General features: G+C 65.5%; 110 protein-coding genes, 2 tRNA genes, 3 rRNA genes and 3 pseudogenes (2 of these 118 cut by a window edge). 30 read left to right on the top strand and 88 right to left on the bottom strand.

Translation table 11 applies throughout. The features are described from left to right. The 4 genes from BJ987_RS31955 to BJ987_RS31970 form a co-directional block, all read right to left on the bottom strand. On the bottom strand, positions 1-598 hold the start of the coding sequence (locus tag BJ987_RS31955) for an alanine racemase (protein ID WP_209896773.1). 740 nt of this gene lie to the left of the window's left edge; only the first 598 of its 1,338 coding nucleotides appear in the window; it begins with the start codon at positions 596-598; the stop codon falls past the left edge of the window. After that, positions 589-1,566 carry an ornithine cyclodeaminase gene (locus BJ987_RS31960; RefSeq protein WP_209896774.1) on the bottom strand — a complete coding sequence of 326 codons (978 nt, stop codon included), beginning with the start codon at positions 1,564-1,566 and terminating at the stop codon, positions 589-591. Before BJ987_RS31960 ends, BJ987_RS31955 begins: the two co-directional genes overlap by 10 nt. Before the next feature lie 118 nt (positions 1,567-1,684). Next, positions 1,685-3,106 carry an SPFH domain-containing protein gene (locus tag BJ987_RS31965; protein WP_209896775.1) on the bottom strand — a complete coding sequence of 474 codons (1,422 nt, stop codon included), beginning with the start codon at positions 3,104-3,106 and terminating at the stop codon, positions 1,685-1,687. 62 nt (positions 3,107-3,168) lie between these two features. After that, positions 3,169-3,861, bottom strand: a complete 693-nt coding sequence (locus tag BJ987_RS31970) for a TetR/AcrR family transcriptional regulator (protein WP_307869825.1) — start codon at positions 3,859-3,861, stop codon at positions 3,169-3,171. A gap of 91 nt (positions 3,862-3,952) precedes the next feature. Between BJ987_RS31970 and BJ987_RS31975 the strand changes: the two genes are divergently transcribed. Next, positions 3,953-4,636 carry an NAD(P)-dependent oxidoreductase gene (locus tag BJ987_RS31975; RefSeq protein WP_209896777.1) on the top strand — a complete coding sequence of 228 codons (684 nt, stop codon included), beginning with the start codon at positions 3,953-3,955 and terminating at the stop codon, positions 4,634-4,636. A gap of 67 nt (positions 4,637-4,703) precedes the next feature. On the opposite strand, the gene rpsA is transcribed toward BJ987_RS31975, so the two are convergent. Then, entirely contained in the window at positions 4,704-6,179 is a 1,476-nt protein-coding gene (gene rpsA / locus BJ987_RS31980; RefSeq protein ID WP_209896778.1) for a 30S ribosomal protein S1, read from the bottom strand. Between the two features lie 289 nt (positions 6,180-6,468). Here rpsA and BJ987_RS31985 point away from each other — a divergent pair, with 289 nt between their 5' ends. Beyond that, positions 6,469-7,320 (top strand): class I SAM-dependent methyltransferase, encoded by an 852-nt coding sequence (locus BJ987_RS31985; RefSeq protein WP_209896779.1) that lies wholly within the window; start codon positions 6,469-6,471, stop codon positions 7,318-7,320. 19 nt (positions 7,321-7,339) lie between these two features. Here the strand turns inward: BJ987_RS31985 and BJ987_RS31990 are convergent, their stop codons facing one another. The 5 genes from BJ987_RS31990 to BJ987_RS32010 all read right to left on the bottom strand — a co-directional run bounded on the left by BJ987_RS31990 (position 7,340) and on the right by BJ987_RS32010 (position 11,073). Then, complete coding sequence (locus BJ987_RS31990; protein WP_209896780.1) at positions 7,340-7,504, bottom strand: type II toxin-antitoxin system antitoxin; 165 nt, start codon at positions 7,502-7,504, stop codon at positions 7,340-7,342. Positions 7,505-7,515: 11 nt separating this feature from the next. Next, a complete protein-coding gene (locus BJ987_RS31995; protein ID WP_209896781.1) occupies positions 7,516-8,397 on the bottom strand; it encodes an SPFH domain-containing protein in 882 nt (293 codons plus the stop codon). Between the two features lie 72 nt (positions 8,398-8,469). Beyond that, positions 8,470-9,246: a GAF domain-containing protein gene (locus BJ987_RS32000; RefSeq protein WP_209896782.1), complete on the bottom strand. Its 777-nt coding sequence runs from the start codon at positions 9,244-9,246 to the stop codon at positions 8,470-8,472. Then, positions 9,243-10,049: a GAF and ANTAR domain-containing protein gene (locus tag BJ987_RS32005; protein ID WP_209896783.1), complete on the bottom strand. Its 807-nt coding sequence runs from the start codon at positions 10,047-10,049 to the stop codon at positions 9,243-9,245. The genes BJ987_RS32000 and BJ987_RS32005 overlap by 4 nt, the downstream gene beginning before the upstream one ends. A gap of 82 nt (positions 10,050-10,131) precedes the next feature. Further along, positions 10,132-11,073, bottom strand: a complete 942-nt coding sequence (locus BJ987_RS32010) for a LysR family transcriptional regulator (protein ID WP_209896784.1) — start codon at positions 11,071-11,073, stop codon at positions 10,132-10,134. 89 nt (positions 11,074-11,162) lie between these two features. Here BJ987_RS32010 and BJ987_RS32015 point away from each other — a divergent pair, with 89 nt between their 5' ends. Next, positions 11,163-12,005, top strand: coding sequence for an oxidoreductase (locus BJ987_RS32015; protein ID WP_209896785.1), 843 nt, complete (start codon positions 11,163-11,165; stop codon positions 12,003-12,005). Positions 12,006-12,125: 120 nt separating this feature from the next. Further along, positions 12,126-12,716 (top strand): DUF1579 family protein, encoded by a 591-nt coding sequence (locus BJ987_RS32020; protein ID WP_209896786.1) that lies wholly within the window; start codon positions 12,126-12,128, stop codon positions 12,714-12,716. An 8-nt stretch (positions 12,717-12,724) separates the two neighbouring features. On the opposite strand, the gene BJ987_RS32025 is transcribed toward BJ987_RS32020, so the two are convergent. Continuing rightward, complete coding sequence (locus BJ987_RS32025; RefSeq protein ID WP_209896787.1) at positions 12,725-14,080, bottom strand: FAD-binding oxidoreductase; 1,356 nt, start codon at positions 14,078-14,080, stop codon at positions 12,725-12,727. A 71-nt stretch (positions 14,081-14,151) separates the two neighbouring features. Between BJ987_RS32025 and BJ987_RS32030 the strand changes: the two genes are divergently transcribed. Beyond that, positions 14,152-15,045, top strand: a complete 894-nt coding sequence (locus tag BJ987_RS32030) for a LysR family transcriptional regulator (protein ID WP_209896788.1) — start codon at positions 14,152-14,154, stop codon at positions 15,043-15,045. A gap of 56 nt (positions 15,046-15,101) precedes the next feature. Here the strand turns inward: BJ987_RS32030 and BJ987_RS32035 are convergent, their stop codons facing one another. From BJ987_RS32035 to BJ987_RS32050, 4 genes are all read right to left on the bottom strand, one after another. Continuing rightward, positions 15,102-15,854 (bottom strand): amino acid ABC transporter ATP-binding protein, encoded by a 753-nt coding sequence (locus BJ987_RS32035; RefSeq protein ID WP_209899464.1) that lies wholly within the window; start codon positions 15,852-15,854, stop codon positions 15,102-15,104. 8 nt (positions 15,855-15,862) lie between these two features. Next, positions 15,863-16,819 (bottom strand): amino acid ABC transporter permease, encoded by a 957-nt coding sequence (locus BJ987_RS32040; RefSeq protein ID WP_209896789.1) that lies wholly within the window; start codon positions 16,817-16,819, stop codon positions 15,863-15,865. A 3-nt stretch (positions 16,820-16,822) separates the two neighbouring features. After that, on the bottom strand, positions 16,823-17,737 hold the full coding sequence (locus tag BJ987_RS32045) for an ABC transporter substrate-binding protein (protein WP_372446912.1): 915 nt from the start codon (positions 17,735-17,737) through the stop codon (positions 16,823-16,825). A 125-nt stretch (positions 17,738-17,862) separates the two neighbouring features. Next, positions 17,863-18,948 carry an isocitrate/isopropylmalate dehydrogenase family protein gene (locus BJ987_RS32050; RefSeq protein ID WP_209896790.1) on the bottom strand — a complete coding sequence of 362 codons (1,086 nt, stop codon included), beginning with the start codon at positions 18,946-18,948 and terminating at the stop codon, positions 17,863-17,865. 192 nt (positions 18,949-19,140) lie between these two features. Here BJ987_RS32050 and trxA point away from each other — a divergent pair, with 192 nt between their 5' ends. After that, complete coding sequence (trxA, locus tag BJ987_RS32055) at positions 19,141-19,512, top strand: thioredoxin (RefSeq protein ID WP_209896791.1); 372 nt, start codon at positions 19,141-19,143, stop codon at positions 19,510-19,512. Between the two features lie 58 nt (positions 19,513-19,570). Here the strand turns inward: trxA and BJ987_RS32060 are convergent, their stop codons facing one another. The 3 genes from BJ987_RS32060 to BJ987_RS32065 all read right to left on the bottom strand — a co-directional run bounded on the left by BJ987_RS32060 (position 19,571) and on the right by BJ987_RS32065 (position 21,698). Continuing rightward, on the bottom strand, positions 19,571-19,978 hold the full coding sequence (locus BJ987_RS32060) for a 2-isopropylmalate synthase (protein ID WP_245366227.1): 408 nt from the start codon (positions 19,976-19,978) through the stop codon (positions 19,571-19,573). Positions 19,979-20,089: 111 nt separating this feature from the next. After that, positions 20,090-20,224 (bottom strand): hypothetical protein, encoded by a 135-nt coding sequence (locus BJ987_RS37915; RefSeq protein ID WP_281070402.1) that lies wholly within the window; start codon positions 20,222-20,224, stop codon positions 20,090-20,092. 181 nt (positions 20,225-20,405) lie between these two features. After that, complete coding sequence (locus tag BJ987_RS32065) at positions 20,406-21,698, bottom strand: YhgE/Pip domain-containing protein (protein WP_209896793.1); 1,293 nt, start codon at positions 21,696-21,698, stop codon at positions 20,406-20,408. A gap of 64 nt (positions 21,699-21,762) precedes the next feature. On the opposite strand from BJ987_RS32065, the gene BJ987_RS32070 reads away from it, so the two are divergent. Beyond that, on the top strand, positions 21,763-22,359 hold the full coding sequence (locus BJ987_RS32070; protein WP_209896794.1) for a TetR/AcrR family transcriptional regulator: 597 nt from the start codon (positions 21,763-21,765) through the stop codon (positions 22,357-22,359). Between the two features lie 78 nt (positions 22,360-22,437). Here BJ987_RS32070 and polA read toward each other — a convergent pair whose 3' ends face one another. The 9 genes and pseudogenes from polA to BJ987_RS32110 all read right to left on the bottom strand — a co-directional run bounded on the left by polA (position 22,438) and on the right by BJ987_RS32110 (position 34,627). Continuing rightward, the gene (gene polA, locus BJ987_RS32075) at positions 22,438-25,182 is read right to left on the bottom strand and encodes a DNA polymerase I (protein WP_209896795.1); all 2,745 of its coding nucleotides are present in this window, start codon (positions 25,180-25,182) and stop codon (positions 22,438-22,440) included. Between the two features lie 56 nt (positions 25,183-25,238). Then, positions 25,239-26,255 carry a neutral zinc metallopeptidase gene (locus BJ987_RS32080; protein WP_209896796.1) on the bottom strand — a complete coding sequence of 339 codons (1,017 nt, stop codon included), beginning with the start codon at positions 26,253-26,255 and terminating at the stop codon, positions 25,239-25,241. Between the two features lie 85 nt (positions 26,256-26,340). Beyond that, positions 26,341-28,017, bottom strand: coding sequence for a DUF885 domain-containing protein (locus BJ987_RS32085; protein WP_245366228.1), 1,677 nt, complete (start codon positions 28,015-28,017; stop codon positions 26,341-26,343). Between the two features lie 72 nt (positions 28,018-28,089). Beyond that, positions 28,090-28,785 carry an ABC transporter ATP-binding protein gene (locus tag BJ987_RS37580; RefSeq protein WP_245367690.1) on the bottom strand — a complete coding sequence of 232 codons (696 nt, stop codon included), beginning with the start codon at positions 28,783-28,785 and terminating at the stop codon, positions 28,090-28,092. A gap of 228 nt (positions 28,786-29,013) precedes the next feature. Continuing rightward, positions 29,014-29,967 (bottom strand): annotated as a pseudogene (locus BJ987_RS37585) (ABC transporter ATP-binding protein); the annotation flags it as partial. Continuing rightward, complete coding sequence (locus BJ987_RS32095; protein ID WP_209896799.1) at positions 29,964-31,397, bottom strand: branched-chain amino acid ABC transporter permease; 1,434 nt, start codon at positions 31,395-31,397, stop codon at positions 29,964-29,966. The pseudogene BJ987_RS37585 and the gene BJ987_RS32095, both read right to left, overlap by 4 nt. Then, the gene (locus BJ987_RS32100) at positions 31,394-32,461 is read right to left on the bottom strand and encodes a branched-chain amino acid ABC transporter permease (RefSeq protein ID WP_209896800.1); all 1,068 of its coding nucleotides are present in this window, start codon (positions 32,459-32,461) and stop codon (positions 31,394-31,396) included. Before BJ987_RS32100 ends, BJ987_RS32095 begins: the two co-directional genes overlap by 4 nt. Positions 32,462-32,563: 102 nt before the next feature. Next, positions 32,564-33,760 carry a branched-chain amino acid ABC transporter substrate-binding protein gene (locus BJ987_RS32105; protein ID WP_209896801.1) on the bottom strand — a complete coding sequence of 399 codons (1,197 nt, stop codon included), beginning with the start codon at positions 33,758-33,760 and terminating at the stop codon, positions 32,564-32,566. A gap of 249 nt (positions 33,761-34,009) precedes the next feature. Next, positions 34,010-34,627 carry an ANTAR domain-containing response regulator gene (locus BJ987_RS32110; protein WP_209896802.1) on the bottom strand — a complete coding sequence of 206 codons (618 nt, stop codon included), beginning with the start codon at positions 34,625-34,627 and terminating at the stop codon, positions 34,010-34,012. 226 nt (positions 34,628-34,853) lie between these two features. Here BJ987_RS32110 and BJ987_RS32115 point away from each other — a divergent pair. Continuing rightward, positions 34,854-34,937 (top strand) — tRNA-Leu (locus BJ987_RS32115). A gap of 46 nt (positions 34,938-34,983) precedes the next feature. Here BJ987_RS32115 and BJ987_RS32120 read toward each other — a convergent pair. The 22 genes from BJ987_RS32120 to BJ987_RS32225 form a co-directional block, all read right to left on the bottom strand. Beyond that, positions 34,984-36,165, bottom strand: a complete 1,182-nt coding sequence (locus tag BJ987_RS32120) for a tyrosine-type recombinase/integrase (protein WP_460745670.1) — start codon at positions 36,163-36,165, stop codon at positions 34,984-34,986. Between the two features lie 334 nt (positions 36,166-36,499). Next, the gene (locus tag BJ987_RS32125; protein ID WP_209896803.1) at positions 36,500-37,306 is read right to left on the bottom strand and encodes a hypothetical protein; all 807 of its coding nucleotides are present in this window, start codon (positions 37,304-37,306) and stop codon (positions 36,500-36,502) included. Positions 37,307-37,413: 107 nt separating this feature from the next. Then, a complete protein-coding gene (locus tag BJ987_RS32130) occupies positions 37,414-37,635 on the bottom strand; it encodes a hypothetical protein (protein ID WP_209896804.1) in 222 nt (73 codons plus the stop codon). Then, the gene (locus BJ987_RS32135) at positions 37,632-38,027 is read right to left on the bottom strand and encodes an SLOG family protein (RefSeq protein ID WP_209896805.1); all 396 of its coding nucleotides are present in this window, start codon (positions 38,025-38,027) and stop codon (positions 37,632-37,634) included. The genes BJ987_RS32130 and BJ987_RS32135 overlap by 4 nt, the downstream gene beginning before the upstream one ends. Then, positions 38,027-38,728 (bottom strand): DUF2786 domain-containing protein, encoded by a 702-nt coding sequence (locus tag BJ987_RS32140; RefSeq protein WP_209896806.1) that lies wholly within the window; start codon positions 38,726-38,728, stop codon positions 38,027-38,029. Before BJ987_RS32140 ends, BJ987_RS32135 begins: the two co-directional genes overlap by 1 nt. Beyond that, positions 38,725-39,240 carry a hypothetical protein gene (locus BJ987_RS32145; RefSeq protein WP_209896807.1) on the bottom strand — a complete coding sequence of 172 codons (516 nt, stop codon included), beginning with the start codon at positions 39,238-39,240 and terminating at the stop codon, positions 38,725-38,727. Before BJ987_RS32145 ends, BJ987_RS32140 begins: the two co-directional genes overlap by 4 nt. After that, positions 39,237-40,985, bottom strand: a complete 1,749-nt coding sequence (locus BJ987_RS32150) for a hypothetical protein (protein WP_209896808.1) — start codon at positions 40,983-40,985, stop codon at positions 39,237-39,239. Before BJ987_RS32150 ends, BJ987_RS32145 begins: the two co-directional genes overlap by 4 nt. A gap of 63 nt (positions 40,986-41,048) precedes the next feature. Then, complete coding sequence (locus tag BJ987_RS32155; RefSeq protein WP_209896809.1) at positions 41,049-41,606, bottom strand: hypothetical protein; 558 nt, start codon at positions 41,604-41,606, stop codon at positions 41,049-41,051. Continuing rightward, entirely contained in the window at positions 41,603-43,807 is a 2,205-nt protein-coding gene (locus tag BJ987_RS32160; RefSeq protein ID WP_209896810.1) for a hypothetical protein, read from the bottom strand. The genes BJ987_RS32155 and BJ987_RS32160 overlap by 4 nt, the downstream gene beginning before the upstream one ends. Then, positions 43,804-44,619 carry a hypothetical protein gene (locus BJ987_RS32165; protein ID WP_209896811.1) on the bottom strand — a complete coding sequence of 272 codons (816 nt, stop codon included), beginning with the start codon at positions 44,617-44,619 and terminating at the stop codon, positions 43,804-43,806. The genes BJ987_RS32160 and BJ987_RS32165 overlap by 4 nt, the downstream gene beginning before the upstream one ends. Next, complete coding sequence (locus tag BJ987_RS32170; RefSeq protein ID WP_209896812.1) at positions 44,616-45,410, bottom strand: hypothetical protein; 795 nt, start codon at positions 45,408-45,410, stop codon at positions 44,616-44,618. The genes BJ987_RS32165 and BJ987_RS32170 overlap by 4 nt, the downstream gene beginning before the upstream one ends. A gap of 65 nt (positions 45,411-45,475) precedes the next feature. After that, positions 45,476-46,516: a toprim domain-containing protein gene (locus BJ987_RS32175; protein WP_209896813.1), complete on the bottom strand. Its 1,041-nt coding sequence runs from the start codon at positions 46,514-46,516 to the stop codon at positions 45,476-45,478. Further along, complete coding sequence (locus tag BJ987_RS32180) at positions 46,513-47,250, bottom strand: DNA cytosine methyltransferase (protein ID WP_209896814.1); 738 nt, start codon at positions 47,248-47,250, stop codon at positions 46,513-46,515. Before BJ987_RS32180 ends, BJ987_RS32175 begins: the two co-directional genes overlap by 4 nt. Next, positions 47,247-47,678: an RRQRL motif-containing zinc-binding protein gene (locus tag BJ987_RS32185; protein ID WP_209896815.1), complete on the bottom strand. Its 432-nt coding sequence runs from the start codon at positions 47,676-47,678 to the stop codon at positions 47,247-47,249. Before BJ987_RS32185 ends, BJ987_RS32180 begins: the two co-directional genes overlap by 4 nt. After that, positions 47,675-48,187: a hypothetical protein gene (locus tag BJ987_RS32190; protein WP_209896816.1), complete on the bottom strand. Its 513-nt coding sequence runs from the start codon at positions 48,185-48,187 to the stop codon at positions 47,675-47,677. Before BJ987_RS32190 ends, BJ987_RS32185 begins: the two co-directional genes overlap by 4 nt. Beyond that, positions 48,184-49,038 (bottom strand): hypothetical protein, encoded by an 855-nt coding sequence (locus BJ987_RS32195; RefSeq protein WP_209896817.1) that lies wholly within the window; start codon positions 49,036-49,038, stop codon positions 48,184-48,186. Before BJ987_RS32195 ends, BJ987_RS32190 begins: the two co-directional genes overlap by 4 nt. After that, positions 49,035-49,760, bottom strand: a complete 726-nt coding sequence (locus BJ987_RS32200; RefSeq protein WP_209896818.1) for a hypothetical protein — start codon at positions 49,758-49,760, stop codon at positions 49,035-49,037. Before BJ987_RS32200 ends, BJ987_RS32195 begins: the two co-directional genes overlap by 4 nt. Beyond that, positions 49,757-50,116: a hypothetical protein gene (locus BJ987_RS32205; protein ID WP_209896819.1), complete on the bottom strand. Its 360-nt coding sequence runs from the start codon at positions 50,114-50,116 to the stop codon at positions 49,757-49,759. The genes BJ987_RS32200 and BJ987_RS32205 overlap by 4 nt, the downstream gene beginning before the upstream one ends. After that, the gene (locus tag BJ987_RS32210; RefSeq protein WP_209896820.1) at positions 50,113-50,427 is read right to left on the bottom strand and encodes a hypothetical protein; all 315 of its coding nucleotides are present in this window, start codon (positions 50,425-50,427) and stop codon (positions 50,113-50,115) included. Before BJ987_RS32210 ends, BJ987_RS32205 begins: the two co-directional genes overlap by 4 nt. Then, positions 50,424-50,576, bottom strand: coding sequence for a hypothetical protein (locus tag BJ987_RS32215; protein WP_209896821.1), 153 nt, complete (start codon positions 50,574-50,576; stop codon positions 50,424-50,426). Before BJ987_RS32215 ends, BJ987_RS32210 begins: the two co-directional genes overlap by 4 nt. Next, positions 50,573-50,881, bottom strand: coding sequence for a hypothetical protein (locus tag BJ987_RS32220; protein WP_209896822.1), 309 nt, complete (start codon positions 50,879-50,881; stop codon positions 50,573-50,575). Before BJ987_RS32220 ends, BJ987_RS32215 begins: the two co-directional genes overlap by 4 nt. Further along, a complete protein-coding gene (locus BJ987_RS32225) occupies positions 50,881-51,087 on the bottom strand; it encodes a hypothetical protein (protein WP_209896823.1) in 207 nt (68 codons plus the stop codon). Before BJ987_RS32225 ends, BJ987_RS32220 begins: the two co-directional genes overlap by 1 nt. Before the next feature lie 364 nt (positions 51,088-51,451). Here BJ987_RS32225 and BJ987_RS32230 point away from each other — a divergent pair, with 364 nt between their 5' ends. Then, entirely contained in the window at positions 51,452-51,658 is a 207-nt protein-coding gene (locus BJ987_RS32230; RefSeq protein WP_209896824.1) for a hypothetical protein, read from the top strand. A gap of 3 nt (positions 51,659-51,661) precedes the next feature. On the opposite strand, the gene BJ987_RS32235 is transcribed toward BJ987_RS32230, so the two are convergent. The 5 genes from BJ987_RS32235 to BJ987_RS32255 all read right to left on the bottom strand — a co-directional run bounded on the left by BJ987_RS32235 (position 51,662) and on the right by BJ987_RS32255 (position 55,871). Continuing rightward, positions 51,662-52,570: an NAD-dependent epimerase/dehydratase family protein gene (locus tag BJ987_RS32235; RefSeq protein ID WP_209896825.1), complete on the bottom strand. Its 909-nt coding sequence runs from the start codon at positions 52,568-52,570 to the stop codon at positions 51,662-51,664. A 15-nt stretch (positions 52,571-52,585) separates the two neighbouring features. Beyond that, positions 52,586-53,902 carry a hypothetical protein gene (locus BJ987_RS32240; RefSeq protein ID WP_209896826.1) on the bottom strand — a complete coding sequence of 439 codons (1,317 nt, stop codon included), beginning with the start codon at positions 53,900-53,902 and terminating at the stop codon, positions 52,586-52,588. Between the two features lie 268 nt (positions 53,903-54,170). Beyond that, positions 54,171-54,782, bottom strand: a complete 612-nt coding sequence (locus tag BJ987_RS32245; RefSeq protein WP_209896827.1) for a hypothetical protein — start codon at positions 54,780-54,782, stop codon at positions 54,171-54,173. 203 nt (positions 54,783-54,985) lie between these two features. After that, positions 54,986-55,156 (bottom strand): DUF6011 domain-containing protein, encoded by a 171-nt coding sequence (locus BJ987_RS32250; RefSeq protein WP_209896828.1) that lies wholly within the window; start codon positions 55,154-55,156, stop codon positions 54,986-54,988. Between the two features lie 19 nt (positions 55,157-55,175). Continuing rightward, positions 55,176-55,871, bottom strand: coding sequence for a hypothetical protein (locus BJ987_RS32255; RefSeq protein ID WP_209896829.1), 696 nt, complete (start codon positions 55,869-55,871; stop codon positions 55,176-55,178). 262 nt (positions 55,872-56,133) lie between these two features. Here BJ987_RS32255 and BJ987_RS32260 point away from each other — a divergent pair, with 262 nt between their 5' ends. Then, positions 56,134-57,240, top strand: coding sequence for an MrcB family domain-containing protein (locus tag BJ987_RS32260; protein WP_209896830.1), 1,107 nt, complete (start codon positions 56,134-56,136; stop codon positions 57,238-57,240). On the opposite strand, the gene BJ987_RS32265 is transcribed toward BJ987_RS32260, so the two are convergent. From BJ987_RS32265 to BJ987_RS32290, 6 genes are all read right to left on the bottom strand, one after another. Further along, a complete protein-coding gene (locus tag BJ987_RS32265; protein WP_209896831.1) occupies positions 57,237-57,827 on the bottom strand; it encodes a hypothetical protein in 591 nt (196 codons plus the stop codon). The genes BJ987_RS32260 and BJ987_RS32265 overlap by 4 nt on opposite strands. Positions 57,828-57,939: 112 nt before the next feature. Next, the gene (locus tag BJ987_RS32270; RefSeq protein ID WP_209896832.1) at positions 57,940-59,013 is read right to left on the bottom strand and encodes a hypothetical protein; all 1,074 of its coding nucleotides are present in this window, start codon (positions 59,011-59,013) and stop codon (positions 57,940-57,942) included. Further along, positions 59,010-59,225 carry a hypothetical protein gene (locus BJ987_RS32275; protein WP_209896833.1) on the bottom strand — a complete coding sequence of 72 codons (216 nt, stop codon included), beginning with the start codon at positions 59,223-59,225 and terminating at the stop codon, positions 59,010-59,012. The genes BJ987_RS32270 and BJ987_RS32275 overlap by 4 nt, the downstream gene beginning before the upstream one ends. 1,474 nt (positions 59,226-60,699) lie before the next feature. Beyond that, positions 60,700-62,652 carry a hypothetical protein gene (locus BJ987_RS32280; RefSeq protein WP_209896834.1) on the bottom strand — a complete coding sequence of 651 codons (1,953 nt, stop codon included), beginning with the start codon at positions 62,650-62,652 and terminating at the stop codon, positions 60,700-60,702. A gap of 702 nt (positions 62,653-63,354) precedes the next feature. After that, positions 63,355-64,314: a NaeI family type II restriction endonuclease gene (locus BJ987_RS32285; protein ID WP_209896835.1), complete on the bottom strand. Its 960-nt coding sequence runs from the start codon at positions 64,312-64,314 to the stop codon at positions 63,355-63,357. Between the two features lie 607 nt (positions 64,315-64,921). Further along, positions 64,922-65,899 carry a pentapeptide repeat-containing protein gene (locus BJ987_RS32290; RefSeq protein ID WP_209896836.1) on the bottom strand — a complete coding sequence of 326 codons (978 nt, stop codon included), beginning with the start codon at positions 65,897-65,899 and terminating at the stop codon, positions 64,922-64,924. Between the two features lie 616 nt (positions 65,900-66,515). On the opposite strand from BJ987_RS32290, the gene BJ987_RS32295 reads away from it, so the two are divergent. From BJ987_RS32295 to BJ987_RS32310, 4 genes are all read left to right on the top strand, one after another. Beyond that, positions 66,516-67,946 (top strand): DUF8370 family protein, encoded by a 1,431-nt coding sequence (locus BJ987_RS32295; RefSeq protein WP_209896837.1) that lies wholly within the window; start codon positions 66,516-66,518, stop codon positions 67,944-67,946. Between the two features lie 277 nt (positions 67,947-68,223). After that, positions 68,224-68,967: a hypothetical protein gene (locus tag BJ987_RS32300; RefSeq protein ID WP_209896838.1), complete on the top strand. Its 744-nt coding sequence runs from the start codon at positions 68,224-68,226 to the stop codon at positions 68,965-68,967. 812 nt (positions 68,968-69,779) lie between these two features. Beyond that, positions 69,780-70,820 (top strand): hypothetical protein, encoded by a 1,041-nt coding sequence (locus BJ987_RS32305; RefSeq protein WP_209896839.1) that lies wholly within the window; start codon positions 69,780-69,782, stop codon positions 70,818-70,820. 20 nt (positions 70,821-70,840) lie between these two features. Next, a complete protein-coding gene (locus BJ987_RS32310; protein WP_209896840.1) occupies positions 70,841-71,596 on the top strand; it encodes a hypothetical protein in 756 nt (251 codons plus the stop codon). 58 nt (positions 71,597-71,654) lie between these two features. Here BJ987_RS32310 and BJ987_RS32315 read toward each other — a convergent pair whose 3' ends face one another. Then, positions 71,655-72,410: a hypothetical protein gene (locus BJ987_RS32315; RefSeq protein WP_209896841.1), complete on the bottom strand. Its 756-nt coding sequence runs from the start codon at positions 72,408-72,410 to the stop codon at positions 71,655-71,657. A 375-nt stretch (positions 72,411-72,785) separates the two neighbouring features. On the opposite strand from BJ987_RS32315, the gene BJ987_RS37595 reads away from it, so the two are divergent. The 4 genes from BJ987_RS37595 (at position 72,786) to BJ987_RS32335 (ending at position 77,813) form a co-directional block, all read left to right on the top strand. Next, positions 72,786-73,697: a hypothetical protein gene (locus tag BJ987_RS37595; protein WP_245366233.1), complete on the top strand. Its 912-nt coding sequence runs from the start codon at positions 72,786-72,788 to the stop codon at positions 73,695-73,697. Between the two features lie 468 nt (positions 73,698-74,165). After that, positions 74,166-74,528 (top strand): nucleotide pyrophosphohydrolase, encoded by a 363-nt coding sequence (locus BJ987_RS32325; protein ID WP_209896842.1) that lies wholly within the window; start codon positions 74,166-74,168, stop codon positions 74,526-74,528. Positions 74,529-74,675: 147 nt separating this feature from the next. Continuing rightward, entirely contained in the window at positions 74,676-76,544 is a 1,869-nt protein-coding gene (locus BJ987_RS32330) for a DUF2075 domain-containing protein (protein ID WP_209896843.1), read from the top strand. A gap of 234 nt (positions 76,545-76,778) precedes the next feature. After that, positions 76,779-77,813, top strand: coding sequence for a three-Cys-motif partner protein TcmP (locus BJ987_RS32335; protein WP_209896844.1), 1,035 nt, complete (start codon positions 76,779-76,781; stop codon positions 77,811-77,813). Here BJ987_RS32335 and BJ987_RS32340 read toward each other — a convergent pair. Continuing rightward, entirely contained in the window at positions 77,803-78,546 is a 744-nt protein-coding gene (locus BJ987_RS32340; RefSeq protein WP_209896845.1) for a DUF5131 family protein, read from the bottom strand. The genes BJ987_RS32335 and BJ987_RS32340 overlap by 11 nt on opposite strands. Before the next feature lie 138 nt (positions 78,547-78,684). On the opposite strand from BJ987_RS32340, the gene BJ987_RS32345 reads away from it, so the two are divergent. From BJ987_RS32345 to BJ987_RS32355, 3 genes are all read left to right on the top strand, one after another. Further along, positions 78,685-78,805, top strand: a tRNA-Leu gene (locus tag BJ987_RS32345). 182 nt (positions 78,806-78,987) lie between these two features. After that, positions 78,988-79,605, top strand: coding sequence for an arsenate reductase/protein-tyrosine-phosphatase family protein (locus BJ987_RS32350; protein ID WP_209896846.1), 618 nt, complete (start codon positions 78,988-78,990; stop codon positions 79,603-79,605). Positions 79,606-79,733: 128 nt separating this feature from the next. Beyond that, positions 79,734-80,144, top strand: coding sequence for a hypothetical protein (locus BJ987_RS32355; protein WP_209896847.1), 411 nt, complete (start codon positions 79,734-79,736; stop codon positions 80,142-80,144). A gap of 61 nt (positions 80,145-80,205) precedes the next feature. Here BJ987_RS32355 and BJ987_RS32360 read toward each other — a convergent pair whose 3' ends face one another. The 11 genes from BJ987_RS32360 to BJ987_RS32405 form a co-directional block, all read right to left on the bottom strand. Next, positions 80,206-81,108, bottom strand: coding sequence for an acyl-CoA thioesterase (locus BJ987_RS32360; RefSeq protein ID WP_209896848.1), 903 nt, complete (start codon positions 81,106-81,108; stop codon positions 80,206-80,208). A gap of 1 nt (position 81,109) precedes the next feature. Continuing rightward, complete coding sequence (pyk, locus tag BJ987_RS32365) at positions 81,110-82,528, bottom strand: pyruvate kinase (RefSeq protein WP_209896849.1); 1,419 nt, start codon at positions 82,526-82,528, stop codon at positions 81,110-81,112. A gap of 88 nt (positions 82,529-82,616) precedes the next feature. Further along, positions 82,617-83,243, bottom strand: coding sequence for an amino acid ABC transporter permease (locus BJ987_RS37600; protein ID WP_245367694.1), 627 nt, complete (start codon positions 83,241-83,243; stop codon positions 82,617-82,619). Positions 83,244-83,294: 51 nt separating this feature from the next. Beyond that, the gene (locus tag BJ987_RS37605; protein ID WP_245366234.1) at positions 83,295-84,047 is read right to left on the bottom strand and encodes an amino acid ABC transporter substrate-binding protein; all 753 of its coding nucleotides are present in this window, start codon (positions 84,045-84,047) and stop codon (positions 83,295-83,297) included. Positions 84,048-84,192: 145 nt separating this feature from the next. Then, the gene (locus BJ987_RS38140) at positions 84,193-84,699 is read right to left on the bottom strand and encodes a TM2 domain-containing protein (protein ID WP_209896850.1); all 507 of its coding nucleotides are present in this window, start codon (positions 84,697-84,699) and stop codon (positions 84,193-84,195) included. Positions 84,700-84,791: 92 nt separating this feature from the next. Further along, entirely contained in the window at positions 84,792-85,985 is a 1,194-nt protein-coding gene (gene lgt / locus BJ987_RS32380; RefSeq protein WP_307869827.1) for a prolipoprotein diacylglyceryl transferase, read from the bottom strand. A gap of 52 nt (positions 85,986-86,037) precedes the next feature. Further along, positions 86,038-86,838, bottom strand: coding sequence for a tryptophan synthase subunit alpha (gene trpA, locus BJ987_RS32385; RefSeq protein WP_209896851.1), 801 nt, complete (start codon positions 86,836-86,838; stop codon positions 86,038-86,040). Continuing rightward, positions 86,835-88,091, bottom strand: coding sequence for a tryptophan synthase subunit beta (gene trpB, locus BJ987_RS32390; protein WP_209896852.1), 1,257 nt, complete (start codon positions 88,089-88,091; stop codon positions 86,835-86,837). Before trpB ends, trpA begins: the two co-directional genes overlap by 4 nt. Then, on the bottom strand, positions 88,091-88,909 hold the full coding sequence (trpC, locus tag BJ987_RS32395; RefSeq protein ID WP_209896853.1) for an indole-3-glycerol phosphate synthase TrpC: 819 nt from the start codon (positions 88,907-88,909) through the stop codon (positions 88,091-88,093). The genes trpB and trpC overlap by 1 nt, the downstream gene beginning before the upstream one ends. 183 nt (positions 88,910-89,092) lie before the next feature. Then, positions 89,093-89,842 carry a TIGR02234 family membrane protein gene (locus BJ987_RS32400; protein WP_209896854.1) on the bottom strand — a complete coding sequence of 250 codons (750 nt, stop codon included), beginning with the start codon at positions 89,840-89,842 and terminating at the stop codon, positions 89,093-89,095. 6 nt (positions 89,843-89,848) lie between these two features. Beyond that, a complete protein-coding gene (locus BJ987_RS32405) occupies positions 89,849-91,399 on the bottom strand; it encodes an anthranilate synthase component I (protein ID WP_209896855.1) in 1,551 nt (516 codons plus the stop codon). A 216-nt stretch (positions 91,400-91,615) separates the two neighbouring features. Here BJ987_RS32405 and BJ987_RS32410 point away from each other — a divergent pair, with 216 nt between their 5' ends. The 4 genes from BJ987_RS32410 to BJ987_RS32425 all read left to right on the top strand — a co-directional run bounded on the left by BJ987_RS32410 (position 91,616) and on the right by BJ987_RS32425 (position 93,727). Next, positions 91,616-91,924, top strand: a complete 309-nt coding sequence (locus BJ987_RS32410; protein WP_209896856.1) for a hypothetical protein — start codon at positions 91,616-91,618, stop codon at positions 91,922-91,924. Between the two features lie 96 nt (positions 91,925-92,020). Then, a complete protein-coding gene (locus BJ987_RS32415; protein ID WP_209896857.1) occupies positions 92,021-92,479 on the top strand; it encodes a peroxiredoxin in 459 nt (152 codons plus the stop codon). 75 nt (positions 92,480-92,554) lie between these two features. Further along, positions 92,555-93,139, top strand: a complete 585-nt coding sequence (locus BJ987_RS32420; RefSeq protein WP_245366236.1) for a permease — start codon at positions 92,555-92,557, stop codon at positions 93,137-93,139. A 177-nt stretch (positions 93,140-93,316) separates the two neighbouring features. Further along, positions 93,317-93,727 (top strand): MarR family winged helix-turn-helix transcriptional regulator, encoded by a 411-nt coding sequence (locus BJ987_RS32425; protein WP_209899478.1) that lies wholly within the window; start codon positions 93,317-93,319, stop codon positions 93,725-93,727. Here the strand turns inward: BJ987_RS32425 and hisI are convergent. From hisI to priA, 4 genes are read right to left on the bottom strand one after another with little or no spacing between them, the layout of a single operon-like run. Next, positions 93,724-94,092: a phosphoribosyl-AMP cyclohydrolase gene (gene hisI, locus BJ987_RS32430; RefSeq protein WP_209896858.1), complete on the bottom strand. Its 369-nt coding sequence runs from the start codon at positions 94,090-94,092 to the stop codon at positions 93,724-93,726. The two genes, BJ987_RS32425 and hisI, sit on opposite strands and share 4 nt — an antisense overlap. Next, the gene (gene hisF, locus BJ987_RS32435; RefSeq protein WP_209896859.1) at positions 94,089-94,862 is read right to left on the bottom strand and encodes an imidazole glycerol phosphate synthase subunit HisF; all 774 of its coding nucleotides are present in this window, start codon (positions 94,860-94,862) and stop codon (positions 94,089-94,091) included. The genes hisI and hisF overlap by 4 nt, the downstream gene beginning before the upstream one ends. A gap of 4 nt (positions 94,863-94,866) precedes the next feature. Continuing rightward, positions 94,867-95,688, bottom strand: a complete 822-nt coding sequence (locus BJ987_RS32440; protein WP_209896860.1) for an inositol monophosphatase family protein — start codon at positions 95,686-95,688, stop codon at positions 94,867-94,869. A gap of 5 nt (positions 95,689-95,693) precedes the next feature. Next, on the bottom strand, positions 95,694-96,425 hold the full coding sequence (gene priA, locus BJ987_RS32445) for a bifunctional 1-(5-phosphoribosyl)-5-((5-phosphoribosylamino)methylideneamino)imidazole-4-carboxamide isomerase/phosphoribosylanthranilate isomerase PriA (RefSeq protein WP_209896861.1): 732 nt from the start codon (positions 96,423-96,425) through the stop codon (positions 95,694-95,696). Positions 96,426-97,371: 946 nt separating this feature from the next. On the opposite strand from priA, the pseudogene BJ987_RS32450 reads away from it, so the two are divergent. From BJ987_RS32450 to BJ987_RS38305, 4 genes and pseudogenes are all read left to right on the top strand, one after another. Further along, a pseudogene (locus BJ987_RS32450) lies at positions 97,372-97,509 on the top strand (proteasome accessory factor PafA2 family protein); the annotation flags it as partial. Positions 97,510-97,529: 20 nt separating this feature from the next. Next, positions 97,530-97,838 carry a hypothetical protein gene (locus BJ987_RS38300; RefSeq protein WP_372446959.1) on the top strand — a complete coding sequence of 103 codons (309 nt, stop codon included), beginning with the start codon at positions 97,530-97,532 and terminating at the stop codon, positions 97,836-97,838. Further along, positions 97,831-98,007 (top strand): hypothetical protein, encoded by a 177-nt coding sequence (locus BJ987_RS32460; protein WP_209896864.1) that lies wholly within the window; start codon positions 97,831-97,833, stop codon positions 98,005-98,007. The genes BJ987_RS38300 and BJ987_RS32460 overlap by 8 nt, the downstream gene beginning before the upstream one ends. Positions 98,008-98,134: 127 nt before the next feature. Continuing rightward, positions 98,135-98,329: pseudogene (locus BJ987_RS38305) on the top strand (cytochrome P450); the annotation flags it as partial. A 282-nt stretch (positions 98,330-98,611) separates the two neighbouring features. Here the strand turns inward: BJ987_RS38305 and rrf are convergent. From rrf to BJ987_RS32505, 8 genes are all read right to left on the bottom strand, one after another. Next, positions 98,612-98,728: ribosomal RNA gene (gene rrf, locus BJ987_RS32470) — 5S ribosomal RNA — on the bottom strand. 113 nt (positions 98,729-98,841) lie between these two features. Continuing rightward, positions 98,842-101,980: ribosomal RNA gene (locus BJ987_RS32475) — 23S ribosomal RNA — on the bottom strand. A 321-nt stretch (positions 101,981-102,301) separates the two neighbouring features. After that, positions 102,302-103,820: ribosomal RNA gene (locus BJ987_RS32480) — 16S ribosomal RNA — on the bottom strand. Together the 16S, 23S and 5S rRNA genes form the textbook arrangement of a ribosomal RNA operon. A gap of 435 nt (positions 103,821-104,255) precedes the next feature. Beyond that, positions 104,256-104,891: an imidazole glycerol phosphate synthase subunit HisH gene (gene hisH / locus BJ987_RS32485; RefSeq protein WP_209896865.1), complete on the bottom strand. Its 636-nt coding sequence runs from the start codon at positions 104,889-104,891 to the stop codon at positions 104,256-104,258. Next, positions 104,888-105,532 (bottom strand): imidazoleglycerol-phosphate dehydratase HisB, encoded by a 645-nt coding sequence (gene hisB / locus BJ987_RS32490; RefSeq protein ID WP_209896866.1) that lies wholly within the window; start codon positions 105,530-105,532, stop codon positions 104,888-104,890. Before hisB ends, hisH begins: the two co-directional genes overlap by 4 nt. Further along, complete coding sequence (locus BJ987_RS32495) at positions 105,529-106,662, bottom strand: histidinol-phosphate transaminase (RefSeq protein WP_209896867.1); 1,134 nt, start codon at positions 106,660-106,662, stop codon at positions 105,529-105,531. Before BJ987_RS32495 ends, hisB begins: the two co-directional genes overlap by 4 nt. Further along, entirely contained in the window at positions 106,659-107,996 is a 1,338-nt protein-coding gene (gene hisD, locus BJ987_RS32500) for a histidinol dehydrogenase (RefSeq protein WP_209896868.1), read from the bottom strand. Before hisD ends, BJ987_RS32495 begins: the two co-directional genes overlap by 4 nt. A gap of 132 nt (positions 107,997-108,128) precedes the next feature. Continuing rightward, entirely contained in the window at positions 108,129-108,554 is a 426-nt protein-coding gene (locus BJ987_RS32505) for a hypothetical protein (RefSeq protein WP_209896869.1), read from the bottom strand. A 170-nt stretch (positions 108,555-108,724) separates the two neighbouring features. Here BJ987_RS32505 and BJ987_RS32510 point away from each other — a divergent pair, with 170 nt between their 5' ends. After that, on the top strand, positions 108,725-109,306 hold the full coding sequence (locus BJ987_RS32510; RefSeq protein WP_209896870.1) for a TerD family protein: 582 nt from the start codon (positions 108,725-108,727) through the stop codon (positions 109,304-109,306). On the opposite strand, the gene BJ987_RS32515 is transcribed toward BJ987_RS32510, so the two are convergent. The 3 genes from BJ987_RS32515 to BJ987_RS32525 form a co-directional block, all read right to left on the bottom strand. Next, positions 109,307-109,909, bottom strand: coding sequence for a maleylpyruvate isomerase family mycothiol-dependent enzyme (locus tag BJ987_RS32515; RefSeq protein WP_209896871.1), 603 nt, complete (start codon positions 109,907-109,909; stop codon positions 109,307-109,309). Positions 109,910-109,957: 48 nt separating this feature from the next. Further along, positions 109,958-111,553, bottom strand: a complete 1,596-nt coding sequence (locus tag BJ987_RS32520) for a serine/threonine-protein kinase (protein ID WP_209896872.1) — start codon at positions 111,551-111,553, stop codon at positions 109,958-109,960. A gap of 114 nt (positions 111,554-111,667) precedes the next feature. Further along, positions 111,668-113,075, bottom strand: the 3' portion of a protein-coding gene (locus BJ987_RS32525) for a penicillin-binding transpeptidase domain-containing protein (RefSeq protein WP_209896873.1). The gene runs 371 nt beyond the window's last position; 1,408 of the gene's 1,779 nt are visible here — the last part of the coding sequence; its start codon lies beyond the right edge, outside the window; it ends in the stop codon at positions 111,668-111,670.

Consider the following 113,075-nt stretch of genomic DNA (forward strand, 5'->3'; position numbering starts at 1 on the left):
CGAGATGGAACGAGAAGCCGATCAGCTCGACCGACGCGAGTTGTCCGCACCTGGTGACGGCGTAGTCGAGGTCGGCCCCCGAAAGTCCGAACCGGCTGTCCGGTGCGTCGGTCGGCAAGCGCCGCAACAGGATTCGCACCCGTCCGGCAGTCGCGGCGATCTCGGCGAGCCGCTCGAGTTCGTCGAGGGCGTCGACCGCCACGACGCAGTCGTGCCGGGCCGCGAGCCGCAGCAGCTGAGCGCTCTTCGCGGCGCCGGTCACGCCGATGTCCCGGCCGCGCACCCCGTGGGCCAGGGCGTGCACCAGCTCCGGTTCGCTCGCCACGTCCACCGATCCGTCGTGATCGGCGATGACGTCGAGCCAGCAGCCTGCCTTGTTGGCCTTCTTGCCGTAGTAGACCCGACCCGAAACCCGGTGCGCGGCAAGCACCTCCTGGAAGGATCGCAGGTTCCGTTCGAACTGCCGCGGATACACGACATGGAACGGCCCGCCGACAGCGTGCTGGATATCGAACAGGAAGCCCGGCTCGCAACGCACCCGCCGCTGCCACTCCCGCTCCAGCGCGGGCAGTTTCACCAGTTCAGTGCTCAGGTCCACAGTTCCACCCGCTGTCCGCGTCCGGCCGCCACCGCGCGGGTGGCCAACGCGTGCGCCACCGGGATGTCGGTGATGATCATCCCGCTGGAGAACGCGAAGACTCGCTCGTCCTCGGCCCGCCGCCCCGCCGCCCGGCCCGCGACCACCTCCGGTAGCTCGGCGTCGATCCGAACCTCCCCGTCCGGGCCCGCCAAACGCGTTCCGGTGACACCCAATTGGCCGGTGCTGGTCGCGATCGCGTAGTCGGCCTGCCGCAGCGCCCCGCTCTCCACGCCTTTGCTCGCCACCGAGATGAGCAGTCCACCGGGCGGCAGCCACTCGGTGCGCACCTTGGGATGCGCGGCCCGCCCGGAGGCGACCACGACGATATCGGACTCCGCCACCGCCGCGGGCACATCGTCGACCAGCTCGATCTCGCGATCCGGGAACCAGCGCCGCATGGTGGCGACGCTCTCGGCGATGCCGTCCGGATGCGTGCCGAACAAGCGCAGCCTGGCCAGCCCCGGCAACGCGGTCAGCAGGTAAGGCAGCGTGTTGCGCCCCTGCACGCCGGTACCGAGCATCAGCGCACTCGTCGCGCCTTCGCGCGCACAGTGTTTCGCGGTGATCGCCGTGGTCGCGGGCGTGCGGGACGCTCCGACCCGCTGGCAGTCCATGAACGCGAACGGCAGTCCGGTCACGTCGTCGTACAAACTGATGGTGGTGTAGTACTTCTCGGCGCTCTCGCTACCTTGCCGGTACGAGGTCTTGAATCCCACCTGCTCCAGCGAGCCGTCGTAGCCGAGCATCGAGTACGACACCGCGTCCCGCTCGGCCTTCGGAATCGGCATCATCAGCTTGACCGGGCAACGCGAATCCCCTTGCGCGAAGGCCAGATAGGCCTCTTCCACCAGATCGATGACCTCGGCGGGGGTGAGTTCGACGTCGTCCAAATCGCTACGGGTGAGTACGTGCATGGCTTGGGTCATGGAACTCCGATGTCGTGCGGACGCACGGCGGGCGAGCAGCCCGCCGTCGCACCATCGTAGTTCTTACTGACAATGATTGTCAGTACCATCGTGATCTACGGCATATGCCGCACCATGGCTACCCGGCCGATGTGTTCGTTCCGTTGGGCTCCGAACCCTTTGCCGCCGACCATGATTCGACGACAGCGCCGATCTGGGTGAGCAGCGCGGACACCGTCGAGAAGTCCCCGCCGATTTGATAGGACTTCAGTTCCGCGGGCTTGGGCAGCTTCGCGACGATGTCCGGGAGCCCGTCGACGAGTCGCGCCTGGAGGTTGGCCGCGTTCTGCGTGTTCGCGGTGTCCACCCGGACCCGTTCCCGCTCCAGGGCGAGCAGTTCCGCGTTGTGCCGGGCCTGCGATTCGGCCGCGGCACCGGCGAGCTTGCCGTCGAGCTCCTGACTCTGCAGTTCCAATCGCCGCCGCAGATTTTCGACTTTCTGGTCGTGCTGTTCACGCTCCAGGCGCAGCGCGTGCAGCGCCGTCTCCTGCGCGAGGTCGGCGATCGCGCGCTGATCGTCGTGTTCGCGGGTGGTCCGGCGCAACTGTTCGACGGTCTCGCGGTCGAACCGGGCGGCCTCGTTGCGCGCACGGAGCTCGGCGAGCTCGCGTTCGTTCTCGATGCGCCGCTCCTCGGCGGTCCGATTCGCGGCCGTTTCGCGCGCCGAAATGACTTCTTGCGCGGCGAGTTCGGCGAGCCGGGCGACCTGGTTCTGCTCGCTGCGGTACGGCTTCTGCAGGTTCTCCCACAACGTGGACGAGCTGACCACCGCCTCCTTGATCTGCACGGTGACGATCCGCAACCCCAGACCCCGGTCGCCGTGCCCGGTGCCCGACGTCTCCGCGGAGCCCTCGGCGACAGCGCGCAGCCGCGCGGTGAGCTCCTCGATGATGGGCTGCTTGTCGCTGAGGACGTCGCGCACCCCCATCGTGGACACCTTGTCCTTGATCGCGGCCTCGGCCTGCTCGCGCAGCTGAATATTGACCAGCCGCATGGGATCTTCCGGGTCGGAGAAATCCAGCTTGCGGTACGCGGTGCCGAAATCCTCGATGATCCATTGCACGTACCCCTGCACCAACACCCCTTGCAGCTCACTGCAGATGCAGTAGGCGTTGATCAGGATGGTCTGCATCGCACCCGGGACCACCAGGTACGAATCGGTGGCCGGATTGAACCCGAACGACACTCCCAGCCCGATATGCATCGGCTCGCTGCGACCCCGGCGGGTATGCACCACAAAGGCATTCGGCGGCACCAGCACCGTGCGCCACCGCCAGAAGCCGGTCACCCGCACCTCCACCGGACCGGTGCCCGCACCCGGCGGCGTGGCCACCACCCGATCGGCCCGCTTGGCCAGCGCCCCGCGCGGTGCGGGCCCGCCCGGCGCGGCCATCGGCGCGGCCGCGGCCGCGGGCTTGCGCGTGCGCAGATCATCTTCGAGCGCCGCGGACTGCGCCACCACCTGGTCGAGATACGTATTCTTGCCCGGATTGCTCCCCATGGCGGCACACTACCCGGCAAACAGCCCATGCCCCAGCGGATTTCACCGCTTCGCCGTACGGATCAGAGCCCCAGCGAGCGCACCAGGTCCAGCATCTCGGCGTGGAAGAGCTTGGCCGGGTCCTGCGATTGCGGGCGCAGGTGGCCGTAGATCTCCAGGGCGACGAGTCCGTGCATGCGGCCCCACATGCGCAGAGCGAGCGCGAGACCAGCCGGTGGCAGATCCGGAAACTCTTGGCGCACATGGTCGGCCAGGCCCTGATCGAAGTCGGACCACTCGGCGTCGCCGATGGTCTGGAACTTCGCGGCGCGGGGCCACGCCGCGGCCGCCAAGCCGACCAGGCCGTTGCAGGCACGCATCTCCGCCGCGCGGGCCGGGCCGCCGGGCGGCGGCTGATAGCCGAGGACCGGGTCGCCGTAGATCAGGCGGAAGCCGGCCGGGTTCTCGATGGCCCACTCGCGCACCGTGGTGCCCCACGCGATGACGCGGGCCGCCGGATCAGCCGCGGGGATGGCGTCGCGCGCGGCCTCCACGCGCTCCACCAAGGCGGTGTAGACGTCCGAGATGAGAGTGGTGATCAGATCATCGCGGGTGGCGAAGTAGCCGTAGAGCGCGCCGGCGGTCATGCCCATTTCGCGCGCGATCGCACGCAAAGTGATTGCGTCGGGCCCGCTTTCGGCAAGCAGGCGCAGGGCGATCGCCTTGATCTCGGCCGTCGCTTCGACCCGGAGACGTTCCCGTCGACTCTGCACCACGGTTGACACTCTACAGCGTTTCGCTAGTATCAGCCTTGCAAATACTGAACGCCGTGTAGTAAATGAACAGCATGCAGTACTAGGAGATTTCATGAAGATCGGAGTATTCGGCGCGACGGGTGTCATCGGCACCCGGGTCGTTGCTGAGGCACAGCGCCGCGGGCATCGGGTCACCGCGTTCGCTCGCGATTCGGCCCGGTTCCCGGCCGCCGCTACCGAAGCCGTCACCTGGCAGGTGGCGGATTGGCTCGACACCGACAGCATCACCGCCGCCATCACTGGACTGGATGTGGTGATCAGCGCTGTCAACGCGGGCCACGGCATCGAGGACACCATCGCCAAGGCCGAAAATTTTGTCGTCGGTGCGCGGGCCATGGTCGGCGCACTGGAACACCATCCCGAAATCCGGCTCATCGCCGTCGGTGGCGGCGGCAGCCTGGAGATCGCGCCTGGCCGCCAATTGGTTGACACGGGAGCGGAATTCACCCAGCTGCTCACCGAAGTGCTCGGTGTGCCCGCCGAATATCGCACGGTGGTGCTCGCGCTGCGCGACGCGCTGAACGTCTACCGTCTGTCCAACCGCAACTGGACGTACCTCAGCCCGTCCGCGGGACGGATCGACCCGGGCACGCGCACCGGGCGATACCGCCTCGGCGGTGATCAGATGCTGCCGGGCGAAGCGGATATCTCGGCGGAGGATCTCGCGGTCGCATTGGTCGACGAGGCCGAGCAGAACCGGTTCATCCAACGGCGGTTCACCGTGGCGGCAGCCTGAGGACCCACAAACGCCCGAAGGCCCCGATCCATTCGGATCGGGGCCTTCGGGTTATTACTTACTGAACTCAGGCGTTGCCGGAGAGCTTCTCCCGCAGTGCCGCCAGCTGCGCGTCGCTGGCCAGCGAACCGCCGGCCGACTCGGTGGAGCTGGACGAAGAGGAAGCAGCCTGCGAACCGCTCTCGGAGGAGTAGTTGCCCGCGGCGGTGCCGTTGGCAGCCTCGGCGGCGGCGTCGGCCGCCATCTTCTCCATCTGAGCGGTGTGCATCTTGTGGCGACGCTCGGCCTCGGCGTAGCGGCCTTCCCACTCTTCGCGCTGCTTGTCGAAGCCCTCGAGCCACTCGTTGGTGTCGGGATCGAAGCCCTCGGGGAAGATGTAGTTGCCCTGCTCGTCGTAGCTGTCGGCCATGCCGTACTTCGACGGGTCGAACTCGGCGTGGTAATCCTCGTTCGCCTGCTTCAGCGACAGCGAGATCCGGCGACGCTCCAGGTCGATGTCGATGACCTTGACCATCGCGTCGTCGCCGACGGCGACAACCTGGTCCGGGACCTCCACGTGGCGCTCGGCCAGCTCGGAGATGTGCACCAGGCCCTCGATGCCCTCTTCGACACGCACGAACGCACCGAACGGAACCAGCTTGGTGACCTTGCCCGGGACGATCTGGCCGATCGCGTGGGTGCGGGCGAACTGACGCCACGGATCTTCCTGAGTCGCCTTGAGCGACAGGGAGACACGCTCGCGGTCCAGGTCGACGTCGAGGACCTCGACGGTGACCTCGGTGCCGACCTCGACGACCTCGGACGGGTGGTCGATGTGCTTCCAGGACAGCTCGGAGACGTGCACCAGGCCGTCGACGCCGCCCAGGTCCACGAAGGCACCGAAGTTGACGATCGAGGAGACCACACCCTTGCGGACCTGGCCCTTCTGCAGCTGGTGCAGGAACTCGCTGCGGACCTCGGACTGGGTCTGCTCGAGCCACGCACGGCGGGACAGGACCACGTTGTTGCGGTTCTTGTCCAGCTCGATGATCTTGGCCTCGATCTCCTTGCCGACGTACGGCTGGAGGTCGCGGACACGACGCATCTCGACGAGGGAGGCCGGGAGGAAGCCACGCAGGCCGATGTCCAGGATCAGGCCGCCCTTGACGACCTCGATGACGGTGCCCTTGACGGCCTCGTCCTTCTCCTTGAGCTCCTCGATGGTGCCCCACGCACGCTCGTACTGCGCCCGCTTCTTCGACAGAATCAGGCGGCCTTCCTTGTCCTCCTTGGTGAGAACAAGCGCCTCGACCTCATCGCCCACGGAAACGACCTCGTTGGGGTCGACATCGTGCTTGATGGAGAGCTCGCGGGAGGGGATGACGCCTTCGGTCTTGTAACCGATGTCGAGCAGGACCTCGTCGCGGTCGACCTTGACGATGGTTCCTTCGACGATGTCGCCGTCGTTGAAGTACTTGATCGTGGCGTCGATGGCGGCGAGGAAATCCTCGGCAGAGCCGATGTCATTGACGGCTACCTGCGGCGAGGTGACGGTGGTGGGCATATGTCGGTTTGCTCCGGACGGATTGTGGTCGGTTGCGGACATTGGAACTTTCGGTACGCTGCGTTCTCACCGCGACGATGCGACGACGGACACAAAGGAACGTACCGCAAACCCCACTCGTGAAACTCAGCACGGGCGCTCTGTTACTCAGTACTCTGTAACCGTCGGTGGATCGTTACTTCCGGACTGGCACACAGCAAGACACAAGGCACTCGCGACGTTCAGCGTACGCGACCTTGATGGGCGCGGGCAAACCGGCGCCCGCGCCACACCGCGATATGGTGACGGCGTGTCGGAAGATCGCCATGCGCAAGCAAACGCACTGCTAGGAACCACCGGAACCACGCGTACCCGAATCGGCTCGGCCGACAGTCAGCGGGCCAGCCGCCGATGGTGGGACGCCGACGCCGACCAGTACCACCAGACCCACGCCGACTTCCTCGGCGTCGACTCCCCCGGCGGCGAGTTCGTCTGGTGCCCGGAGGGGTTACACGAGGGGGACATGCGGTTGCTCGGCGAGATCGCGGGCAAGCGAATCCTGGAAATCGGCTGCGGCTCGGCGCCGTGTTCGCGGTGGCTGGCCGGTCAGGGCGCCTACCCCGTCGGACTGGATCTCTCGGCCAAGATGCTCGGGCGCGGTGTGGCCGCCATGGCGGCGGGCGGGCCCCGCGTCCCGCTGGTGCAGGCGGGGGCCGAGGCGCTGCCTTTCGCGGGCGAGTCCTTCGATCTGGCCTGTTCCGCCTTCGGCGCGGTCCCCTTCGTCGCCGACTCCGCGCAGGTGATGCGCGAGGTCGCTCGCGTGCTGCGCCCCGGCGGCCGCTGGGTGTTCTCCGTCAATCATCCGATCCGCTGGATCTTCCCCGACGATCCCGGCTCCGCGGGCCTCACCGCGACCATCCCCTATTTCGACCGCAGCCCTTATGTAGAGGTCGACGCGGACGGCGAACCCACCTACGTCGAGCACCACCGCACCATCGGCGACCGCGTCCGCGAGATCGTCGCGGCGGGGCTGACGGTCACCGACATCATCGAACCCGACTGGCCGGAGTGGCTCGAGCGGGAGTGGGGTCAGTGGAGTCCGCTGCGCGGCGAACTCTTCCCCGGCACCGCCATCTTCGTCACCGAGAAACCGGCGGCCTGAGCACGGCCGCCGGGCAACTTCATCGTTCGGATTTCGGTCCGCGCCCGGCCTGTTTCAGGGCTAGGCGCAGGGCGTATTCGATTTGGGCGTTGATGCTGCGGAGGTCGTCGGCCGCCCACTTGGCCAGGGCTTCGTGAACGGCCGGGTCGAGCCGCAGCAACAGCTTCTTGCGTTCGGCGGGCATCAGCCGGCCTCTTAGTTGTAGAGGGTGCCGGTATTGACGACAGGCTGGGTGGCTCGGTCGCTGCACAGCACCACCAGCAGGTTGGACACCATGGCCGCCTTTCGCTCTTCGTCGAGTTCGACCAGGCCCTGCTCGGCGAGCCGATCGAGGGCGAGGCCGACCATGCCGACAGCGCCCTCGACGATACGAGCACGAGCGGCGACCACCTGGTTGGCCTGCTGACGGACCAGCATGGCCTGGGCGATCTCCGGCGCGTAGGCGAGGTGGGTGATGCGCGCTTCCAGGACCTCGATGCCGGCCAGTTCGGTGCGGTCACGCAGTTCGACGGTGAGTTCCTCGGCGACCTCCGCGCCGTCGCGCAGGCTGGTGCGGGCGTCGTCGTGCGCGTCGTAGGGATGCGTGGTGGCGAGGTGACGCACGGCGGCCTCGGACTGGGTCTCGACGTACTCCTCGTAGTCGTCGACCGCGAACGCGGCCTTGAAGCTGTCGAAGACGCGGTAGACGACCACGGCGGCGATCTCGACGGGATTGCCGTCGGCGTCGTTGACCTTCAGCTTCTGGGTCTCGAAGTTACGCACGCGCAGCGTGATGCTCTTGCGATCGGTGAGCGGGACGGTGGAGTAGAAGCCGGGTTCGCTGATCGAGCCGATGTAGCGGCCGAAGAACTGCACCACCTTGGCTTCGTTCGGATTCACGATGGTGAGGCCGGTAGCGAGCAGCAACAGCACCGCGACCACGACGCAGGCCGCGATCGCCGCGATGAGCGCGGGCGGGTTCCCGTCCCCGGCGGCGATGAACCCGAACACGGCCACACCGCCGAAGAAGAGGGTGAGCACCAACCAGCCCAACAGCACCAGAAAGCCGTTGACGTGGAATGCGGACCTGAGCTTCATGACATCCTCCGAGTATCAAAGTGATATCACGAAGATAGCACAGCTCCGCTCCTCGAAAACAGCCTTCGACTTTCAGATGTGCCGCGGCGGGGCCAGGTCCGGCGGTTCGTGCAGGGCGCCGGATGTCGCCGGATCCCTCGGCGAAGTACGTTGCGCGGCAATGATTTCGCGTGCGTGCGCGATGGGTGTGCGGCCGTGCGCGCGGGCCAGCCGGAGCAAACGTTCCCGCGCCTGCTCGATATCGGACTCGAAGTATTCCGCCAGGATGCCGACCGCGATCGAGACCACGGTGGTGCCCCCGAGGACGGCGGCCATGGTTTCGGCGGCGCCGGCCCGGCGGCTCTCAGCCGCCCCCGAGGACAGCGCCACCGCCGCCAAGTCGGCGAGGATCTGCCCGAAATCGTTGGGCCGCAAGTCTCCCCACGGCTCCTCGGTGTGCACCACCAGCGAACCCAGCGGCGTATCGAAGGCCTGCACCGGGAACGCTCGGACGCCGTGCAACCCCGCCGCCAGCGCCCGCTGCCGGTACCGCGTCCAGCGGGGGTTCTCCTCGGCCGCGATGTCGCCGATCATGGTCACCGCGCCGTCGCGGGCACTACTCGGACCGGGTCCGGTGCTGTGCAGCAGCGGGTCGGCCGGACCGCCCCCGCGCACGGACTCCGCGACGAGATGGACCGCCGGTTCGCCGGCGCCGCGCCGATCGAGCAACACCACGACCGCCGAGTACGCCTCGAATCCCGCACGGGCGTGCCGGGCGACCGACTGCAGCATCGTGAGCACATCGAAATCGGTCGTCAGGGTCGCGGTCAGCTCCGCGACCGCGATCCGGGTCAGTGCGGTGTTGGTCATCCGTGCCCCTCGATGCTGTCGCGCTGGTCTCGCAAGGACAATCGCCGAGCGACAATATCCGCCGCTACCTCGACGATCGAACGACCCTGCGCATAGGAGTAGGCCCGCAACCGGTCCAGCCCCTCTTCGGCCGAGACGCCGAGTTGCACAGCCACCATGCCCGAAGCGACATACACCTCGGAGCGGGAGAACGATCCGGGCTCTTCGAAGCCCGGCTCCCGCAATTCCGAAAGCGCCACCGCGGATTCGACGCCGCCCGCGGCCAGCACCCGCTCGTGCCAGTTGGTCTGCAGAGCCTTTCCGATCGCGAACGCGCACCCGGCCGCCGAATGCCGAGCCTCCGCGGTGAGCACACCGATCGTCTTCCGGTACAACTCCAGCACGCCGATGGGGCGGCGGGCGCCGGGGACCGGGAAGGCGAACGCCGCCCGAACACCGAGGGCCAGGATTTCCGGTGTGAAGGCGGGCCAGCGCTCCGCCGCGGGACCGGCGTCGAGCTCCGGCCACAGCTCCTCGTGGTTGTCGCGGTAGGCGGCCAGGCACGGCCCCTCCCCGATGACGAACTGCAACTCGTCGATCTGCTGCGCCACCGGGTCGGTGGCGTAAACCAGCTCACGGGTGCTGGTGTCGGCTGTCAGCACCGCGACCGCGGCACCGTCCGCGCCGGTCAACCGCACCGCGGCGGCGCACAGCGTGCTGATCCCGATGAACAGCGACGTTTCCGGCACACGCCCGAAATCCGATTCGGCGAAGCGGTCGTGCCTGTCCGGAGAGCCGGACCGGCCGCCCGGTGACTCATCCATGAGTGCACACCCCTCTCCGTCTCGGGGGCAGTGCCGCGCGAATCGGACGTGCAACTCCGCCTGTGTTCTCACCGTACCGCCGCTATGCCCCCGAGTCAGCGACTCCCCGCCGGTAATCGCGACCGGACCGGCCCCGACCGGCGGTGGCCAGCCGGCAGGCCTCGATATAGCCGCGCACCAGCGGACGAGTGTCGTCGCGACGCCAGGCGAGAGCGAGTTCGCTCGGGCTGACGCCCCGGACTTCGCGGACCACGACGCCGTCGTGCGCGACCAACGGCGCGTTGCCGCGCGCGAGCAGGACGACCCCGTCGCCGTTGAGAACGGCCTCGTAGGTTTCCTCGGTACTCGACACCACGCCGCCGATGATCGGCGGGCGGCCCGCGCGGGCGTCCAGAGCCAGCCAGTAGTCCCGGAGCACGCCCGCCGCTTCGGGCGCGGCGAGGAACGGTTCGTCGAGCAGGTCGGCGAAGTCGACGATCTCCTGCCCGGCGAGCCGATGGGTTTCCGGCAGGGCCACCAGGCGGGGTTCGCGCGCCACCACGATCCAGTGGTACCGCTCGCTGTCCGCGAACGGCAGCCAGACGAACGCGACATCGGCGCTCGCGTCGGCGAGGCCCGCCGTGGGGTCGAGCCAGCTGACTTGGCGCAGAACCGTTTTGGCCGCCGGAAAGGCCGCCGCGAAGCGCGACCGCACCGCGGGCAGCAGGCCGCGGCCGGGACTGGTGCTGATGCCGATCGTGAGCGTGGCTTCCTGCGCTACCTTCGCGGTCTCCACCGCCGAATGCGCTGCCGCCCACTCCGCGAGCACCCGGCGCGCGTGCGGCAGCAACGCCGCACCCACGGCGGTCAACTGGACCGAGCGGCCATCACGCACGAAAAGCTCGGCGCCCAAATGCTTTTCGAGCACGCGAAGCTGCTTGCTCAGGGCCGGCTGGGAGATGTACAGCCGTTCGGCGGCGCGCGTGAAGTTCAACTGTTCGGCGACCGCGACGAAATAGCGCAGATCCCGGCCGTGCACGTCCATAACCAATGGTTATCACAGGAGGTATTGGACGACAACCGTTTTCAACAGCGATGCTGATCCACGTAGCGGCGACAAGCGAGGAGAACCTGATGAGCATCCCCAAGATCTGGCTGGTGACCGGTGCGAGCAGCGGTTTCGGCCGGGCGATCGCACAGGACGCGATCGACGCGGGCGACACCGTCATCGCGGTGGCGCGGCGCGCCGCCGCGCTCGACGATCTGGTCACCGCCCACCCGGATCAGATCGAGGCGATCAGCCTGGACGTCACCGACACCGCGCGGATCGAGGAGGTGGTCGCCGATGTCGTCGCCCGGCACGGCCGGATCGACGTGCTGGTCAACAACGCGGGCCGGACCCAGGTGGGCGCGATCGAGGAAACCACCGAGGCCGAACTGCGTCAGCTGTTCGACCTGCACCTGTTCGGCCCCGCCGCGTTGACCAAGGCGGTACTGCCGCACATGCGGAAACAGCGCGGCGGCGCGATCGTCATGATGAGCAGCGTCGGCGGGCAGCTGTCCTTCGCGGGCTTCGGCGCTTACAGTGCGACGAAATTCGCGCTGGAGGGGCTCTCGGAGGCGCTCGCCGAGGAGGTGCGGCCGTTCGGCATCAAGGTACTGGTGGTCGAGCCGGGGGCGTTCCGGACCGGCCTGTTCGGCCCGGGGGCGGCGTACTTCAGCGACGAGATTCCCGCTTACGACGCGACCGCGGGCGCAACCCGGCGGATGGTGCGGGGCGGCGACGGCACTCAGCCCGGCGATCCGGCCAAGGCCGCGGCGGCGATCCGGACCGCGCTCGACGCCGAGAACACGCCGTTGCGGTTGCCGCTCGGCGACGACTCGGTCGACGCCGTTCTGGGCCACCTCGACTCCGTCCGCGGCGAGTTGGCCGAGTGGGAGAAAGTCGCGCGCGCAACGGGTTTCGACCAGCAGTGACGCGGCCCGGCGACCGTCGCTACCGCCCGAATCGATGCACAGCCCCGCCTCGCGGCCGATCGAACAGCAGGAATACACGTGATACCCACTAAGTTTCGCAGGCTTCTGCCGGTCGCACTGGTGACCGTCGCGCTCCTGGGGACGGCATGCGGCGCCGAAACCAGCTCCGCCGCACCGGCACCGGCGCCACCGCCGGCAAGCGAACCCGCACATCAGTTTCCGGGCCACGCCAGGCTCGATCGACTCGTCGGTGAATGGACCGCCGACAAGCAGACCTTCGTGGCGGGCGGAACCCCGGACAAACCACTGGTAGCGCGCGATCTCGTGTCGCGCTGGCGCTGGATCAGCGAGACCGGCAACAACTTCCTGCAGGAGGAAGTGGCGGGTACGCACGGCGACCGGCCCTATTACCGGCTCGGCCTGCTCGGCTACTCCCCCACCGACGACCGGTACGAATGGACGACGGTGGACAGCGTGACGCCGATGATGATGAGCTATCGGGGCGCGAAAGCCAGTGCCGGTTCGGGCGAGATCACCATGACGGGCGACTTCACCGATCCGGGGATCGCCGGGCACCCCGGGGCGACGATCCCGATGCGGACGCTGATCGAGCTGGAGTCGCCCGACCGCACGGTCATGGAGATCTTCTTCACGCCGCCCGGGGAAACCGAGCGGCTGATCGACCGAGTCGTCCTCACCCGGCGGCGGTGAAACGCGGGTCAGGCCGGCGGGATGTTGCGATTGAAGCGGAAGAGGTTGTCCGGGTCGTACTTCCGCTTCAATTCGGCCAGCCGCACGTAGGTTTCCGGCGCGTACCCGGCGCGGGTCTGAGCTTCGCCGGCGGCCGCGGCGGCTCCGTAGAGGAAATTGAGGCTGTGCCCGATCGTCCACGGCGCCAACGCCGTACGGATCGCGGCGAGGCTCTCCGGCGACGCGGTGCCGTCGCTCATAGCGATCGCCCGCACCACGTAGGCAGCCTCGCGGTGGTCCACCACGGCGCCGTTGGGGCTGGGTTTGCCGAGGGCGCCACCCAGGTGCCGGATATCCAGCACCGCCCGCACCGGGCCGGTCGGCCCGGCCACGGAGAGCAGCGCGGACAACGTGTCGTCCGTCAATTTACCGAGCATCGCGTTGGTGGCCGCGTAGCCGTGCGGGTGATCCGGATCGCTGTGGATGGTGTGCGATTCGGTGTACGGCAGCTCGCGCAGGTCGTCCCGCAAGCGCTCACCTACCGCGCGGAGCGGGGCGGCCAACCGCTCGCCGTCTTCGCGGGAACCGCTGTACGCCAAGCGGATCGAGGCCACGAACCGGCCCCGCATCGGTTCCGGCACCTGCGGGACATCGGGTAGGGCGAGCATCGCGATGGTCGAGGTCAGCTCCTCGGGCACCGACGCCGTCCACTCCCGCCATGCCCGCAGCGCGGGTTCCACCAGGGGTGTGTCGAACATCAGTTGGCCGCCGTAGACCGTGGTGACCGGCACCAGGTCCAATTCCAGCGCCGTCACCACACCGAAATTGCCGCCGCTGCCCAGGACCGCGCCGAAGAGTTCGTCACCGGGTGTCAGCGTGCGCATGCGGCCGTCCGCGGTGACCAGTTCGATGCGCCGGACGTGGTCGGCGGCGTAGCCGAATTCCCTTGCCAGCAAACCGATCCCGCCACCAAGGCTGTAGCCGACGATGCCGACCGTCGGCGAGGACCCGTTCAACGGCGCGAACCCGTGTTCGGCGGCGGCGCGGATCAGTGCACCGGCCCGCACTCCCGCGGCGACGCGCGCGGTTCCGGCCTTGGGATCGATGCGGATCTCGGTCATCCGGCGGGTGCTGATCAGCACGCCGCCGCCGTCGGCCGGCACGGACAGCCCGTGCCCCGTGGCCTGCACCGCGACCGGAAGTCCGTGCCGCGCGGCGTATTCCACCGCGGCCCGGACATCCTCGGCGTGCCGGGCGGCGACCACGACGGCGGGCCGATGCGTGTAGGCGGTCTGAAAACCGGCGATCTCCTCGTCGTACCCGGCTTCGCCGAGGCGGAAGACCACACCGGCATCGGAGTCGATGAACTTCTTCGCGTTTCCCATGCCTTCGACCCTCCTCCGCCACGAGCGAGAAGTACAACAGATAGTTATTATCAGAACTAGAATCATCAGTTATGGAACTGCGTCAGCTCCGCTACTTCGTCACGGTCGTGGAAGAAGCCAACTTCACCCGTGCCGCCGCGCGCCTGCACCTCGCCCAGCCGGGCCTCAGTGCGCAGATCCGGCAGCTGGAGCGCGAGCTGGGACAGCCGCTGCTGGAGCGCGGAGCCCGGTCGGTGACCCTCACGCCCGTCGGCGCGGCGGTGCTACCGCACGCCCGCGCCGCCCTGGCGGCGGTCGAACAGGTCACCCAGACCGTCGACGAATTCACCGGCCTGCTGCGCGGACAGGTCCGCCTCGGCTTCGTCTCCGGCATCGCGGGCGAGGATTTCGACCTCGCCGCCGTCCTCGCGGAATTCCACTCGGACCACCCGCAGGTCGGCATCAGTCTGAGCGAGCACACCTCCGAGGAAATGCTGGAAGCACTGCGGCACGGCGATCTGGATATCGCGCTGGTCGGGCTGACAGGCGCGGATATCGACGCGACCCTGGGTGTCGATATCGTGCTGGACACCGCCGTCGTCGCCGCGGTGCCCGCGGCCGACGAGCCCGCCCGCACCCGAATCCCGCTGGCCGAGTTGGCCGGACGGCGACTCATCTGCCTACCGCGCGGCACCGGCCTGCGTGGCGTCCTGGAGCGCGCCTGCGCCGCGGCCGGACTCACACCCGAGATCGCCTTCGAGGCCGCCAACCCGGGCGTCCTGCTGCAACTCGCCGCGCACGGCCTCGGCACCGCGGTGGTCCCCGAACTCTCCGCGGCGGAAGCGGCCGAATTCGGTGTCCGGACAATGGAAATCACCGATCCGCGGCTGCGCGGTCAACTCGCGCTGGTCTGGCGACGCGACCGCCCCGGCAATCCGGCGACGAAAGTCCTGCTGGGGCAACTACGCATCGCGCTGGGCCGATAAACGAGTTGTGGACCGGCCCCAGGGGACCGGTCCACAACTGCCTACTCGAGTGGCGACTACAGCAGCCGCGACAGGAACGACTTCGTGCGCTCATGTTTCGGGTCCGCCAGCAGCTCGCGCGGCACACCGGATTCGACGACCACGCCCGCGTCCATGAACACCAGCTGATCGGCGACCTCCCGAGCGAAGCCCATCTCGTGGGTCACCACGACCATGGTCATGCCGTCGGCGGCGAGTTCCCGCATCACCTGCAGCACCTCACCCACGAGCTCCGGATCCAGCGCCGAGGTCGGCTCGTCGAACAGCATCAACTTCGGATCCATGGCCAGCGCCCGCGCGATGGCCACCCGCTGCTGCTGACCGCCGGAGAGCTGGGCCGGATAGGCATTCGCCTTGTCCGCCATGCCGACTCGGTCCAGCAGCTCCTTCGCCTTGGCGACCGCGTCGGCCTTCTTCAGTTTCTTCACCTGGGTCGGCGCTTCGATGATGTTCTCCAGCGCGGTGCGGTGCGGGAACAAATTGAAGTGCTGGAACACCATGCCGATATCGCGGCGCTGCTTGGCGGCCTCGCGCGGATGCAACTCGTAGAGCTTGTCGCCCTTCTGGCGATAACCGACGAGGTCGCCGTCGACGTAGAGCCGCCCGGCGTTCACCTGCTCCAGATGATTGATGCACCGCAGGAAGGTGGACTTGCCCGAACCCGAGGGCCCGATCAGGCACAGCACCTCGCCCCGGCCGACTTCCAGCGAGATGCCCTTGAGCACCTGCAGCGCGCCGAAGTTCTTGCAGACACGGTCGGCGACGATCATGGGTTGGCTCATTTCGCCTTCACCACCCCGCCCTGGGCGTCGGCCAGCTCCTGCAACTGCTTCGCGGTCAACTGCCGGGAGATCCCGCGCGAGTAGTACCGCTCCAGATAGAACTGCCCGACCATCAGCACGCTGGTGATCGCCAGGTACCAGGCCGCGGTCACCAGCAGCAGCGGTACCGGCTGGGCGTTCACGCTGGAGATGTCGCGAGCCCGGCCGTAGAGGTCGGTGGTCAGCGGCAGCGCGGTGACCAGCGAGGTGGTCTTGAGCATGCCGATGAGCTCGTTGCCGGTGGGGGGAATGATGACGCGCATCGCCTGCGGCAGCACGGTGCGCCGCATGGTCTGGGTCCAGGACATGCCGAGCGCCACGGAGGCCTCGCGCTGCCCTTCACCGACCGAATTGATTCCGGCACGGACGATTTCGGCCATGTACGCGGCCTCGTTCAGGCCCAGGCCGATGACCGCGAAAAGGAACGCGGCCTGCAACTCCTGCACATTGAAGTCGACGAACGACGGACCGAACGGCACACCGAGGACGAGGTGCTTGTACAGCGAGGGGAACAGGCCCCAGAACACCAGCTGCACGTACACCGGGGTGCCGCGGAAAATCCAGAGATAGACCCAGGACACCGAACGGAGCACCGGATTCGGCGACAGCCGCATCACGGCGAGCACGATGCCCAAAATGATGGCCAGCGCCATCGCCAGCACAGTCAGTTCGAGGGTGACCAGCGCGCCGTTGAGGATGCGCTTATCGAAGAGGTACTTCCCGAAGGTCGCCCACTTGTATTCCTCTTTGGTGGCGGCGCCGTAGAGGAAGAGTCCGAGCAGAACGAGAATGAAGGCCGCGGCGATCCAACGGCCCGGCCGGCGCAGCGGAACCGCTTTGATCGGTTCCGGCTCGGCTAGGCCCCCACCGTGCCCGGGATCGCCGGGCGCGGTGTCGGTTTTCGGGTCGGACATGGATCAGCTCACGGCTCCGTTGATACCGGCCTTGGTGATCGCGCCTTCCTGGACGCCCCAGTTCTCGCAGATCTTCTGGTACTGGCCGTTATCGATCAGGTGCTGCAGCGCCTTCTGCAGGACGCCCGCCAGGGGCGAGCCCTTGGCCACAGCCCAGCCGTAGGGCTGCGACTCGAAGACCGGGCCGGCTTGCTCGATCTTGCCTTCGCTCTGCTTGATCGCGTACGCGGTGACGGGCGAGTCGGCGGACATGCCGTCGACCTGGCCGAGGATCAGCGCGTTGGTCGCGGCGCTCTGTTCGTCGAAGGCCTTGATGTCGATCGGGGCCTTGCCCTCGGCGACGCACTTGGCGCTCTTGGCGGGCACTTCCTCGGTGTGCTCATACGTGGTGGCCTGCACCGCGACACGCTTGCCGCAAGCATTGTCCGGGTCGATCGCCTTACCCTTCTGCTGCGCCCACTGGACACCGGCAATGAAGTAGTTGGTGAAGTCGACCTGCTGCTCACGTTCCTTCGTATCGCTGATCGAGGACATCCCGAGGTCGTAGGTACCGGCCTGGGTTGCGGGGATGATCTTGTCGAAGGCGGACTCGACATAGTCGGCCTTCACACCCAGCACGGAAGCGATGGCGTCCATCAGGTCGACGTCGAAACCGACGATCTTGTCGCCGTCCTTCCACTCGTTGGGCGGGTAGGGAATGTTCACTCCGACTACGAGCTTGCCGGAGGACTTGATCTTGTCGGGGAGCGTCGACGCGATCGAGTCGACCTTCTCCACCTTTTCCTTCGAGACCGCGGCTCCGGTCTCTTCGGTATTGGAACAACCCGTCAGGATCAGTGCGCCACCGGTGAGTACGCACATCACCTCCAACGCGCGCCTGCCAAGCACGGTACGAACAGACACAGCAGCCCTCCACATTTCGGATACGTGAAACCCGGGTTTTACCACCCGTTTGGCAATCTAAGCGACCGAGACGCTTCGTGCTGGCAAGAAACGGAAGATTAACTCCGTCCTGTGCAGAACACTCCTACCCAGGCAAACGACTACCGGCGGTGGACCCTAGCACATATCTGTTCGGTGAATTCGCTGGTGGAGGCGATGCCGCCGAGGTCGGCGGTGGCGATCCCGGCCTCGAAGGCCGCGGCCACGGCATGCTCGATCCGCTCGCCCGCGTGGACCAGCGCGGCGTCGCCGTCGCGGGTACCCAGCCAGTTCAGCAACATCGCAGCAGACAGCTGGAGTGCGACCGGGTTGGCCCGGTTGTGCCCGGCCAGGCTCGGCGCGGCACCGTGCACCGCCTGCGCCATGGCCCGCGTCGCGGAGCAATTGAGCGAGGCGGCCATGCCGAGCGAGCCGCTGAGCTCGCCCGCGAGATCGGAAAGGATGTCGCCGAAGAGGTTTTCGGTGACCACGACGTCGAAGTCACCGGCGGCGCGGACCAGATGCGCGGCCATGGCGTCGACGTGCTCGTCGCCCACCTGCACGCCGGGATAGGAGTGCGCAATCTCATAGCAGACGTCGCGGAACAGACCCATGGTCATCGGCAGCACGTTGGCCTTGTGCACGATGGTGACTTTCTTGCGACGCGCCGAGGCGAGCCGGAAAGCTTCGTGTGCGATCAGCTCGCAAGCCCGTCTGGTGACGACGCCGATGGCCATGGCGATGTCCGGGGTCGGCCGGAATTCTCCGGATCCGGCGAACATATTGCGGTCGGCGTAAAAGCCCTCGCTGTTCTCCCGGACGATCACGAGGTCGATGTCGGGAGCGGTCGCGCGAACACCCCGGAAGGCTCGCGCCGGGCGGATATTGGCGTAGAGGCCGAAGTGCTTGCGGATGGCGCCGCCCGGAGCGACCTCGCGCCGATGTTCGGCGGCGTAGGCGGCGTTGTCGTGCGGGCCGAGAATCCAGGCGTCCAGATCTTCGAGAGCCTGCAAGGTCCGCTCGGGCAGCGGGGCCCCGAATTCCTCGATGGCGCGATGACCCATCAGCAGCGGCACCCAGTCGACGGGCGACGCGGCGGCGGCCGCGAGGGCCTCGTCCACTACCCGCCGGGTGGCCCGCACGACCTCGGGTCCGATGCCGTCACCCTCGATCAGGCCTAGTCGTAGCCGTTCCTTCGCTCTGCTCACGGCCTTATCCTCCCGCTCACCGCGCCCTCGGCGGTCCAGCGGGCCCCGGACACGCCGGTCGAGGTTGCGTCGCCGCCGGACTGGGTAATCGGCGCGGGAGATGGAACGCGTGGGCAGCCGTCCACCGTTGGCAGGGAAGATAGTGCTCGAGCCGGGCGTTATAGCTGGCGACAAACTAGACGAGAGGACGTCATGGCCACCCAGACACTCACGCAGAAGAACTTCGACGAGGTAGTCACCGGAAACGACGTGGTACTCGTCGACTTCTGGGCAGACTGGTGCGGACCGTGCAAGCAGTTCGCGCCGACCTTCGAGGCTTCCTCGGAGAAGTACCCCGACGTCGTCCACGGCAAGGTGGACACCGAGGCCGAGCAGACGCTGGCCGCGGCCGCGAACATCCGCTCGATCCCGACCATCATGGCGTTCCGCGAGGGCGTGCTGGTCTTCGCGCAGCCGGGCGCGCTGCCGCCGGCGGCGCTGGAGGATCTCGTCACGCAGGTCAAGGGCCTGGACATGGACGAGGTACGCAAGCAGCTGGCCGAGCAGCAGGCGACAGCCGAGTAGGACCCCGGCAACGGGCCGTGCACCGATCCCGGTGCACGGCCCGTTGTGCTGTGCGGGGTTACGCGCCGAGGCGGTTGACGCCGGAAATCATTGCGCGCGCGGTGGATTCGGCGCTGTCGCCGGCGAGGGCCGCTCCCCAGCCGCGTCGCCCGTTGAACTCGCACTGCACGAAGGTGGCGGTGCCGAGCTCGGTGCGGCGCTGATGGAATTGCAGGATCTCCACCGGGTAGCCCTCGTCGTAGAGCGCTGAGGTGAGCGCCGCCACGGGGCTGCCGATGGCCGCGACGGACCGCAGGTGATCGGCGAATTCCAGGGTCGCGGTGAAGGCGGCCATCCGGCCGCCGGACGCGGCCCAGTCGCTGATCCGGATCGGGCCGTCCTGCCCGCAGTACCGGTCGTAAAACTGTTCCGGTGTCATGCCGGCGCTTTCGGCCCGCAAGCCCTTGGGCGCGGCGGCGATGAACATGTGTGTATCAAAAGTCAGTGTGGTCATTGAGATTCAGGTCTTCCCGAAGAATGTCGGTGGAGGGGACCAGCTTCAACAATCAACAGCCCGCAGCGAGGGGGCCGGTCCGAATCAGACCCCGCTACGGCGGGTTACTACGAGAAGTCGCGCTTGCGCCACCATCGCGGTGAGCGGGAGCACAGCACTGAGGGCGTCGCGGGTCGCGACGGTCAGCACGATGCTGTGGCGGCAGGCGGGATTCGGCACGCGATCGACAATAGGCACAACGTCGCGCAATAGCAACCATATCGGGCAATGATTTTCGCTACTCGCGAGTATCATCCGCGCAGCTCACAGCCAGGGCGGCAAGATCAGCGCGCGCTCGGTACGTTGGGCCCCATGGGTCTGATCGCCATGACCAGGCAACCCGAATAGCTGGACCAGCCGCTCAGGAAGACAAGGCGGGTGTGCGAGCCGGTGCCGCGGCGGCGGATTCGGTGGCGGCGCGATGCAGGCCGCGGTGGTCGTAGCCGAAGGTCGCCGCCGCACCGAGGACCAGGCCGATCGCGAGGCCGAGCAGCGTCATCCAGATGCCTTGGGACAGACCGGCTTCGGCGCGGCCGTCGAAGAGCAGGATGGCACGCACGGCGAGATAGATCTGGTGCATGGGTTCGAAACGGGCCAGCGCCGCGATATAGCTCGGGACAGCTTCCAGGGGAACCGTGGCGGCCGAGGACGGCAACCCGAGGACCACGAACAGAACCAGGTTGATCATCAGACCCGCGGTGCCGAAGGTCGCCAGGACCGCTAGCGCCGTGCATCCGACGGCGATGATGGCGAGTGTGCCGTAGAGCCAGAGCAGCAGCGGACTGGACAGCGGCACGTCCAAAAGCTTTGCGGTGCCGAGGAATACGGCGGACAGCACGGGCGCCGCGGCGCCGATGACGCCCCATTTGAGCAACAGGGTGCGCAAGCGGCTGATGCCGGTGGCGGGCGGATGAACGAACCAGGGCCCGTATTCGGTGGGCATGAAACCGAGGGCCGAGTCGATCAGGGTGTGGATGATCATGGCGCCGGTGAACCCGGCGAGCAGCAGGATCAACGTATAGAAGAACGCGACCAGGCCCTGTCCCGCGCCATCGGGCATGGGCCGAAACGGGACGTCGACGATATGCACGGGCTCGGCGATGGCGAGGCGCGCGGCACCGCTGATCTGCGCCGATCCCTGCGGCCCGACCGTGGTGTGCACGCGTTCCGCGAGATTTTCGCCGACGGTCTGCTGTACCTGCGCCAGGGCGCGGTCGGCGATGCGCGACATGATGCCGGCGGTGTACGGACCGATGCGCGGGTTGCTCTGCACCGTGATGACCGGGCGTTCCACCTCACCGGGCACCACCGCCGCGGCGCCGAGGATGGCCAGCCGCTTGGTGAAGTCGGACGGGATGATGATCGCGCCGTAGACCTGGCCGTTCTCCAATTGCGCTCGGGCACTGGCGATTCCGACCACACGCAGATCGACCTTGTCGGCCGGGATGCCCGCGATCAGACCTTCGGTGATCTGGGCGCCGATATTGGCCGGTGCGCCGTCGATCGTGTCGCCCAGGTCTTGATTGACCAGGGCGACCGGGAAGTCGTGCAGATTCTTCTCGGTATTGCTGGCATAGCCGAGGTACATGGTGCCGAGCAGTGCCGCGAACACCGTCAGCAGCGCGACCGGAGCGGTGAAGGTGCGAACCGTCATGTGTTGAATGTAGGCAGCGCCTACAAAGTAGTCAACGCCTACATTTTGTTATCCTGCACTCATCATGACCGCAACCCGCGCACGCTCGTATCACCACGGCGACCTCCGCGCCGAGCTGTTGCAGCGCGCCGAAGCCACGCTGCGCGAATCCGGCGTCGACGGGTTGTCGCTGCGCCAGTTGGCGCGCGACACCGGAGTCAGCCACGGCGCGCCCACCCGCCACTTCCGCGACAAACAGGCGCTGCTCGACGCGCTCGCCGTCGCCGGATTCGAGCGCCTCGGCGCCGATTTCGAGAATCTCGCCGCCGCCGGGTCCACGACCGACCCGATGCGCGCGATGGCCCGCACCTACCTGCGCTTCGCCACCGAGAACTCGGCCCTGCTGGCCTTGATGTTCGCGCGCCGGCACAGCCCGGTGGCCGGGGACGTCATGTCACAGGCGGTCGACCGCGCGTTCGCGGTACCGATCAGCCTGATCGCCGACGCGCAGAGCCGCGGGGAGATCATCCCCGACGACCCGCGCCGAATCGCCCTCACCGCAGTCGCCGCGCTCCAAGGTCTGGCGACTTTTCTGAGCTCCGGGCTCGTCGCCGCCGAAGCGGCGGAGGAGTGGCTCGACGGCCTGGTCAGCCACGTGATGCTGGGTCTGCGACCGCGCTGAGGACGCTGCGAAAAGCGACCGCAGAGCCCATCGCCCTGGCGCCTCGGCCGCGCTGAAAGCGCGGTACCGGGCGTCGACTCAGTGCGCGGCGGAATCCCAGCTGCGGCCGGTACCGACGGAAACGTCGAGCGGCACCGAGAGCGCGATGGCCGAGGCCATGTTCTCCCGCGCGAGGGTTTCCAGTTGGTCGCGCTCGCCCTCGGCGACCTCGAAGACGAGTTCGTCGTGGATCTGCAACAGCATCCGGGACCGCAGGCCCGCTTGCCGAATGGCCTTGTTCACGTTGATCATCGCCACCTTGATGATGTCGGCGGCGGTGCCCTGGATGGGGGCGTTGAGCGCCATGCGTTCGGCGGCCTCGCGGCGCTGGCGGTTACTGGAATCCAGGTCGGGCAGGTAGCGCCGGCGGCCGAAGAGAGTCTCGGTGTAGCCGACCTTGCGGGCCTGATCGACGACGTCCTGCAGGTAGTCGCGAATGCCGCCGAAACGCTCGAAGTAGATGTCCATCTGCTCCTTGGCCTCCTGCGTGCTGATCTTCAGCTGCGCGGACAGACCGAACGCGCTCAGACCGTAGGCGAGACCGTAGGACATGGCCTTGATGCGGCGGCGCATCTCCGGATGCACCTCCGAGAGCGGAATGTCGAAGGCCTTGGAGGCGACGAAGGTATGCAGATCCTCACCGGAGTTGAAGGCCTCGATCAAGCCTTCGTCGCCGGAAAGGTGGGCCATGATGCGCATTTCGATCTGGCTGTAATCGGCCGTCATCAGCTCGGCGTAGCCGGGGCCGACGACGAAGGTGTCGCGGATCTGGCGACCGGTGTCGGTGCGGATGGGGATGTTCTGCAGGTTCGGCTCGGTGGAGGAGAGCCGGCCGGTGGCGGCGATGGTCTGGTTGAAGGTGGTGTGGATGCGCCCGTCCTCGGCGACCGACTTGAGCAGTCCGTCGACGGTGACCTTCAACCGCGTCGCGTCGCGATGCTCGAGCAGATGCTGCAGGAAGGGGTGTTCCGTCTTCTCGTACAGCGATTCCAGCGCGTCGGCGTCGGTGGTGTAGCCGGTTTTGGTGCGCTTGGTCTTCGGCATGTCGAGCTCGTCGAACAACACCACCTGCAGCTGCTTGGGCGAGCCCAGATTGATCTGCTTGCCGATCACCTCGTAGGCGGCGTTGGCCGCTTCGCTGACCTTGTCGGCGAACTGGCGTTGCAGCAGTTCCAGCTGCTCGACATCGACGGCGATGCCCGCGTCCTCCAAGCGGCCGAGCACATCGAGCAGCGGCAGTTCCATATCGTCGAGCAGCGGCACGGATTCGATCTGCTCGAGCTCGGTGTCGAGCGCCGCGGCGAGATCGAGCACCGCGCGGGCGCGCAGCATCTCCGTCTGCGCGGCCTCGGCGTCGATCGTGTCGGCGTCGTCGAGCAGCGAAAGCTGTTGCGTGTCATCGGTTTCGGCGCGCAGCTCACGGCGCAGGTAGCGCAGCGAGAGATCGTCGAGATTGAAGCTGCGCTGGCCGGGACGGACCAGGTAGGCGGCCAGCGCGGTGTCGCTGGTGAGCCCGCCCAAGGTCCAGCCGCGCCCGCGCAGCATGTGCATGGCCGACTTCGCCTCGTGCAGCGCCTTCGGCACCGCCGGGTCGGCCAGCCAGGCGCCCAGTGCCGCTTCGTCTTCCGGGGTGAGCACGGTGACATCGATGTAGCCACTCTGGTCGTCGGCGGCCGCGATGGCGAGCGCCTTCACGTCACCGTTGCCCGGGGTGCCGTTGCCGACGATGGAAACACCGTGGCGCACACCGGCCACGGCATGCTCGGCGAGCCAGGACACGACGCCGCCGATTTCCAGGGCGCCGCCGCTGATCTCGAAGCCGGACTCGGCCTCGGGCTCCTTCGGCGCGAGAGTTTCGAACAGCCGGTCGCGCAGCACCCGGAATTCGAGGTCGTCGAAGAGTTGATGGATCTTGTTGCGATCCCACGGTTGCTGGGCCAGCTGATCCGGGGTGTAGGGCAGCGGGACATCGCGGACCATCTCGGTGAGTTGCCGGTTGAGCACCACGCTGGACAGGTTGGCGCGCAGCGCGTCACCGACCTTGCCCTTCACCTCGTCGACCTTCTCCACCAAGGTGTTCAGATCCCCGTACTCGCGGATCCATTTGGCGGCGGTCTTCTCGCCCACGCCGGGGATGCCGGGCAGGTTGTCGCTCGGGTCGCCGCGCAGCGCCGCGTAATCCGGATACTGGGAGGGGGTGAGGCCGTACTTCGTCATCACCTCGTCGGGGGTGAAGCGCGTGAGATCCGAGACGCCCTTGCGCGGGTAGAGCACGGTGACATCGTCGGTGACCAGCTGGATGGCATCGCGGTCGCCGGAGACGATGAGCACCCGGAAGCCTTGGGCCGTGGCCTGGGTGGTGAGCGTGGCGATCAGATCGTCGGCCTCGAACCCGTCGATCGCCATCACCGGAATGCCCATCGCGGCGAGCACGTCTTTGGTGAGCTCGACCTGGCCGCGGAACTCATCCGGGGTCTGGCTGCGGTTGGCCTTGTACTCCGGATACGCCTCGGTGCGGAAGGTTTTGCGGGACACGTCGAATGCGGCGGCCACATGGCTGGGCTTCTCGTCGCGCAGCAGGTTGATCAGCATGGCGGTGAATCCGTACACCGCGTTGGTGGTCTGCCCGGTGACGGTTTTGAAGTTCTCCGCGGGCAACGCGAAGAACGCGCGATAGGCCACGGAATGGCCATCCAGCAACAGCAGCGTCGGCCGCTCCCCCGGCGCTTCGACGGAGGTGCCGGCTGCGGAACTCGGACGCTGATCGGTGGTCGCTGGAGTCACGTGTCAGAGTCTATTGAGACCCACCGACAAGTCCACGGCAGGGCGGGCATCACTGCTCACGCCACGTACGGTGCGGCCGAGTACCAGGTGTTGCACTCGGAGGTGTCGCCCAGATCGGCACCCCATTTCCACCAGCCCCACACATTGAAGTCGGTGCCGTGCAGCCGGGCGTAGCCGGGCCGGTCACCGGCCACCCGGGTGACGCGCACCGCCTCGTCCCAGGTCTGCTGATCGATATCGGCGCGACCGTGATTACTGCCGAAGAACATTCCGGCGAAGCACGCGGCCTGCAGGTCCAGGCGACGGCTCTGTTCCTGGCCGGCTCCGGTATGCCAGCCGACCGCGGTGCGTTTGTCGAGATAGGCCCGCATGACGCCGATCAGCGATTGGATGTGGTGGCCGTACTCGTGGGCGAGCGCGGCCAGCTGGGCCCCGCGGCGAGAGCCGCTGGTCACCGTGCGTAACCCGTCGAGCGGCAGAATGATCGTCTCGTCGATCATGCAGTAGAGGGATTCGGCGGTGTCGCCGTCCTCGCGGGCGCACGGGCTGCTGAGCGTGCCGGGCTGCTCCGGCACGGCCAACCGCGGCGAGCGGAACGGCAGGCCCGCGCCGCGCAGTGTCGGCTCCCACGCGGCGTCCAGGCAGTCGATGGCGGCGAGATAGAACGCGCGGGCCGCGGTGGCGTCGGCGCCCCACCCGGGCAAGGTGCAGTCGACCCTGGTCAGCCCGACGTGCTGGGCGAACAACGGATGATCGGCCAGCGCCTGCACCTGCCGGCTGGACGGGAATTGCGCCGCACCGGATAGTCGCACCGGGTCCACCGGCGCGGCGGCATAACCTGCCGGTTTCGCGGGATCCGAGGGCGCGCCGGTGAATCCCGGCCCGGACGCGAGTCCCGCGCCGAGCGTCAGCCCGGCGGCCCGGTCGGTGGGGCGGGGCGCACCGGCGGGCCAGCCGGCCGCCACCACGAATCCGACCATCGCGATGATCGCGATCGCACCGCAGATCGCGGTGATCGGGAGCCCGTGCCGGTTGCCGCCGGGTGGCCGGCGAGATGTCAACGGCTGGTTCATGTTTCCCCCTGACCAAGGTCCGTCGACGCCCTTCTATGGAAGCCGACGAGACCGGGGCCTGCAACTCGGACAGGCCCGCTCCGGGTCACAGTGTGGCAACGAGTTCCCGCAGCACCGGCAGGCTCACCGATCCGGAGCCGAGCACGATGTCGTGGAAACTCTTGATATCGAAGGCGTTTCCGAGCTTCCGCTCGATATCGGCTCGCCGGGATCGGATTTCGATCTGTCCGACCTTGTACGCGACGGCCTGTCCGGGCATGGCGATATAGCGGTCGACCTCCATCCGGATGTGACCCTCACCCACCGGCGCATTGGCGATCATGAAATCGACGGCCTGCTGACGCGTCCAGCCCAGGGCGTGGATACCGGTGTCGACAACCAACCGGCAGGACCGCCACGAGTCACCGGCGAGCATGCCCAGCCGTCCGAGATCGTCTGCGTACAAGCCCATTTCGTCGGCCAGCCGTTCTGCGTACAGCGCCCAGCCCTCGACGAACGCGGTATTGGCGAAGGACTGCCGCTGGAATCGCGGCAGGTGGTCGAGTTCGTTGGCGATGGCCAGTTGGAGGTGATGCCCCGGGATGGCCTCGTGGTAGGCGACCGAGGCGGTTTCGTAGCGCAGCTGCTCGGTCGGCTGGTAGCGGTTGACGAAATACGCGCCCGGACGAGAGCCGTCGGCCGGGGGCGGAAAGTAGTAGGCGGTAGGCGAATCCGCTTCCAGGAACTCCGGTACCGGCACGATGTCACAGGATTCCCTGGGCAGCCGCCCGAACCAGTTCTTCATCTCCGCGGTGGCCGCGGTCAGGGCGCTGCGCGCGTCGGTCATGATCTCGTCGGCGTCGCGGTAGCGCAGGTCCTGGTCGGTGCGCAGCCGGGTGAAGATCTCCGTGAGGTCGGCGGTACCGAATCGGCGCGCCCCGATCTCCGCGTATTCCGCGCGCAGCGCCGCCAATTCGGCGAGGCCGGTGCGGTGGATCTCCTCGGCGCTCAGCTCGGGCAGCGTGGTGTGCTCGCGCAACAACCGGGTGTAGATGTCCGCGCCGTCGTCACCGAGCCAGCACAGTCCCGCGCGCTCGTCCGGGCGCGCGACGGGCAGCAGTTCCTCGGCGAGCGCCTCCCGGTAGCGGCGGAAGCCCGGGCGGATGACTTCGGCTGCCACCTGGGCCAATTCGGCGCGCCAGGCTTCCTCGCCGTCCCAGTCCGGCGGACCGTCGAGGGTGACGAACGCGTCACCGGTGAGATCGGAATCCAGGTAGCCGTCGAGCTGATTCAGCGATCGCCGCACGGTGATCAGCGCCGGCGCGCGCCCCGCGGCCAATCCGGCGCGGAAGCGTTCCACCGCCTGGTCCAGCATGGTGCCGATCTGGCGATGCCGTTGCACCAGCGCCGTCGCGTGCTCCGGTTTCAGCGCACTGATCTGCGGCGCCATGGTGAGCAGCTGCGCGTGCACGCCCGCCATCTGATCGGAGGCCATTTCCAATGGCCGCCAGGACAATTGGTCGATCGTGCCGGTCAACTCGGCGTGCAACAGGCTGCGCGTGATCCGGTCCTGCGCGCTCAGCGCCTCCGGATCCAGAGCGTCGACCCGGGCCAGCAGGTCGCGGTAGGTCGCGCTGATTCGCGCTTCGGCTTCGGCGGACAGGTCTTCGATGCGGTCGTCGAAGCGGTGGTCGCCGAGCAGCGTCGCGGCGGTGGGCGACGCTTCGAGCTTGCTGTCCCAGTATTGGTCGGCTAGGTCGATCAACTCTTCGCGGGAGTTCATGGAGGCCATCATGCCCGCAGGACAGCGGCGGCGCACCGGAAATCCGATGCGCCGCCGCTGCTCAGGCCGAAACTAACCCACACCCAGATAGGCCGATTTCACCGCCGAATCGACCAGCAGATCGCCGCCCGTACCGGACTTGGTGACCTCGCCGGTCTCCAAAATGTAGGCACGGTCGCTGCGCACCAGGGCCTGCTGCGCGTTCTGTTCCACCATCAGCACGGTGGTGCCCTGCCGGTTGATCTCGCTGATGATCCGGAAGATCTGCTGGATCACCATGGGCGCCAACCCCATCGACGGCTCGTCGAGCAGCAGCAGCCGGGGCCGGGCCATCAGGGATCGTCCGATCGCCAGCATCTGCTGCTCACCGCCGGACAGCGTGCCGCCGACCTGCTTGCGGCGTTCGGACAGACGGGGGAAGAGCTCGAACACCCATTCGAGGGTCTGGTCGCACTCCGCCTTCACCTTGAAAGGCCGACCGTAGCAACCCATGTCGAGGTTTTCCTGCACCGTCATGCCGGGGAACACACCGCGGCCCTCCGGCGCCTGGATCAGCCCGTCGGTCACCCGTTCGTGCGCCTTCACACCGGTGATGTCGCGGCCCTGGAACAAGATCTTGCCGCGGGTCAGCGGCAAGAGCCCGGACAGCGCCCGCATGGTGGTCGTCTTGCCGGCGCCGTTGGCGCCGAGCAGCGTGACCAGCTCACCCTCCGCCACCTTCAGCGAAATGCCGTGCAGCGCTTGGATTCTGCCGTAGTTGACGACCATGTCCTGGACTTCGAGCAGCACCGGAGCGTCGCTGAAATCGCGATCCGGCGCGTCCTTGCCCGCCTTGCGCACCGACACCGGTTCCGGCCCGCGACCGGGCTCCGGGATCGGCAGCACCTGCGTCGGCGAATCCGCCGGATCCGTTGCGGGAGCATCGGTTCCGGCTTCCTCGCTGGGCGCGGATCCGGTATCGGCGCTGGGGGCGGGTTCGGCTTCCGTGGCCCGGGCCTCGTCATCGGGCACACCCAGGTACGCCGCGATCACGTCCGGATTCTCGCGCACCTCCGCGGGCAGGCCGTCGGCGATCTTGCGCCCGAACTCCAGCACCACGATCCGGTCCGTCACACCCATGACCAGGCGCATATCGTGCTCGATGAGCAGCACGGTGAACCCGTCGTCGCGGATCTTGCGGATCAGATCCATCAGCGCGGCCTTCTCCGCCGGGTTGAACCCGGCGGCCGGCTCGTCCAGGCACAGCAGCTTCGGCTCGGTGGCCAGGGCGCGCGCGATCTCGAGACGACGCTGATCGCCATAGGAGAGATTGCGTGCCTTCTCCACCGCGCGCGGTGCGATGCCGACGAATTCGAGCAGCGCCATGCCGCGCTCGATGGCGTCGCGCTCCTCGCGCCGATGCCGCGGCGTACGGATGATCGCGCCCGGCACCGAGGTCTTGTGCCGGGCGTCGGTGCCGACCACCACGTTCTCCAGCGCGGTCATCTCGTTGAACAACCGCACATTCTGGAACGTGCGTGCGATACCGAGCCGGGTGATCTCGTTGCGCTTGGACTTCGTGAGCGGCTTGCCATCGAAATACACGAGTCCCGACGCCGGCTTGTAGACACCGGTGATCGCGTTGAAGCAGGTCGTCTTACCGGCCCCGTTGGGTCCGATGAGACCGAGGATCTCCCCGCGGCGGATCTCGAAATCCAACGAGTCCAGCGCGGTGAGACCACCGAATTTCACGGTAAGGCCCTCGGTACGCAGCAGTGGCGCGCCGACCTCGGTGTCGATTTCCCGGTGCGGCGCAACCACTTCGGCGACTGTTTCGGCATCACCGAGTTCCGGGATCACCGCGGTGAGGTCGACCTCGCCGGCGCTTTCCGCCGGCTCCGGCGGCGCGACATGACCGGCGGCCATGTCCTCGTTGTCGAACAGCGCGTCACCCGCGCCCGGGCCGGTCATCGTCCCGCTCCGACCGTCTCGGGCTGGGCCGGGCGGCGCACCGCCTGGTAGACCTGCCGGCCGTAGGTGAGCAGTTTCTGCCGCACCGGGAACAGACCCTGTGGACGCAGAATCATCATCACCACCAACGCGATACCGAAGTACAGATATTTGAGGTCGCCGAGCGACTGCGCGCCGCCCGGCCGGAACAGCAGCACACTGCCTACCAGCAATGCGCCCATGACGCCGGTGAACACCATGCCGCTCACCACCAGCCGTTTCGGCCAGCCGCCCAGGTCTCGATTCTTCTGGGCCCACTTCCAGTACAGCGCCAAGGCGATGAACGCCGCCACATCGAGGATGAGCAACGTGTACCCGGTGGCCTCGTCGTTCACCATTCGCACCGACGCCAGCCGGTCCGGTAGATAGGCGATGATGAACGCGCCGGCCAATACGCCGAGTTTGTTGCCCTGGCCGCCGATCACGACCGCGCAGAGGAACAGCATCGAGTTCACGATGTCGAACCTGGTCGGGTTCACGAACTGCACCTGCCCGGCGTAGATCGCGCCCGAGATACCGCCGACCGCGGCGCCGATCATGAATGCCCACAGCTTGTATTTGTAGGTCTGCACGCCCATGATCTCGGCGACGTCCTCGTCCTCGCGGATCGCGACCCAGGCGCGGCCGACCCGGCTGCGTTCCAGGTTGCCGACGATCAGCAGCATGACGATAATCAGCGCCATACCCAGCCAGTACCAATAGGTTCCATAGCTGGCGCGGTCGAGCAGATTCGACGAATCCGGGTCACCAACATTGCCCGCGGAGAACACGCCGTTGGGCTTGGCCTCGGACTCACCGATGCGCGGGTACGCCACCTCGGACAGACCGAGGCTGCCGTTGGTGATCTCGCCGAGGTTGTCGGCGAGCAAGCGGACGATCTCACCGAAGCCCAGCGTCACGATGGCGAGGTAGTCACCGCGCAGCCGCAGCGTCGGTGACCCGAGTATCAGCCCGGAGAACGCGGTGACCAACGCGGCCAGCGGCAGACAGGCCAGCCAAGCCCATTTCGGGTCGAGCCAGCCGCCGTCGGTCTGATTCCACGGACTGTTCTTGGAGGTGAGCAGACCGACGGTGTACGCACCGACTGCATAGAAACCGACATATCCGAGATCGAGCAAACCTGCCTGGCCGACAACGACATTGAGGCCGATCGCGATCAGGCAGAACATCGCGACCTTGGCCATCACCAAGCCGAAGTTGTAGGCGGGGGTGTCCACCAGCGGTGGCGGGAACAGCGGCAGCAGCGCCAGCAGGATGATGAACGGCACGCCGACAGCCCACTGCCCGGGACGGCTGAGGCCATCCCACCAGGTGCGCAGGGCGTCGCCGATACCGCGACGTTCTTGCGGCGCGGGCGAATCCGGGCCCGCGGCTTTGGTCAGGTCCGTCATGCCCGTGCCCTTCCGAGACTTTCGCCGAGGATGCCGGTCGGGCGCACCATCAGCACCAACACCAGCACCACGAACGCGACCACGTCGCGCCACTGGGTGCCGAAGAACAACTGGCCGTACTGCTCCACCACGCCGAGGATCAGGCCGCCGAGCAGCGCGCCGCGCAGGTTGCCGATACCGCCGAGCACCGCCGCGCTGAACGCCTTGATGCCGAGAATGAACCCGCCGGAGTAGATGATGCCGTTCGGAATCTTGATCGTGTACAGCAGCGCCGCCGCACCGGCGAGCAGGCCGCCGATGAGGAAGGTCAGCATGATGACCCGTTCCCGGGACACGCCCATCAGGGTCGCGGTGTCCGGGTCCTGGGCCACGGCGCGAATGCCGCGGCCGAATTTCGTTTGGTTGATCAGGTATTCGGTGCCGATCGCCAGCACCACCGCGGCGAGCACGATGATGATCATGATGTTGGTGACGGACGCGCCACCGAAGTCGAACAGATCGGTCTGCTCGACCAACTGAACACCCTGCTGGGCATTGGTGCCGCCCAGCGCGGTACTCCCGATCGGGCCCGCGCTCTCGGGCAACTTCATCTTCGGCAGGATGAAATGCACGAATTCTTGCAGCACGAACGACATGCCGATGGCGGTGATCAGGAAGCTCAGCGGTTTCGCGCCGCGGCGGCGCAGCGGGCGGTACGCGACGCGTTCCAAACCGACAGCGGCGCCGCCGGAGACCAGCGCGCCGATCAAGCCCGCACCGACCAGGAACACGATCGTCAGGGCAGCGCCCTGGGAATACACGTCGGGCGCCGGCGAGAACCCGAGAATCATCAAGCCGATCAGCTGCCCGAACAAGCCGAGCATGAACACTTCCGAGTGCGCGAAATTGATGAGCCGCAGCACGCCGTAGACCAAGGTATAGCCCACGGCGACCAGAGCGTAGATAGCGCCGTAGGTCACTCCGTCAACGGTCAGTTGCCAGAAGTTGTCGATGACCCCGTTGTAATTGAAGTCGATCGATCCGCCGAGGATTTGTACTCCCTCGGCCAATGCTGTTGATGTCATGCGTATTTCGCCCTCATCCATTCGCCCGGGTCACGAAAGCAGCACGCATGGGTTCGCACGAACCCCATGCGTGCTGCGCTGAAGTGCCCGCGGGCTACTCCACTACTTGACCGTGTAAATCCAGATGAGCGCTTTGGACAGCTCGCCGTTCGGGCTCCACTTGTAGTGGCGGGCCAGGCCCTCACCGTCGTAGTTGCGCACGAACTCGAGCAGATCCGGGCGAGTAACCTTGCCGCTGTCGATGCCCTTGAACAGGATCGTCGCCAGGTCATAGCCCTCGACCGAATACACGCCGGGCGCCTCGTTGTTGAGCGCCTGGTAATCCTTGGCGAACTTCTCCGGGGCCGGGCCACACGGGCAGGTGAGGGTGGCGCCCTTGGCCGCGTTACCGGCCTGCCTGATGAACTGCGGGTCGTTCACACCGTCCGGGCCGACGAAGATTGACTTCACACCGGCGGCCTTGAGCTGCGACGCGAACGGCGCGCCCTCGGCGTAGTAGCCGGCGTAGAAGACCGCGTCCGCGTTGGCCGCCTTGATCTTGGTGACGGTGGCGGAGAAGTCCTTGTCGCCGGCCTTGACGGCGGCGGCACAACTCGGGTCGGCGGCAGCGCCGAGGCCTTCCTTGATGCTCTTGGCCAGACCGGTGCCGTAGTCGCTGTTGTCCTCGACAACGCAGACCTTCTTGTAGCCGGCCGTGTTGACCAGGTACTTGCCCACCGACGGGCCCTGCACGTCGTCATTGGCCAAACCGCGGAAGAAGTGCGTCCAGCCGTTGCCCGTCAGACCCGCGTTGGTCGCCGAGGCCGTGGTCGCCACCAGGCCCGCGTCGCTGAGGATCTTGCCGGTCGCCCTGGTCTCACCGGAGAACGTCGGGCCGACCAGGCCGATGATCGACTTGTCGTTGATGATCTGCGGAATCACCGAGGTGGCCTTCTGCGGATCACCCTCGGTGTCGAAGGCCTTGTACTCGATCTTGCACCCGGGGTTCGCGTCGTTGTGCGCCTTGAGCGCCACCTTCACGCCGTAGTCGATATTGATGCCGAGCTGCGCGTTCGGGCCGGTCAACGGGCCGGCGAAGGCGATCGCCGTGCCCGCGGGGCAAGTCGCTTTGCCGTCACCGGCCGGGTCGACGGCCTTGGACTGCGACGACGCCGCCACTTCCTTGCCGTCGGTATCGACCTGCACGACCGGCGCGATGGTCAGAGCGCCGCCGTTCTCGGTCCCGGTCGCCTTCCCATCATCGGTCGACTTGTCACTGCATCCGGACAGCACCAGCGCGGCGGCAGCGCTGAAAACCAATGCGCCTCGCGTGGAACGACTGCGCCATGTCGAACTAAGCACGTCTCACCTCTAAGTCCTGCTGAACCCCCGGCAACCCGAGGGGGCCGATCGCATCGGCCCGTCCAGAACATAGCGTTGGTACGTTAGATCCGCATCACATTCGCGTGATGCGGATGACCTTATTTCGAAGGTTTTCGGAAGATCGTGTAACGACTGAGCAAATTTTCCAGCCCCCAGCGACCGAGGGCCGGAAACGACCGGCGCTGGTCACTTAGGCGTCAAGTTCTCCAGCACTACCTCGGCTACCGCCTTCATCGTAGTGCGGCGATCCATCGCGGTTCGCTGAATCCACTTGAACGCCTGCGGTTCCGAGAGACCGTGCGTCTGCATCAGCACACCCTTGGCGCGCTCGACCAGCTTGCGGGTCTCCAGCCGGTCCGACAGATTGGCGACTTCGCTCTCCAGCGCGGTGATCTCGTGGAAGCGGCTGGCGGCCAATTCGATGGCGGGCACCAGATCCGATTTGGTGAACGGCTTCACCAGATAGGCCATGGCGCCGGCGTCGCGGGCCCGCTCCACCAGATCCCGCTGGCTGAACGCGGTCAGGATGACCACGGGCGCAACACGTCTGGACGCGATCTCGGCGGCGGCGTCGATCCCGTCCCGGCGCGGCATCTTCACATCCATGATCACCAGATCCGGGCGATGCTCCACCGCCAGATCCACCGCCTGCTGGCCGTCACCGGCCTCACCGACGACCAGATAGCCCTCTTCGGTCAGCATCTCCACCAGATCCATCCGAATGAGCGCCTCATCTTCAGCAACGACGACTCGCTTCGCCCCGGCGTCGCGCTTCGCGCCGGCGCCCCCTGCTGTCTCACTCATAGGTAGACCCCTCTGGTTCCGATGCCTGTCCCAACGCACCGCACGGCAGCCGAGACCGATCTACCCAAGCCTCCGCCCGCCCGCCGCGGGCGTCGAGTGATGTAAAGAGTACCGTTCACCCGCGCTCAGACCGTATATACCCTGCGCAAACCGGGTGGCGGTGACACAAGTCGCAACCGGTTCGCGGTTTGGGCTCCCGACCCGCTATAGTTCTCTCCCGGTGCTAGCCGATGTGGCGGAACTGGCAGACGCGACGGTCTCAAAAACCGTTATCCGAAAGGATGTGTGGGTTCGAGTCCCACCATCGGCACCGAGGTGGCGGCCCCTTTTTGGGAGCCGCCACTGGTCTTTCTCCCTCATGCAGTCCGCAATTGGTCCGCAGCAGCTTTCGCTCCGGCATCCATCCCGTCGGCCACGGTGTCGAGATCATCCGGGAACAGGTGCCCATAGAGATCCAGGGTCAGCGTCGCCGTCTTGTGGCCCAGCATCTTCTGCACCACCTTGATGTTCGCCCCAGCGCTGATCGCCAGCGATGCGGCGGTGTGCCGAAGGCTATGTGGCACAACACCTTCCAAACCCACATCTTTCGCCGCCTGATCGAACACCCAGCGGAATTCCGTTGAGGTCAGGTGACCGCCCTTGTGGCTGCCGAATACGAACGCGTCGGGTCGGCGGCCGCTCAGCAGGCTTTTCAACTCCTCAGCGAGGACCCGCGGCACCGGCACCGATCGGGTCGTGTGGTTCTTCGTATCGGTCTCCACCATGCCTGCGCCGGTGACCCGGGTGGCCGAGCGGCTCACCCGGATTCGCCGGTTGTCCACGTCGACGTTTGCCACCCGCAAGGCAATTGCTTCGCCGAACCGAATGCCGGTATAGGCCAGAGTCATTACCAGCGGCCGGAATCGGCCGGCGACCTGCGCCACTCGCATTACTTCGAGATGTGTCAGATAACGCCGCTCCCCCGACAGCATCGACGGCAGATCGATATCCTCCGCTGGATTCACTGCCAGCCGCTTGGCCTTCACCGCGAACCGCAACACCTGGCCGAGGACCTGATAGGACTGGATTACCCGGGACGCCGACAGCCCGCGGCCCTCGAATCTCGAACTCCCCGACACCGAGAGGTTGACCACCCATTCCTGGATGTCCTCGAACTCGATTTCCCGCAGCGGCACCGCCCTCCACCGTGGCAGCACCACAGTGTCGAGCAGCGAGCGATATCCTGCCACGGTCTTCGGCTTCCGGAACTTCTTGGTGGCGAACCATTTTTCGGCCACCACCTCGAAAAGCACACCACTACGATCCGGGTCGACCCAGGTGCCGGTGACCACCTTTGTGGTCACGTCGCTGTCGAGGAACTTCTTGGCATCGTTCTTCACGGTGAACGAACGGTGGCGTTCGATGCCGTTCGGATCGACGTAGCGGGCACGCCACCGCTTGCCTTTGCCGAACCGCTCCTCGGACTTGACCTTCTCCTTCTTTTTCTTGCCCGTGACGGGATCGACGACCACCACGGTGGGGAACCAACGGTCCTCGATGCCGACTCGTGGATTTCGGCGCGTGGGTGGCCGTCGGGATGTCTGCGGGCTGTCGCGGTCATCCGGCTCATCGTTTGTGCTGTCGCGGCGGTGGTCCGGGGCCCTCACGCGACACCGCCCCGTGCCGTGAGCTGTTCCTGCTCGGCGACCCATCCTAGAATTGCTGATTCGCGCCATACTCGCCGACGCCCCAATTTGAAACTGGCTGGGCCGGAACCGATGTGGGCCCAGTAGCGCCACGTCGCGGCCGGAATGCCCGTCAGGGCTTCGCAATCCTTGGCCTGTAGCAATCGGTCCGGACTATCTGTGCCGAAAGGTGGTCGTTTGTCCTCGTTCATTCTGTACTCCTGTCTGTGGTGTATTCCTGAGCGGCGATGAGAGTGCGGGTCACCGTGGACGAGTTGAGTTCGACTCGCTCCGCTATGCGAGCGTGCGACCAGCCTTCGTCGTGGCGGAGATGCAAGATCTCGGCGACCTTGCCCGGGTCGCGGCGGCCGGCGGGGTCCGCACTGCACAACTGCTCCGCAACCGCAATCCACCGGTTGGGTAGTGCACTGGCCTCGATTTCGATGCGTGGCCCGGTTTCCAGGTCCGGATTCGTCGCCGCGGCGGTCAGTTCGGTGGACATGGACCGGGTTTCGGTTCGGGTCTCGCGCACCGAGACGGTGCGTACCGGTTCCGCGTTGTGCACCACCGGCTCTGGGTCGTGCACGTCCGCCACCGACTGGTGCGCACCGTGGTGCTCGCGCAGGATCATGTGGGCCAAAGCAGCTCCCATACCGAGAACCACGACGGGCAGGCAGGCGACGAACACAGTGAGCGGCCACGGCGCGCTGGTCACGTGCGCGGCTTTCATGAGGTGGTAGGCGGCCTGCCCGCCAGCGCCCAACGCGAGTGCCCCGAACGCCGAAACCTTCGCGTAGCTGCGGGTTCGGTCGGAACGGATGCGTCCGGACAACCACACGTAAAGGGCGAAGGAGGCGTACGCCTCCATCCCTATCGGAAGCGTGATCGCGGTGTTGAGAGTGAAGTTGTCCACAATCCCGGGCAGCGGATGCACCGGCCCGAACCCGGTCAGCTGACCGAGCCCCACCCAGCCGGACCAGATCGCGACGAACGCCGGCAGGGCGAGCAGAATCACCGGCCATGCGCGGACAGGCCGCTGCGCACCATGTTGTGCACCAGAGGGTGCGCGCTGGTGCGCAGCGTGATCGCTGCGCACCGCGTCTGCACCGGAGTGTGGTCCGGTCACGCTTCACCTGCTCGGCGGGGCGGGATCCTGTCGGCGTAATCGGGGGTGGTGAGCAGCTGGACGTGCGCACCGATGCCGTGGGTCATGTGGGTGATGAGGGCTTCGAGGTCATGGTCGTTGAGGTCGCGGATGATGTTGTCGAGGGCGGGGTGGCCGCCTGTCGCCAGCGCGGTGATGGCGGTGGCGACTAAGCGCAAGACGCGGCAGGGTTCGCTCACCACAGGCCACCCTGCTCGCTCGGGCCACCCGGGGGCACGATCCGTATGGGGATCCCTGCGGTTTTTGCGCGGTTGATGCAGTCGTGGGTGCCGCGGGAGCTCGGGAGTGGGAAGGCGAGGACGAGGTCGGCGCCGAGCTCGACCATGTGGGCGTTGCGGATCGGTCCGGCTGCCTTGCCGTGGCGTTCCCAGTCGGCGGGGTGACGTTCTTCGGTCACGTCGGTGTGACGGATGCACCAGTTTCGTGCGATGCGGTCTGCGCCGTGTGGGTTGTCGCCGTGGACAACGGTGAGCGCGATGTCTTGGTTGTGGTGTTCGGCCAGTGCCTGGTGGACGGTGGTGCGGTCGGTCCAGCTGCGGGAACCGGTGAGGAGAATGCGTAGCTTCTTCATCAGCAGGCCTCCTGGTCGATGGGTGGCTCGTAGGTGGCGCTGTAGAGCTTGGGGGCGGCGAAGTTCCGCGCCGGGGGTTCACCCAGGCCGTCGTAGCGGATGGTGCCTCGGCCGCCGACCTCGGGTTTGCGGGTGCCGGCGTCGAGGCAGGCGCCGATGAGGGCGTCGGCGATGCCGCTGCGGACCCACATCTTGCGCAGGCCGGGGCCGTAGGGCTTGGTGGTGCCGTCGGTTTGGATGATCAGGATCGGCACCATGCGCGGGGTGCCGTCTTCGTTGAATTTCGTGGCCTTGGTGTGGAAGTCGCGGTCGGGCTCTTCCTCGATGGCGACGATGTAGAACTTGATTTCGGTGCCGGGTTCGCTGTTGCGTCCGAAAGCGGCGCGGGTGCGCGGGGTGAAGGCGTGGCGCATGGTGCCGTCGGTGGCCGGGCGGGTGGGCTTGGTGGTGGCGGTGTTGGGCATGGTCGTGGTTCTCCTCGGCGTCGTGGTGGTTTTCGTGGTGGCGGCGGTGGGCGTGACTTGGTCGTCGGGTCGTGGCGGTTGCGGTGTGGTTTGGGTTTGCGAGGTGAGCGGTAAGCCGTGCTGGCTGGCGAGTTCGTCAGCTTTGGCGTAGAAGAGGGCGGCTTCGGGGGTGCCGTCGACGCTGGCGGCGTGGGCGCGGAGTTTGGCGACCTTGTCGCGGGCTTGCGTGGGTGTCACCGATCCAGGCCCTCGATCTGTGGGCGGGAGTTGACCGGCACGGGGCGGGTTTCCGTCCGTTCCGGCAGCAAGGCCCCGCCGCGTTGATCTCCGGCACGGCGTGAATCCGAGACGACGTGCAGGCCATGGCCGGCGACCGACCGCAGTGGTGCGGCCGCTCGCCGATCCATTGCGGGGATCTCGGTGGATGCCAGTGGATCCGGTTCGGAGGTCGGGTCCGGGCGCGTCAGGTTCGTGGAGGTCATGTCGCGCTGATGGCGTCCGGCCCGTAGGCGCTCGTAGAGGTCGTCGGGGATCTCGGCGTACGGTTCGAGTGCCTCGATCGCGGCGTCGGGAGTCTCGATTTCGCCTGGCTCGTTGCCCAGGTCGACGGGCATGATCTCCTCGCCGTCGGCGTCGAGGCCGTCGAAGACCTGCGCGAAGTAGGTCTTCAGGGCTGGCTCGAAACCGATGTAGACCTCGATTCCGCGGTCGGCGTGATCGTCGTTGGGTTGCAGGCGGATTCGGCTCATCGGTCCATCCCGTTCATCGCCGGCCGTGGGAGGACGGGACCGTGGAAGATCGGGCGGGCCAGTTTCGGCCCGGGGGCGGGCATCGCGGGGGTGTGGGCCGGATGCTGTGCGTTGAGGTCGTGTTCGGCGAATTCGCGCACCAGGTTGGTGTTTTCGGTGCGCAGCTGGTCGTTCTCGGTATGGGCGGCGTGCAGTTCGGCGCGCAGTTGTTCCAGTTCGGCCAGCGGGGTGCGGTTGTGCTCGGTGCGGGCCTGGGAGACCTCGTCGGTGACCATGCCGCGCGGGCCGGCCGTGCTGAAGACCGGGAGTTCGTTGCCCGGCCGGTAGATACGAACGGCGAGTTCGGCGTCGGCGGGCCAGCCTTGCTTGTCGTTGCCGATCTGGTCCAAGGCCCATCCGTAGCCGTCGGAGAGGGTGCTGACAGTGCCGCGGTCGACCATCTCCGGGTGTTTGGTCACGAACTCTGTTGTGCCGACGACGACTTCGTAACCCGGATCCTGCTGGACCTGGTCCCGGCTGGCGGGTCGTTCCTGTTCGCTGCGGTCCCGGCCGGCCTCGCGCATGGCCGCGTACGTGGCGTGCACGGCGTCGGGTGCCGCTGCCGGCCTGGGCTCGGCAACGTCGTCGCGGGTCCGCTCAGGGGTCGGGCTTCGATCGGGTTGCGCGCCCAGCCGGTCGGTCAGCTCGCCGTTGATGTCGCGCAGGTCGTCTCGTTCGGCTGTCATCGCAGACAGTTGCCGGGCCAATCGCTCGTTCTGTTCGGCGAGGTTGCTTCGGCTCGGGTGAGCCGATTCGATGCCCTGCTCTTGCAGGAGCGCTTGGCCTTCGCGGCGGATGCCATAGGCGAGGTCGATGTTGTTCAGGGCGGTGGCCATCAGTTCGGCGTGCACGGCACCCAGCTGGTGCGCATCGGCGATGAGCACATCGCGGTACTCGCTGGCGCGCCGGTCGTAGGCGGCCATGTCCTCGGGCGTGGGATCGCCGTGATCGGGGCCGAACCGCAGTTCGCTGTAGCGGCCGATCCGTTTGGACAAGTCCCGCAAGGTGATCGGGCGCGGGACGCCGCTGGCGGGGTCGCGGTGCAGGCCGGGGTAGTCGGCCGGCACGTAGGAGATCGGCTGGTTCGGGTCCGGGGTGAACAACCAGTCGGGCCGCTGCCGACGCTGCTCGGCCTGGGCGGCGCGTTCGGCGTGCAGCTCGTTCCACTGCTGCAATCGGCGCTGTTCAGCCGGGCCGGCCAGCCCGGCGCGCAGTCGGGTGATGCCGTCGGCCAGCTTGGCGCGCAGCGTGGTCAACCCGCTCGGTTTACCGAATATGTCTTTGATTGGCGCGTGGCGGTCGGCATGGATGCCGTCGATGGCCTGGCTGACTTGGCCTCGCTCGACTGCGGTCAAGTGTGCGGTGTTGTAGATGCTGGTGCGCAGGCGGTCGTGCGCGACGGCGAGTTCGCGACGGCGCTCGAACCAGGTTTCCTGGGTGTCCCAAGCGTGGACTGGGCTGTCCTGCACTCGTCTCCACCGGTATTCGATGACCGCGCGCTGCATCCGCGCCCGTTCGAGGGCGTGGGCGTGTTGCTGTTCCTTGGCGTCGGCCTTGACCGCCTGGTTGATCTCGCGGCGCACGCTGCGCGGCACCCGGGTAGCAGTCGGGTTCATGGTGCGCCAGGCGCTGATCAGATGGGTGATCTGGGTGCTGAGCCGGGATGTGCTGCGGGTGATTTCGTCCACCTCGTTGGTGTCAGGCATGGGTATCGGTCTCCTTCGCTGTCGGTGGGTGGGATTGGTCGGTGGCGTGGTGGAGGGCGTTGGTCATCGGATGCCGCCGCGGCGCTGCTGGTAGATCTGGCGCATGCTGGGGCGGCCGTGGTTCTGCCAGATCGTGTAGGCGCTCCAGCCGGTGCCGTAGACGCACCAGGCGATGCCGATGGCGGCGCCTGCGGTGAGGAACGCGCACACCGCGATGACCACGACCACCGCGCCGGTGGCGGCCGGTCGCCACCAAAACACCAGCCAGGCGCGCAGCCGCAGAGCGGTATCGAGCAGCGGGTCATCGAGGTCGTCCTCGATGGTGTTGCCGGGCAGGGTGGCCAGGTCGCTGGGGTCCGGGACCGCGGCGAGATGCCGACGCCGACGATCCGGCGTGTTGCGCGGGATCGCATCGGGGAACATCGCGAAAAGTTGTCCGGCACTGGGAGTTTCGACGTCGAGTCGGTCGGATTTGGGCGCTTCGAGCGCGCGGTCGGGGCCTGGTTGTTCGTCGGGGGTGAGGGGTTCGGGGGTGGTCATAGGTTTGTCCTCCTGGTCGTCGTCGTTGCTGTCGTCGGGGTTGTGGTTGTCGTCTGGGCGGCCGAAGTCGCGTTCGCTCATGCGGGTGCTCCTTTGCCGTGGATGAGGGCGGAGCCGGCGCGCAGCCACCTCCCTCCCCGCGAGTTCGCCTGTCCGGGTACGGGTTCCATCGGGCGGAGCGCGATGTCGTCGGGGTTCAGCGGGGTGATGCGGCCCCAGGTGGCGGTGCCGGCGTGGACGTAGACGCAGTCACCGGGTTCGAGGCGCCGCAGCAGGTTCGGGTCGACCAGCAGCGCGTCCTGCATCCGGACCTGGCCTTCGTCACCGTGGCGGTCTTTGAGGGTGTGGCGTGACGGTTCCAGTGCGCGGCGGGTGCCGTAGAGGTTCACGATCTCGTCGGGGCCTTCCATCCCGAAGCACAGCAACCCACCCGACCACGCCTTCATCAGTTGTTTGGCGTCGCGGTCGGTTCCGGCCAGGGATTCGAAGGAGTGTGCGCCGACGATGCAGGCCACGCCCTGAGAGCGCAGGGCTTCGCAGGCGTCGGTGAGGCTGGCGCCTTCGGAGACGCGGCTGAATTCGTCGATGGTGAAGGTGATCTCGCAGCCGTGCGGGGTTGCGGCGACCTGTTCGACGAGTTTGATGACCGCTTTGGCCTGGGAGATCGCGACCGACTTCTGGGCGGTGCCGGGCACGGTGATGAACCAGTAGTCCTTGTCGAGCAGGTCGAACGGGCCGTCGAAGACGCCGTCGAGTTCACGGAACAGGTTGTCGAAGCGCGCGGTTTCGGCGGGCAGGACGGGCTGTTTGCCGTCGTTGGCGGCGATGATCGCGGTCAGTTCAGAGCGGTACTCGGCGTCGGGTGGCATGACGAAGTGGCCCTTACCGTTGAACTCGCCACCCCAGGCATGCCACAACCAGGCCGCGTCGAAGCGGGCCATGAACTCCTTGGAGTTGCCGGGCGTGTTCTGCCCCGGTCCCTTGCCGGTCTCGGGGTCGGGGGCGTCGACGACCAAGTGCACCAGCGAGACGCGAAGTTCCTCGTAGAACTTCTGTGCCGCGTCGCTGGCTTTCGCGGTCGGGGCGAGGTCTTCGATGACGTGGCGCATAGCAGCGGCGGCCAGCCCCCACAGTTTGAGCTTGTCCGCCGGGACCATCGCGATCCTCGACGGATGCACTCCGCCGGCCATCAGCGCGGCCTTCAGGTCGGCGTAGGTGACCAGGTCCTCGATGCCGCCCTTGCAGGACAGGAAGATCCCCACTGCACGTTTGGGCTTGATACCCAACGCTTTACGCACTGCGGTCGGCTTGGCCGCGGCAGCGAGATAGCGTTCGTGGGTGGCCATGTGCGCGGCCACGCTCAGCCGGCACTCCCCCGTGGTTTTGCCGGTGCCCGGCCCACCCAGGACACCGATGTGTTTGCGGACCGCGCTGTGCGGCAGCGTGAACAGCGTGTCGGTGGTCGAACCCAGTTCGCCGGCCACGGATTTGCGGTGCTGGGAAACCTGGAGGGCGCGACGTCCGAGGACGATCTGGCGTTTGCCCCGCCCGCGGCCGGTGACGATAGTCAATGGTGTGGCGCGGGTGGCGAGTTCACGGGCGGCGGCGAATTTGGCGTCGATCTGGTGGCGCTGGGCGCGTTCGGTGCGCGGTATGTCCTTCTTGCCGATGGTGTGCAGGCGGTGGCAGCGCTGTGCCCACCACCAGGTCGCGCACAGCAGCGACAGCGGCAGTCCGGCGACACTGAATTCGAGCAGTCCCGGAAGCCAGTCCCCATCGGCGACCAGCGAGCCACCATGAATGAACAGTTCCAGCGGCGTCCATGGTGAGCCGCTGACCGCAATGGTGGTGGCGGGCAGGATCAGGGATCCGGCGGCGTAGTTGCGGACGCGGGCCGGTTCGTACTCCTTGCGCCGGATCTGCCACGCGCAGGCAGCGAACGCGGCGCCGGTGAGCCCGGCCGCGGTTCCAGTGTCTGCCAGGAACGCACCAACCTGGGGCAGCCAGTCGGCGTCGGCGGAGGTGGCGGGGTCGTGATTGTCAAGGAACTGCAACCACTTCGGCTGCGGCGCACCCGAAACCGGATCTGGCGTGACCGCCTGCGGCTGCCCGCTCGGCGGCGTTGGCTGGGCTCCGCAGTCCTGTGGGGTGATCAGGGGTTTGCATTCATACACCGGTGCGCGAGCGGGAACTCGCGGGGCCGGCGCGACAGCGGTGGGTCCGCAGTCTTCTGCGGTGATGAGGGGTTTGCAGGCGGCGAGGAACTTTTCGAACGAAGTCATCGGGCGCGGTCCTCCTTTCGGGTCGGCGCGGTCGGCAAGTCAATGGAGCGGTCCTCGATCACCCGAGTAAGCGACCGCAGCCGGATGTCCGGTTCGGCCCCGATGCGTCCGGGCTTGATGAGGTCGTCGACGACGACGCGTTCCAGGGCGTCGCCGATGCGCTTGCTGCCGTAGAGGTAGAGCAGCCCGTCCCCGAACTGTCGGGCGCGCTGGTAGGCGTTGAACACGCTGTCGGCCAGCCGTTTTCGTGAGGGACGCTTCAGGGTCAGTTCGACCTCGACCGATAGCCATTGCCCGCGGTAGCGGTAGCGTCCGTCGTGGACGTGCCCGCGGGCGATGCCCTGCTTGGTCGCAGCCACGGTGTCGGCGCGGTCGGCGAGGATCGGTGCGCCGGGGCGTTGCCCGGCCGCGATCGCGGCGTCGCGCAACAGCTTTCGTTCCGGCACCCACAACCCGGTCTCCAGCCCGCACAGTGCGGCGCGCACCTTGGCGACGGCGAGTTTGTGGGCCAAATTGCTGCTGGTCGGCTTCCAGCTCGACACCGGATACCCGAGCCGTTCAGCGGCCACAGCCGGACGCGGCCACACCACGGTCACTTCGCGCTCGGCGTTGTCGAGGAAGATGGAAACCGAACGCAGCACGGCGAATTCGTCGCGCCAGCGTTCGATAAGTTCGTAGGTGCGGCGCCGGCCAGTCCCACACAGCAGGCTGACGGTGGCGAAATCCAGCACCCACTGCTCGGCGGCGAACACGGTCACCTGCTCGTCACGCTCGGTCCACCGCGAACGCGAATTCGGTCGGGAACGGTTCATCGATCCAGCCCCCAATCCTGTTCTAGCCGTTGCGGTGTGGCGACCGTGCTGCGCTGACGCTGGCGGACCACTGAGCGTTCGGTAATGCCGAGCTGGTCGGCGATCTGCCACGCCGGTGCCCCGCTGGTGGTCAGCTGCTGGATCCGTTCGTGGCGTTCAGCGCGTGCCGACGCCGGGGTCCAGCGGGCACGCACTGGCTTCGCGGTGGGGTCGTCGATGCTGTCTTCGTCCCATTCGAACGGCAGCGGCCAGCGGTGAGCGCGGCCGTGAGCACGCGCCCGATCCGACGGTCCCGGAATCATTTGCAGCCGTTCGAACAACGCTTTGACGGCCCGTTCTCGTGCGGCACTGATCGTTTCGCCGGTGCAGCCGCCGGCGGTGTTCGGTCGTCCGACCAGGCCGCTCATGGTGGCACTGGCGGGACTGATGCCGAGTTCACGTGCCAGATGGGCTTGCGGGTAGCCGTGGGCGACGAGCGCCTGGACACGCCGCTGGGCACCCAGGCTCGGCACGAGGGCGTTGTCGGCGACGACGTCAGCGGCCCGCTCGGGCACGGGCACCGCCAGGATCGCCTGTTCGACCTCGCTGGAGACCCGTTCCCAGTCCGGGCGTGCCGCGTTGGCGATCGTGACCCGATCTACCCCGGCCAGCGCCTCCAGCTGATGCGGTCGAATTCCTGCCGCTTTCAGGCGCTCGATATGGGCACGGACCTTGTCGGCGGGCACCCGGGGCTGCCAGCGCCCGTAGGCCTGTTCGCGGCGGCGGAACCGTTGATAGCTGGCCTGGCACATACCGCGGCTGTAGTCGCCAGGGCCACCGCAGCCACACGAGCACATCGGGTGACGGTCCGAAGCGGTCATCGGTCCAACCCCCAATCCAGATCCTGGCGCCCCGGCCACCCGGCCCGCTCACGGTGCGGCATGTCGGTGGGCCGTCGCGGTCCGGTGCCACCTGGTGCGGGGTCTTGGCGGACGAAGTTCAGCTGGTCGGGCCGGATCAGGCGCAGGTCGTTGATGTCGTGGCCGGCTTCGAGGTGGTCGAACAGGTCTTTGCCGGACGCCGTGTGCATGACGTCGATGTGGCGCGCCAGCCCTTGCAGGCGGTCGTAGACCTGGGCGGCGTGCTGGAACCCGGGCAGATCCCGGTCGGCGACGATCACCACATGCGAAGCACCGCGCAGCTGTTCGGCGTGCTCGGGACGGAACTTGCCCGCGCCCGCGGCGTTGCAGGTCGCGGGATAACCGGCAGCGATGGCACGGTCGACGTCCTTTTCCCCCTCGCACACCAGGATCGGGTGGCCTTCGGCGATGGCCCAGGCCACGATCGGCGCCTGGTACAGCACGGGCGCGAACCCACCGGGAACCCACCCTTGGCGCTCGGGGTCCCAGCGGCGTTGGCTGAAGTCTTTCGCGGTGCCGTGCTCGTGCGGAGTGGCGTAGCGAATCACCTGGCCGACAGGATCTTTCGCGGCGGTGGTGTAGGTGTATGTCGCGACCCGCCGCCGCGGCCCGGTGACCGCACCCAAGTCATCGACCGGAGTGGTCACGCCGGGCTGCGCCGCCGGGGTCGGCTGTACGGGCGTGTGTCGGGGTCCGGGCCGGTAGTTGCTCTGAGTGCGGTCGGGCAGGCGGTCGAACAGGTCCCGCACGCGCAGGCCGGCCACGCTGAGGACGTCGTCCTGGTCGCAGCGGCTAAAGCAGGTGACGATGGTCTTTTCCCGGCGCGGGTCGTATTTCACTCCGAGGGACGGGTTTCGGTCGCCGCGGCCCTTGCCGTGGGTCGGTACCGGGCAGTGGAATTTGGTCCATTCGCCGGATTGCCTGGTGGCTTCGGCGGTCACTTGCCGTAGGCCGTCGACGACCCGGTCGTAGGAGGGTCCGTACAGGTGTCCGGTCATGCGCCGCTCACCGCCTGCCCGAAGGCGGCGTGGTCGAGCAGGTGCTTGCCGATCGAGCGGGTGAAGGCCGGCGGGATCGCTTCGCGCAGGCCGTCGCGGCTCATCCAGTCGATGCCCATGGCTTGGCGGGCTTGGCTGACGCCGGAGAAGTTACCGACCACGTGCATGAACTCGCCCGGCTCCGGTGGCCGCCCCATCTTCCGCAGCGGGGCGGTGTGGCGGGGGTGTTCCGGCTGCCGGAGCACGATGTTCGACTCGAAGATCCGGTGCCGGTAGACGCGCAGGCCCTCGAACATGGTGCCGCACAACATGACCGGGTTCCGCAGTGGTGCGCCAGGGACGTTCTCGATCACCCACGGCTTGGCGCCCGCCAAGCGGAGGAAGGCGTCGCGGACCGGGCCGATGAGATCGGGGTGTGTGCGGGCGCGCAGGCGATGCGCGAGGGTGTAGAGCTGGCAGGGCGGGGAGGCGTGGTAGGCGTCGAACTCGCTGGCATGGTCGTCCAAGAAGGCCAGGGCCTCGGCCTGGTGGAACTCGAACGGATACCGGGGCTGCGGCTCGACATCGACCCCGACGACATCGAATCCGGCCCGGTAGTAACCCATTCCTGCGCCACCCTGCTTGCAGAACAGATCGAGCAGCCGCGGCTTGTGCACCCCGATCGTTGGGAGCGGCGCCGGGCTGGCGGGGCTCGGGAACGGCATATTCGGGGACCCGGGAATCGGGATGCTCATCGATCCAGCCCCCAATCCTGTTCCGGAAAAGCGGATTCCGGTTCGATGCTGGCGAACCATTGCGATCCGGGGTCCCCGATCTGCCCGATCTCGCGGCGGTCGAATCCGCGGCGTTCCCACGCCCGCGCTTGGCGTTCCCGGGTCGCTTTGGCCAGGGCTTCTCGCTGCGCCGGGGTGGCGTCACGCTTGGGTGCGGCCTGATCGACGCGGTACAGGTAGGCGGTGTTGCGGGGCCGGCCGCCACCGGCGGCGGGGGCGACGATCTGGGCGGCGATGTCTTGGCCGTTGGGCCTCAGCTGCTGCGCGCGGAGTTGCCGCCGGGTGGCCAAACCTGGTGGGGCGGTGCGCCATTCGTAGGTCGGTAGCCCGAACCGGGCGCCGGTGGGGTCGGGCAGGTCGCGGCGATGGACGTTCTGAGGGCCGGTCATCGCTGCACCTCGCGATCCAGGAATTCTCCCGACAACAGCCACTGGCCCGGGACGCGGCCAGGTGTGCGCACGACCGGCGGTTTCGGGGCGTCGACGTGGAACACTCTGTCGCGCAGTGCGGGCCGGTCCGGGAGGTGTATGGCGAGGTGCGGGATCTGTTCAGCGGGGGTCGCGATGGATTTCTGGTGTTCGCGTTGTTCGAGGTCGCGGATGTGTTCGACGGCGGCGCGCGGGTCGACGCCGAGGTGGCGGGCGAGGCGGCGGATGGCGGGCCAGTCGCCGCAGGCGAGGGCCGGAATGCGGTGGCTGTGGGACAGTTTTGCGATCAGCATCGCGTCGTGGGCCTGGTCGAGGGTGAGGTCGTTGCGGCCGGGCATCCAGGACACCTGCCAGCCGGTCTGGTGCAGGTGGGCGGTGTGGGGTAGTTCGTCGAACCACATACGGTGCTCGGTGCGGCGGATGCCGACAGTGTCGGGGTAGCTGTCGCGTGGGATGGGGTGCAGGGTCATCTGGGCTCCGGGAAGTTGTCGGGTGTCCAGCCGCCTTTGGGGCGCTGCAGTTTCGATACGTGCTTGCCGCGGCGCCACAGGTTCCAGGCGTGGACGATGAGCCCGATCTGGTCGCGGTCGCTAACGCGGGTGCGGGCGGAGCGGTGCAGGTCGAGGCGCTCACGCAGGGCCAGGATCGGGGAACCGGCGGCGAGTCCGGCGCCGCAGTCCCATGAGTGCACGAACTCGCTGGCGGCCTCGGGGTCGATTTCGGTGAGCCGGATCGCGACCGCGCACGCGACCGCGGGCCGGGCTTTGAGGCGTGCGGCGATGCTGGTGAACTGTTCGGAGATGGCGACCAATTCTGGGTAGGCGCTGGCGAATTCGACGATGCGCGTGGTGGAGATTCCGCCGCCGCGGACTTGGGCACCGAACAGGTTGCCTTCCATCCAGGTCATGTAGACGCGCAGTGCGGCAGCGACGAGGGTGGTGTTGTGCCCGGTGACGCCGGTGAGGGTGAGCTGGTCGCCGGCGGTGCGCCGGGCCCCTTGGTCCATGGTGATCTGGGTGTCGGCGGCCAGTCCGCGCACGACGAGCAGCGGCAGGCGCAGATCGGTCGTGCGGGCCAGTGCGTGCAGACGATGCTGCCCGTCCAGCAGGTCACCATCGGCGGAGAACTTGATCGTCTCGCCGTTGAAATGCCAACGGCCGCAGACAATGTCGTCGTGGTACTGCTTGACCCGGGATTCCCGGACCGGCCGGTTGTTGGTGTTGCGCTCCAGCCAGCGGCGCGCGGTCGGTGCGTCCACCATCACGATCACGGTGGTGCCGGGCACTGGAGAGTGGTCAGGGTTGACGAGGTGCATGGTCATCCTTCGGAGGGGGTGGTGTGGGGAAGCCGGTCGATGACGGCTTGCAGGGCATCACGTGCGCGGGTCAGGTCCGCGCGATGCTGTTGCGCCAACTGGGTGGCGTATCGATCGAAGCGGTCGTCGTCCACCAGTCGCTGCAGGCGTTTGGTGTCCTGCAACAGCTCCCGGCGCGCCTCGTCGAACGACTCGGTGATCGGCGACCGCTTCCGCGTCGCCGCCTGCGCCTGCCCGGCATCGGCCTCGGCTGGTCCGGATCCGAAGGGGAACTCATCCGAAGCGGCGCGTCCCGCCGCGCCGGATGAACTCTGCTGAGCGGCAAGCGGTTTCGGTGGGTAGCTCTTCCCATCACGCCCGGTTACTGGCGCATATGGATCAGGTGCGAGGTTTCTCGCACCTGCGAGGTCCTGGCGAACGGTGTAGTCGCTGACACCGGTGGCGACGGCGATGGCACGCGTGCTCATCCCGATTTCACGCAAGGAGGCAACGACTTCCGCGCGCTCCTCCCGCGGTACCCGGATCCGGGCTCGATCGAATTCCTGCGCGCAGTACTCGTCCCAGGAGTCGTAGCCGAGCGCCGCCCAGGCCCGAGTGAGATAGGCCTGCTGAATGAGCTCCCACGCAGTTTCCACATGCGCGCGAATACGGTCGGTCAGCTCCCGTGCGACCTCGCTGGTAACGGTTTCGCCGGTGGCAAGGATCTCGGCGCTGGGCAACTCGCTCATCGAGCCAGCCCCCAATCCCGGTCCAGCTCAGTCGGTTCGGCGGATTCTTCGATCGTCGGCGTGGCGGCATTGATCAGCCCTCGCGCCTCGTTGATTGTCAGGCCGAGCGATTTCGCCCACCCCTCGGCTTCGAGCCGGTCTGGTGCGACCGCCAGCCGCATCCCGGCCTTGGCCTGGTCGGAGGTGAACTGGCGGCCAGGCAGCCCGGTGAACACCCAATGGCCGTCCCCAACATCCAGCGCCTGGTGCTGGGTCGCGTCCGAGCACATGACGCCGTGGTCGACCACGATGGACGGGATCGCCGGCGCCGCGGCGCGGGCCCATTCAGCTCTGCCCCACTTCTCGGGAAGCTTCATCGGGTCCCCACCCCCGGTTGGCCGCATTCGGCCGGAACCGCTGCGGCGGGTGGAGATCCGGGCGCGGGGCAATAGACGATGTCGGGGGTGTGGCTGGGGCGCCCGCTGAACAGCAGCGCTCCGGCGTACAGGCCCGTGGCGAACACCAGAGCGAACACGAGAATGATCCCGCGCCGTTCCGGTGCCGCCGACCCCAGCGTCTCCCCCACCAACGCGGAGGAATCGAAGGCACGGCCACCCATGGCATGCAAGGCGTAATGCCCTGTGTTAGAGCTGTTTTCGCCGTACAGGTGACGATTGTTTCGAATCATCGCCGGCCTCCTCGGCGCTGCGGGCTGCGGCGCCACAGCGCCCACAGCACGACGACGAAGATGATCGCGCCGACGGTGCCGGGTGCCACGATGAACCCGGTCGCGACTACGGCGAACAGGATGATCCGGAGTTCGAGACTCGTTCTCATGCCGCACCGCCGGAGGGCAGTTCGAGCACGGACGCCTCGTCCACGCTGGTGGCGGCGAGCGCGTCATCGATTCCGGCATCGAGCAGGTCACGGAGAGCGATAGCCTTCTCTACGCTGAGCTGCATGCTCATACCGGCGAACGTGCTGCTTTGGAGGGCATCGACCTTCAGGCAGACCTTGTCGATGTGCTCGGCATAGGAGACTGCGAACGAGCCGTGCACACTGATCCCGACCGCGGCGTCGCAGGCATCGGGGCTGCCGAACTGGTTAGTGCTGGTGACGTGGTGTCCGAGGTAGTCGCGCATTACGCCACCCCCGTCCGGCGGCTCAGGCGTGCGATCTTGCGCTGGGCGCGGAGTTGTTCTGCGCGCCAAGCCCTTTCCTCCGGCGACAACAGGCCGTCGGGATCGACCGCGCGCTCGTCACGGCTTACCGAATCGGGATGGGATTTGCGGCCCTGGCGGGACTTGCGAGTGCTGGATGTGGCCGAACGGCCAGGTACGATGGACATGCCTCAGGGGCTCCTGTCTCGTGGGGTGTGTGGAATCGCTGAAGCGGCTGATACCGCTTTGGTGCTTGACTCCCCGGTAGCTGGAACTACCGGGGAGTTCCTATTTCTCGGCCTGCTCGAATCGCTGGAACGAATCGGCTGGCTCGGACTCGTCATTCATCGGCAGTCGTCTCGAATTTGGTTGACGGAGAGCCCCCTCTCGATGAGCTAACTGACTTCTTATAAGTAGAAGCATGGTCGGCTTTGCATTGATCAACTGTGACAATTTGTCAACCTGCATCCGCACCGGTCAAGGGTGGCTAGCCACCCTTGACTATACGCCAGTTGTGGACGAATGGCTAGCCACCGTGACATGCTTTTATCTATGCCGAGTAAGCACCTGAATCCAGCTAGGGTCTACCGACCGGACCCCGAGCTGTACCAGCGCGCCCAAGCGGCGGTCCAAGAGGTCGGGTCGAATATGAACGCGCACGTCATCGGGTTCCTGCAGTGGCTCGCCGGCGATACCGACACGCTCCCACCCCGCCCGGACACGACCGGCGAAACCGGCGAAAAACCCGAACCGAAATAGACCTCAGAGAAGCGCGCTCGCCATCCAGGCATCGCGAACGATCTCGTCGATAGCAGAATATCTTGGCGCCCAACCGATTTCCGTTATCGCCTTCGACGGGTCGTTGATCAGGCTCGCCGGCTCGCTCGCAGGCGGCTTGTGCTCCACCGAGACCCGGCGCCCGGTCACACGCTCGGTTGCCGCAACCACGTCCATGATGCTGGTCCCGCGGCCGCTGCCAATGTTGTACCGGGCGGAGTTTCCAGGGTCTGGGAGATGCTCGATACACGCGACGAACGCGTTGGCTGCATCGCAGATATTCAGGTAGTCACGGACAGCGGTACCGTCGCCGTTAACCGCCAGTGAGGGCCCGCCAGAAGCCGCGGCGAGTATCCGAGGAACCAACCTTGTCGGGTCCGGATCTGCTCCGCCCGCAACGTTGAGGATGCGGACCACGACAGCCGCCAGATCCCCGCTTCCGGCTTGCGCCTCTATCGCAAGTTCGGCTGCCAACTTGCTGCTCGCGTAGGGATGCGGCGGGGCGTCGGGAAGCGTTTCGTTCATAGGCTGATGGTTCGGCGTTCCGTAGATGGAGCCGGTAGATGCAAATACGATCCGCCGGACCTCGGCGGAGTGCATAGCGTCCAGCAGTGCAATCGTCCCGCTCACGTTCACGCGGAAGTACCGCAGCGGCTCGGCGAACGACTCCCGAGCCCTGGTCAAACCAGCCAGATGGCAAACCGCGTCGACGCCGCGGACCGCTTCCCGCAGGGAGTCGATATCGACCAGATCGGCGACTCGAACCTGGCTTGCTCCTGCGATATCGAGGCCCGGTTTACGCACCATCGCCACCGGCTCATGGCCAGCAGCGCTCAAAGCAGCGACAACCGAACTGCCGATGTAGCCGTTCGCCCCGGTGACCAGTACGCGCACCCGGCCATCATCGCATCATCCGAGCAGCAGGTCACGGTGCCGCCAGGTAAGTGCCACGCATGCAGCAGCGGCGGCCGCCAACGGTTCATGGTTCAATGCGTGCCGGACATTGTCCGGCGTCCAACGAATCCCCACCCTGCCAGGCTCCGACGGGTAGATCTCGCCTTCGGAATTCCGCGAGACCAAGCCTTCGAATGCGGCATCAAATACCTCAGCGTCCATGACGACGGTCGTCAGAATCTCACCAGCTGGCGCCAGCGGGTCGAGACCCATACCGAAGCACCAGGCCTGCACCTTTCCCGCTGCCCGGCCCGCCGTGAGCGTCCGGAACGGTTCGCTGTCGTAGTCGACAGATGTGCCGCTGCTCCCATCGTGCTCGGGTGTGTCGAGGAATTCCTCCGAGAACTCGCGAATCATGTTCCGCCACAAGCTGAAGTCACGCTCCACGTTGGGCTGGCCGATCGCGGCAGGCTGGAACACGCCAGCCGGAATGATGTGCGTCAGGCCAGCGGCGAGAGTTACCTGGGTTGCGCCGCGCCGGTGCAGGAAGAAGGTGTCTCCATCGGCAGCTCGACGGATCGTCAAGGTGTTGATGCTCGGCAGAATCGGCCGACGAGCCGGGTCGAACAGGTCACCTATCCGGTGTCGAAACGGCAGATCCTCAAGCGTAAACCGCACTGGGCCGCTATGCGATATCCACGCGGCCGCCGTTTCGTGCGCAATGACCTCGCAGACGTCGACCATGTCGAAGTAGGTGGTCAGACCGAAGGACATCCGAGCGCCGGCTTCACTGAATGACGCATCGAGCAGACGGTACGAAGTTCGGTTCTCAAATAGAGTCGGGCGGGCGATTGCACGTATGGCCTGGCTGTAGCGTCCGTATCGCACACCAGTTGATCGGGCTGGTCGGTACGGCTCGGATTCAGGCTCACTGCCGTTGAACATCGGCGTCGGCGCGTCCGTCTGGAAATCGAGTTTGATCGAATCGAGGTCGATTGGGGCAGGCGCCATCCATTCCGGCCGCGTTATGCAAGTGGTGCCCTCGATCGGGTCCGTGTCCCAATACAGTCGTGCCGCCGCCGCGGTGAGTGCATACCGGTTCTGGTTCATCGTCTGCCGAACCAGCCGCCACTCCGTCACTGCCTCATCACGGTCGGCCTGGTCCGGATCCGGTAGATCGGTGAGCCCAAAGGTTTCCGGCGGCAGCCCCATGGCCTTGGCGAAATGGCGTAACTGCATGACGTCGCGGCAGGTTCGTGCACCGGTCAGATACTTCGAAACCAGAGTCCGGTCGATACCGAGCACACGTGCCACCTCCTCGTGCTTGGTCATGCCGTGCGCTCGCATATACGCCCGAATCACGTCGGGTAGACGCGAATCGTGGGCAGTTTGCGCCATTTGAATCGACCCCCTTTGATCCTCGACCACGGTGGCTATCCACCACGGTACCATCGCCTTGCATCCGCAGGCCGCGAACCGCAAGCCCCCTGGATAGCCCTCCCGAATCAAAACAACTTCACCCCAGCCCATCGCCGCCGTACTCCGTCGGCCGGCCCTGCTTGATCGCCTCGGTCTTGGAGGTCCTGGGCTGTCCTTGCCTTCAGCCTGGCAGGTCGGCGACCCACCTGTCGTAGCGCTCCAGCGCGTCCGAGAACAGTTCCACTGTGCCTGGGGGCAGCGAATAAGCAGCGACTGGTGAGGTTTTTCGTGGGAAGTGAGACGGCTGTATGAGGCGTTCCGCGGGGAGGCGAGTCAGTCGCTGACCGGCCATGTTCAATGACTGCGTCATCGGGTGCAGTTTCTGCTCACCGGTGGCGGAGCGGAGTTGATCGACGCTGGCGCTGCCTCCCGCCGCGACCAGTGCGCGTACCAGCTCCACGCTGGATGGCTTCGCCCCTCGAAGAATTCGGACCGCGAGATCGACATCCCACTCGGCCCATTCCGGTTGACCGTGCCGTCCCACGTTGACGCGCACAGGTGGCGGCCCGCCGCGGCGGCCGGCGGCGGGCGGAACAATGACCACGTCGTCGGTCCTGGCGGCGCTCGATTCCTGCTGACCTTCTGAGGTCGGGCCTTCGGCGACCGCGATGTGCGCAGCCAGCAGGCCGAGTTGGATCCGTATATCAGCGGACGGGATGGTGCCCGACAGCTCCCGCACCGCCTCTTCCAGTTGCTCTCTAGCGAACTTCAGTAGATCGACCGGAGGCATCATGGGAAGGATTCTGCCCAAACCCGTTCATGCTTACCGCCATTCAGCCGATATCCGGGCCAACATCGGAACCGCGACTGCATCCGGCGGCCTGTTCCTTATCCGGTGGCCTCGATGAGCACGAGCCAGGACGCGGGATAGGGGCACTCATACCGGCGCCGGAGGCCCAGGCGGCCGTGTGTGGAAACTGGCTGCCTGGCGGTCGTTCAGCCTGCGATGTCGAACAAGAGCAGCGGGGTGCCGGTGCGCTGCTCGGCGCGTTCGCGGACCGCGCAGATGGGACCGATCCCTTGCGCAACCGACTGTGCTGATACCAGCCAGCCGTGGCAACGCCGACAGTGCGCGACGAGTCTGCTTTCCTGGTCTGTGTCGGCCATTTGCTCCTCCTTCGGCCGGTCAGGGATGTGACGAATTCAGTGCCCGGCGGATCGCTGCGGCGCAGCGGTCGATCTGCCAGGGCGGCGGCACATGCACGACGCCGAACGTCTTCTGCACACGCATCTCGAACCGGACCACCTTGAATCCGGGCTGGTCGGCGAAGTAATCCTCGGTGCGATGCTTGCGGCCGCCACGGCTGCCCGCCTTGTACATCGGATTGCCCACAAACAGCTCAAGCAGCACGTTGCCGCACCATGCGTCGACCCGGAACAGCGCGTCGGCCAGCGGATGAAAGAGCATCGGCAGGCCCCGTTCCCGCAGCGCGGCGATCACATGCATTTCCCGCAGGAACGAGTAGTAGAAGTTCCCGACCCGCCAGCGCATCGCTTCGTCGGCACGCTGCCGACTCCAACCCTCGGCCATGGCGCGGGCGACCATCTGGCGCGAAGGCTCCCACAGCCAGCCGCTGACTGCCTCGCCCTGGAACCACTTGCAGAACTCCTGCCAGCTGTACAGTCGCTGCTTTTCTTCGAGCATGTAGTGGAACAAGTGCGCGAAGGCGAAGTCCGGGAACCAGTCTCGGATCAGCGCGACCTCTTCGGCCTCTTCTTTCTTGATCTTGCCCAGCGGATGGTGGGTAGAGAGCGCCGGGATGTCTTCCGATGCAATGGCGTAGGGAACGGTGGTGCGGTGTGCGAGGACGGTCTGCGTCACCTGCTCGCACCCGTCACGTCCGGTCCACCACGCCATTTCGCCGCGGGCGATGCGCCCGCCCGACGTGAAGTGCTCCAGAACGTCAGTACTGGTTGTCACTGTGCTCATACCCACCACACCCCCAGGCCGGAGCCTGCTGAACCTGTTTGTCGTTCAACACGTTAGAGGCGGGCACCGACAAGAATCCGGCACAGAGAGTGGGGTTTGGAGCCGGATGGTTCGGAGCGCATTCCTGTCGGACCGCCCCGCTAGATTGCCCGGCATGCCGCTGAGGGACCTGCTCGAAGAAGTGCTGCGCCTGCAACCCAGTTTCACCATCGACGCCCGCGACCCAGCGATGATCCGGCGGAAAACGTTGGTGGACAACGAGATACCGCGATGGATCCGGTCCGAGCTGGCGACGGGTTTTCCGGCGTGGCGAGCCGAAGGCAGCGGTGGCCGCGGGACACCGGCGCGGGTTCCGTGGAGCCGATTCTTCGATCCGGTCCGCAGCCCCAAAGCGGGACTCGGCTGGTATGCCGTCTACCTGTTCAGCACCACCGGCGACGCGGTCTACCTGTCGCTGAACCAGGGCACCAGCCCTTTCGATCCCGTTCGCCAGCGCATCATCCCCCTCGCCGACGAGGTCATCCGCCGCCGCGCCGACTGGGCCCGCTCGGCATTGGCCGCGGCCGGGACACGCCCGGAAACGTTCGGCACCATCGACTTGCACGCCGCCCGCGGACTGGGACACGCCTACGAACTCGGCAATGTCCACGGCATCCGATACCCCGCCGGGGCGATCCCGCCGGATGCCCAACTCCGCCAGGACTTCCTCGACATTGCCCAGCTGCTCGACCGGCTGTACCGGATCACAGCGAACACCCCGTTCATTCCCGGCGACATCCCGCCCGAGATCGTCGACGCCGAAAACGCCGCCACCGAGTCCGCCGGCCACGCACGCCGCACGACCGGCCAGGGCAGCGGGCTCACACACGCCGAAAAGACCGCGGTCGAGGCCCGCGCGGTCACCCTCGCGATCGAGCACTTCGAATCCCGCCACTACCTCGTCAAGAACACCGGCAAGACCGAATCGTTCGACCTGCTCGCCACCCGCGGCACCGAAAAGATCTATGTCGAAATCAAAGGGACCATCTCGCTGGGCGAGCAGATCATCCTTACCTACAACGAGGTCGAGCACCACCTCCGCGAATACCCCAATAACGCTCTGGCCGTGGTGCATTCGATCGACCTCGACCGGACCCAGTCCCCGCCCGCCGCCTCCGGCGGCACCGTCGTGGTCTACCAGCCCTGGCTGATCGACACCGCATTGCTGCGCCCGATCTCCTACCGCTACCCGGTAATTCAGCAACCCCCGTCCGGTCACTAAGACGCTTCGGCCTTCACCTCGCCGGTGACCGCGGTGCCGATGACCACCTTCACCTCGCCGGTGACCGCGGTGCCGATGACCACCTTCACCTCGCCGGTGACCGCGGTGCCGATGACCACCTTCACCTCGCCGGTGACCGCGGTGCCGATGACCACCTTCACCTCGCCGGTGACCGCGGTGCCGATGACCACCTTCACCTCGCCGGTGACCGCGGTGCCGATGACCACCTTCACCTCGCCGGTGACCGCGGTGCCGATGACCACCTTCACCTCGCCGGTGACCGCGGTGCCGATGACCACCTTCACCTCGCCGGTGACCGCGGTGCCGATGACCACCTTCACCTCGCCGGTGACCGCGGTGCCGATGACCACCTTCACCTCGCCGGTGACCGCGGTGCCGATGACCACCTTCACCTCGCCGGTGACCGCGGTGCCGATGACCACCTTCACCTCGCCGGTGACCGCGGTGCCGATGACCACCTTCACCTCGCCGGTGACCGCGGTGCCGATGACCACCTTCACCTCGCCGGTGACCGCGGTGCCGATGACCACCTTCACCTCGCCGGTGACCGCGGTGCCGATGACCACCTTCACCTCGCCGGTGACCGCGGTGCCGATGACCGGGGCGTGAACGCCCCGGTCTATCTCGGAAGCCCCTGAACCGAATCCGGTCCAGGAGCGTTTCCGTTCAGGAGATGAGTTACGGCGAGTCGACGGTGTTGCGCATGAGCTCAACGGCCTGCCGACCAGCCAGCTCACCGAGATCGCAATGGACCTCCGCAACGCCCTCGAGGTCACCGAGCTCTTGGAATACACCAAGGGCGGTGTGGAAGTGCCGCTCGGCGGACCGGAACCGGCCGCGAACGATCTCCAGCCGCCCCATCTGCCGGTGCACGTCGGCCTGCTGAGCACGGAGACCGAGCCCGTTGAACTGTTGCAGCGCATGCCGGTAGTGCCGGATGGCCTGCTCGAACTTGCTGTCAGCGGCGGCAGCCCGGAGGCCGAAGGCGTGGTCGGCGCCTTCCCGGTCGTCACCCTCGGACTTCATCCATTGGCGCGTGTTACGACTACCGGATTCGCGGGCCGGAACGTCCGGCCGGTCCGTACCCGTCGGGGAACCGGGGTACGCCAGGCGCTGCCAGGTGTTCAGCACCGCCGTGATCTGCGATTCCTGCACGCGGCACGCCTGGAGAAAGGCGGCGAGGTTCGCGCGGTCCCTAGGTAATCCGGTAGCCGAGGGTGACACGTACCGGTAACAGGTCGACCTCGGCAAACCGGTCAGGACGGCCACGACCCCGGCGGTCCGGCCGGACTCTTCCAGAATGTCCCGCAGCATCGCCGCGAACTTCGGCGGCGAATCCACCTCGGACAGCTTGTGTTCGAACGCCCGATCGCGTTCGTACCGGTCGATCGTGCGCCGGTCCGGCCGCGCTTCCGGCGCGATCTGCCGATCTTCCTCGCCCGGCAAGGTCGCCCAGCGGACGACCCGCGGCGGTCCATCCGCCTGCAGCGCGGGACCACCGATTCGGGCCGGATCCACGTCGTCGGACGGGAGTCGCGGCCGCTTGCGGCACGGCAGGATGGAAACACCGTGCGCAGGGTCCTTCACCAGGTAGACCCAGTCCCCCGGCGTCGGCCGGAAACCGTCCAGATGGTGCGGCGGGCGGGCCAGAACCACGGTCGCGCCCTCCGCACCCTGCAGGGCATAACGCCCCGGCTGCCAGCTGGCCACCTGGACCAGCTCGACGGGGCGGACGACGCCGGTGGTGGTCACCGGGGATCACCGCCACCGAGCCGTGCCAGTACATCGCTCGCGATGCTGCAGAGCGAGCGTGCAAGTCCTCCGAGCCAGGTGCCCGGCATGACAAGCGCGACGAGCGGGACAGCGATCCACATGAGCCGGACGGCGGCTTCGTCCGGGTCCATCCCGGCCATGCAGGACAGTAAGTGGTAGACGAGGCCGGCCACCACGATGACGCTGACCATGAACGCAGTCGGCCATGACAACGACACGGGCGTCGCTACCGGAGCCGGGGCCGCTACCGGGGGCAGGGGTGCCGCCGGAGTCGCAGCTGCCGCGGCCTCGGGCTTGGATTCAGCAGCTTGGGCGCAGTTTTGACACTGCCCATTGAAGCGGAACAACGTGACTAATCCTTCCGGATTGCCTCCGGTGCAGGCGGGTGCTCCCGGCGCCAGGGCGCGGGCCCGGGCAGACCGAGAGCGTGCCGCTCACCTACCTCCACCAGAGGTTCGAACTGTTGACACGGCCGAGACTTGGAACAGCGAGTCACGATTCCCCGAATTCCGAGTTCCCGCTCGGTTTTCGAGGCGGCCCCGGATGGCCGGGACCCCGCAGCCGCCATTCTGCCCTGCCGGTCAGACAATGCAAAACGGCGGGTCCGATTCGCGGAGTTGAATCTTGTAATAGAACCAATCGGACGACCGACCAGTACCGATTTGGTCGAATGACCATCACGGATTGCTGCCTTCGTCGCAGCAGGAGCCGTTCCGGAACACTTACGCCGTAAGGCAGGCTGTGACGGGCCAAGCTTGCAACACGTTCGTCGCAATGTCTCATTTACTGAGGAATAGCCATCCCTAACTAAGGGTGACCTCTGCGGCGAGCCACAGACCGACGCCATCAGACTCGCGCCGACTCTTCAAGGCGGCGCATCGGCCTGCACATTGCGCATGTGCCGTTAAGGCAATTCCCTTCGCCGCAACGAGTAGATAATATTCCACCTAGTAGATAAATTGGAAATTGCTGCAATCTTGTGGTGCATTGATAAATGGATCGATCAGCAAACCAAAATGCCGATCGTTTTCAAATCGTTTTCCAATCTTTAGCATATGGTAACTTGACGCCAGAGCTCGGCAGGCGAATGCGCTGATCACAGACGGCAGCGCTTGTCGATATCGAACACAGTTACGAGCGATTAGCCAAGTTTGTCCCACCCGGTGTCCCACTGCGATGCCCCACCCAGGCCGTGAGACATCATTGTGACCGGGCTCACATTTTCACAAAACAGCAGCTAGATGCGCGCTTTTGATGAACTTTGACCCCGGCGATAGCGGCAAGGAGGGCCCCTGAGGGGGTGAAGCGAATCTCAAGCGGGCCGTTCGGCTCTCGCGATGCCCTACAGTAAGTCGTGCGGAGCGTGCAGTTGAGACCGCTGGTTTTAATACTGCGAACCGCCCGCCTCCCGGATGATCGCTTTTGACACGGCCGAGCACCCGGGTACCGGTGGAAGTTTGTTCCCGCGAACTCCACCAACACAACGGAAGGCCTCAGGATGCCCTTCGGGGCCACCTGAGGCCTTTCTCCTCAAGGGTTCGGCTCCTGTTGTGACACAGGGGATCGGCAGTCTTACTGGGCCTTCGTCGTGACCATGATGTGCAAACCCCCGCACGGAAAACCGGCCGGCTTGTCGCCGCCGCGCACGTGACGCCTCATTCCAGTTCACGGCGTGTTTGGGCTCTTGCCGTGCTGCAAGCCGGTCGCGAACCATCCGTCCACACTGTCCCGGACCCCGCCCAGCGCGGCTCTCCACTTCAGCGCCCGGTCCGGCGCTACTCCCATGAGCTCGACGGTAGGTAGATCGTCGTCGCTCACATCACTGAGCACCGCATGAGCCGATTCGAGCTCCTCCACCGCGGCCCCGAACCGGAGCTGCGCCGCTTCGAACGGATCGATGTCTTCGATCTCGTCTGCCTCACCGGCAGGGTTGTACTTGGGGAACAGCTCGTACCGGAGCGCCTGGTTGTCCAGCGGAACCGGGAGCTCTTCTGCCGACAGCTCGTAATTTCCCTGAGAGTCCCGCAGGAACGGCACACCCGTTACCTGTCCATCAGCCGGCGAACGCCCGTCTTCGATGATCCACTTCAATCGTTCGACGCCATGCGGAAGGCGCAGCATGGCGTCGAGTAATTCACTCACTGTCCGCCGATCAGAGCGGGGCCCAAGGTCGTTGCGAGGCATGCCGATAACGTCATGGAGCGCGAGGTAGTACAGCGCGCGCATCGCGAGTTCCCGACCCGCCGGCCCGACAGCCCCGGTCTCCGCTTCGCTCCTGGCCTCTTCGGCAAGGGCCTCAAGCGACTGCTGGCCACGCAGCCCGATCCCTTCGCCAGACGTAGTGAGCTGTGCGCCGCTGACAAGCACCTTCTCGATGCGTTCGATGACGGGGTCCTGGGAGTCAACCCGTGTCCTCAGTTCGCGAACGAGGAGCTCGACTGCCACCGGAATCTTCGTCCTGCGCCGAATGACAGGGGACCTACCCGGGGGCTTCTCCTTCCGCAGGACAAAGGCGATCGGCCGCCGGATCGCTTTGTGCACCTTCGGTTCCGTCGTCGTGAACAGGTAGATCAGCCTGGCGAAGCGGTCGTCCGGGTATCGCTCCACCCCACGCGCGACTGCTTCCGCGCGGTCCAACCGGCCAGACAGCCAACGGTATTCGTCCTCGCCATCCAGCAGGCCACGCACTGCACGCAGGCAGTCATCGGCCAGCGCCGAGTTCTTGGCCGACTCGGTCCAGTCCAGCTTGGTGTTCAGGTGCTCCTGAGCGACCTTCGCCTTGATGGCCTCGCCCAGGTCTACCTCGCCCGACACGTCCGCACGGAAGCCGACGATAAGCATGAACGGCGCCACCGTACAGCGGATTCGTGCGCGGTCTTCATCCGTGAGCGCCTTCACTGGGCCCGTCACCAACGAGTTGATTTCCCAGATCGTCCGCTTGAGCTCGGTCGAACTTCTCACGTAGGTCTGGAGTGTGTCCTTCGGTCCCACCCCGAGACTTCTATGCGCATGACTCACCCGGGACGAGCCTTCCCGCACGCACGGCACCGCGATCGGTTCGGACCCGTCTTCGAAGTCGATAACTTCCATGACACCGAACGGCGCATCCATGATCCCTTGCTCCGCAATCGGCGGATACAGATCGTTGGCCTCGGCCGTTTTCGCCATCGCGTTCGTCAGGACTCGGATGAGTTCCTTCACGGACGTGGTCGTCCGGATCATCTCGGCCTTCGCGCTCTCGAGCTTGTCGGCAACGCGGAGGTCGGCGGCATCCCGGGTCGTGCCCGCGGCCGGATACACGTAGCTGGCACCGTTGCGGGGGTTGGTGGGGTCCGGCATCAACCGCGCGGTCCACGCGTCGCTTTCGATGCAGAGAAGGACCCCGCCGGGGATCCGCATCTTCCGTGGATGCTCGATCTGACGCAGGACATCGTCCGGATCCACCCAGATCGATGCCATCGCTGTAGCGGCGAGCTGACTCATACCGAGATGCTTCTCAGCCGCGACCCGGACTGCGCGAATGCGTGCACGTTCCGGGTGAGGTGGCAGTTGCTTCAGAGGGCGCGGCAGTACCGGGTCGTCATCGGTGGCCGTCGGAGATTTTGCTGCACTGGCCATTTGGGGCTCCTTGCTCCCATCTCACGGGAGCGCCTCTCCCGCGAGCATTGCACGGGAGCCGGTTGCCGGCCAGCTCTCGCTGGGATCCGGTGAATCGAGTTCACCTTGTTCCCGAGCGTCACGGGTGCGACTTCACAGCGGTTCGGCTGGCCTCTAGACCTCAGGTCTGTATCGGGCTCTGCGTGTTCGCATACAGATCGGTGTCTGTGGTTGAACTTCGCTGCGTCGTGCACGTCGTGTCGACGCCGTCGAGGGTACGCGATGATCAGCACTGCGACAACAACTTTCCACACATCGATCGCAGGGCACCGACAGTTTCAAACCGCGAAACGTCCACTACCTTCCGCGCGAGGAGAAACGCTGGTGCTCAGGTGGTTTCACGCTGAGCTGCGGCCCCTCTCCCAGCAGCCTTGCTGCGCGCGCTTCCGAGTCGGCAGGCAGGGCGGTTCAAAGCCTGCGGCTCCGAGCTGCAGCGCCGGGTTCGGATGGCTTTCTGGCTGAAATGCGCACGGACAACCGCACATCCGCGGCCGAGCCTTGGGGAAAGGAATGTTCCATAAGTCGCGGTTCTCTGCCGCACCGGGCATACCCACCGCTGCCACACCCGGCGGGATAGTTCGGCACTGACCGTCCTCGCGGCTTGGAGAGGCAACCAGGTTGCCCTGTGAGCCTGCCCATCAACCTGTGGAACACGGGGCCCTACTAGCTGTTTTTGATCAATGGCAGCTGATCGGTCGGTTCATCGCTGTCGATTACCGCATATCGTCGGCCCGAAATCAGGGCGGTCGGCCGGTCGGTCGTGTCGTCTGGAACCTGGATCAGGCGTACCGAGATCAATGTTCCGGAGCTCGGGACCGGCAGTTGCAGGGCTTTCGCGATCTTGGGGCCATCGGCCATGTGGCCCAGGACGGCGATTCCTTCTTGGCTCAATGGCGTTCGGGTGTTGCGGCAGCGCCGCATGCCATCGAGTTGCCTGGCGACGGTGATCGCGGTGTTGCGGTCGATCAGGACCCCTCGGACATGGCGCATCAGCTCGGTGGCTCGTTTCTGCCCGGAACTGGACGCGAGGATCTTCTCCCGGACGTCGGGCGGTAACGAGAGCAGCAGGTTTCGGGGCAGGCGCGCATTTCGGAACAGCCAGACGATCCGGCTACGGCCGTCGGCGTTGAGGGTCTTCTTCTTGTCCTGGTTTTGGCCTTCGTTCAGTAGCTCGGGTTGGATGCGGATCAGCCCGACGTCGAAGGTCGCCTTGCGGTCGTTGGCCGACATCAGCAGGCAAAGATGGCCCATGGCCTCGCGCGGGATGTTCCACTCCCGTCGTATCGACCATTTCGCATCGATATCGTGGCCGTCGATCGCGTAATCCATGCGCTCGCCTTTGGGGAGCTCGAATGCAGCACGGACAACGATCTCTACCTTCGTGCCGAGATAGGATTTCTCGGTTTTGTCCAGCTCCTCGACATCGAAACGTCCCGTGCGCTGCCCGTCCAGGACCTCGTCGAGAGACTGGCGGATACTCTGCGCGAACAGCGCCTCTAGGTCATCTTTTTTCCGGAACCACGCAATCACCGCCGCGAGGCCGGTGTCCGCACCGTGGTCCTCCGGTGGTTCCACCGGGTCTTCTGCCGTGTCGAACAGGGTCGCCGAATCGTTTACCGCCATGGTCCCTCCTTGGCCGGGCTCTGAGAGCTCGATCGAGCCTGTACGACGCCATCCGAGCTCGCGGCCTGAGCGTGTACCGATACGAAAGAGATTGCAGGGCAGCCTTTTCAAGCGACCATCGCCCGTCCTCAAACGCGGCCAGCGTGTCCGTTGTCCAGCTCGGATTCCCTGTATGGACCGGTTGTTCGCGGTACTGCATCCCGGGTGCAGCCGTGTTCTCGGTGCGCCCGGCACGCAGCGGCGGTACCTCGCCAAGCAGCTCTGCAAGCGATGCCATGCATGTAACCGTACACAGACCCACCGACAGACCACCGCAGCCACGAAAGCTGTTCACCCCCAGGCGAATTCCGGACATTGTCGAACTGGTACGGTGGCCGGGAAGTCAGCGGAAAGGGAGGCACGCGCCCGGGGGTGATTCACATGAGCACAAGCATCGACGGCTACGAGGTCGCACGGCACTTTCGGATCGCGGGGGCAGGCCCAGCGTGAACTGCAATTGCGGAGGGCAAGGAGGGGGCCGCGAGTACATCGCGGACAAGGTCCTCGCCCACACCAGCGTCACGGTCCATGACATCCAGCCGCATACCCTTCCCACTGAGCAAGACAGTTAGCGAGTAGGCCGACTTGCCGGCGGGATGAACCGGGTCGGCCAAATCGTCGAACTGTCGTAGTAGATGTTCGTGAGGTTCGCGCCCGCCAGATCGGCACGGGTCAAATTCGCACCTGCCAGATCGGCATTAGTGAGGTTTGTGCAGCTGATGAATTCGCCGGGAGGGCCCAATTTTCGGACACAGCCGAGACTCGCAGCGGTGAGGTTCGCACCGCTGAGTCGTGCAGAGGTGAGATCGGCCCCTGCCAGTGCCGCATTTGCCAGACTTGCACACCCCCCGCGCACGGCGGGTTCATAGCAATCAAGCTCTGCACCTGCGAGATTCGCACACCTTGGCAGCGCCTTTGCGTCTTTGATCGTACAGAAAAAGTTTGCCCCGTCGAGTTTGGCTCCCGTCAAATTGGCACCGCTGAGGTCTACTCCTCCGAAGGCTGCCTCCACCGCATTCACGCTAGATAATGACGCGTGGCTAAGATTCGATTCATTGAAGTTCACGCCTGCCAGGTCGGCGCTGAAGAAGTTGGCACCGTGAAGGTTTGATTCCGAAAATACTGCCTTTGCCAGTTTTGCGCCGAGAAATGCACCATTTGATAGGCACAACCCGGAGAGGTTCAGGTAATGCCAGTCGCGATAGGCATCGTGACTCGTATCGCGGCGCCCGATGGCAGTTAAAGCCGCACGGATGTCGGGTGACAGTTGCTTAGATTCGTCCACGCCGGGGCCGGTTGAATCCTGGCCAGCCCGTTCACATTTCATGATTGGCGTCTGGTTGCGCACAAACTCAACCAGCACTGTAAAGATTACATCATGCTCGGAAGGAGAGTCCCGTGCGAGGCGTTCGAAAAGGTACACGCCAGCGACGCGGGCATCCATACTCTCCTTACTCAGCAGCTCGGCGGCCTTCTGAAAGCGATCAGTCGTCGCTACATCCAGTGCTGTACGCAGAGACTGCCCGGTAAACCACAGGGCACCCACGGCGGCGACGGTCGTGACAATTGCCGTGAGACTGGCCCAGCCGGGCCATACGAACACCCTGTGCACGGCGCGCCGCAATCGGTCCAAACGGGCCGGAGGAGTTGGCGGCGGATCCTCCGGCGCTGGGGATTGCTGACGCGATGGTCGCCGGAGTGAATGACCATGGCTCGGTACTGGCCGTCGACGCGCTGATGCGATACCGCCCTCCACAGCAACTCCAATCGGTTGAGAATAGCTGTGGCAGAACAGATTACCTGGCGGGATGCTCCCTCGCTTGAACCCTCGCTGCCGCACACGGGCAAGGTTTGGCAGATGTCCCGTTATCCCGCGCCTCGCAATGGACGAGTCGACCTGGTGGCCGTCTCACTCAGCATTTGATGTTGACAGTGCTCCACTGTCCGGCGGTATGACGGCCCGCCGCGGCTGGTGCCACTGGTCGGGGCGCAGCATCACGAGGTAGCGGCCTCTGTCCAGGGTGGAATAACGGATTTGCCCGTCGCAGGTGACACAAAGGGCAGTACTGTCGCCTCAAGGTCGGTGACGAACGAACAGGTAGGTCGAGTCAGCGACGGAGCGGGGAGCGGGTGCCGGTAGCACCTCGGGAAGGGGTAGGGGCATGAGGTTCTCAGAAGCGTTCGAGATTGAGCTGGGTCAGGATGACGACTGGTATGACGTGCACCTGACAGTCGACACGAAGCTGTTCATCGATCCGCTGTTGCTAGAGCTCGGTGGCCCAGGCTGGACTGAAGGCCACGAGGAACTTCTCCATCATTTCAAAGAGTGCTATCGGCTTGTAGCGAAGGCCGCATCACCGAAATCCACCTCGGCACAGGCGGCTCGCAGGATGCTGACCTTCCCGGAGCCTCCAGAGTTTGGACTCGGATACACCACTGCCGGCACCGCAGGGTCCGGGTCCAGCGCGGGAGTAGCGAACGCCATGGTCGACGGTATCGCCGTGGCAATAGCTGCCGGGCTGCGACAGCCGGAGCATATCGAAGAAGTTGGCATGTTCACGGAAGGGATCGGCGCCGATCGAATCTCAGATGCGGTGTGCAACGTTCTTAAGGGCCGCTTCATCGAGTACACGCAGGATGTCGCGAAGCGGCACAACGTACCCCTGAGCAAGCACAGAGTTCGGAATGCCAAAGTGTTTGTGGAGCAGGGTCGTTGGCAGGACTTGACGGTCGAACTGCCGACCCATCCTGAAACCGGGAAACCGGTCATCCTCGTACCCGAGCGACTACTGAACGAGCTCCCAGTCCTGAATGCGACCGACTGGTTCAATTCGGAGCTAAATTCGGATCTGCGCCTGCAGCTGAATATGCAGCTTGGTGACAAGGTCCGAAAAGCGGACGTCATCGCTCTGGCGAAGAAGCACCCCGAGCGTGTTCGAGAATGGGCTCGACAGCAGACCAGCAGAACCGACGTGCGCGGATATGACTTCTCCGACGATCCACTCGGTGTTGTCGTCTGGGATAAAGAACCTGCCAGGTTCGCAGAAGAAAACCCGATTACCGGTCTCAAACACCCGGCCAACCAGGCTGAGCTGAGCGCGCTGGTGTCGGCCGTCATCGATCAGTTCAGGCACTTTGTCGAGAATCAGAGGGGTTGGTCGCTGCTTCACAACGAGAACGGCAAGGAAAAGCGCGAGGAAGCGGCGCAACTCGTGTTTCTCGGTCTGGCCCAGCGCTACCTCAGGATGTTCGATGTCGAGATCGATCGCGAGGTCGAGCTTGGGCGCGGCCCCGTCGATTTCAAGGTCTCGTCCGGGACTCGCATGCGGCTGCTTATCGAGGTCAAGAAGGCCCACAACGGAAAATTCTGGAATGGGCTCGAATCTCAGCTGCCGAGCTACATGGACTCCGACGGAGCCGGCGAGGGATGGTATGTGGCGATTCGGTATCGAGATAGCCCGGCGTCGCAGAAACGGATGGCGGAACTCCCGGCGAGGGTCGAGGAGCTTCGATCGCAGTTAGACAAGAAGATTCACTACGCGACTATCGATGCCCGCCCGAAGGAATCGGCATCCCGGATCGCAACCGAATAGTAGACCGTAAGGTCTCGCAGGAGCCCAGACAAGGCGATTGCGGGTTCGAGTACTCTCCCGCAGGAGGTTCACAACAGGGCGGCGAGCAACTGGCAGCCCCTGATTCCTGAACGGGCCGCATTTCTGTTTCGCCGCGGCGGCCCCACGGGGGACCGATCGACTCCCCTGGCCGCCATGGGGATCCGATTACTGCTCCAACCTCCGATAAGTGGGTCTAATCGGTCGCTGAACGCGCGCCTGAAGCAACGACGGACCACTACGTGCGAACCTTCAACCCATGGCCGCCGATACAGAACATCAGAAAGCTGAGAAGCACTTCACGTTCATATGGGTGGGCTGCTGTGTGGTGGTCGGCTTACTTCTTGGTGCGTTCGTGTTCGGGACGTGGGCTAAAGCTGTCCAATCACCGCAAGACATCACGGCGGACTGGTTCACCGCATGGGGTGCTTGGGCAGGCGGAGTTGCTACCGCCGCCGCGTTTTTGATCGCTACAGGCAGCATCAAGGTGACGAGTGCGCATGCCCGTGACGACCGACGAGCCGCTGCCGACACTGCGGCCGCCGATGCGATGGCACAGGCACGGCTGCTAACCATCCGGCAGACCGAGACAACGTACGTTCCGCTGACCATGGCGATGTTCTGGCTTGAGAATCGCTCTAAGGAATCATTCTTCGACGTGGAGATTCCCTACGTCGATCGGGTACACGACGGCAAACAGGAACGAGTGGTGGGGCCCAGGTATGGCTCCTCGATCGGACGTATTCGCTCCTACGACTGGCTCGCGCCATATAGGTCGGAGGCCAAGAACTCGCAGTGGTCTTTCGAGATCCGGGTAGTCACTGACGAGCGGCAGCCGGTGACGTTCGTCGTCAACTACACCGACAGTGCCGGACGGGCATGGCAGCAACACTCAAACGGAGAGCTCACGCGTCGAACCGTCACGAACACGGCGGCCAGCAGGCTTTCCAGCGGCGCCGTTACCCCGAACGCGACACCACCACGTTGCGGCGACCCTAGCTGATCCCGCCAGTGATCGCCGCGAAAACATCGCCCTCCGTCAACAACTCAGGAGCGAGGACGCCACCATCGCCCCGCGGCCGCCTCGATTGGTCGACCGCCGCCCCGGCTCATGAGACGTCAGAACGGTGGAGAACATAGCTCGCCGGACAGTGGGCGCTACGCCGATACGTCAAGACCAACGAGGTTCTCGCCGCGCCGATCGACATCACCAAGTTGGCGCTGACCGTTGTCGCCGGCGTGTACGCAATGGCCGCATCGCCGACGAATCCCGCAGACGCCGCCGCCAGCAATGCATCGACGTGCTGTGCGGCAACCTCCGTCTGCCCTACGACGCCGGACACTGCACCAGTGGCCGCATTCACAAACCCAAGCCGTCGTGGCCTCCGCGGTGCCGGTCCCTTCGCACTAATCCGCAACGCGGCATCCCGAACCAGCCCGCTCGAAACCCCCTCCGGTGCCGGTCTTCTCCTCCGTCCAGTCGTACTTCCGTTCAGTCTCTTCTCCCTTCGGTTATTTCCTTCCAGTCCCCCATTTCCCCTCCGATCTGTACCTACTTCCTTGTTGTCTGTCTGCCTGACACATGGACACTAAATGCGCCCGCAGGGTGTGTTTAGTGTCCATGTGTCAGGCAGACAGACGCCACCGACAAAACCGCTGGTCGGAGGGGAAATGGGTACTCAGTTTTGGTACCTCATACCAATGAGGTACCAGGAGTGAGGATCTTTGCCGCAATGTGCGACTGCCTCACGGGTACGCCGGTAGCCTCGTAAGGAGTTGTCGCTCTGCAGTTTTCAGCGAAGGGGGTTGATCACGGTGGTTGTTCAGAAGAAGCGCATGCGAAACCTGATCCGCTCGCTGCAATCCAGGATGGCCGCTGCTGCCGGCTCCTCCGAGAGCATCAGGCATGCAGTGCTCGTTCCGGTGAAACCTGACCCCTACCAGTACATTCGGCACGGCTACAATCCGGCGGTCCAAACCGTTCCCGTGAATCTACGCCAGCTCACCGACGAGGACCGCGAGCTCGTCGCCGACTACTTCGTGCAGGCAACAGAATACGAAGGGCTCCGGGTACAAGTCACGTCGGGAACTACCGAAGCGCTCCTTTCCGCTCTCCACGAGCGGCAAGCGGCATCGGCCGCCAAGGAGCTCGAAACCGCGCGGCAGCGCGCCGAGTTGTTGGAACAAGCACGTGCAGTTTTCGTTGAGCGGCGGACCCTCGCCGAACGGCGATGGCTCACGCTTGGGCACAAGGGAGGCGAAGGCTGCTTCTATGAAGTCCTTCTCCCGGACTGGCCCAGCGGCGTCCAAGGGCACCGGGGCGTATGGGAGCTTGGCAGGTTTGGCCTGCCCGTCGACGAAGTCGTGCACGAGATCGGCGCCGGCGCATGGGTTGCCGATCTCGACGCGCTCAATGAGCAAAGCCGCATCGCCGCCCAGAGTGCCTACGAACACGAACTCGCCGAAATGAAGGCCACTTACGAGAAGGGCAGCAAGATCCTCTGCGCATGGGCGGAGACACGGGAGGATCTTCGAACCATCCTCACCGAACGACGCGGCAACTGGATGCGAAAACTAGAAAACCTCTGGATCGAAGCCCAAGTGCCCGAGGGTTATTCCGCACTAAACAGCGCGGTGAAGATCCTCGACAACAGCGAGCCAACCAGAGCAGACTTCGAAGCGCTTGAAGTCGCCAGGAAGGCATGCGACGACATCGTCGTGTCTGATGCACAGCTGGCCCTCGTCCGCGGATATACGGCGAGCCCAGGTGCGGAGCGCAGCATGGTCGGGGTCGCCGTAACCGCCCCGACAGGCCATAGCCGAACATTCTGGCGGCGCGTAGAAGCCGCGAAATGACTGGGGAGCGGCCCACAGGGATGCACGACGACCACACGAACCGGTTCGCGATCTGGAAACCTCGGTTCTGGTGGACCGTCCGGAAATCCGAGCGGCCACAGCTCACCGATCCTGACGTCTCAGACCAGCGAGTTCGATGGCGCAACAACCCCGAAGTTGACTGGCTGGCAGTCGCGCAGTTTGTCAATCAAGTGGCGAATCAGCTCGACCGCGATGACGTTTTCGCCGACTTGAGCCGCTACAACGACGATGGCGAACTGCTGTGGGTCGACTGCGATGCTGCCCAGCTCCCCGACCTCGAGCAGAACATCGTCCGCGCATGGTTCACGTCAGGAATACCACCAACATTCGACCCTTGGCATCACTCCATGACGGACGGCCGACATCGACTTTGGAACGTGTGGCAAGCAGACCCAGAGGCGCGGGTACCGGTGCAATCCCTGATCCTGCGGAGTGCGGTCATAGGGGAAGCTCCCATCCGAGAACACCGGAACTACCCGAGCCTCCTTCGCGAAGTCTCCTGGTTCGATGCGTCAGTAGGAGCAAATCGGAGGTATGCCGTAAACCTCCACTGGGCGATGCAACAAGGCAACTACTTCGTGCCCGATCACCGCCAAGGCCCCAGTGCCACTGCCAAAGTTGAGGACTTTCCAGTCCCAAATCCCGTTCCCATCGCGGTTGTGGCACCTGCGATTTCGTTTCCGAAGCCCAGACCTCTGGGCTGGTTCTCCCGCCATTTCAAAGGTCAACCTGCAGACGGACAAGCCGGCGGATGAAACTGGTGCACGGACAGGTGCCCGTCAGTCGAGTACCCGCGCACCGCAGACAAGGAGCTCAAGGCAGTGACCAGTCGTGCACGTCCACACGGAAGTCGGACGTGATACCCATTACCAGCCGCCACCCGTCGGCAAAGCTGCGCGCGGTGCTACAGGCCCACATGGCGCAACCAGCACCCATGCATTTGTTGGGGTACCAAGGATCGCCAATCGGGATCGCATTCCCGGGAAATTGCTCACCCTGCAACTCAACCGCAAGCCCTTTCGTCTCGCTCCCCACGTCGGTCCACTTTGGTTTAAAGTGAACGAGGCTATTCCTTAGGGCAATCAATCGTTTGACACCCTCAAACGGCGGCTGCCCACGATCCATCGACGGCTTATTCAAGGCAATCAATGCAAGGTCATACTTCGCCAGAATTGATGTTCCCGTACCGCGAAGATTAAGATCTTCACTTTTCCATAAACGCGCCAACGTCTTCCTGTGTTGCTCGTCCAAACCGGTAACCCCGGCTGAGGCAACAGGATTACCGTCCGCCAGATCGTCGAAGACCTCATTAATGTACGCTTCGATGAAGAAAACGGAGAACAGAACAGCCGCAGTCGACAGTGACCTGTGCTCACGGTCGAACCCGCTGAAACCGTCCTGCACGAGCGACTTCTCACGCTGCTCACATCGGCTAGCCATGAGCTCGGCAGTCCACAGGTGCGATGCCGCTAGGTGCTCCCGCACCCGGATGCTGCCGACGTCGAACGCATTCCCATGGTCGCCCGCTTCAGCAGCTACCTCGCTCGGCTCACCAGCCCCACTCGACATGGCTTCGAACCATAGCCTTCAATCTCGCCGATCCGGTGGATTGGCTCCACGACGCGAGGCGTGAAGGCTGGGGAGCACTTGGGGACCAAACGTCATACCCGGGCACGAACATCGCCAGTTCACGCCCACCAGAGCAGAGCCTGCAAACCGTGTGTGACGTGCAGCGATCCCGAATTCTGACTCCTAGGTACAACCGATCAGATTCGACGCCGTTCCTCGTCTCTGGCACTGGGCCGTTGCGACAGGTTGTCGACTGTCGCGCCCCTATAGCGGCATCCCTTGCCGGCGCAATCCTTTCAGCAGCGCCTGCAGGTCACATGTACCCCCGGGCGAAGTCACACTCGCCATTGGTGTTCAGTAGCTAATGTCGGGACTATGACAACGACCGACGCATCGGGTGGAGCGCCAGAGCCGACCGAGGAGGAGATCATCTCGGCGCTGCGAGCCGCTGGCTGGCTGCTCGAGCAAGAGACTGAGACATGCCTTGAGCGTCAAGGGTTTCACACGTCACTGAACGCCGCTTTCCCCGACCCTGACGACTTGGGAAAGTCACGTGAGGTCGATGTGATGGCCTACCGGGAGCTCTATCGAAACGACGAAATCCGCCTCAGTATCGGAATTCGATGTTTGGCAGAGTGTAAGCAGAGCAGCATGCCGTACGTTCTCATTGGCAAACCTCCGAGCGCTTACGAGCGCGAGCGCACGAAGCTTGAGCAGCTGCTTCGCTTTGATTCCGTTGTGACCAGTAAGGTAAAAGAATCCGATAGAGTCACTCGATGGAAGTCTGAAGACGCTCGAGAGTTTATCGGCCTCAATCGCATCCCCGAGGCGCCCTGGAAGCGAGATTTCGTAGCAACCCAGATGACTCGACTTGAACGCAAAGCCACCTGGCTGGCAGACAATAGGGGAATTTTTGATGGCCTGGTGTATCCTCTCGCCAAGGCTACGCAATATTTCCGAAAAAATTATAGACCTAATCGCGTGTTTCACGATAGGGCCACAGACTGGGCTACGGTGCAATTCCTTTACCCTATGGTCGTTACTTCTTCTCCGATATACCGAGTTGACGCCTCATCCGAGTACGCTATCGATAAGGCTAAATGGGTCCCTATGATCCGCCAGCTAAAGTCCGGCAGCCTCAACGGTACTTATGTGATAGATGTAGTTACATACTCCGCCCTTGAGGAGTACTTAGAAAAGTATGTACTCGCATTCGGGGCTGCTGTTCAAGAAATAGCAGAAAGCGATCCCGAACTTTTTGTGACATCGGGCCACGAGCCAACGTAGGAACTGTCGGCTTGCGTCCGTGCACAGTGCGGCCACACGAGCCCTCGACCAAACGAGACTCCCGGCGGCGTTTATTCGCGGTGCATTAAGCGCCGCATACATTGCCCGAACAGCCTCGCGGTGCGCCAGCGGGCCGCGAAGAACCTCGAACCCGACAGTGACGACCGCATCGTCTATCAGCTCTCGTGGGTCGTTCCAGACTCCAACCTGGGGACCGCTTGGGGGCCAAACGCTATGCGCGGCCGAGAACTACGCCAGCTCTTGCACCCCTCGGTCGAACCCGCAAACCGTGCGCGACGTGCGGCTCTCCTAAATACTGACTCCTGGGAATCAGGTGGCTTGGAGCTGGAGGCGGCGCGCGGGCTTGGCGGTCAACTAAATAAGCGGGGGCCCGATGGGTGACCGGCCAGGTACGTCTCGGCCGATCGGATGGTACGTCGAGGAGTTGGTCTCTGCTAGAACGAACCTATGGCCATCGACCGTCTTCAGACCATGATCGCCCAGTTCGCCCAGGATCGAGCCTGGCAGGGTTTCCATACACCCAAAAACCTAGTCATGGCGCTAACAGGCGAAGTGGGTGAACTAGCGGAGCTTTTTCAATGGCTCACAGCGGAGGAGAGTGCCACTATCACCGATAGCCCGGTCGGCCGTGGCCGCGTCGAGGAAGAGATCGCCGATGTTTTCATCTACTTGCTACGCCTCGCGGATGTGCTGCAGGTCGATCTCGTCGCCGCTACGGAACACAAGATCCGCGTAAACGCCGAGCGATATCCAGCCGACAAGGCTCGTGGCCGAGCGGTGAAGTACTCAGCCCTCGACGAACCCGCTTGATCGCGCAACGCTTCCGACCTGCCGGCGCCGCAGTTGGCCGGGATGACCGGGCGCCGGGATGAGCCCGACTCCGGAACTGCAACCGAAAGGGTAGGTTGATCGCTATCTTCAAGCGTTGCAGGTGATTCCAACAATCTCGGGGGTTGTATGAAGCTTCGGGCATTCCGGACGACCGCTCCGGAAATCTTGGCTTTGGCCCGCCAGAAGAAGCTCGTGGAGGCGGTCGCTGAGGGAGCAGGCAAGAAGGGCACCGCGGCGGAACAGAGGTCGTGGCAGGCCAGTCTTCCGGCACTCGCCAAGCTCCTCGTCAAGGCAAACCTTCGCGGTGTCACCATGCTGGTCGAGTGTTCTGTGCCGGGAGCGAACAAGCGTATCGATGTAATTCTCGCGGGCACCGATCCAGCGACGAGCGCCGACCGTTACGTCGTGGTGGAACTCAAGCAATGGACCGACGCTCACCTGGGGTGGGACAGCGAGCTGATCGTCTGGACTCTTTTGACGCGAGGGGATCAGCTACATCCCGTCGACCAGGTGCGGGGCTATTGCCGATACCTCCAGCGCGATGTCGCCGTGCTGCACGAGAGCCCGAATGCTTTGCATGGCGCTGCTTTCCTGCACAACGCCGAGGTGAGTGATGTCGAGCCGCTGTTTCTGCTGAAGCCTGATCAGTTTGGGCGCCTGTTTACCGGAGACCAAACGGATCAGTTCACCGACTTTCTCCAAGAGCGCCTCGCTCAGGCCTCCGGCGACGGTGGCGCTGCCACTCGCCTGCTGGAGAGCGAAATCTACCGCAGGAAAACGCTTCTCGGCTTCTCCACTGGCGATCTCGCCACAACCGCAGACACGCTGGTAGACAACCAGCGGCTCGCCTTCGAGGCGGTGCTGAGCCGTATCAGTCACGCCCACGGAAGCAGGCAGAAGACCGTCGTCCTGGTGAGCGGCGGCCCAGGCAGCGGTAAGAGCTTGATCGCGCTCTCGCTGCTGGAACGGCTCCGCGCGGACCACCGTAAGGTGCGGTACGCGACGGGATCGGAAGCCATCACCAAGACGATGCGCAGAATCTACGGTCGGCAGGATCGCGACCTGGAGGAGCAGATCACGTACTACAAGAACCTCGCCAAGATGAAGGGCGAGTGGTTGGACGTGGTCATCTGCGATGAAGCGCATCGAATCCGGCGGACCTCCACCGACCGCTGGACCGCGGGCAGCCAACGTAGCAAGCGACCGCAGATCGATGAACTCATCGACGCCGCAAAGGTGCCCGTCTTCCTGTTAGACGAGAACCAGGTGGTGCGCCCCGACGAGGTGGGGACGATCGACCATATCCGTGAGCACGCCGCCCGTGCGGGTTTGCCGGTCTTCCAGATCAACCTCGATGGCCAATTCCGGTGCGGTGGCAGCGCGGCATACGACGAGTGGGTCCTGAACCTCCTCGGTTTGCGCGCGTTCGGGCCGATGCCGTGGAAGGACGACGGCAAATTCACTGTCCGCGTCGCGCACTTGCCCCAGCAGATGGAGGATTTTCTCCGCGCGAAGATCACACCGGCTGTCACTGCGCGGATCACTGCGGGCTACTGCTGGGACTGGACACCCGAACCGGACAGCGCCGGGGCGCTCGTCGAGGACATCCAGATCGGCGACTGGTCCAAGCCGTGGAACAAGTACGACCCTAAGATCGGCAAAGCGCACGAGCCCCCACCGAGTTGGCTGTGGGCTCACGACCCTCGCGGTTTCGACCAAGTCGGTTGCATCTATACCGCGCAAGGGTTCGAGTTCAATTGGGCCGGAGTCATTCTCGGGCCAGAGATCGGTGTCGAGGACGGGCGCCTGGTGGTGCGGCGGGACGCCAATAAGGACAAGGCGCTCAAGAGCAAGCGGCTCTTCGACGAAGACTTCGACATTCTGATTCGCAACACCTACAAAGTGCTGTTGACCCGCGGCATGCAGGGAGTCGTCATCTACGCAGTCGATCCAGCTACCCAAGAATTTATTTCAGGTCTGGTCGAGTCGCTCTGAGAGGAGCAGCCCCAAAGCTCTGGTTTCCGGGCATCACGGTCTTTCGAGGCTGGAACAGATCGGCCGGATCTCGTGCCGGTGCTGCGGCTTCCAGGCGAATACTGAGCATCCTGCGAGAACCCCTGCCGACCAACGTTATTGGTTCCGAACAACCGCGGCGCCCTGGAACTCCGCCCTATCCTGATTGAGTCGGGTTGCCCTCGACCCGGCTCTCAGGGGTGGCAGGGGCTCGATATGGCGCGGGAATGGTCCTACTGGACGAACAACAAGCTGTTGATCCTCGACGACTACGTCGCTGCCTTCAACAAAGCGTCACAATCCGCCAAAGACCGGATCTATCTCGATCTGATGGCCGGCCAACCGGAGAACATCGAGCGGCACACCGGCACCCGGATCGACGGATCCCCGCGGCGAGTGCTCTCGGCTGATCCCGGGTTCACGCGACATGTCTTCTTCGAGCTACCAGGCAACGCCGAAAAGCTGGAGCGAACTCTTCGGAAAGACTTCCCCAACAAGGGCTTCCATGTCATTGCAGGGGACTGCAACGAGACGATCGACCGTGTCCTCGCCGATCTACAGCCCTTCAACCGCGCGCCGGCCTTCGCTTTCATCGACCAGCAAGCCGCTGAAGTCGATTGGAGCACAATCGTGAAGATCGCCAATTTCAAAGCACGCACACGCTCGAAGCCGGAGCTGTGGTTGCTGGTCTCTCCGACCTTCGTCGCGCGTGGAGTGCGTGGTACGAATCGCGACCTGTTTAGACAGCGGGTCACACGGTTCTATGGGAGCGACAAATGGTTGATCATCCAAGCTGCGCGAGAAGGCAACGAGATCACGCCAGACCAGTATCGGGACGAGATGACCAACCTGATCCGGTTCCGGCTTGCCCAACATCTGGGTTACCGCTTCACACACCGGATTCCAATGCGGATGACGAACCGAACGACCATCTACGACATGGTGTTCGCAACCGATCATCCGGCGGGCGACAGGATCATGCGACACCTCTACGCGAAGGCTGCCGCACGTGAGCCTCAGATGATGGCGGACGCACGGCGGCTGGCGAAAATCGCGCAGGAGGAAAAGACGGGGCTTCTGACGCTGTTCGAGCCGCCGGTCGTCACCCCCGACGCCGCAGGACAGGTCCTGTGGCAGCCTGAGGCCTACTGGTGGCCGTCGAGCCGTGAGTGGTGGGGCCGACGCAGCCGGGTCCTCCAGCAGCCGCCAGGCCGGGCGCACGGGTTCGACGAGCGTGAGGTCAGGCCGTAAGCGCCGGCATACCGTCCCACAGACGACCATCGAGCTCGCGACCCATCGCCTTCGGCGTCCGGCCGCCCCATTGCTTGAAGAAGAACGGCACGCCCGCGTCGTGGCAGCTGTCTCGGATCTCCCGGACCCATTCCGGATCCATCGGCCGATGCGCCGGACCGGACTCGCCGCCGGCGATCACCCACCCGATTCCATCGAGATCCAGATCGCCGAGCGCACCCAGCAACGGCTCGCAGGACAAGAACCGCACTGCCGCGGGCACTTCCCGCAGATGGTTGACGCGGTCCACTTGATCGGCGCTCTCGACCGAGACACCCATCCAGACGTTATCGGGCCACTCCAGTTGTCCGGCGACCCGCTTCAGCCGCAACGCGCGTTTGGTCAGCACCTGATAGGTGTGGTGCGGCGTCGCCGCCATCACATCGAAGACGTCCCGGATGAACCCGATGGGGACCTTCGCGTGGAACAGATCCGACATGCTGTTGACGAACACGACCCGCGGCTGCCGCCAGCGCAACGGAACGTCCAAGGCCGCCGGATGGATCGTCACTCCGAAGCCAGGACCGGACGTCCGTGGATCGCCGTCGTTCTGGTACTTCTCGGCCCCCATTGCTTTCAAACGTTTCGACAACGTCATCGCGTAGCAGTGATCGCAGCCAGGTGACACCCGATCGCATCCGGTCACCGGGTTCCATGTTGCTTCGGTCCATTCGATACTCGATTTATCCGCCATGGCACCTCCCTCAGATAGTTCCCGACAGTACGGCCCGCGCTACGACGCCACGTAGTGAACCGAGCGCGACCAGTCCGCAATCCGTCCGCAGCGCCGCCCACAACCCTCAGCGACATCAACGCCGCAAACAGGCGAATCGCCTGGTCAAACACTTCTCCCCCACATCACCAACACAGCCCTGACCTGCACAAACACCGACCGTGCGGTCTCAAAAACCGTTATCCGAAAGGATGTGTGGGTTCGAGTCCCACCATCGGCACCCTGTCTCGTGAGAGGCTCATGCTCGTGACGAGCATGAGCCTTTCTCGTCTCCGTGATTTTTCGCGGTTTGCCGGGTGGTCGGTGTACGCCGGGCTACCGCCAGGTGAATATGTTTCCGCGGGGGTGTGATTCGTGGCCGGAGTGGTTTTGGAACTCGGGCGGGCGATTTAGCGTGGGCGCATGCACGTCCTGTTCGTCTGTAACGGCAATGTCTGCCGGTCGGTGATCGCCGAGCGCGTGACGCGTGCCGTGGCGGTCGAATACGGGCTGTCGGGGCTTACCGCGGAAAGCGCGGGCACCCGGGCGCTGGTCGGATTTCCGGTGGAACCACTTGCCGCGCAGGCAATTACGGGGCTGGGCGCGGATCCGGAGGGGTTTCGGGCACGGAAACTGAAACCGGAAATGATCGATCGGGCGGATCTGGTGCTCGCCATGACCGAGCAGATCCGCGATCACATCGCCGATATGGGGTTCGGGGTGCGGGCACGGACATTCACACTGCTGGAGGCGCATCGGATCGCGAAAGTGACCGGGGCGCACACCATCGCGGAATTGCACGCCGCGCGCAACGATCTGTCGCTGGTGGGCCGGGAGAATATCGCCGACCCGGTCGGATTGTCCGAAACCGCGTATTGCGAAGTGGGCGACCGCATCGCCGAAGCGCTTGTGCCCCTGCTGGTCGCGCTCGCGCCGCGGGAACGGAGCCGTCCCGCCCAGGACGAACCCGGCCTGGTGGTAGGCCCGGAGACCGGGCCGCCGCCGCGCGCGAGCTTTCTGGCGGCACAGCGCATCCGGTGACATCCGCCCCGAAACACCGGGCGCGCCGGGCGAATCGCCGTCGCCTCTGGGATTCGTCCCGCTCAGGGATTACACTCCCGGCGGACACATTTCCGCCGTTGCTGGTTCGGACCCGGACAGGAATCGACATGCCGAAACGCATTTCGGATGTTTCGCTCCATGTTTATGTGACACCGGAAACCCTCGACCGTGTCGTCGAGACGGTCCGTGCGGTCGTCGACGATCACCTCCAAGACCGCGATGTGTTCGCGTGGAGATTCACCCTGCCGGTCGATTCGGAGGACACGGCGCATATCGACCTGGCGGCCCGGTGGCGGGTAGATCACCCCGATGCCGACCCCGGCGCGCGGCGCACCTACGAAATAGCGCTCAGCCTCGTCGGCGCACCCCGTGATCTCACCGCACCCGGTCTGGCGGCCCTGGAACGCAGACTCATGCTCGAAACAGCGGGAACGACAACGGATCTGGAAATTCCCCGGACGATCCGGACGCAGCGGCGCGACAGTTTCGACTTCGAATTCGAACGCGAATACCTGTAGGCGAATCGCACGCCGCACTCAGGATGACCGAGTCACCCTGAGTGAAGCGAAGAATTTCCGATCAGCGCGCCGGGAAGTGCCGGATCAGGCCTTCCTGCACGGTCGTCGCGAGCAGTTCACCCGAACGCGAGTAGAACCGGCCGGTGGCCAGGCCGCGCGAGCCCGCCGCGACCGGCGACTCGGTGCAGTACAGCGCCCAATCGTCGAACCGGAACGGCCGGTGGAACCAGATGGAATGGTTCACCGTGGCCGCCACGATCCGATCCAGGCCCCAGGACAGGCCGTGCGTGGTGATGATCGAATCCAGCACCGTGGTGTCCGACGAATAGCCCAGCGTCGCAACGTGAATCAGCGGATCGTCGGGCAGCTTCCCGTCCGCCTTCATCCACACGCGATTGTGGTTCAGCCGCTCCCCCGTGCCCTTGAGAATCCAGGCCGGGTCGTTGGTGTAGCGCATATCGATCGGATGCGGCGCCTTGATGAACATCTCCAGCTTGTCCTCCAAGCCTTCGAAGCTCTCCTCCACCCGCGGCAGCGTCTCCGGATCCGGCACCTGTGGCTGGGCATGGGAATGCTCCAGCCCCTTGCCCCAGTCCTGGAACGCGGCCAGCATGACGAACAACTCCTGCCCGTCCTGCGTGGCGGTGACGGTGCGGTTGGCGAAGGCGCGGCCGTCGCGATGCCGGTCGACGCGATACTCGATGGGCCGCTTGGTATCGCCGCCGCGCACGAAATGCGCGTTCACGGCGTGCACCGGGCGGTCACCGACGGTGCGCCCGGCCGCCATGATGGCCTGGGAGACCAGCTGCCCGCCGAAGGTGCGACTCCACACCTTGGCCGGATGCTGGCCGACGAAAACGTCCTCGTCGACCTGCTCCAGATCGAGCAGGCCCAGCAGCACATCGAGATCGGACGAGCCGGCAGCGGCCCCGAGCCCGACGGAACCGCCTAAGGATGTAGCCAAATCAGTGGTCCTCCTCGCCGATGCGATGCACGTGAATCAGGTTGGTGGACCCGACAGTACCCGGAGGCGAGCCGGCCACGATGACCACGAGGTCACCTTTCTGATAACGGCCCAGCGAAAGCAGCGCGACATCCACCTGATGAATCATTGCGTCGGTGCTGTCCACCGTCGGCACGATGAAGGTTTCGGTGCCCCAGGTCAGCGACAACTGGCTGCGCACCTCCGGCAGCGGGGTGAACGCGAGCAGCGGCAGCGGGGTGTGCAGCCGGGCCAGGCGGCGCACGGTGTCACCGGACTGGGTAAAGGCCACCAGCGCCTTGGCGTTGAGCCGCTCGCCGATATCGCGGGCCGCGTAGGAGATGACGCCGCGCTTGGTGCGCGGCACGTGGGTCAGCGGCGGCACCCGAGTCGATTCGGCCTCCACCGCGCTCACGATCCGCGCCATGGTGCGCACCGTTTCGATCGGATACGCGCCGACCGAGGTCTCACCGGAGAGCATCACCGCGTCCGCGCCGTCGAGCACCGCGTTCGCCACGTCGGAGGCCTCGGCGCGGGTGGGGCGCGAGTTCTCGATCATCGACTCCAGCATCTGGGTGGCGACAATGACCGGCTTGGCGTTCTCCCGCGCCATCTGGACCGCCCGCTTCTGCACGATCGGCACCTGCTCCAGCGGCAACTCGACACCGAGATCACCACGCGCGACCATGACGGCGTCGAAGGCCAGCACCACGGCCTCGAGGTTGTCGATGGCCTCCGGCTTCTCCAGCTTGCCGATGACCGGAACTCGTCTGCCGACCCGGTCCATGATGTCGTGCACCAGTTCGACATCGGACGGGGACCGCACGAACGACAGCGCGATGAAATCGACGCCCAGCTCGAGCGCGAACTCCAGATCCTCGATGTCCTTCTCCGACAGCGCCGGCACCGACACGTCCATGCCGGGCAGCGAGACACCCTTGTTGTTGGAGACCGGGCCGCCCTCGGTGACCCGGCAGACCACGTCGTTGCCCTCGACCGCGGTAACGGTCAAGCCGACCTTGCCGTCGTCGACCAGCAGCCGGTCGCCCGGCTTGGCGTCGGCGGCCAGCTCCTTGTAGGTCGTGGAGACCCGATCATGGGTGCCCTCGACCTCGTCGACGGTGATGCGCACCGATTCACCGGTCGCCCACATCGTCTTGCCCTCTTTGAACCGGCCGAGCCGGATCTTCGGTCCCTGCAGGTCGGCGAGGATGCCGACCGCGCGACCGAGATCGTCGGAGGCCGCACGTACCTTCTTGTAGTTCTCGGCATGGTCACTGTGCTCACCGTGGCTGAAGTTCAGCCGCGCCACGTCCATACCGCTCTCGACGAGTTCGCGGATCCGTTCCTCGGTGGCAGTGGCCGGGCCGAGCGTGCACACAATCTTCGTCCGTCGCATCACGTGCTCAGCCTAATCCCGTAGGGGTACCAGGTGATGCCGTGGCCTCGGTGAAAAGTGCGTGAAAATAATGAACCGCACTTGGGCGAAGCTACGAGCGGGCGACATGCCGGGACAGCCGCGTCTCCAGACGAGTCTGTCCGAAGCCCAGGACCAGGCAGATCGCCCAGTAATAGACCGCGGCGACACCGTAGAGGGCGAAGAAGTCGAACGTGGGCGCGGCGGCTACCTGAGCGGTCCGCAACAATTCGGTGACCAGGATGGTGGACGCCAGCGAGGTGTCCTTGACCAACGAGATCAACGTGTTCGACAGCGGCGGCACCGCGATCCGCGACGCCTGCGGCAGGATGATCAACCGCATCTCCTGCGCGTAGGACATGCCCAGCGCCTCGGCCGCCTCCCACTGGCCGTCCGCCACCGACAGGATCGCCGCGCGCACCACCTCGGCGGCGTAACCGCCGACATTGAGGCTGAACGCCACGATCGCGGCCGGAATCGGATCCATCGTGATCCCGAACTGCGGCAGACCGTAGAAGATGATGAACAGCTGCACCAGCAGCGGCGTACCCCGGATGATCGAGATGTAGAACCGGGCGGCCGCCGACAGCGGCCACACCGGTGACATCCGGGCCAGCGCCACGAACAGCGCGATGGCCAGACCGATGAGGAAACTGACCGCGGTGAGCGGCAGGGTCATCTGCACTGTGGCCTTCAGCATCGGCCACAGGTTCTGCCAGATCAGCTCCTTCGTATTCGCATCCACCAGCGGTTACTTGCTGACGTCGGTGCCGAAGTACTTTTCGGAGATCTTCGCCAGCGTGCCGTCGGCGCGAAGGTCGTTGAGCGCCTTGTCGACATCGGCGATCAGCGCGTCATCCTTGCGGGCGGCGAACGCCTGCTGGCTGGTCTGGCCGGTCTTACCCGCGATCTTCACCCCGGTGTCGCCGGTCTTCTTGGTGTACTCGGCGACGGCGAGGGTGTCGTTCAGGGTCGCGTCCACACGGCTGTTCTTGAGCAGCTGGATGGCCTGCACGAAACCTTCCACCGCTTCGACTTTCGCGCCCGCCTGGGTGGCGACCTTGCCCCAGTTGGAGGTGGCGGACTGGGCGCAGGTCTTACCGTTCAGGTCGGCCAGGGTGCTGATGCTGGTGTCGCCGGCCTTGGTGACGATCACGCCCTCGGAGGTCGTGTACGGCTGCGACAGCGCGTATTTGTTCTTGCGCTCGTCGTTGATGGTGACCTGGTTGGCCACCAGGTCGAAACGCTTGGACTCCAGCCCGGCGAAGATCGCGTCCCACGGGGTCTGCACGAATTCCACCTTGCGGCCGAGCTTCTGGCCGACGGCTTCGATGATCTCGACGTCGTAACCGGTGAGTTTGAGACCGGGCCCCTGGAAGCTGAACGGGGCGTAGGTGCCCTCGGTACCGACCTTCAACACAGACGAGTCGTCGCTGCCGCAGGCGGACAGCCCGGTGGCGGCGACGACGGCGAGCATGGCGGCGGCGAATAGCTTGCGGCGCATCGGATCCTCATCTCCTCAACCCAAAATCCGACCCAACCTACGCTGGGACGACTGGGTTGCACAGTATCGCGATCTTGGCGCGCGAAACACTCGACACGAAAAACACCCCGCTTCGCGTCGCAGCGGGGTGTTCGTTCGAGCCGGACTAGCCTTCGCGCAGCGGACGCCCGTCCGAGTCGGGCACCTTGCCCGTGAGCATCTGGATGCCGTCGATCAGCGGCCAGATGAAGCCGAAACCACAGGTGAGCCAGACGACCGCGATCTGCGCGATCGCGATGTTGGTGTAGCCGGTGTAGAAACGACCGGCGCCGAACGAGCCGAGCAGGATCTGCAGCAGACCCGCGACCAGCTTCTGCTTGTCGGAGTAGGGCATGCCGTACATATCGCGACCGTAGGGCGCTTCCGGATCCATACCCGGCATGCCGCCGTACGGGCCCGCCGGCGGGTAACCGCCCGGCTGACCGAACTGGGGCTGGCCGTACTGCGGCTGACCGTACTGGGCTTGCTGGGCGTAGGGATCCGACGGCTGACCGTACTGTGGCTGCTGCGCATAGGGATCCGAGGGCTGCTTGCTCAGATCAGGACCCGTACCGGGCGGACCGTACTGCGGCTGCCCGCCGTATCCAGGATTGTTCTGGTAAGGGTCGGTCACTAAATGTCCTCCTCATTCGTGCGCGGGTACCCCTTGCCGGCCCCCGGCTTTCTCGATCAGCCGAACGGGGCCGGACAAGCTACCCGCGACGATCAGGTGACATTCTTGCCCGAATCACCCGATTCTGTCGCGCCGGTTCCCGACGACTCGGCCTCCGGCGTGGTGTCGCCGGTCTCCGGATCCTTATCGCCGGTCGCCTCGGATTCGTTTACGCCGGCGGCGTCGGATTCCTTCGCGGCGGTGGCCTCGGCGTCTTTGCCGGGCGCGGCGGGCTCCACCGGTTCGGTGTCGGACTTCTTCTCGAGGACAACGCCGGGCTCGGCATCCGCGGCCTCCGAGCGCGCACCCACCCTGCGCAATTCGGCGAGTTGCCACGGCCACGGCCGTTCCATCGCGCCCGGCTGCAATTGCGCCGGAGTTTCCCGGCCGCGGGTGGCGAACACGAAATAGGCGATGGCCGCGAGGAACACCAGCGCGGCGGTGAAGGAGTTGATACGGATACCCGCGATATGGGTGGCCTCGTCATCGCGCAGCAGTTCCACCACGAACCGGCCCACGCAGTAGCCCGCGACGTAGAGCGCGAACAACCGGCCGTGCCCGATGCGGTAACGCTTGTCGATCTGCACCAGCAGGAACACGACCAGCAGACTCCACAGCATCTCGTACAGGAACGTCGGCTGCACGACCTTCAGCACGACCCCGCTGGAGACACCGTTCATCGGATCCGGGTCGCCGTTCGCGTCGAAGCGCGGATAGATCTCCAGGCCCCACGGCAGCGTCGTCTCGCGACCATAGAGTTCCTGGTTGAAGTAGTTGCCGAGCCGGCCGATGGCCTGCGCCAGCAGGATCGGCGGCGCGACGGCATCACCCAAGGCGGGCAACGGGATTCGGTACACCCGGCAGCCGATCCAGGCACCGACGCCGCCGAGGAACACCGCACCCCAGATACCCAGGCCGCCCTGCCAGATGTAGAGCGCCTCCACGGGATTCTTGCCCGCGCCGAAATACTTCTGCCAGTCGGTGGCCACGTGATAGAGGCGACCGCCGATCAAGCCGAACGGCACCGCGAACATCGCGACATCCAGGATGGCGCCCTGCTGGCCGCCGCGGGCCTGCCAGCGCTTGTCGCCCCACCAGATGGCGACGATGATGCCGATGATGATGCACAGCGCGTAGGCGCGCAGCGGCAGCGGTCCGAGTTGCCACACCCCTTGCGGGGGACTCGGGATGTAGGCCAGCACGCTGGTTCCGGACGCCGCGGTGTCTGCCAAGACTTGTACGGTCACGCAGGCAACCGTACTGGGTCCCGGCGTCCGCCGGGACGACGGGCGGTCGCGGTCAGGACGAAACGGTGGCCGAGCGCACGCCTTCGGCGAGTTCGGCGGTCAAGGCGCGCACCGCGTCCAAGCTTTCGCCCGCCGCGCTGACCAGTGCCGAACCGACGATGACGCCGTCCGCGTAAGCGGCGATCTCGGCCGCCTGCGCGCCGGAGCGCACCCCGAGACCGACGCCGATCGGGATATCGGAGTGGCTGCGCACGCGTGCGCACAGGGCGGGAGCCATCGACGACACCGCGTCCCGAGCGCCGGTGACGCCCATGGTGGAGGCCGCGTAGATGAAGCCGCGCGAAGCTTCCAGCGTCTTGACCAATCGCTCCTCGGTGGAGGAGGGCGCGACCAGGAAGATGCGATCGAGATCGTGAGCCGCCGAGGCGACGAACCAGTCGTCGGCTTCCTCGGGGATGAGGTTCGGGGTGATGATGCCCGCGCCGCCCGCGCCGGCGAGATCACGCGCGAAACGATCGACGCCGTACTTCAGCACCGGGTTCCAATAGCTCATTACGACCGCCTGGCCGCCGGCCTCGGCAATCGCCTCGACGACGGTGAAGACGTCCTTGACCCGCACTCCCCCGCGCAGCGCCTGCTCGGCGGCTTGCTGGATGGTGGGGCCGTCCATCACCGGATCGGAGTACGCGACGCCGACTTCGATGATGTCGCAACCGGATTCGACCATCGCCTTGCACGCCGCGATGGAGCCGTCGAGATCCGGGTAGCCCGCCGGCAGGTAGCCGATGAGCGCGGCCCGGTTCTCCGAGCGCGCCGCCGCGAAGGTATTCGCGAGGCGGGACTGCTGACTCACTTCTGCTCCTCGGCGTTCTCGTCGATCAGGCCGAACCACTTGGCCGCGGTGTCCATGTCCTTGTCGCCGCGACCGGACAGGTTCACCAGGATGATCGCGCCCTCACCGAGTTCCTTGCCCAGCTGCAGCGCACCCGCCACCGCGTGCGCGGATTCGATCGCCGGGATGATGCCTTCCGCGCGGGACAGCAGCAGCAGCGCGTCCATCGCCTCGGTGTCGGTGATCGGCCGGTACTCGGCGCGGCCGACATCCTTGAGGTAAGCGTGTTCGGGGCCGACGCCCGGGTAGTCCAGACCGGCCGAGATCGAATGCGACTCGATGGTCTGGCCGTCCTCGTCCTGCAGCAGGTAGGAGTACGCGCCCTGGAAAGCGCCGGGCGTGCCGCCGGTGAAAGTGGCCGCGTGCCGCCCGGTTTCGACGCCGTCACCGGCCGCCTCGAAACCGATCAGGCGCACGTCCTTGTCGTCCAGGAACGGGTGGAAGATGCCGATCGCGTTGGATCCGCCGCCGACGCAGGCGACGACCGCGTCGGGCAGCCGCCCGGTCTGGGTCTGGACCTGGGCGCGCGCCTCCATGCCGACGATGCGCTGGAAATCGCGCACCATCATCGGGAACGGATGCGGGCCCGCGGCCGTGCCGAAGCAGTAGTAGGTGTCGTCGGCGTGCGTTACCCAGTCGCGCAGCGCCTCGTTGATCGCGTCCTTGAGGGTCCGCGAACCGGTCTCGACCGAGACCACCTCGGCGCCGAGCAGCCGCATCCGCGCCACGTTCAGCGCCTGGCGAGCGGTGTCCACGGCGCCCATGTAGACGACGCACTCGAGCCCGAGCAGCGCGCACGCCGTCGCGGTGGCGACACCGTGCTGGCCCGCGCCGGTTTCGGCGATGACCCGGGTCTTGCCCATCCGCTTGGCCAGCAGCGCCTGACCCAGCACATTGTTGATCTTGTGCGAACCGGTGTGGTTCAGGTCTTCCCGCTTGAGCAGGATGCGCGCCCCACCGGCATGCTCGGCCAGCCTGGTGCATTCGAACACCGGCGACGGCCGCCCGGTGTAATCGCGCTGCAGCCGATCCAGCTCGTCCAGGAAGTTCGGATCCAGCCGGCACTTCTCGTATTCGGCGGTGACCTCTTCGATCACGGCCATCAGCGCCTCGGGCACATGCCGGCCGCCGTAGGCGCCCCAGTGGCCGCCCTGATCGGGTTCGTGCGTGCTCTTGTCGTGGACGCCGTCGCTCGCCTTGGGAAGAACGCTCATCACCGGCCCCGCCGCGCCGGCTTCGGGCAGGAGGGGTGCGTACCGGCGGTGACCAGCTGCAGGACCGCGGCCCGCGGATCACCGCTGGTCACCAGGCCCTCGCCGACCAGGACGGCATCGGCGCCGGCGCCGGCGTAGGCGAGCAGGTCGGCGGTGCCGCGGATGCCGGATTCGGCGATGCGGATGACCTCGGTGGGTAGGCCCGGTGCGATCCGCGCGAATACATCGCGGTCCACCTCGAGGGTCTTCAGGTTGCGGGCGTTCACGCCGATCACCGAGGCGCCGGCTTCCAGCGCGCGGTCGGCCTCTTCTTCGGTGTGCACCTCGACCAGCGCGGTCATGCCCAGCGATTCGGTGCGATCGATCAGCGCGGACAGGGTGTCCTGCTCCAGCGCCGCCACGATCAGCAGGATGACGTCGGCGCCATGGGCGCGCGCCTCGTGAATCTGGTACGGACCGACCACGAAATCCTTGCGCAGAATCGGGATCGACACGCTGGCGCGGACCGCGTCCAGGTCGTCGAGCGAACCGCCGAAACGACGGGACTCGGTGAGCACGGAGATGATCCGGGCGCCACCGTCCTCGTAGGCCTTGGCCAGACTCGCCGGGTCCGGGATGTCGGCGAGCGCGCCCTTCGACGGCGAAGCCCGCTTGACCTCCGCGATCACGCCGATGCCGTCTTCGAGGAGCGCCGCGCGCGCGTCGAGCGGGGCGGGGGCTTTGGTCGCGGCGGCTTTGATGGCCTGGAAATCCAGGAGGGCTTCCCGAGCGGCCACATCCGCGCGGACCCCGTCGAGAATCGAGTCGAGTACCGTCATCTGGCTCGAATCCTTTCTGGGGAGACGGACTTGCTGCCTGAGAATCCCCCCAGGCGCTGTCTCACCGATGCTGACAAAGAATAAATGGCGGGCAGTTTCCCGGTCGCGCCGGGGTTGGGCTGGCGGCGGGCGGGCCGCTCGCGAATTCGAGGCAACCGGGCACGAAAAGTGGTAGCGATCACGTCAGCCGGCCTGACCGCCGGGCGAATCACTGCGTTGCGCACCGGGTTTCGCAGCCTCGGACCGACCGTCACCCGGCTGCGGCCCCTGATCGGATCGCTGCGCGTCCTCCGTGGGGTCGGTACCCGCGTCGAGCGCGTCCCACAGCACCCGCTCGGAGAGCTGCCCGTCCGGTTCGTCCGCCGTGCGCCGGTTTTCGACCTGCTCGGTGGCCGCCGCGCGGCGTGTCACCGGATTGTCGTATTTGCCGGACAGTTGAGCGCTGTCGCGCGGCATGCGCGCCAGCAGGACACCGGCCGCGAATGCCGCCAGCGCCGCGACGAACGACAGCGCCGGGCCCAGCGGCGAGGTAGCCCCGTCGACGTACACCGCGCGTGCGGGCAGCTCCGCCAGCGCCATCGACCGCTCTGCGAGCGAACCGGATCCGGTGAAGAGCGCGAACGCGGGCACAGCGGTCACCGCGGCCACCAACGCGACCAGGATGCCGATCAACCGGCGCGGCCAGCCCCGGGTAGCGAGCACGGCGGCGACGGCGGCCAGCAGAACCAGCGCCAGCGGGGTGAGCGCGCCGAACCAGACACCGCCGTTGAGGTGGACGGTGCGCTGCTCGGTGAGGCCGTCCTCGGCCGTCACCGTCACCCAGGTCATCCGGGAGGCGCCCCACATCAGTGCGGCCGCCAGGGCCATCAGGACGATCGGGACGCGCACGCCGGTATCGCGGGGTGCGGCGGGTAGCTCGGATTCAGCGGTCATCGCGGATCAGCCGTTCCCGCTTCGGATGTCGGCCCCGTAGGCCCGCACCGTCCCGGCCGCGGCGATGGCCTTGAGGACCGCCATCGCCTTGTTACGGGATTCCACGTCCTCGTAATCCGGATCCGAGTCGGCGACCACGCCCGCACCGGCTTGCACGTAAGCGGTGCCGTCCTTGATCAGGGCCGTGCGAATGGCGATCGCGGTGTCGGCATCGCCGGCGAAGTCGAGGTAGCCGACGACGCCGCCGTAGATGCCGCGCCGGGTCGGCTCCAATTCCTCGATGAGTTCCATGGCCCGCACCTTCGGCGCACCGGAGAGCGTGCCCGCCGGGAAACAGGCGCGCACCGCGTCCAGCGCGATCTTGCCGGGCGCGAGCCGGCCGGAGACCGTGGACACCAGATGCATGACGTGGCTGTACCGCTCGATGTGCCGGTACTCGGTGACGCGCACCGTGCCCGGCTGGCACACCCGGCCCAGGTCGTTGCGGCCCAGGTCGACGAGCATCAGGTGCTCGGCGTTCTCCTTCTCGTCGGCGAGCAGACCCTTCTCCAGCAGCAGGTCGTCTTCTTCGGTGACGCCGCGCCAGCGGGTGCCCGCGATCGGATGCGTCGTCGCCACCCCCTCTTTCACGGTGACCAGCGCTTCCGGGCTGGAACCGACAATGGAGAAGGCCGTGCCACCGTCGCCGTCGGGTACGTGGATCAAGTACATGTACGGGCTCGGGTTCGAGGCGCGCAGCATCCGGTACAGGTCCAGCGGTGAACCGTCGTAGTCCATTTCGAAGCGCTGCGAAAGCACCACCTGGAACGCCTCGCCCGCTTCGATCTCCTTCACCAGGCGGCGGACGCCCGCGCCGAATTCGTCGGAGGTGCGGCGGCGGCGATACTGCGGTTCGGGCTGATCGAACACCGAGACCGTGGACGCGGCGGGCGCGGCGAGTGCTTCGGTCATCCGGTCCAGCCGGGCGACCGCGTCGTCGTAGGCCTCGTCGACACCCTCGGTGGTGCCGTTCCAGTTGACGGCGTTGGCGATCAGCGTGATCGCGCCCTCGTGGTGATCGAAGGCGGCGAGATCAGTGGCCAGCAGCAGCACCATCTCGGGCAGCTGCAGATCGTCGAGTGCCAGGTTCGGCAGGCGTTCCATCCGGCGCACCGCGTCGTAGCCGAGGTAGCCGACCATGCCGCCGGTCAGCGGCGGCAAGCCCGGTAGGCGTTCGGTCTGGAGCAACCGCAGCGTCTCGTGCAGCGCGGCCAGCGGATCGCCGCCGGAGGGCGCGTCGGCCGGAATGTTGCCCAGCCAGGCGGCTTCACCGTCGACCACGGTCAGCGCGGACGGGCTGCCCGCACCGATGAACGACCAGCGAGACCAGGAACGACCGTTCTCGGCGGACTCGAACAGGAAGGTCCCGGCCCGGTCACCGGCCAGCTTGCGATAGGCCGAGAGCGGAGTCTCGGAGTCCGCCAGCACCTTTCGGATCACCGGGACCACCCGGTGCTCCGCGGCCAGCAGATGGAACTGTGCGCGGGTCGTGGTGGTGGGAGCGGACGCGGCAGGCATTGCACCATCATCCCAAGTGCGGCTGCCCGCTCTGCGCTCGGGCCGGTCGGCGCTCGCGTCCCGCTCCCGGCAAACCGCACGAGGCGGTCAGGTCCAACCGACCGGTTTTCATGCCCTGAACGGGCATGTGGCAGCCGTCACTACACTCGCTGCGTTCCACTTCAGCTAGCTGGATCCCCCAGTCACGCGGTATCGAAATTCGAGAGGAGACAATTGATGTACCCCTCGCAACAGGCGGGGCCGGAGGGCCGGCACGCCGCGCCGGGCTCGATGCCCGGCCAACCCCCGCGGATGGTCGGACTGAACGGCATGGGCGGCCCCCAGGTCGCCAGTCCCTACAACGCGCTCGCTTCTTTCGTCACCTATGTGAAAGCCCTCGAGTCGCTGGACCGCAACCATTTCCCGGACGAGTACGCCGATCACAGCGACCGCATCCGGGAACTCAAGCCCTTCCTGCGCGCCCACGGCATCCTCGATGTCATGGAGATCAAGAACCCCGAGGTCGCCGCGCTCGTCGGAGCCTGAGCCCGCATCGCCCGCATCCCCGTCGTCCTGGCCGCTCCTCCCTCGTCACGGCCGTGGCCGCCGGGGATGCGTATCTCCCCGGTACTGTCCGTTTTCATGAAGCCAGGCCAGCTCGCCCCGCGGTTCGAACTCCCCGATCAAACCGGCACCACCCGTTCCCTCGACGATCTGCTCGCCGGCGGGCCCGTGGTGCTGTTCTTCTATCCCGGCGCGAATACCCCGGTGTGCACCAAGGAAGCGTGCCACTTCCGGGATCTCGCCACCGAGTTCAAGGCGCTCGACGCCACGTGCGTCGGTATCAGCACCGATCGCGTGGACGTCCAGGCCGGATTCGCCGAGCGCCAGGGGCTGGGCTATCCGCTGCTGTCGGATGTCGACGGCGTGGTCGCGGAACAGTTCGGGGTCAAGCGCGGCCTGCTGGGCAGATTCGCTCCGGTCAAGCGACAGACCTTCGTCATCGGCACCGACCGCACCATCCGCACGGTGATCACCGGTGAGCTGCGCGCCGACGTGCACGCGGACGAAGCGCTGAAGTACCTGAGAGACAACTCCTAGCAATCCTCTCTTTTTTGCACGAAACGCCGAGCGCCCTGCCAATGTTCAAGCTGGTCACAGACCTACGCTGCATCCATGACTATGCGCGAGGGGCAGCCGACCGACACGCAATCCCATACGTCCAACTGGCGCTCGCGACTTTTCGGCTCACTAGCCTTGGTCGCGGTGCTGGTCGTGACATACCTGATCCTCAAGGCGTTCATTCCACGCTGGTGGGCGCAACGCCTGGCAGAGTCGATCCACGGCAGTTTCTCCAAGGGCATCTGGTGGGGTCTGCTGCTCGGCGGTCTGTGCACCCTCGTTCCACTGCTCCTGCTGCTGTTCGCGGCGAACATGTGGCGGCGGCGGGGCGGCAAGTTCATCGCCGGTGCCGCGGCGGTGCTCGGGATCATCGTGGCCCTGCCGAACCTCATGACGCTGGCCATCGTGCGCGGCGGCAGCAATGCCGCACACGCCGGTGAACGCATCCTCGACGTGGACGCGCCCGCGTTCCGCGGCGCCACCCTCGTCGGCGTTCTGCTCGCCATCGCCCTGTTCGTGCTGATCGCGATTTTCGATGTCCGGCGTGGGTGGCGGCGACGCCGGGCCGCCGAGATGCCCCCCGCCGATACCACCTATGTAGATCCGGACACGACGACGACACGCCACGAAGGGCTGTGAAAGCTCTCACCGTCCGGAGCAACTCTGTGCCCATCGAGCGAAATCGTGGCAAACTCGATGGCGCGGGTGACTGTGAACATCTGACGGACCCACGTCACTTCGCTCGAGAGAAGGCGCACAGTGACGAAGTGGCTCAACCCGGTGGAACAGCGAGCTTGGCGCGCGATCGTCGCGCTGATGACCCGGCTGCCGAGCGCCTTGGATACTCAGTTGCAGCGCGAGTCCGGAGTCACCCATTTCGAGTACTGGGTGCTGACCCTGCTGTCCGAAGAACCCGGCCATCGGCTACAGATGAGCGACCTGGCCAGCAAGGCTAATTCGTCGCTATCGCGTCTGTCGCATGTCGTGTCGAAGCTGGAACGACTGGGCTGGGCCGAACGCTCGACCCGGGCGGGCAAGCGCGGGGTCCAGGCGGTACTGACCGACGCGGGATATCAGAAAGTGGTGGCGGCCGCCCCCGGATACTTGGACGCGGTCCGGCACCTGGTGTTCGACGGGCTCAGCCCCGAGGAGAGCGCGCACCTGGCCGAGCTCAGCGAGATCCTTGCCAATCGTCTCACCGAAGCACTGAACCAGCCCGAAGACTAGTTCGACTCGGCCAGCAGCACGTCACTGTCGAAACAGGTGTGCGTGCCCGTGTGGCAGGCCGCACCCTCCTGATCGACGACCAACAGCACCGTGTCACCATCGCAATCCAGCCGGACCTCGTGCACGTACTGCGTGTGCCCCGAGGTCTCCCCCTTCACCCAGTACTGCTGCCGCGACCGCGAATAGTAGGTCGCCTTGCGGGTTTCCAGCGTGCGGGCCAGCGCCTCGTCATCCATCCAGGCGACCATCAGAACGTCACCGGTGCTCTTCTCCTGCGCGACCGCGGCGACCAGCCCGGCCTCGTTGCGCTTGAGCCGGGCGGCGATGGCCGGATCCAGACCGCGTGCCCCGTCGATCCCCGTCATCGAACTACGATCCCTTCCGCACGCATGGAATCCTTGACCTGGCCGATGGTGAGGTCGCCGAAGTGGAAGACGCTCGCGGCCAGCACCGCGTCCGCCCCCGCGTGCACCGCGGGAGCGAAGTGCTCCAGCGCGCCGGCGCCGCCGCTCGCGATCACCGGGACCGTGACCGCGGCGCGCACGGACTCGATCATCTTCAGGTCGAAACCGGCCTTGGTGCCGTCGGCGTCCATCGAGTTGAGCAGGATCTCGCCGACGCCGAGTTCGGCGCCGCGCACGGCCCACTCGACAGCGTCGATGCCGGTCCCCCGCTTACCGCCGTGTGTGGTCACTTCCCAGCCGGACGGGGTGGCGGGCTGTCCTTCCGGAACGGTGCGCGCGTCGACGGACAGCACGATGCACTGCGAACCGAACCGCTCCGACATTTCACGCAGTACCTCTGGCCGCGCGATCGCGGCCGTATTCACCGACACCTTGTCCGCACCCGCGCGCAGCAGCCGGTCCACGTCCTCGACCGTGCGCACACCGCCGCCGACGGTGAGCGGGATGAAGATCTGCTCGGCCGTGCGGGTGACCACATCGATCATGGTGCCGCGGTCACCGGTGGAGGCCGTGACGTCGAGGAAGGTGAGCTCGTCGGCGCCCTGGGCGTCGTAGGTGGCGGCCAGTTCCACCGGGTCACCGGCATCGCGCAGATTCTCGAAGTTGACGCCCTTGACCACCCGGCCCGCGTCGACATCCAGACATGGAATCACGCGTACCGCCAACGTCATCGCGTCATCCTTCACTTTCGGTTTCGCTCACTGTGCAGATCATTTCGAGCAGTTCCTCGTGCACCCCCGGCGCGGCGGCCAGCACCGAACCGGAGGTGATGGTCCACGGCTCGCCGGCCAGGTCGGTCACCACGCCACCCGCCGCGCGGACCAGCGCGACACCGGCTGCGTTGTCCCACGGATGATGTCCGAACACGATCGCGCCGCCGAGTATTCCGGCCGCCGTGAAGGCCAGGTCGATCCCGGTGGAGCCGTGCATACGGACGCGCGAGGACAGGCTGCTGAGCGGTCCGAGCAGATCGAAGCGGAACCGGCCCGGGATGCGACCGTCGGAATCGACGTTGAACGCACCGAACCCGATCATCGCCTCGGCCAGTTTGCCCTGTGGCAGCGGCGGCAACGGTTCGTCGTTGAGCAGTACCGGACCATCCACGGTGGCGGCGTAGCGCTGGCCCAGGATCGGCAGCCAGGTCAGGCCGAGCAACGGAACGCCCTCGTGCACCAGCGCGAGCAGCATCCCCGCGAGCGGATGGCCCTGGGAGTAATTGAAGGTGCCGTCGATCGGGTCGAGCACCCAGGCGGTGCCGGAGGTCAACTGCGGGCCACCGAACTCCTCACCGTGCACTTGGAGTCCGGTTCGGTGTTCCAGCTGGCCGGAAATGGTGCGCTCCAGCTCCAGATCCAGTTCGGTCGCGAAATCGTTGCGGCCCTTGGTGACCGCGCTCGGGGCGCCGACGCCCTCGATGAACCGCGGGATGGCGTCGTCGAGGATGTCGCTCGCGGTGGCGAGCAGGCTGGGCAGGTCTGCGATCGGGTCGGCGGCCATCGCGGTCAGCGCACCGCGGCGAGGGCCTCGGGCAGCGTGAACCGGCCCGCGTACAGCGCCTTGCCGACAATGGAGCCTTCGACCCCCTCCGGGACCAGCCCGGCGATGGCGATCAGGTCTTCGACGGTGGAAACCCCGCCGGAGGCGATGACCGGCGCGTCGGTGGCCGCGCAGACCTCGCGCAGCAGATCCAGATTAGGGCCGGTCAGGGTGCCGTCCTTGGTGACATCGGTGACCACGTATCGGGTGCAGCCGTCGCGCTCCAGGCGCTCCAGCACCTCCCAGAGGTCACCGCCGTCGCTGACCCAGCCGCGCCCACGCAGCCGGTACTCGCCGTCGATGATGCGAACGTCGAGGCCGACGGCGATCTGATCGCCGTATTCGCCGATCGCGCGGGCGCACCAGACCGGGTCCTCCAGCGCCGCGGTACCCAGGTTGACGCGCGCGCAGCCGGTAGCCAGCGCGGCCTTCAGTGAGGCGTCGTCGCGGATACCGCCGGACAGTTCGACCTTCACATCGAGTTGGCCGATCACCTCGGCCAGCAGTTCACGATTGGACCCGCGACCGAATGCCGCGTCCAGATCGACCAGATGCACCCATTCCGCGCCGCCGCGCTGCCACTCCAGCGCCGCCTCCAGCGGCGAACCGTAGCTGGTTTCGCTACCGGCCTCCCCCTGCACGAGGCGCACGGCCTCACCATTGGCGACATCGACAGCAGGTAGCAGCACAAGACTCACTTGTCGCAGTTTAGTTGCTGCCCCCGCCCGCGCCGTCTCCGACCCGCGCCTGCGCTGCCTGCGCCGACATAGCCGCGATCAGCGGCGCACGTGATCATCGACGATCCGGGTTAGCAGCCGGATCAACTGCGTACGTTCCGCGGTGCCGAGGACGGCCGGGAGTTCGTCTCGGCGGCGTTAAAACGCTGGTCCAAGCCGGTCGCGGGCCCCGATCCAGCCTTGGTGGCGGTGACGATATTGCGGGGGCCGTCGGTTGGTGACTGTGTGCCACGAAAGCGCGTTCCGCAGTCAATGCCAGCGATTGCGGCACGTCCCGGGAGCTATTTGGATAAGCAGTATGGACTCGGCAGCTGTGGCGGAAAGGCGAACACGGCAACAATCGAGTACACGCTCAATACCGCCGATTCAAAAGTGACCCACTTCATAGCGACCTCCAGGCCCGGCGCTAGATTTTCGGTCGATGCAGCGCATCCGACGCCAGCCCCCAGCTCCGCACCGACACCTCGCCGCTGGCGGGCCGGGTGCCCACAACCTGACCGGGGTCAGCGTCTTCCCTATCTTCACGCGTGAGTGCTGGGATTCGAATCGCCGTACACCGTACCCACTCGTGACATCACCGGATACCCTCCCGCACAGGGCAAGAGAGTAGCTGCGGACGGACGGCCCGAGCTAGAGTGCGCGACTCGCCGTACGCCGTGGCCGCCCCGTGGCACCGCCGAATACCTTGCGGCACAGCGCAAGTGGGTCGCTGCCGACCGGCAACGTGTGGTATTCGCCCGCGCGCCGGCCCTGTTCCCGCGCCTGCTCGTCGCCGACGAACCGACCAGCGCCCTCAACCGAGCTAGGTTCCGCGACGTCACTCAGAGCAACTCGGGTCCCCTCGCTCCTGGATCCGTACCTGTGCTCCGCAATCGACGGGAAACCAGCGCGGTGACCAAGCTCCCTTCTCCGCCTCATCATCGGCGGCGCCGATCTGGCCGAGATGTCGACGTATCTGAAGGTCGGCACCACCGACCTGGTGCTCGACCTGATCAAGGCCGGTGAGGACCTCTCGGATCTGCAGCTGGCCCGCCCGGTCCGGGCCGACTTCCGGTGATCGGTGACGTGTTCCCGATCAACCCCCGTAAGCCGGTTCAGTCGATGGCCTCGCTCGCGAAGAAGCTCGGCGCTCTCTACGAGTTGTGCTTCGGCCCGACGCGGATGGTGGTCATCAACAGCGCGGAGCTCGCCGAGATGGTGCAGTTCTTAGTGGGAGAAGGAGCTGAGGCCGCCGATCCGGCGTCTCCGCGCGGTGGCACGGACGGGACTGATCGTCGCCTCCACCAACGATCCGGCAGTGGGGGCCACGCATCGCGTACTCATGCCAGGGTTCACCCGCGAAGCAATGCGTCTGTACCACCCCGTCATGGTTGAGATGATCGGTGAGCTGATCCGCAGGTGGGAATGCAGCACCGACTCCCTCGACATCGCAGGGAAGATGAACGCCTTGACGCTCGAGGTCATCGCGCGAGCGGGATTCGGGCATCGATTCGTGCGACTGGACGACCCGTCCACCGACCGAACCTCCCGGTTGTCACGCTGATGCTGGGGGGTACTCCGGTATTCGAGCAGGCCGGTCGCGTTAGGGCTGCTGGACTCGACGATCGGCCGTGCCGCTCAGCAACGCCACCCGGCACAACGTCGCGGAACTGCGGCGTATGGCCGACGAGATGATCGACGGCTACCGCTCCGATCCGGCTGAGCACTCAAATCTCTGGCAGCGCATGATGAAAGCGTCGGACCCGGACGCCGCCAAGCGGCTGCCGCGAACCGTCATCCGCGACCAGGTGCTCACTTTCCTGATCGCCGGCCACGAAACCAGCGCGGGCACACTCACTTTCGCCCTTCATCCGCTGGCGGATCGGCCGGAGGTCGTCGAGCTATCGGCTCGAAGTCGACGAACTCGTCACCCTCGAACCGAATCTAAGACGTTGCGATTGAACATGTTTCGCGACGCGTTCATAGCCACGGTCGGCGAGTATCGCGGCCGGCAAATCTGCCTGCTGCCAGGAGATGATCCCGGCGTCCGACGCGGGCAACCGCCAGCGGATTGTGGTTTGAACAACTCACCGCGACAAGGTTCGAAAGGGTTGTTCAGTAACGCGGAAAGGCCCCCAACCGTGGGTTGGGGGCCTTTCGCAATGATGTTCCGGCGGTGTCCTACTCTCCCACACCCTGTCGAGTGCAGTACCATCGGCGCAGGTGGCCTTAGCTTCCGGGTTCGGAATGGGACCGGGCGTTTCCCCACCGCTATAGCCGCCGTAACTCTATGAAACTATCCACTCCGGAAACCGAACCGGCCCCCGCGCGGGGGTGGTTGGTTTCTGAAACGGTGTGTGTTGTTTCAGATACCGCACAGTGGACGCGTAGCTTCTTTGTTGGTAAGTCCTCGGCCGATTAGTACCAGTCACCTGCACCCGTTACCGGGCTTCCAGTTCTGGCCTATCAACCCCATGGTCTGTGGGGGGCCTTAACCCCTCGAAGGGGGTGAGAAACCTCATCTTGGAACAGGCTTCCCGCTTAGATGCTTTCAGCGGTTATCCCTTCCGAACGTAGCTAACCAGCAGTGCTCCTGGCGGAACAACTGGCACACCAGAGGTTCGTCCGTCCCGGTCCTCTCGTACTAGGGACAGCCTTCCTCAAGTTTCTTAACGCGCGCGGCGGATAGAGACCGAACTGTCTCACGACGTTCTAAACCCAGCTCGCGTGCCGCTTTAATGGGCGAACAGCCCAACCCTTGGGACCTACTCCAGCCCCAGGATGCGACGAGCCGACATCGAGGTGCCAAACCATCCCGTCGATATGGACTCTTGGGGAAGATCAGCCTGTTATCCCCGGGGTACCTTTTATCCGTTGAGCGACACCGCTTCCACTTGCCGGTGCCGGATCACTAGTCCCGACTTTCGTCCCTGCTCGAGCTGTCGCTCTCACAGTCAAGCTCCCTTGTGCACTTGCACTCGACACCTGATTGCCAACCAGGCTGAGGGAACCTTTGGGCGCCTCCGTTACATTTTAGGAGGCAACCGCCCCAGTTAAACTACCCACCAGGCACTGTCCCTGAACCAGATCATGGTCCGAGGTTAGAAGTCCAATACGATCAGAGTGGTATTTCAACGACGACTCCACAAACACTGGCGTGTCCGCTTCACAGTCTCCCACCTATCCTACACAAACCGTACCGAACACCAATACCAAGCTATAGTGAAGGTCCCGGGGTCTTTTCGTCCTGCCGCGCGTAACGAGCATCTTTACTCGTAATGCAATTTCGCCGAGTCTGTGGTTGAGACAGCTGAGAAGTCGTTACGCCATTCGTGCAGGTCGGAACTTACCCGACAAGGAATTTCGCTACCTTAGGATGGTTATAGTTACCACCGCCGTTTACCGGGGCTTAAATTCTCAGCTTCGCCCTTACGGGCTAACCGGTCCTCTTAACCTTCCGGCACCGGGCAGGCGTCAGTCCGTATACATCGTCTTACGACTTCGCACGGACCTGTGTTTTTAGTAAACAGTCGCTTCTCACTGGTCTCTGCGACCCAGCTCAGCTCAGGAAGCAAGTTCCGTCACCAAACCAGGTCCCCCTTCTCCCGAAGTTACGGGGGCATTTTGCCGAGTTCCTTAACCACAGTTCTCTCGATCGCCTTAGTATTCTCTACCTGATCACCTGTGTCGGTTTGGGGTACGGGCCGTGTACCAACTCACTAGAGGCTTTTCTCGGCAGCATAGGATCACTGAATTCGCCTCAATCGGCTACGCATCACCTCTCAGGATATATGTCTGACGGATTTGCCTATCAGACTCCCTACAGGCTTACACCAGTACAACCACTGACTGGCCCAGCTACCTTCCTGCGTCACCCCATCGCTTACCTACTACAGCGAAGGTCCCGTGCAGCAATCCTCCCTCTCACCCGAAGGTGAGATAAGAGAACATTTGGACGGTTAGTACCACTGATTCGGCATTGGGCGCGGATACACGGGTACGGGAATATCAACCCGTTGTCCATCGACTACGCCTGTCGGCCTCGCCTTAGGTCCCGACTCACCCTGGGCGGATTAACCTGGCCCAGGAACCCTTGATCATTCGGCGGACGAGTTTCTCACTCGTCTTTCGCTACTCATGCCTGCATTCTCACTCGCGTAGCCTCCACGGCTGGATCACTCCGCCGCTTCCATGGCTACACGACGCTCCCCTACCCACCCACACCACTGCATAAGTTTCCGCAGAAACAGATGAATGTCTTGTGTGAGTGCCGCGGCTTCGGCGGTGTACTTGAGCCCCGCTACATTGTCGGCGCAAAATCACTTGACCAGTGAGCTATTACGCACTCTTTCAAGGGTGGCTGCTTCTAAGCCAACCTCCTGGTTGTCTTCGCGACTTCACATCCTTTTCCACTTAGTACACGCTTAGGGGCCTTAGCCGGCGATCTGGGCTGTTTCCCTCTCGACTACGAAGCTTATCCCCCGCAGTCTCACTGCCGCGCTCTCACTCACCGGCATTCGGAGTTTGGCTGATTTCGGTAAGCTTGTAGGCCCCCTAGACCATCCAGTAGCTCTACCTCCGGTGAGAAACACGCGACGCTGCACCTAAATGCATTTCGGGGAGAACCAGCTATCACGGAGTTTGATTGGCCTTTCACCCCTACCCACAGCTCATCCCCTCAGTTTTCAACCTAAGTGGGTTCGGGCCTCCACGACGTCTTACCGTCGCTTCACCCTGGCCATGGGTAGATCACTCCGCTTCGGGTCTAGAACATGCGACTGTATCGCCCTATTCGGACTCGCTTTCGCTACGGCTACCCCACACGGGTTAACCTCGCCACATGCCACTAACTCGCAGGCTCATTCTTCAAAAGGCACGCCATCACCCCCAGCCGACCAAACGACTCAAAGGCTTTGACGGATTGTAAGCGCACGGTTTCAGGTACTATTTCACTCCCCTCCCGGGGTACTTTTCACCTTTCCCTCACGGTACTAGTCCGCTATCGGTCACCAGGGAGTATTCAGGCTTACCGGGTGGTCCCGGCAGATTCACAGCAGATTTCACGGGCCCGCTGCTACTCGGGTACCCACTACGAGAGCCGTTGAGTTTTCGTCTACGGGATTATCACCCTCTACGACAGGCCGTTCCAGACCACTTCGACTAACACAACGGTTTCTGACTCCCGCTCCTATCGGCAGATAGAAGAAAATGGGCCCCACTACACCGTATGGACAACGCCTGCCGGCTATCACATCCACACGGTTTAGCCTCATCCGCTTTCGCTCGCCACTACTCACGGAATCACTATTGTTTTCTCTTCCTGTGGGTACTGAGATGTTTCACTTCCCCACGTTCCCTCCACACACCCTATATATTCAGGCGCGGGTAACACGACATCACTCGTGCTGGGTTTCCCCATTCGGAAATCCTCGGATCACAGCTCGGTTGACAGCTCCCCGAGGCTTATCGCAGCCTCCTACGTCCTTCATCGGCTCCTGGTGCCAAGGCATCCACCGTACGCTCTTAAACACTTACTAACAAAGATGCTCGCGTCCACTGTGCAGTTCTCAAACAACACACCCAACCAGGAACAATTTCCGAGACCATCGAAGTGAAACCCCGAGGTATCAAGGAGATCCGGTCGGATCGTTTGTTTCGCCTTGAAAGAACGCGTGTTCTTTCAGGACCCAATAGTGTGCCGGTATATTCACCGCCAACCAGTCGTGTGACCGATTGATAGTGCGATGAATGCTGTCAGTGTTCCACCCATGAGCTCCGCCGGACTACATGTGAGTCCGAAACGGCTCTGCCAGTTGCTCATTCACCTACGTGAAGAACTCACTGGAGATGCTCCTTAGAAAGGAGGTGATCCAGCCGCACCTTCCGGTACGGCTACCTTGTTACGACTTCGTCCCAATCGCCGATCCCACCTTCGACGGCTCCCTCCCACAAGGGGTTGGGCCACCGGCTTCGGGTGTTACCGACTTTCATGACGTGACGGGCGGTGTGTACAAGGCCCGGGAACGTATTCACCGCAGCGTTGCTGATCTGCGATTACTAGCGACTCCAACTTCACGGGGTCGAGTTGCAGACCCCGATCCGAACTGAGACCGGCTTTAAGGGATTCGCTCCACCTCACGGTATCGCAGCCCTCTGTACCGGCCATTGTAGCATGTGTGAAGCCCTGGACATAAGGGGCATGATGACTTGACGTCGTCCCCACCTTCCTCCGAGTTGACCCCGGCAGTCTCTCACGAGTCCCCGCCATAACGCGCTGGCAACATAAGATAAGGGTTGCGCTCGTTGCGGGACTTAACCCAACATCTCACGACACGAGCTGACGACAGCCATGCACCACCTGTACACCAACCACAAGGGGGCACCTATCTCTAGGTGTTTCTGGTGTATGTCAAACCCAGGTAAGGTTCTTCGCGTTGCATCGAATTAATCCACATGCTCCGCCGCTTGTGCGGGCCCCCGTCAATTCCTTTGAGTTTTAGCCTTGCGGCCGTACTCCCCAGGCGGGGTACTTAATGCGTTAGCTACGGCACGGATCCCGTGGAAGGAAACCCACACCTAGTACCCACCGTTTACGGCGTGGACTACCAGGGTATCTAATCCTGTTCGCTACCCACGCTTTCGCTTCTCAGCGTCAGTTACTTCCCAGAGACCCGCCTTCGCCACCGGTGTTCCTCCTGATATCTGCGCATTTCACCGCTACACCAGGAATTCCAGTCTCCCCTGAAGTACTCTAGTCTGCCCGTATCGCCTGCAAGCTTGGGGTTGAGCCCCAAGTTTTCACAAACGACGCGACAAACCGCCTACAAGCTCTTTACGCCCAGTAATTCCGGACAACGCTCGCACCCTACGTATTACCGCGGCTGCTGGCACGTAGTTGGCCGGTGCTTCTTCTACAGGTACCGTCACTTGCGCTTCGTCCCTGTCGAAAGAGGTTTACAACCCGAAGGCCGTCATCCCTCACGCGGCGTCGCTGCATCAGGCTTTCGCCCATTGTGCAATATTCCCCACTGCTGCCTCCCGTAGGAGTCTGGGCCGTGTCTCAGTCCCAGTGTGGCCGGTCACCCTCTCAGGTCGGCTACCCGTCGTCGCCTTGGTAGGCCATTACCCCACCAACAAGCTGATAGGCCGCGGGCCCATCCTGTACCGATAAATCTTTCCACCACCAACCATGCGATCGGTGGTCATATCCGGTATTAGACCCAGTTTCCCAGGCTTATCCCGAAGTACAGGGCAGATCACCCACGTGTTACTCACCCGTTCGCCGCTCGTGTACCCCGAAGGGCCTTACCGCTCGACTTGCATGTGTTAAGCACGCCGCCAGCGTTCGTCCTGAGCCAGGATCAAACTCTCCGTTGAAGACTCTCAACCACACCCCAAAGGGTGCAATCAGAAGAATAAACTAGAGTCCGAAAACCTAGCAAAGCCAAACACCAGCAAAAAGATTTGCTGTTGTTAAATGTCCAACCATCCCAACCGGGGGGTATGAGATGGCTAGAACCAATAAAATATTGGCACTGACATTCATCGACACACTATTGAGTTCTCAAAGAACACACGCACACACATCCGACCGCGATTTACTCGAGGGTTTCCGTGAGGCAGGGTTCAAAGCTTAGCTGATCCAGTCGCGATTGCAAAATCGGACTTTACGAACCAACCGGATGGTCAGGCGCTCCTCGTCCTACCTCGTTTCCCAGGCCGTTAGGCTCCGGGTCGGTGTCCGTGTCGCTCTGACTCGAATAAAGTTACGTAGCCGAGCGAACAAAGTCAAATCGGCTGGCCAGAGCTGTTTTACAGCGAATTGATCCAGTTACGCAGGAGCTGCGCGCCCGCATCGCCGGATTTCTCCGGGTGGAACTGGGTCGCTGACAGCGCGCCGTTCTCCACCGCAGCGAGGAACGGAACACCGTGCTCGGCCCAGGTGAGTTTCGGCCTCGCGAAGTGCTCGCTCGCCGGGAGGTCCCAGGTCTGCGCGGCATAGGAGTGCACGAAGTAGAACCGGGTGCCGGCGTCCATACCCCCGAACAGCACGCTGTCGGCGGGAGCGGACACGGTGTTCCAGCCCATGTGCGGCAGCACCGGAGCAGACAAGCGCTCGACAACGCCCGGCCACTCGGCGCAACCCTCGGTCTCGACACCGAATTCGACACCGCGCTCGAACAAGATCTGCATACCGACGCAGATGCCGAGCACCGGACGACCGCCGGCCAAGCGTTGACCGATGATCCGTTCGCCGCGGACCTTGCGCAGACCCGCCATGCAGGCCTCGAACGCACCGACCCCGGGCACCACCAAACCGTCTGCCGCCAGCGCGATTTCGGGATCAGCGGTGACCTCGACCGCGGCGCCGGCACGAACCAGCGCCCGCTCGGCGGAGTGCAGATTGCCGGAGCCGTAGTCCAGGAGGGCAACCGACTTAGAGCTCACAACGTCCCCTTTGTCGACGGAACACCGGTGACGCGCGGGTCGTATTCGACGGCGGCACGCAAAGCACGGGCCACCGCCTTGAACTCGGCCTCGGTGATGTGGTGCTGATCGCGGCCGTAGAGCACCCGCACGTGCAGGGCGATTCGGGCATTCAGCGCGATCGATTCGAAGACGTGGCGATTGATGACCGTCGAATACGACGCTCCCGCACCGACGCTGGGAATGATCGCGTGCAGCATGTGCTCCGGCTCGCCGGTGTGCACGCAGTACGGACGACCCGACACGTCGACGACCGCCTGGGCGAGGGTTTCGTCCATCGGAATGTAGGAGTCGCCGAACCGGCGGATTCCCTTCTTGTCACCGAGCGCCTGCGCGAGCGCCTGGCCGATGACGATGGCCGTGTCCTCCACCGTGTGGTGGGCCTCGATCTCGATATCGCCCTTGGCCTGCACGGTGAGGTCGAAACTGCCGTGCTGACCGAACGCGGTGAGCATGTGGTCGTAGAACGGCACTCCGGTGGAGATGTCGGTCTTGCCGCTGCCGTCGAGGTTGAGTTCGACGACGATGCTGGATTCCCGGGTGGTGCGTTCCACCCGCGCGATTCGGTCCATGCTCGCTTCCTGATCGGCCGGCTGGGTCATCGGGGGGTCAACTCCTCGTGCACCAATTTCGCACTGACCCTGAGGAATTCGTCGTTCTCCGCGGCCAATCCGATGGTGGTGCGCAGGTATCCGGGGATACCGACGTCGCGGATGAGCACGCCGTCGTCGAGGTAGCGCTGCCAAGCGCCGGGTGCGTCGGTGAAGCGTCCGAAGAGGATGAAGTTGGCGTCGCTGGGCAGTACCTCGTAGCCCATTTCACGCAACGCCGCCGCGACCCGATCGCGCTGCGCGGCGAGTTCGGCGACGCTACCGAGCGTTTCGTCGGCATGCCGCAGCGCGGCGCGAGCGGCGGCCTGGGTGACGACCGACAGGTGATAAGGCAACCGGACGAGCAGCAGCGCGTCGATCACCGCGGGTGCGGCGGCGAGGTAACCCAGCCGCCCGCCCGCGAACGCGAATGCCTTGGACATCGTGCGGGTTATCACGACCTTCGCCGGATAGCGGTCGATCAACGTGGTCGCGCTGGGCTCGGCGGAGAACTCGCCATAGGCCTCGTCGACCACCACGATGCCCGGGGCCGCCTCGAGTACGCGCTCCAGGTCGCTGAGTGGAATGCTGTGCCCGGTGGGGTTGTTCGGGCTGGTCACGAAGACGACGTCCGGACGGCGCTCGACGATGCGGGCCACCGCGTAGTCGATGTCGAGGGAGAAGTCGCCGCTGCGCCGGGCTTCGATCCACTCGGTGTCGATGCCCTCGGAGATGATCGGGTGCATCGAGTAGGACGGCACGAAACCCAGCGCGGTGCGTCCGGGACCGCCGAAAGCCTGGAGCAACTGCTGCAGGATCTCGTTGGAGCCGTTGGCCGCCCAGAGATTCGCGACATCGAGCGCCACACCGGTCTGCCGGGTGAGGTAGGCGGCGAGATCGGCGCGCAACGCGACGGCGTCGCGGTCGGGGTAGCGGTGCAGATCGGCGGCCGCGGCGCGCACGGCCTCGGCGACATCGTCGACCAGCGCCTTACTCGGCGGATGTGGGTTCTCGTTGGTGTTGAGCTGCACCGGAACAGTCAACTGTGGTGCGCCGTAAGGCTTTTTGCCGCGCAGGTTGTCGCGCAGCGGCAGGTCGTCCAGGGTCGCGCGCGAGCCGGGAATCACGAGTTCCGGGGTCATGACAGCGCCTCGAAACGCGCCGTGACGGCTTGACCGTGCGCGGGCAGGTCTTCGGCGTCGGCGAGCGCCACGACATGTCCGGCAACGTCTTTCAACGCCGCCTCGGTGTATTCGACGACGTGGATGCCGCGCAGGAAGGTCTGCACGCTCAGACCCGAGGAGTGCCGGGCGCAACCGGCGGTCGGCAGCACGTGGTTGGAACCCGCGCAGTAGTCGCCCAGGCTGACGGGAGCGTAGGGGCCGACGAAAATCGCGCCCGCGCTGCGTACCCGGGCCGCGACGGCCGCGGCCTCGGCGGTCTGGATCTCCAGGTGTTCGGCCGCGTAGGCGTTGACCACGCGCAGACCCTGGTCGATGTCGTCGACGAGGACGGTGCCGGACTGCTTGCCGGACAACGCTTCGCGGACCCGGTCGGCGTGCTTGACCACCGGCAGCTGCGCGGTCAGCGCGGCGTCGACCGCGTCGGCGAAGTCGGCGCTGTCGGTGACCAGCACGCTGGCGGCGAGGACATCGTGTTCGGCCTGGCTGATCAGATCGGCGGCGACGTGCACCGGATCGGCGGTGGCGTCGGCGAGGATGGCGATCTCGGTGGGGCCCGCTTCGGCATCGATGCCGACCAGCCCGCGGCACAACCGCTTGGCGGCGGTGACATAGATATTGCCGGGCCCGGTGATCAGGTCGACCGGTTCGAGCTGGGCTCCGTCGGTGTCGACGCCGCCGTAGGACAGCAGCGCCACGGCCTGCGCGCCGCCGACCGCCCACACCTCTTCGACGCCGAGCAGTTGCGCGGCGGCCAAGATTGTCGGGTGCGGAAGGCCGCCGAACCGGGCCTGCGGCGGCGAGGCGACGACCAGGGACTCCACCCCGGCGGCCTGCGCGGGGACCACGTTCATCACGACACTGGACGGGTAGACGGCGTTGCCGCCGGGCACGTACAGGCCGACTCGTTCGACCGGCACCCAGCGCTCGGTGACCGTGCCGCCGGGCACCACCTGTGTGGTCTTGTCGGTGCGGCGCTGATCGGCGTGCACCTTGCGGGTGCGTTCGATGGCGACTTCGAGCGCGGCGCGCACCGCGGGATCGAGCTCGGCGAGGGCCCGCCGCAACTCCCCGGCCGGAACGCGCACGACGACCGGCTCGATGCCGTCGAACTTCGCACTGTATTCCAGTGCCGCTTCGACGCCCCGGTCGCGAATCGCCTCCACCACCGGGCGCACATGATGCAGCACCGAGTCGACGTCGACTCCTCCGCGCGGCAGCGCGGTGCGCAGCTCGGCAGCGGAAGGAGTGCGACCGCGCAGATCAACGCGGGCGAGCTCGATGCGGGGTGTCATATCGGTGTGCGGTCCTGTCTGAGTGGCGGGAGGTTTCCGACCACCAGCCTAATGGGCCGCACCACCGGTTATCCGCTCCGGTCAGCCGGGCGCCACAGGATGCGCCACGGCTGTGACCTGCGTCTCAGGAGATCAAGCCAGGCGGGTATAGATCAGATCGAAGTCGTGCTCCCACTCGATGCCGTCCTCGGACTTCTCCCAGGTGCCCTGGATCAGCTTTCCGTCCGGCTGCACGGCGGCGGCGAACTTCTGGTGGAAGCCGGGGGCCTCGCGCCAGGCCCGCCACGAGCCGGCCGCGTCGAACGTCATCTGATAGACCCGTGAGACTCCGCGCACATCGCGGTGCAGCGCGGTCAGGTTCAACTCGTCATCGTCGGCGCCGACGATCCAGGTGCCGCTGGGACCCGGGTCCGGCACGGAATCGCGCAGCAGCAGGTAGCCGCCCTCCTCCAGCCATTCGATGCGGGTATGCCCCTTCGGCCCAGAGAATTGCGGACTGTCCACTTCCCACTCGCCGACCAGAATGTTCAGGGGCGCAAGTGCAGCATTGGGTGCCATGGGCCCCATTGTCGGGTGTAAAGACACCCGACACGCGGAGATCGGCCGCCCCCGGCGTGTTTCCGCTCGACCGGCCGGCACGGATGACCCTCGTTCACCCCTCGGATGAACGGGCGGTTATGAAAACAACACGGCCTATTAGGTTTCCGGATCGCCGCTAGTCTGAAGGGATGATCACGCTCAAGAAAGAAGACGGCGCCGCGGATCTCGCCGGCATCACCAAGCTGAGTGTCGGGGTGAGCTGGGATCCGTCCGCCGGTGCCAGTGGCGGGCTGCTCGGGATAGCCCGCCGGAAGAAAGGCGTCGACCTCGATCTGATCGCCATCCTCATGCAGGGCAGCGAGCCGGTGCGGTTCGCCGGGCTGGACTCCCTGGACCCGCTGGGCAACGGTTCGGTGCTGCACTCCGGCGACGAGCAGACCGGCGCCGCCGCGGGCGACGACGAGACCGTGCACGTCACCTTCGCCGATGTCCCCGCCGCGATCGACGGCATCATCTTCGTGGCCGCCGCGTTCAAGAAGGGCACCTCGTTCGAGAAGGCGAACAACGTGTCGTTCAAGATCTACGACGCCTCCGGCGGCGGCACCCAGCAGGTCGCCGACATCTGGCCCTCACTGCTCGGCTCGGACAACGCCAACGCCATCGCGCGCGCTTTCCGCAACGGCAATGTGTGGCAGCTCGAGGTTCTCGATCGCAAGGGCAAGATCAAGCAGGGCGACAAGCAAGCCCTGCTGCGCTTCGCCCTGCAGTAGTCACGAGCAGCGGCGGCGTAATTCGGCGACGCCGTCGCCCGCGAGTTCGTCGAGTACGACCGGGCGTCCGCCGACAGCGAGCGCCAAGGCCTCGCCCGGTCCACGGACTTCTGGACCGCGGCCCTTGGACCAGTCCAGGTCGGTCGCGACGAAACGCAGTCCGTCGGTGCGCTTCCAGGGGAAGGCGAACGGATCCGGATTGTCGAGCACCCACCGCAGCCGCTCCGCCGGAATGGTGCGCGGACGGTTCAGCGGGCGACGGATATCTTGCTGGTGCACAAGGGTATCGGCGAGCGCGAGGATCGGGGTGAACTTCGACAGCGCGCCGGTCTCGGCCTCGAACTTGTTCACCAGCTGCTCTGTGGTGAGCGCTCGCGCCTTGCGCACGAGGTATCCGTTGCTCTTGTCGACGGAGAAACCGTTGCGAGCGACGATCGCGCCGAAGGCCAGCGGCCCGATACCGTCCCACAGCAGGTGGCCGACCACGTCACGCACCGTCCAGCCGGCGCACAGCGACGGCGTTTCCCATTCCGCGTCGGTCAGGGTGCGTAGCAGCGTGACCAGTTCGAGGCGCTCGGACGCCAGCAACTCTCGGATACCCATGCCGGAACCCTAATCAGTTCAAGGGGTTTCGGGCACGAGGTAGCGACCCTAGCTGTCGACGCGGGTGTCGCCGTCGATGAGCAGCCGGCCGCCGCTCTCCACGACGTGCAAGGTCACCGGCCTGGTCTGTCCCGCCACGGTGACGCTGGCGATCCGCATGTCGACCGACCCGTCCGGGTAGCTGGTGCGGGTGTCGCCTTTGATGTCGGCGAACTGCTGGACGATGCGAGTGCTCCAGTACTGCCGGAACGCCTGCTCGGTGCCATACCCCTGCTGGGCCGCGGGCGTGAGCAGCGACCAGGACCCACCCGGATTGTCGTAGAAGTTCTCCAGCATCTGACCGGCTTCACCGATGTCGACCTTGCCCGTGCTGGGCGTCTTGCCGAGTTGGGGCGCCGCGGTCGAGGTGATGGCGCTGCGTGTGCTGGTCGCGGGCGAATTCGCTTGCGCCGACGGTGTATTCCCGTCCGAGGCGTTGAACGCGCCGATGGATAGGCCGATCACCGCGACGATCGCGCCGACACCGGCGCCGATCAGGACCGCGCGCCGCTTCCCGCCGGAGGTGCGCGGTGCGGGCCGCTGATGAGCCGCGGTGCTCGGATGCGCGGCGGTATCGGGGTGCTGATTGCGCGGCGGCGGGGGCAGCGGCCGCGAATGACGTTCGGTCCGCGGCGGCGGGGCCGCGGCGGGGCGCAGCGAGCGGGTCGCGGAGTCGGGCGCACCGACCTGGCGCCGGGCATAAGCCTCGCTGGCGGGCACGAATCCGGCGGGCACCGCGTTCGATCCGTTGTCGGCCAGCGCGGCGAGTTCGTCGTAGGCCTCGCGCATGGTCGGACGGTCCCGCGGATCCGGGCTGAGCAGGTCGAGCAGCAGGTCGGTGGCGGGGCCGGCGTTGCGCGGTTCGCTGACCTGGCCGTTGGCCGCGGCGAAGAGCACCGCGAGGGGGTTGGCGTTGGCGCCGTAGGGCGGTTCGGCTTCCAGGGCGTGGAACAGCGTGGCACCCAGCGCGAAGACGTCCGAGGCGGGAGTCGGGTCGGCGCCACGGGCCATTTCCGGCGCCAGGTAGGCGGCGGTACCGCAGATCAGACCGGTCTCGGTGAGCGCCGCGTCGCCGGCGGCGCGGGAGATGCCGAAGTCGGTGATCTTCACCGTGCCGAGGTCGTCGAGCAGCACGTTGCCCGGCTTCACGTCGCGGTGCACGATGCCGGCCTGGTGCGCGGCGATCAGCGCCGAGGCGACCTGCTCGCCGATCCGCGCCACCTGCTGCAGCGGCAACGGGCCCTGCGCGGAGATCACCGCGGCCAGGCTGTTGGACTTCATGTACTCCATCACCAGGCACGGATCCCCGTTGTGCTCGGTGATGTCGAAGACCACGATCGCATTGGGGTGCTGGAATCTGGCGGCATTGCGGGCTTCACGGAAGGCGCGCTGGCGCACCACATCACGTTCGGCCTCGGGCAAGCTGGGCTTGATGTGGATCTGCTTGACCGCCACCGAGCGCTGCAGGCGTTCATCGACAGCACGCCAAACCACGCCTGTGCCGCCGCTACCAATCCGCTCGACCAGGCGGTAATGCTCCGCGATCAACTGACCGGTATCGATGGCGCCTACTCCGAACCTTCTCGAAATCGTGACTTTCCGCATATTGACCACTCATGCGGTCCGCCGACGAGTGTAGCCGGAGCCGGATGATTGCTCCGCCTCAGGATGCCGATAAATTCCGCCCAGATCGGGCCGAATCCCGTCGCCGCAGGTGGGCTATCGTCGCGCGCGCAACATCCGGCCCGCCGCGTCCACCGCCGGGCCCGAACTGCCCGCGTCACTGACGAAGACGGCGAAGGCGAGATCGCCCTCGATGCCGACGAACCAGCCGTGCGCGTGCGTGTTGTCGCCGTACTCGGCGGTGCCGGTCTTGCCGAGCAGACCGGGGATATCGCGCAACTGGGTGGCCGTACCCCCGGTGACGGTTTCGCGCATCATGGTCTTGATCTGGTCCGGGACCTGTGCGGGCAGCGCGGGCGGGGCCTTGTCGGCGACACCCGGCTTGCCTTGGACCAGAACGGGATTCGGGACCGAACCGCGTGCGATGGCGGCCGCGACCAGCGCCATACCGAAGGGTGACGCGGTCACCTGACCTTGACCGATGCTGGATTCCACGCGCTGGGCCGGGGTGGTCGCGGACGGCACCTTGCCGGTGACGGTGGTCAGCCCAGGTGTGACGTAATCCACACCGAGACCGAGCTGCGCGGCCGCGTTCGTCAGCCCGTCCGCGGGCAGCCGGACGCCGAGCATGCCCATGGTGGTGTTGCAGGAACGGGCGAACGCGGTGTGCAGCGGCACCTGGCCGAGATCGAAGTTCTCGTCGTTGGGGATGCGGCGACCCTCGATGTTTGCCGAGCCGGGGCAGGGCAGCACCGAATCCGGCGTGGTCTCCCCCGACTGCAGCGCGGCGGAGACCGTGACGGTCTTGAAAGTCGACCCCGGCGGGTAGAGGCCGGTGAGTGCGATCGGGCCCTGGGCATCGGCGGCGGAATTCTGGGCCAGGGCAAGCACATTGCCGGTGGACGGTTGCAGCGCGACGATGGCGGCCGGGGTGTTCAGCGCGGACAGTGCGTCCTTGGCGGCGTTCTGCAAGTCGATGTCGAGCGTGGTCGCGATATCCGGGGCGGGTTTCGGGTCCGGGCCCGCGACGCGTTCGGTGCCGGTGGACGTTTGCGCGCGCACCGCCCAGCCCGCGGCCGCGTCGGCGTCCTGTTGCCACAATTCGGCCAGACCGGACAACACCGGCGACGCCTGCGCCTTGTCGACCGTCAACAGCCGGGTCTGCGGTGCCAGGGTGACGCCGGGGACCGCGGACAGGGCGGCCTGGATGGGCGCCAGGTCGGCGGCGCGCAAAGTGATCGCGGTGATCGATTTACCCTGAGCGGCGGCCAGTTCGGCGTCCAGCGACTGGGCGGTGATACCCGCGTTGGTCGGGGCGAGGGCGGCGGCGACCGCCTCGGTGTTCGCGCCCGGCGCGACGGTGACCACGGTGACGATGTGCTGGGTCATCAGTTCCCCGCCCGAGGAGTCGAGGACGCGCGCGGCCTTCGGATATGCGGGGGAATAGGTCAGGGGGCCGGACGCGAGGCCCGGCGCGACGGTCGCCGGATCCCATTTGATCTTC

The organism is Nocardia goodfellowii (assembly GCF_017875645.1).
Lineage (GTDB): Bacteria > Actinomycetota > Actinomycetes > Mycobacteriales > Mycobacteriaceae > Nocardia > Nocardia goodfellowii.

Bases quoted from the DNA above. Each gene is read 5' to 3' on its own strand.
- BJ987_RS32515 (WP_209896871.1), bottom strand. From the start codon at position 109,909: ATGGGTATCCGAGAGTTGCTGGCGTCCGAGCGCCTCGAACTGGTCACG.
- rpsA (WP_209896778.1), bottom strand. From the start codon at position 6,179: ATGCCCACCACCGTCACCTCGCCGCAGGTAGCCGTCAATGACATCGGC.
- BJ987_RS32000 (WP_209896782.1), bottom strand. From the start codon at position 9,246: ATGACCAACACCGCACTGACCCGGATCGCGGTCGCGGAGCTGACCGCG.
- BJ987_RS32220 (WP_209896822.1), bottom strand. From the start codon at position 50,881: ATGCGCGACTACCTCGGACACCACGTCACCAGCACTAACCAGTTCGGC.
- BJ987_RS32010 (WP_209896784.1), bottom strand. From the start codon at position 11,073: ATGGACGTGCACGGCCGGGATCTGCGCTATTTCGTCGCGGTCGCCGAA.
- trpB (WP_209896852.1), bottom strand. From the start codon at position 88,091: ATGAGCGTTCTTCCCAAGGCGAGCGACGGCGTCCACGACAAGAGCACG.
- BJ987_RS32045 (WP_372446912.1), bottom strand. From the start codon at position 17,737: ATGTGGAGGGCTGCTGTGTCTGTTCGTACCGTGCTTGGCAGGCGCGCG.
- BJ987_RS32145 (WP_209896807.1), bottom strand. From the start codon at position 39,240: ATGAGCCGAATCCGCCTGCAACCCAACGACGATCACGCCGACCGCGGA.
- BJ987_RS32160 (WP_209896810.1), bottom strand. From the start codon at position 43,807: ATGACTTCGTTCGAAAAGTTCCTCGCCGCCTGCAAACCCCTCATCACC.
- BJ987_RS37605 (WP_245366234.1), bottom strand. From the start codon at position 84,047: ATGCGCCGCAAGCTATTCGCCGCCGCCATGCTCGCCGTCGTCGCCGCC.
- BJ987_RS32040 (WP_209896789.1), bottom strand. From the start codon at position 16,819: ATGTCCGACCCGAAAACCGACACCGCGCCCGGCGATCCCGGGCACGGT.
- BJ987_RS32060 (WP_245366227.1), bottom strand. From the start codon at position 19,978: ATGTTCATCGCCGCCGCGCCCAAGGGCTTGCGGGCCGAAAGCGCCGGC.
- BJ987_RS32200 (WP_209896818.1), bottom strand. From the start codon at position 49,760: ATGAGCGAGTTGCCCAGCGCCGAGATCCTTGCCACCGGCGAAACCGTT.
- BJ987_RS32420 (WP_245366236.1), top strand. From the start codon at position 92,555: ATGACTATGCGCGAGGGGCAGCCGACCGACACGCAATCCCATACGTCC.
- BJ987_RS32300 (WP_209896838.1), top strand. From the start codon at position 68,224: ATGGCCGCCGATACAGAACATCAGAAAGCTGAGAAGCACTTCACGTTC.
- BJ987_RS32100 (WP_209896800.1), bottom strand. From the start codon at position 32,461: ATGACATCAACAGCATTGGCCGAGGGAGTACAAATCCTCGGCGGATCG.
- BJ987_RS32260 (WP_209896830.1), top strand. From the start codon at position 56,134: ATGCCGCTGAGGGACCTGCTCGAAGAAGTGCTGCGCCTGCAACCCAGT.
- hisF (WP_209896859.1), bottom strand. From the start codon at position 94,862: ATGACGTTGGCGGTACGCGTGATTCCATGTCTGGATGTCGACGCGGGC.
- BJ987_RS32170 (WP_209896812.1), bottom strand. From the start codon at position 45,410: ATGTGCCAGGCCAGCTATCAACGGTTCCGCCGCCGCGAACAGGCCTAC.
- BJ987_RS31960 (WP_209896774.1), bottom strand. From the start codon at position 1,566: ATGACCCAAGCCATGCACGTACTCACCCGTAGCGATTTGGACGACGTC.
- BJ987_RS32085 (WP_245366228.1), bottom strand. From the start codon at position 28,017: ATGAACTCCCGCGAAGAGTTGATCGACCTAGCCGACCAATACTGGGAC.
- BJ987_RS32095 (WP_209896799.1), bottom strand. From the start codon at position 31,397: ATGACGGACCTGACCAAAGCCGCGGGCCCGGATTCGCCCGCGCCGCAA.
- BJ987_RS32030 (WP_209896788.1), top strand. From the start codon at position 14,152: ATGGAACTGCGTCAGCTCCGCTACTTCGTCACGGTCGTGGAAGAAGCC.
- BJ987_RS32280 (WP_209896834.1), bottom strand. From the start codon at position 62,652: ATGGCCAGTGCAGCAAAATCTCCGACGGCCACCGATGACGACCCGGTA.
- BJ987_RS32315 (WP_209896841.1), bottom strand. From the start codon at position 72,410: ATGTCGAGTGGGGCTGGTGAGCCGAGCGAGGTAGCTGCTGAAGCGGGC.
- BJ987_RS32015 (WP_209896785.1), top strand. From the start codon at position 11,163: ATGAGCATCCCCAAGATCTGGCTGGTGACCGGTGCGAGCAGCGGTTTC.
- BJ987_RS32505 (WP_209896869.1), bottom strand. From the start codon at position 108,554: ATGGCACCCAATGCTGCACTTGCGCCCCTGAACATTCTGGTCGGCGAG.
- BJ987_RS32310 (WP_209896840.1), top strand. From the start codon at position 70,841: ATGCACGACGACCACACGAACCGGTTCGCGATCTGGAAACCTCGGTTC.
- BJ987_RS32245 (WP_209896827.1), bottom strand. From the start codon at position 54,782: ATGATGCCTCCGGTCGATCTACTGAAGTTCGCTAGAGAGCAACTGGAA.
- BJ987_RS32400 (WP_209896854.1), bottom strand. From the start codon at position 89,842: ATGACCGCTGAATCCGAGCTACCCGCCGCACCCCGCGATACCGGCGTG.
- BJ987_RS32065 (WP_209896793.1), bottom strand. From the start codon at position 21,698: ATGACGGTTCGCACCTTCACCGCTCCGGTCGCGCTGCTGACGGTGTTC.
- BJ987_RS31990 (WP_209896780.1), bottom strand. From the start codon at position 7,504: ATGCCCGCCGAACGCAAGAAGCTGTTGCTGCGGCTCGACCCGGCCGTT.
- BJ987_RS32150 (WP_209896808.1), bottom strand. From the start codon at position 40,985: ATGCCTGACACCAACGAGGTGGACGAAATCACCCGCAGCACATCCCGG.
- trxA (WP_209896791.1), top strand. From the start codon at position 19,141: ATGGCCACCCAGACACTCACGCAGAAGAACTTCGACGAGGTAGTCACC.
- BJ987_RS32325 (WP_209896842.1), top strand. From the start codon at position 74,166: ATGGCCATCGACCGTCTTCAGACCATGATCGCCCAGTTCGCCCAGGAT.
- BJ987_RS32135 (WP_209896805.1), bottom strand. From the start codon at position 38,027: ATGAAGAAGCTACGCATTCTCCTCACCGGTTCCCGCAGCTGGACCGAC.
- BJ987_RS32210 (WP_209896820.1), bottom strand. From the start codon at position 50,427: ATGATTCGAAACAATCGTCACCTGTACGGCGAAAACAGCTCTAACACA.
- BJ987_RS32275 (WP_209896833.1), bottom strand. From the start codon at position 59,225: ATGGTCAGCGTCATCGTGGTGGCCGGCCTCGTCTACCACTTACTGTCC.
- BJ987_RS32155 (WP_209896809.1), bottom strand. From the start codon at position 41,606: ATGAGCGAACGCGACTTCGGCCGCCCAGACGACAACCACAACCCCGAC.
- BJ987_RS37600 (WP_245367694.1), bottom strand. From the start codon at position 83,243: ATGCTGAAGGCCACAGTGCAGATGACCCTGCCGCTCACCGCGGTCAGT.
- BJ987_RS37595 (WP_245366233.1), top strand. From the start codon at position 72,786: ATGACAACGACCGACGCATCGGGTGGAGCGCCAGAGCCGACCGAGGAG.
- BJ987_RS32180 (WP_209896814.1), bottom strand. From the start codon at position 47,250: ATGAGCATCCCGATTCCCGGGTCCCCGAATATGCCGTTCCCGAGCCCC.
- BJ987_RS32005 (WP_209896783.1), bottom strand. From the start codon at position 10,049: ATGGATGAGTCACCGGGCGGCCGGTCCGGCTCTCCGGACAGGCACGAC.
- BJ987_RS32495 (WP_209896867.1), bottom strand. From the start codon at position 106,662: ATGACCCCGGAACTCGTGATTCCCGGCTCGCGCGCGACCCTGGACGAC.
- BJ987_RS32110 (WP_209896802.1), bottom strand. From the start codon at position 34,627: ATGAGTGAGACAGCAGGGGGCGCCGGCGCGAAGCGCGACGCCGGGGCG.
- BJ987_RS32415 (WP_209896857.1), top strand. From the start codon at position 92,021: ATGAAGCCAGGCCAGCTCGCCCCGCGGTTCGAACTCCCCGATCAAACC.
- BJ987_RS37580 (WP_245367690.1), bottom strand. From the start codon at position 28,785: ATGGTCGTCAACTACGGCAGAATCCAAGCGCTGCACGGCATTTCGCTG.
- BJ987_RS32405 (WP_209896855.1), bottom strand. From the start codon at position 91,399: ATGCCTGCCGCGTCCGCTCCCACCACCACGACCCGCGCACAGTTCCAT.
- BJ987_RS32025 (WP_209896787.1), bottom strand. From the start codon at position 14,080: ATGGGAAACGCGAAGAAGTTCATCGACTCCGATGCCGGTGTGGTCTTC.
- BJ987_RS32175 (WP_209896813.1), bottom strand. From the start codon at position 46,516: ATGACCGGACACCTGTACGGACCCTCCTACGACCGGGTCGTCGACGGC.
- BJ987_RS32225 (WP_209896823.1), bottom strand. From the start codon at position 51,087: ATGTCCATCGTACCTGGCCGTTCGGCCACATCCAGCACTCGCAAGTCC.
- BJ987_RS32185 (WP_209896815.1), bottom strand. From the start codon at position 47,678: ATGACCGGCCCTCAGAACGTCCATCGCCGCGACCTGCCCGACCCCACC.
- BJ987_RS32350 (WP_209896846.1), top strand. From the start codon at position 78,988: ATGCACGTCCTGTTCGTCTGTAACGGCAATGTCTGCCGGTCGGTGATC.
- BJ987_RS32460 (WP_209896864.1), top strand. From the start codon at position 97,831: ATGGTTGAGATGATCGGTGAGCTGATCCGCAGGTGGGAATGCAGCACC.
- BJ987_RS32250 (WP_209896828.1), bottom strand. From the start codon at position 55,156: ATGGCCGACACAGACCAGGAAAGCAGACTCGTCGCGCACTGTCGGCGT.
- BJ987_RS32190 (WP_209896816.1), bottom strand. From the start codon at position 48,187: ATGACCCTGCACCCCATCCCACGCGACAGCTACCCCGACACTGTCGGC.
- BJ987_RS32295 (WP_209896837.1), top strand. From the start codon at position 66,516: ATGAGGTTCTCAGAAGCGTTCGAGATTGAGCTGGGTCAGGATGACGAC.
- BJ987_RS32330 (WP_209896843.1), top strand. From the start codon at position 74,676: ATGAAGCTTCGGGCATTCCGGACGACCGCTCCGGAAATCTTGGCTTTG.
- hisI (WP_209896858.1), bottom strand. From the start codon at position 94,092: ATGACGGGGATCGACGGGGCACGCGGTCTGGATCCGGCCATCGCCGCC.
- BJ987_RS31975 (WP_209896777.1), top strand. From the start codon at position 3,953: ATGAAGATCGGAGTATTCGGCGCGACGGGTGTCATCGGCACCCGGGTC.
- BJ987_RS31965 (WP_209896775.1), bottom strand. From the start codon at position 3,106: ATGGGGAGCAATCCGGGCAAGAATACGTATCTCGACCAGGTGGTGGCG.
- BJ987_RS32195 (WP_209896817.1), bottom strand. From the start codon at position 49,038: ATGACCATGCACCTCGTCAACCCTGACCACTCTCCAGTGCCCGGCACC.
- trpC (WP_209896853.1), bottom strand. From the start codon at position 88,909: ATGACGGTACTCGACTCGATTCTCGACGGGGTCCGCGCGGATGTGGCC.
- BJ987_RS32285 (WP_209896835.1), bottom strand. From the start codon at position 64,314: ATGGCGGTAAACGATTCGGCGACCCTGTTCGACACGGCAGAAGACCCG.
- BJ987_RS32205 (WP_209896819.1), bottom strand. From the start codon at position 50,116: ATGAAGCTTCCCGAGAAGTGGGGCAGAGCTGAATGGGCCCGCGCCGCG.
- BJ987_RS32355 (WP_209896847.1), top strand. From the start codon at position 79,734: ATGCCGAAACGCATTTCGGATGTTTCGCTCCATGTTTATGTGACACCG.
- BJ987_RS32335 (WP_209896844.1), top strand. From the start codon at position 76,779: ATGGCGCGGGAATGGTCCTACTGGACGAACAACAAGCTGTTGATCCTC.
- BJ987_RS32240 (WP_209896826.1), bottom strand. From the start codon at position 53,902: ATGACCAAGCACGAGGAGGTGGCACGTGTGCTCGGTATCGACCGGACT.
- BJ987_RS32520 (WP_209896872.1), bottom strand. From the start codon at position 111,553: ATGCGGAAAGTCACGATTTCGAGAAGGTTCGGAGTAGGCGCCATCGAT.
- BJ987_RS32230 (WP_209896824.1), top strand. From the start codon at position 51,452: ATGCCGAGTAAGCACCTGAATCCAGCTAGGGTCTACCGACCGGACCCC.
- BJ987_RS32215 (WP_209896821.1), bottom strand. From the start codon at position 50,576: ATGAGAACGAGTCTCGAACTCCGGATCATCCTGTTCGCCGTAGTCGCG.
- BJ987_RS32440 (WP_209896860.1), bottom strand. From the start codon at position 95,688: ATGGCCGCCGACCCGATCGCAGACCTGCCCAGCCTGCTCGCCACCGCG.
- BJ987_RS32080 (WP_209896796.1), bottom strand. From the start codon at position 26,255: ATGAACCAGCCGTTGACATCTCGCCGGCCACCCGGCGGCAACCGGCAC.
- BJ987_RS32165 (WP_209896811.1), bottom strand. From the start codon at position 44,619: ATGAACCGTTCCCGACCGAATTCGCGTTCGCGGTGGACCGAGCGTGAC.
- hisB (WP_209896866.1), bottom strand. From the start codon at position 105,532: ATGACCCAGCCGGCCGATCAGGAAGCGAGCATGGACCGAATCGCGCGG.
- BJ987_RS32070 (WP_209896794.1), top strand. From the start codon at position 21,763: ATGACCGCAACCCGCGCACGCTCGTATCACCACGGCGACCTCCGCGCC.
- hisD (WP_209896868.1), bottom strand. From the start codon at position 107,996: ATGACACCCCGCATCGAGCTCGCCCGCGTTGATCTGCGCGGTCGCACT.
- BJ987_RS32510 (WP_209896870.1), top strand. From the start codon at position 108,725: ATGATCACGCTCAAGAAAGAAGACGGCGCCGCGGATCTCGCCGGCATC.
- BJ987_RS31995 (WP_209896781.1), bottom strand. From the start codon at position 8,397: ATGAAGCTCAGGTCCGCATTCCACGTCAACGGCTTTCTGGTGCTGTTG.
- BJ987_RS32340 (WP_209896845.1), bottom strand. From the start codon at position 78,546: ATGGCGGATAAATCGAGTATCGAATGGACCGAAGCAACATGGAACCCG.
- BJ987_RS32035 (WP_209899464.1), bottom strand. From the start codon at position 15,854: ATGATCGTCGCCGACCGTGTCTGCAAGAACTTCGGCGCGCTGCAGGTG.
- BJ987_RS32425 (WP_209899478.1), top strand. From the start codon at position 93,317: ATGACCCGGCTGCCGAGCGCCTTGGATACTCAGTTGCAGCGCGAGTCC.
- BJ987_RS32410 (WP_209896856.1), top strand. From the start codon at position 91,616: ATGTACCCCTCGCAACAGGCGGGGCCGGAGGGCCGGCACGCCGCGCCG.